At 48.3% G+C, this 115,343-nt stretch carries 95 protein-coding genes (1 of these 95 only partly in view); 67 read left to right on the top strand and 28 right to left on the bottom strand.

Annotation, left to right across the window (positions count from 1 at the left end; translation table 11 throughout):
* The 26 genes from H7A02_08505 to H7A02_08380 all read left to right on the top strand — a co-directional run.
* Positions 1-631 carry the 3' end of a Rieske 2Fe-2S domain-containing protein gene (locus H7A02_08505; protein ID MCP5172290.1) on the top strand. It extends 713 nt beyond the left edge of the window, so 631 of the gene's 1,344 nt are visible here — the last part of the coding sequence; its start codon lies beyond the left edge, outside the window; the stop codon is at positions 629-631.
* 52 nt (positions 632-683) lie between these two features.
* A complete protein-coding gene (locus H7A02_08500; protein ID MCP5172289.1) occupies positions 684-1,136 on the top strand; it encodes a benzoate 1,2-dioxygenase small subunit in 453 nt (150 codons plus the stop codon).
* A 23-nt stretch (positions 1,137-1,159) separates the two neighbouring features.
* The gene (locus tag H7A02_08495; GenBank protein ID MCP5172288.1) at positions 1,160-1,939 is read left to right on the top strand and encodes an SDR family NAD(P)-dependent oxidoreductase; all 780 of its coding nucleotides are present in this window, start codon (positions 1,160-1,162) and stop codon (positions 1,937-1,939) included.
* 158 nt (positions 1,940-2,097) lie between these two features.
* The gene (locus H7A02_08490) at positions 2,098-3,195 is read left to right on the top strand and encodes an alkane 1-monooxygenase (protein MCP5172287.1); all 1,098 of its coding nucleotides are present in this window, start codon (positions 2,098-2,100) and stop codon (positions 3,193-3,195) included.
* Positions 3,196-3,217: 22 nt separating this feature from the next.
* A complete protein-coding gene (locus tag H7A02_08485; protein MCP5172286.1) occupies positions 3,218-4,348 on the top strand; it encodes an NAD(P)-dependent alcohol dehydrogenase in 1,131 nt (376 codons plus the stop codon).
* Positions 4,349-4,398: 50 nt separating this feature from the next.
* Positions 4,399-5,133, top strand: a complete 735-nt coding sequence (locus tag H7A02_08480; GenBank protein MCP5172285.1) for a hypothetical protein — start codon at positions 4,399-4,401, stop codon at positions 5,131-5,133.
* Positions 5,134-5,214: 81 nt separating this feature from the next.
* Entirely contained in the window at positions 5,215-6,519 is a 1,305-nt protein-coding gene (locus H7A02_08475; GenBank protein ID MCP5172284.1) for an FAD-dependent oxidoreductase, read from the top strand.
* 114 nt (positions 6,520-6,633) lie between these two features.
* On the top strand, positions 6,634-7,842 hold the full coding sequence (locus tag H7A02_08470) for a phosphotransferase family protein (protein MCP5172283.1): 1,209 nt from the start codon (positions 6,634-6,636) through the stop codon (positions 7,840-7,842).
* A gap of 89 nt (positions 7,843-7,931) precedes the next feature.
* Positions 7,932-8,471 (top strand): hypothetical protein, encoded by a 540-nt coding sequence (locus tag H7A02_08465; GenBank protein ID MCP5172282.1) that lies wholly within the window; start codon positions 7,932-7,934, stop codon positions 8,469-8,471.
* A gap of 41 nt (positions 8,472-8,512) precedes the next feature.
* Complete coding sequence (locus H7A02_08460; GenBank protein MCP5172281.1) at positions 8,513-9,460, top strand: hypothetical protein; 948 nt, start codon at positions 8,513-8,515, stop codon at positions 9,458-9,460.
* A 249-nt stretch (positions 9,461-9,709) separates the two neighbouring features.
* Complete coding sequence (locus H7A02_08455; protein ID MCP5172280.1) at positions 9,710-10,675, top strand: AraC family transcriptional regulator; 966 nt, start codon at positions 9,710-9,712, stop codon at positions 10,673-10,675.
* 618 nt (positions 10,676-11,293) lie between these two features.
* On the top strand, positions 11,294-13,768 hold the full coding sequence (locus tag H7A02_08450) for a TonB-dependent receptor (protein MCP5172279.1): 2,475 nt from the start codon (positions 11,294-11,296) through the stop codon (positions 13,766-13,768).
* A gap of 336 nt (positions 13,769-14,104) precedes the next feature.
* Entirely contained in the window at positions 14,105-15,706 is a 1,602-nt protein-coding gene (locus H7A02_08445; GenBank protein MCP5172278.1) for an AMP-binding protein, read from the top strand.
* A 28-nt stretch (positions 15,707-15,734) separates the two neighbouring features.
* Positions 15,735-16,619, top strand: a complete 885-nt coding sequence (locus tag H7A02_08440) for an SDR family oxidoreductase (GenBank protein MCP5172277.1) — start codon at positions 15,735-15,737, stop codon at positions 16,617-16,619.
* 52 nt (positions 16,620-16,671) lie between these two features.
* A complete protein-coding gene (locus tag H7A02_08435; protein ID MCP5172276.1) occupies positions 16,672-17,484 on the top strand; it encodes an enoyl-CoA hydratase/isomerase family protein in 813 nt (270 codons plus the stop codon).
* A 55-nt stretch (positions 17,485-17,539) separates the two neighbouring features.
* On the top strand, positions 17,540-17,959 hold the full coding sequence (locus H7A02_08430; GenBank protein ID MCP5172275.1) for a PaaI family thioesterase: 420 nt from the start codon (positions 17,540-17,542) through the stop codon (positions 17,957-17,959).
* A 185-nt stretch (positions 17,960-18,144) separates the two neighbouring features.
* A complete protein-coding gene (locus tag H7A02_08425) occupies positions 18,145-19,410 on the top strand; it encodes a cytochrome P450 (protein MCP5172274.1) in 1,266 nt (421 codons plus the stop codon).
* 4 nt (positions 19,411-19,414) lie between these two features.
* A complete protein-coding gene (locus tag H7A02_08420; protein ID MCP5172273.1) occupies positions 19,415-19,591 on the top strand; it encodes a rubredoxin in 177 nt (58 codons plus the stop codon).
* A gap of 103 nt (positions 19,592-19,694) precedes the next feature.
* Positions 19,695-20,264 (top strand): MarR family transcriptional regulator, encoded by a 570-nt coding sequence (locus tag H7A02_08415; GenBank protein ID MCP5172272.1) that lies wholly within the window; start codon positions 19,695-19,697, stop codon positions 20,262-20,264.
* Between the two features lie 26 nt (positions 20,265-20,290).
* Complete coding sequence (locus tag H7A02_08410; protein MCP5172271.1) at positions 20,291-21,019, top strand: hypothetical protein; 729 nt, start codon at positions 20,291-20,293, stop codon at positions 21,017-21,019.
* Positions 21,020-21,089: 70 nt separating this feature from the next.
* A complete protein-coding gene (locus H7A02_08405; protein MCP5172270.1) occupies positions 21,090-21,710 on the top strand; it encodes a cytochrome c oxidase subunit 3 in 621 nt (206 codons plus the stop codon).
* Positions 21,710-21,982, top strand: coding sequence for a cytochrome C oxidase subunit IV family protein (locus H7A02_08400; protein ID MCP5172269.1), 273 nt, complete (start codon positions 21,710-21,712; stop codon positions 21,980-21,982). The genes H7A02_08405 and H7A02_08400 overlap by 1 nt, the downstream gene beginning before the upstream one ends.
* 395 nt (positions 21,983-22,377) lie before the next feature.
* On the top strand, positions 22,378-23,181 hold the full coding sequence (locus H7A02_08395; protein MCP5172268.1) for an enoyl-CoA hydratase/isomerase family protein: 804 nt from the start codon (positions 22,378-22,380) through the stop codon (positions 23,179-23,181).
* 74 nt (positions 23,182-23,255) lie between these two features.
* Positions 23,256-24,320 (top strand): phosphotransferase family protein, encoded by a 1,065-nt coding sequence (locus H7A02_08390; GenBank protein ID MCP5172267.1) that lies wholly within the window; start codon positions 23,256-23,258, stop codon positions 24,318-24,320.
* Between the two features lie 29 nt (positions 24,321-24,349).
* The gene (locus H7A02_08385; GenBank protein MCP5172266.1) at positions 24,350-25,336 is read left to right on the top strand and encodes a hypothetical protein; all 987 of its coding nucleotides are present in this window, start codon (positions 24,350-24,352) and stop codon (positions 25,334-25,336) included.
* 86 nt (positions 25,337-25,422) lie between these two features.
* Positions 25,423-26,262 (top strand): SDR family NAD(P)-dependent oxidoreductase, encoded by an 840-nt coding sequence (locus H7A02_08380; protein MCP5172265.1) that lies wholly within the window; start codon positions 25,423-25,425, stop codon positions 26,260-26,262.
* A gap of 193 nt (positions 26,263-26,455) precedes the next feature.
* Here H7A02_08380 and H7A02_08375 read toward each other — a convergent pair whose 3' ends face one another.
* The 10 genes from H7A02_08375 to H7A02_08330 all read right to left on the bottom strand — a co-directional run bounded on the left by H7A02_08375 (position 26,456) and on the right by H7A02_08330 (position 36,825).
* Positions 26,456-27,535 carry a TIGR03857 family LLM class F420-dependent oxidoreductase gene (locus H7A02_08375; GenBank protein ID MCP5172264.1) on the bottom strand — a complete coding sequence of 360 codons (1,080 nt, stop codon included), beginning with the start codon at positions 27,533-27,535 and terminating at the stop codon, positions 26,456-26,458.
* Positions 27,536-27,571: 36 nt separating this feature from the next.
* Complete coding sequence (locus H7A02_08370) at positions 27,572-28,003, bottom strand: hypothetical protein (GenBank protein ID MCP5172263.1); 432 nt, start codon at positions 28,001-28,003, stop codon at positions 27,572-27,574.
* Positions 28,000-29,025: a phosphotransferase family protein gene (locus H7A02_08365; GenBank protein MCP5172262.1), complete on the bottom strand. Its 1,026-nt coding sequence runs from the start codon at positions 29,023-29,025 to the stop codon at positions 28,000-28,002. The genes H7A02_08370 and H7A02_08365 overlap by 4 nt, the downstream gene beginning before the upstream one ends.
* A gap of 207 nt (positions 29,026-29,232) precedes the next feature.
* Positions 29,233-30,237, bottom strand: a complete 1,005-nt coding sequence (locus tag H7A02_08360; protein ID MCP5172261.1) for a hypothetical protein — start codon at positions 30,235-30,237, stop codon at positions 29,233-29,235.
* Positions 30,238-30,295: 58 nt separating this feature from the next.
* Positions 30,296-30,817 carry a hypothetical protein gene (locus H7A02_08355; protein ID MCP5172260.1) on the bottom strand — a complete coding sequence of 174 codons (522 nt, stop codon included), beginning with the start codon at positions 30,815-30,817 and terminating at the stop codon, positions 30,296-30,298.
* Positions 30,814-32,019, bottom strand: coding sequence for a phosphotransferase family protein (locus H7A02_08350; protein MCP5172259.1), 1,206 nt, complete (start codon positions 32,017-32,019; stop codon positions 30,814-30,816). Before H7A02_08350 ends, H7A02_08355 begins: the two co-directional genes overlap by 4 nt.
* 605 nt (positions 32,020-32,624) lie before the next feature.
* Entirely contained in the window at positions 32,625-33,590 is a 966-nt protein-coding gene (locus tag H7A02_08345; GenBank protein ID MCP5172258.1) for a TetR/AcrR family transcriptional regulator, read from the bottom strand.
* Between the two features lie 224 nt (positions 33,591-33,814).
* Positions 33,815-34,666 carry a MaoC family dehydratase N-terminal domain-containing protein gene (locus H7A02_08340; protein MCP5172257.1) on the bottom strand — a complete coding sequence of 284 codons (852 nt, stop codon included), beginning with the start codon at positions 34,664-34,666 and terminating at the stop codon, positions 33,815-33,817.
* 47 nt (positions 34,667-34,713) lie between these two features.
* Positions 34,714-35,625: an SDR family NAD(P)-dependent oxidoreductase gene (locus H7A02_08335; GenBank protein ID MCP5172256.1), complete on the bottom strand. Its 912-nt coding sequence runs from the start codon at positions 35,623-35,625 to the stop codon at positions 34,714-34,716.
* Between the two features lie 33 nt (positions 35,626-35,658).
* Positions 35,659-36,825, bottom strand: a complete 1,167-nt coding sequence (locus tag H7A02_08330; GenBank protein MCP5172255.1) for an acyl-CoA/acyl-ACP dehydrogenase — start codon at positions 36,823-36,825, stop codon at positions 35,659-35,661.
* Between the two features lie 743 nt (positions 36,826-37,568).
* Between H7A02_08330 and H7A02_08325 the strand changes: the two genes are divergently transcribed.
* The 6 genes from H7A02_08325 to H7A02_08300 all read left to right on the top strand — a co-directional run bounded on the left by H7A02_08325 (position 37,569) and on the right by H7A02_08300 (position 44,133).
* The gene (locus tag H7A02_08325; protein MCP5172254.1) at positions 37,569-38,324 is read left to right on the top strand and encodes an SDR family oxidoreductase; all 756 of its coding nucleotides are present in this window, start codon (positions 37,569-37,571) and stop codon (positions 38,322-38,324) included.
* A 34-nt stretch (positions 38,325-38,358) separates the two neighbouring features.
* Positions 38,359-39,153 (top strand): enoyl-CoA hydratase/isomerase family protein, encoded by a 795-nt coding sequence (locus H7A02_08320; GenBank protein MCP5172253.1) that lies wholly within the window; start codon positions 38,359-38,361, stop codon positions 39,151-39,153.
* A 39-nt stretch (positions 39,154-39,192) separates the two neighbouring features.
* Entirely contained in the window at positions 39,193-40,899 is a 1,707-nt protein-coding gene (locus tag H7A02_08315; protein ID MCP5172252.1) for an enoyl-CoA hydratase/isomerase family protein, read from the top strand.
* Positions 40,896-42,131: an acetyl-CoA hydrolase gene (locus H7A02_08310; GenBank protein ID MCP5172251.1), complete on the top strand. Its 1,236-nt coding sequence runs from the start codon at positions 40,896-40,898 to the stop codon at positions 42,129-42,131. Before H7A02_08315 ends, H7A02_08310 begins: the two co-directional genes overlap by 4 nt.
* Positions 42,132-42,238: 107 nt before the next feature.
* Positions 42,239-43,396: an acyl-CoA dehydrogenase family protein gene (locus tag H7A02_08305; GenBank protein ID MCP5172250.1), complete on the top strand. Its 1,158-nt coding sequence runs from the start codon at positions 42,239-42,241 to the stop codon at positions 43,394-43,396.
* A 233-nt stretch (positions 43,397-43,629) separates the two neighbouring features.
* Entirely contained in the window at positions 43,630-44,133 is a 504-nt protein-coding gene (locus H7A02_08300) for a MarR family transcriptional regulator (GenBank protein MCP5172249.1), read from the top strand.
* A 100-nt stretch (positions 44,134-44,233) separates the two neighbouring features.
* Here H7A02_08300 and H7A02_08295 read toward each other — a convergent pair whose 3' ends face one another.
* The 3 genes from H7A02_08295 to H7A02_08285 are packed head-to-tail and all read right to left on the bottom strand — an operon-like array spanning position 44,234 to position 47,957.
* A complete protein-coding gene (locus tag H7A02_08295; GenBank protein ID MCP5172248.1) occupies positions 44,234-45,343 on the bottom strand; it encodes an NAD(P)-dependent alcohol dehydrogenase in 1,110 nt (369 codons plus the stop codon).
* Between the two features lie 15 nt (positions 45,344-45,358).
* Positions 45,359-46,831: an aldehyde dehydrogenase family protein gene (locus H7A02_08290; protein MCP5172247.1), complete on the bottom strand. Its 1,473-nt coding sequence runs from the start codon at positions 46,829-46,831 to the stop codon at positions 45,359-45,361.
* Positions 46,832-46,883: 52 nt separating this feature from the next.
* The gene (locus H7A02_08285) at positions 46,884-47,957 is read right to left on the bottom strand and encodes a 2Fe-2S iron-sulfur cluster binding domain-containing protein (protein ID MCP5172246.1); all 1,074 of its coding nucleotides are present in this window, start codon (positions 47,955-47,957) and stop codon (positions 46,884-46,886) included.
* A gap of 396 nt (positions 47,958-48,353) precedes the next feature.
* On the opposite strand from H7A02_08285, the gene H7A02_08280 reads away from it, so the two are divergent.
* The 13 genes from H7A02_08280 (at position 48,354) to H7A02_08220 (ending at position 68,107) form a co-directional block, all read left to right on the top strand.
* The gene (locus H7A02_08280; GenBank protein MCP5172245.1) at positions 48,354-49,235 is read left to right on the top strand and encodes an SDR family oxidoreductase; all 882 of its coding nucleotides are present in this window, start codon (positions 48,354-48,356) and stop codon (positions 49,233-49,235) included.
* An 18-nt stretch (positions 49,236-49,253) separates the two neighbouring features.
* Positions 49,254-50,018 (top strand): enoyl-CoA hydratase/isomerase family protein, encoded by a 765-nt coding sequence (locus H7A02_08275; protein ID MCP5172244.1) that lies wholly within the window; start codon positions 49,254-49,256, stop codon positions 50,016-50,018.
* A gap of 84 nt (positions 50,019-50,102) precedes the next feature.
* A complete protein-coding gene (locus H7A02_08270) occupies positions 50,103-51,635 on the top strand; it encodes an AMP-binding protein (GenBank protein ID MCP5172243.1) in 1,533 nt (510 codons plus the stop codon).
* A 296-nt stretch (positions 51,636-51,931) separates the two neighbouring features.
* Positions 51,932-53,536, top strand: coding sequence for an HAD-IB family hydrolase (locus tag H7A02_08265; GenBank protein ID MCP5172242.1), 1,605 nt, complete (start codon positions 51,932-51,934; stop codon positions 53,534-53,536).
* A gap of 4 nt (positions 53,537-53,540) precedes the next feature.
* A complete protein-coding gene (locus tag H7A02_08260) occupies positions 53,541-55,022 on the top strand; it encodes a wax ester/triacylglycerol synthase family O-acyltransferase (GenBank protein MCP5172241.1) in 1,482 nt (493 codons plus the stop codon).
* Entirely contained in the window at positions 55,022-56,557 is a 1,536-nt protein-coding gene (locus tag H7A02_08255) for a DUF3336 domain-containing protein (protein ID MCP5172240.1), read from the top strand. The genes H7A02_08260 and H7A02_08255 overlap by 1 nt, the downstream gene beginning before the upstream one ends.
* Positions 56,557-57,390: a lysophospholipase gene (locus H7A02_08250; protein MCP5172239.1), complete on the top strand. Its 834-nt coding sequence runs from the start codon at positions 56,557-56,559 to the stop codon at positions 57,388-57,390. Before H7A02_08255 ends, H7A02_08250 begins: the two co-directional genes overlap by 1 nt.
* A gap of 149 nt (positions 57,391-57,539) precedes the next feature.
* On the top strand, positions 57,540-59,903 hold the full coding sequence (locus H7A02_08245) for a 1-acyl-sn-glycerol-3-phosphate acyltransferase (protein ID MCP5172238.1): 2,364 nt from the start codon (positions 57,540-57,542) through the stop codon (positions 59,901-59,903).
* 90 nt (positions 59,904-59,993) lie between these two features.
* On the top strand, positions 59,994-60,995 hold the full coding sequence (locus tag H7A02_08240; GenBank protein MCP5172237.1) for an NAD(P)H-dependent glycerol-3-phosphate dehydrogenase: 1,002 nt from the start codon (positions 59,994-59,996) through the stop codon (positions 60,993-60,995).
* Between the two features lie 345 nt (positions 60,996-61,340).
* A complete protein-coding gene (locus tag H7A02_08235) occupies positions 61,341-63,263 on the top strand; it encodes a DUF1302 domain-containing protein (protein ID MCP5172236.1) in 1,923 nt (640 codons plus the stop codon).
* Positions 63,264-63,287: 24 nt separating this feature from the next.
* Positions 63,288-64,646 (top strand): DUF1329 domain-containing protein, encoded by a 1,359-nt coding sequence (locus H7A02_08230; GenBank protein ID MCP5172235.1) that lies wholly within the window; start codon positions 63,288-63,290, stop codon positions 64,644-64,646.
* A 105-nt stretch (positions 64,647-64,751) separates the two neighbouring features.
* Positions 64,752-65,690, top strand: a complete 939-nt coding sequence (locus tag H7A02_08225) for a hypothetical protein (GenBank protein ID MCP5172234.1) — start codon at positions 64,752-64,754, stop codon at positions 65,688-65,690.
* 29 nt (positions 65,691-65,719) lie between these two features.
* Positions 65,720-68,107, top strand: coding sequence for an MMPL family transporter (locus H7A02_08220; GenBank protein ID MCP5172233.1), 2,388 nt, complete (start codon positions 65,720-65,722; stop codon positions 68,105-68,107).
* Between the two features lie 206 nt (positions 68,108-68,313).
* On the opposite strand, the gene H7A02_08215 is transcribed toward H7A02_08220, so the two are convergent.
* From H7A02_08215 to H7A02_08185, 7 genes are all read right to left on the bottom strand, one after another.
* Positions 68,314-69,693, bottom strand: a complete 1,380-nt coding sequence (locus H7A02_08215) for a class II fumarate hydratase (protein ID MCP5172232.1) — start codon at positions 69,691-69,693, stop codon at positions 68,314-68,316.
* Positions 69,694-69,721: 28 nt separating this feature from the next.
* On the bottom strand, positions 69,722-70,678 hold the full coding sequence (locus H7A02_08210) for a zinc transporter ZntB (GenBank protein ID MCP5172231.1): 957 nt from the start codon (positions 70,676-70,678) through the stop codon (positions 69,722-69,724).
* Positions 70,679-70,737: 59 nt separating this feature from the next.
* On the bottom strand, positions 70,738-74,094 hold the full coding sequence (locus tag H7A02_08205) for a mechanosensitive ion channel (protein ID MCP5172230.1): 3,357 nt from the start codon (positions 74,092-74,094) through the stop codon (positions 70,738-70,740).
* A 275-nt stretch (positions 74,095-74,369) separates the two neighbouring features.
* Positions 74,370-75,419, bottom strand: coding sequence for a succinylglutamate desuccinylase/aspartoacylase family protein (locus H7A02_08200; protein MCP5172229.1), 1,050 nt, complete (start codon positions 75,417-75,419; stop codon positions 74,370-74,372).
* A gap of 13 nt (positions 75,420-75,432) precedes the next feature.
* A complete protein-coding gene (gene rimK, locus H7A02_08195; protein MCP5172228.1) occupies positions 75,433-76,338 on the bottom strand; it encodes a 30S ribosomal protein S6--L-glutamate ligase in 906 nt (301 codons plus the stop codon).
* Between the two features lie 118 nt (positions 76,339-76,456).
* Positions 76,457-76,690, bottom strand: a complete 234-nt coding sequence (locus H7A02_08190; protein MCP5172227.1) for a DUF2789 domain-containing protein — start codon at positions 76,688-76,690, stop codon at positions 76,457-76,459.
* Between the two features lie 201 nt (positions 76,691-76,891).
* Positions 76,892-78,235: a DUF1329 domain-containing protein gene (locus H7A02_08185; protein MCP5172226.1), complete on the bottom strand. Its 1,344-nt coding sequence runs from the start codon at positions 78,233-78,235 to the stop codon at positions 76,892-76,894.
* Between the two features lie 165 nt (positions 78,236-78,400).
* Here H7A02_08185 and H7A02_08180 point away from each other — a divergent pair, with 165 nt between their 5' ends.
* The 3 genes from H7A02_08180 (at position 78,401) to H7A02_08170 (ending at position 80,114) form a co-directional block, all read left to right on the top strand.
* Complete coding sequence (locus H7A02_08180) at positions 78,401-78,772, top strand: VOC family protein (GenBank protein MCP5172225.1); 372 nt, start codon at positions 78,401-78,403, stop codon at positions 78,770-78,772.
* Positions 78,773-78,838: 66 nt separating this feature from the next.
* The gene (locus H7A02_08175; protein MCP5172224.1) at positions 78,839-79,408 is read left to right on the top strand and encodes an NnrU family protein; all 570 of its coding nucleotides are present in this window, start codon (positions 78,839-78,841) and stop codon (positions 79,406-79,408) included.
* A 31-nt stretch (positions 79,409-79,439) separates the two neighbouring features.
* On the top strand, positions 79,440-80,114 hold the full coding sequence (locus H7A02_08170) for a transglutaminase family protein (protein ID MCP5172223.1): 675 nt from the start codon (positions 79,440-79,442) through the stop codon (positions 80,112-80,114).
* A gap of 1 nt (position 80,115) precedes the next feature.
* Here the strand turns inward: H7A02_08170 and H7A02_08165 are convergent, their stop codons facing one another.
* The gene (locus H7A02_08165; protein ID MCP5172222.1) at positions 80,116-81,354 is read right to left on the bottom strand and encodes a DUF445 domain-containing protein; all 1,239 of its coding nucleotides are present in this window, start codon (positions 81,352-81,354) and stop codon (positions 80,116-80,118) included.
* 318 nt (positions 81,355-81,672) lie between these two features.
* Here H7A02_08165 and H7A02_08160 point away from each other — a divergent pair, with 318 nt between their 5' ends.
* Complete coding sequence (locus tag H7A02_08160; GenBank protein ID MCP5172221.1) at positions 81,673-82,605, top strand: alpha/beta hydrolase; 933 nt, start codon at positions 81,673-81,675, stop codon at positions 82,603-82,605.
* Positions 82,606-82,835: 230 nt separating this feature from the next.
* Positions 82,836-84,140 (top strand): alpha/beta hydrolase, encoded by a 1,305-nt coding sequence (locus tag H7A02_08155; GenBank protein ID MCP5172220.1) that lies wholly within the window; start codon positions 82,836-82,838, stop codon positions 84,138-84,140.
* On the opposite strand, the gene H7A02_08150 is transcribed toward H7A02_08155, so the two are convergent.
* The gene (locus H7A02_08150; GenBank protein MCP5172219.1) at positions 84,137-84,775 is read right to left on the bottom strand and encodes a TetR/AcrR family transcriptional regulator; all 639 of its coding nucleotides are present in this window, start codon (positions 84,773-84,775) and stop codon (positions 84,137-84,139) included. The genes H7A02_08155 and H7A02_08150 overlap by 4 nt on opposite strands.
* 636 nt (positions 84,776-85,411) lie before the next feature.
* On the opposite strand from H7A02_08150, the gene H7A02_08145 reads away from it, so the two are divergent.
* Entirely contained in the window at positions 85,412-85,840 is a 429-nt protein-coding gene (locus H7A02_08145; protein MCP5172218.1) for a group II truncated hemoglobin, read from the top strand.
* Positions 85,841-85,942: 102 nt separating this feature from the next.
* Here H7A02_08145 and H7A02_08140 read toward each other — a convergent pair whose 3' ends face one another.
* Together H7A02_08140 and H7A02_08135 are read right to left on the bottom strand one after the other, a co-directional pair.
* The gene (locus H7A02_08140) at positions 85,943-86,146 is read right to left on the bottom strand and encodes a DUF2892 domain-containing protein (protein MCP5172217.1); all 204 of its coding nucleotides are present in this window, start codon (positions 86,144-86,146) and stop codon (positions 85,943-85,945) included.
* 44 nt (positions 86,147-86,190) lie between these two features.
* The gene (locus H7A02_08135) at positions 86,191-86,490 is read right to left on the bottom strand and encodes a winged helix-turn-helix transcriptional regulator (GenBank protein MCP5172216.1); all 300 of its coding nucleotides are present in this window, start codon (positions 86,488-86,490) and stop codon (positions 86,191-86,193) included.
* Positions 86,491-86,587: 97 nt separating this feature from the next.
* On the opposite strand from H7A02_08135, the gene H7A02_08130 reads away from it, so the two are divergent.
* The 5 genes from H7A02_08130 (at position 86,588) to H7A02_08110 (ending at position 93,731) form a co-directional block, all read left to right on the top strand.
* Positions 86,588-89,236 carry an MMPL family transporter gene (locus tag H7A02_08130; GenBank protein ID MCP5172215.1) on the top strand — a complete coding sequence of 883 codons (2,649 nt, stop codon included), beginning with the start codon at positions 86,588-86,590 and terminating at the stop codon, positions 89,234-89,236.
* Between the two features lie 2 nt (positions 89,237-89,238).
* Positions 89,239-90,102, top strand: a complete 864-nt coding sequence (locus tag H7A02_08125; GenBank protein MCP5172214.1) for an outer membrane lipoprotein-sorting protein — start codon at positions 89,239-89,241, stop codon at positions 90,100-90,102.
* Between the two features lie 3 nt (positions 90,103-90,105).
* Positions 90,106-91,590 carry a hypothetical protein gene (locus H7A02_08120; protein MCP5172213.1) on the top strand — a complete coding sequence of 495 codons (1,485 nt, stop codon included), beginning with the start codon at positions 90,106-90,108 and terminating at the stop codon, positions 91,588-91,590.
* Between the two features lie 90 nt (positions 91,591-91,680).
* A complete protein-coding gene (tmpT, locus tag H7A02_08115) occupies positions 91,681-92,328 on the top strand; it encodes a thiopurine S-methyltransferase (protein MCP5172212.1) in 648 nt (215 codons plus the stop codon).
* Positions 92,329-92,588: 260 nt separating this feature from the next.
* Positions 92,589-93,731: an acyl-CoA dehydrogenase family protein gene (locus H7A02_08110; GenBank protein ID MCP5172211.1), complete on the top strand. Its 1,143-nt coding sequence runs from the start codon at positions 92,589-92,591 to the stop codon at positions 93,729-93,731.
* A 5-nt stretch (positions 93,732-93,736) separates the two neighbouring features.
* Here H7A02_08110 and H7A02_08105 read toward each other — a convergent pair whose 3' ends face one another.
* On the bottom strand, positions 93,737-95,890 hold the full coding sequence (locus H7A02_08105; GenBank protein MCP5172210.1) for a PQQ-dependent dehydrogenase, methanol/ethanol family: 2,154 nt from the start codon (positions 95,888-95,890) through the stop codon (positions 93,737-93,739).
* Between the two features lie 398 nt (positions 95,891-96,288).
* On the opposite strand from H7A02_08105, the gene H7A02_08100 reads away from it, so the two are divergent.
* A complete protein-coding gene (locus H7A02_08100) occupies positions 96,289-98,304 on the top strand; it encodes an AMP-binding protein (GenBank protein MCP5172209.1) in 2,016 nt (671 codons plus the stop codon).
* A gap of 56 nt (positions 98,305-98,360) precedes the next feature.
* Here H7A02_08100 and H7A02_08095 read toward each other — a convergent pair whose 3' ends face one another.
* On the bottom strand, positions 98,361-99,137 hold the full coding sequence (locus tag H7A02_08095) for an SDR family NAD(P)-dependent oxidoreductase (protein ID MCP5172208.1): 777 nt from the start codon (positions 99,135-99,137) through the stop codon (positions 98,361-98,363).
* A gap of 240 nt (positions 99,138-99,377) precedes the next feature.
* Between H7A02_08095 and H7A02_08090 the strand changes: the two genes are divergently transcribed.
* The 5 genes from H7A02_08090 (at position 99,378) to H7A02_08070 (ending at position 105,099) form a co-directional block, all read left to right on the top strand.
* On the top strand, positions 99,378-100,583 hold the full coding sequence (locus H7A02_08090) for an FAD-dependent monooxygenase (protein MCP5172207.1): 1,206 nt from the start codon (positions 99,378-99,380) through the stop codon (positions 100,581-100,583).
* 206 nt (positions 100,584-100,789) lie between these two features.
* Entirely contained in the window at positions 100,790-101,950 is a 1,161-nt protein-coding gene (locus H7A02_08085; protein MCP5172206.1) for an efflux RND transporter periplasmic adaptor subunit, read from the top strand.
* Between the two features lie 8 nt (positions 101,951-101,958).
* Positions 101,959-102,660 (top strand): ABC transporter ATP-binding protein, encoded by a 702-nt coding sequence (locus H7A02_08080; protein MCP5172205.1) that lies wholly within the window; start codon positions 101,959-101,961, stop codon positions 102,658-102,660.
* 35 nt (positions 102,661-102,695) lie between these two features.
* Positions 102,696-103,898, top strand: a complete 1,203-nt coding sequence (locus tag H7A02_08075; GenBank protein MCP5172204.1) for an ABC transporter permease — start codon at positions 102,696-102,698, stop codon at positions 103,896-103,898.
* A 4-nt stretch (positions 103,899-103,902) separates the two neighbouring features.
* Positions 103,903-105,099 carry an ABC transporter permease gene (locus H7A02_08070; protein ID MCP5172203.1) on the top strand — a complete coding sequence of 399 codons (1,197 nt, stop codon included), beginning with the start codon at positions 103,903-103,905 and terminating at the stop codon, positions 105,097-105,099.
* A gap of 24 nt (positions 105,100-105,123) precedes the next feature.
* On the opposite strand, the gene H7A02_08065 is transcribed toward H7A02_08070, so the two are convergent.
* Entirely contained in the window at positions 105,124-106,110 is a 987-nt protein-coding gene (locus H7A02_08065; protein MCP5172202.1) for a DMT family transporter, read from the bottom strand.
* A gap of 383 nt (positions 106,111-106,493) precedes the next feature.
* Here H7A02_08065 and H7A02_08060 point away from each other — a divergent pair, with 383 nt between their 5' ends.
* Positions 106,494-107,378 (top strand): DMT family transporter, encoded by an 885-nt coding sequence (locus H7A02_08060; protein MCP5172201.1) that lies wholly within the window; start codon positions 106,494-106,496, stop codon positions 107,376-107,378.
* A gap of 124 nt (positions 107,379-107,502) precedes the next feature.
* Entirely contained in the window at positions 107,503-107,889 is a 387-nt protein-coding gene (locus H7A02_08055) for a tautomerase family protein (GenBank protein MCP5172200.1), read from the top strand.
* A gap of 37 nt (positions 107,890-107,926) precedes the next feature.
* On the opposite strand, the gene H7A02_08050 is transcribed toward H7A02_08055, so the two are convergent.
* Positions 107,927-108,691 (bottom strand): IclR family transcriptional regulator, encoded by a 765-nt coding sequence (locus tag H7A02_08050; protein ID MCP5172199.1) that lies wholly within the window; start codon positions 108,689-108,691, stop codon positions 107,927-107,929.
* Positions 108,692-108,965: 274 nt separating this feature from the next.
* On the opposite strand from H7A02_08050, the gene H7A02_08045 reads away from it, so the two are divergent.
* The 3 genes from H7A02_08045 to speA all read left to right on the top strand — a co-directional run bounded on the left by H7A02_08045 (position 108,966) and on the right by speA (position 115,292).
* Complete coding sequence (locus tag H7A02_08045; protein ID MCP5172198.1) at positions 108,966-110,051, top strand: efflux RND transporter periplasmic adaptor subunit; 1,086 nt, start codon at positions 108,966-108,968, stop codon at positions 110,049-110,051.
* A gap of 11 nt (positions 110,052-110,062) precedes the next feature.
* Positions 110,063-113,209 (top strand): efflux RND transporter permease subunit, encoded by a 3,147-nt coding sequence (locus tag H7A02_08040; protein ID MCP5172197.1) that lies wholly within the window; start codon positions 110,063-110,065, stop codon positions 113,207-113,209.
* Between the two features lie 142 nt (positions 113,210-113,351).
* The gene (speA, locus tag H7A02_08035) at positions 113,352-115,292 is read left to right on the top strand and encodes a biosynthetic arginine decarboxylase (protein MCP5172196.1); all 1,941 of its coding nucleotides are present in this window, start codon (positions 113,352-113,354) and stop codon (positions 115,290-115,292) included.
* Positions 115,293-115,343: the final 51 nt, after the last annotated feature.

Here is a 115,343-nt window from a genome sequence, read left to right as displayed (position 1 = left end):
CTCTCAATCTGGCGACGAGGCAATGGATGTTGGCGGGCTGACCAACAAGGGTGGTTTTTATGCCTTTGATCATGGTCATGTGATGCTGTGGGGAGAGTGGCCAAACCCTAAAACCCGGCCAAATTATGTCGAGCTGGAAAATTACGAAAAGCTTCATGGTAAAGAGCGAGCCCACTGGATGGTGTGCCGATCTCGCAATCTGTGCCTTTATCCGAACCTCTTTTTGATGGATCAGACGAGCACCCAGATTCGGGTGTTCAGGCCGCTGTCGGTGAATAAAACAGAGGTCACTATCTATTGTTTTGCGCCTGTAGGTGAGAGCGATAAAGAAAGATCGCATCGTATTCGTCAATACGAAGACTTTTTCAACGCGACCGGGCTGGCCACGCCAGATGACTTGGCGGAGTTCAATGCCAGTCAGATCGGTTTTTCCAGTAGTGGTTCAGAGTGGAATGATATTTCCCGTGGCGCAACTCATTGGGTTCACGGTGCTGACGAAGACGCTAAAAAACTGGGCATTAGCCCGTTGATGTCCGGCGTGAAAATGGAGGACGAAGGGCTTTATCTGACTCAGCATCAATACTGGATGAACTATCTGTTGGCATCCTGCGAAAAAGAGCTGGATTCCTGAGGAAATAAATATCATGGCAATTACACGAGAAGAGATTGAAAACCTGGTAGCGATGGATGGCGTGTTACTGGACGATCGTGAGTTTTCAAAATGGCTGGAGCTTTATCAGGAAAACTGCACTTATTGGATGCCTGCGTGGGATGACGATTCGGATGAGCAAACATCAGACCCTCACAAAGAAATTTCGCTGATTTATTACAACAGCAGAGCGGGGTTGGAGGACCGAATTTACCGAATCGGTACCAAGCGGAGCAGTGCTTCAAAACCACTGTACAGAACTACTCATATGACCTCCAACCTTGTTGTCCTGGAGGCAGATGAACTCAGTTGCTCGGTGCGGGTGTCGTGGGTGACATATGCCTACCGGCACCAGAAATCCACATCCTATTTTGGCAATACCGTTTATAAGCTCGTAAAAGTCGACGGCGCTCTAAAAATTCAATCCAAGCGCATCAACTTGTTGAATGATTATTTTGAAGATGCAGTCGATTTTTATCTTGTATAAACAGGTGCCCGATGAACGAAGCAATGTGTAAAAGATTTGTTGGTAAAAAAGTTGTGGTTACCGGTGGCGCGCAGGGTATTGGCAAGAGTGCTGCAAAGCGGATAGGGCTTGAGGGTGCGACGGTTTTGATCGTCGATAAGTCCGAAGAAGCACTCAATGTTGTTGAAGAGTTAAAGCAGCATGGTGTTGATGCCCATTGTGTGCTCGCCGACCTTGAAAGCCACGAAGGTGTTTGTGAGGCATATGAAAACGCCTTGAACGTGTTGGGGCATATTGACGTGCTGGTAAACAACGTTGGCGGCACTATCTGGTTGAAGCCTTTTATTGAATATCAGCCTGATCAAATAGAAAAAGAAGTCAGTCGTTCATTCTGGCCAACCATGTGGTCTTGTTATGTGTTTGCCAAATATTTTGTTGAGCAGCGCGCTGGCGTGATTGTCAACGTGAGCTCCATCGCTTCTCGTGCGACCTACCGAGTTCCTTACTCTTCGTGCAAAGGTGGCGTGAACTTTCTTACCACTTCGCTGGCAATGGAGTTGGGGGAATACGGTATTCGGGTGAATGCGGTTGCCCCCGGGGCTACAGATGTTGGCCCGCGAAAAATTCCCAGAAATCCCGATGGCCCTTCTGACAAAGAAGCGGCGCTATGGATATCTGCAACGGATGAAATGATTGGAAAAACGCCATTGCGTCGGGTTGGAACTCCGGAAGATCAAGCGTCTGCAATTGCTTTTCTCGCTTCAGATGATTCCGCCTATATGACCGGTGAGATTATCTCTGTGGGGGGTGGTTTTGTTGGTTAGGGGCCTTAAAAAAACAGCAAGGGCTGGTTCAACTCATGGTGAGAACCCAGTCTTTAGAGAGCACTCTTTTTGACTATAACAATTGAAAGCCGAAGGCGTGGTGCGCATGCGCAATGTTGTTGTGTGTTTTGCAAGCACGCCTATGGGAGGAAGCATAAATGTTTGATTATGTACGTTACTATTTGTCACCGTTAACAATAACGGTTTCGATATTTGGCTTGATATTGGGGGATGCGTACGTTTGGCTTGGTGTGGCAACGTTACCAACGCTGGCCTTGCTGGACTCACTTCTACCCAGAGATGTTGCAGTCCGAAAAATAAACAATGAAGCACTTGCCTACGTGCCGGTTGTGCTTTCCGCATTATTGGCCTTCGTCATGTATTGTGCTCTGGCTTACCGGTTTGCCCAGGGTGGCCTTGCCTGGTACAACCAGGTGGGGGCGGTTCTGTCCATGGGCTGGATCGGTACTATTGTGGGCGTTCCAGCGTTCCATGAACTATTCCATCGTCAGAATCCTTTCATGCGTAATCTCGGCATGGTGTTCCAGATCATGTATATGGATGCAACTCGGGACATCGCGCATGTGGTTGGTCATCATATTGATGTTGGCACCGAAGAGGATAGCGATACTGCAAAGCGCGGTGATTCACTTTATTTCTTTGCTGTAAAGGCCATGTCGAGAAGTTTTAAAGCGGCACTGCGAATGGAATCTGACGCGTTGGAGAAACGCGGCAAAGGGCGTTGGTCGATTCAGCATCGTGTATGGCGGGCAGTGTTCGGCCTCGCGGTGTTCCTTTACCTGATGTTCTTGATCGGTGGATGGGCGGGGATGTTAGCCTGCCTGGGTGGTACGTTGCTCGCCAGATACTTTCTTGAGAATTTCAATTACTTCCAGCACTACGGGCAGGTTCGTGTTATTGGCTCGAAGATCGAAAAACGGCATGTCTGGAACCACCTTGCTCCCCTTAGTCGGGCGATGACATTTGAGATTACTAATCATGCAGATCATCACCTGAATGGGTATATGCCTTATTACAAACTCAGGCCGGATGTTGATTCCGTCAATGTCCCCAGTGTGTTTCTGTGCTTTATGGCGGCTTTGGTTCCGCCCATATGGGAAAACCTGATTAGCAAACGAATTCTTCGAGAGTGGGATACACGATATGCCTCTCCTGACGAGCAAGCGCTGGCGCTTGAGCAAAACAAATCCATTGGTTGGCCGAACTGGTTTCAGGACTCCCAACCAGCAAAATAATTAAACAACTAACGCAAGTTACATAATAAATAATCAGGAGTTTCTCTTGGCTACTCAAAATATTCGTGCTGCTGTTATTGGTGAGCTTAATGCCCCGTGGAAGATCGAGGATGTTGAGCTTGAAAGTCCTCGTCCAGACGAGATTTTGGTCAAAATGACGGGCACCGGAATTTGTCATACTGACATTGCTTGCCGTCATGGCTTTCCTGTACCCATGCCGATTGTTTTGGGGCATGAAGGTGCCGGAATTGTTGAGTCTGTGGGCGCGGATATCAAACATATTAAAGCGGGTGACCACGTTGTTCTAAGCTTCGATAGCTGTGGTAGTTGCAAAAATTGCCAGCGTGATGAACCTGCCTACTGTTACGAGTTTTTTCCGCGAAACTTCTCCGGTGGACGTGCTTCCGATGAGAGTAGCCCTATTTCATTAAACGGGAAGCAGTTGCATAGCGTGTTCTTTAGCCAGTCATCTTTTGCTACCTATGCTATCGCCAGAGAGACCAATGCTGTTGTCATTGAAAAAGACCTGCCGTTGGAAATTATGGGACCCCTTGGTTGTGGTATTCAAACAGGTGCGGGCGCCGCAGTGCTTTCTCTGGGAGTTGGTGAAGGTGATAGTTTCGCGATTTTTGGCGGAGGTGCGGTTGGCTTGAGTGCTTTGCTGGCGGCAAAAGCCGTTGATGCTGGAACCGTTATTGTTGTGGAACCTAAGGTAGAGCGTCATGAACTCGCATATGAGTTTGGTGCAGATCTCATTATTAACCCTATAGAGACCCCCGACGTTCTTGCCGCAATTAAAAATTATTGCGGTGGGGTGGATTACGCCTTCGATACAACAGGTATCCCGGCGGTAATAGAGGTGGCGATGGAAACATTGTTGCCTGGAGGCATGTTAGGAATGGTTGGTGCTCCTCCCCCGGAGGCTTCTATGCCGGCAAACCTGATGAGCATGCTCGGCAGAGGAGTGGGTGCCAAGTACATCATCGAAGGCGATTCAGACCCTAAGTCATTTATTCCTCAGATGATTGAATGGTACCAGGCGGGAAAATTTCCATTCGACAAAATGATAGAAACATTCCCGTTTGATCAGATTAACGAAGCTGCTGAAGCCGCCGAATCCGGGCGGGTGATTAAGCCCGTTCTTGTATTTTAAGTTTGTCCCGAAATTCAAATTATTTTTATAACAAAAACAGAGATTAATTCGTGGATATTAATAACAATAAAAGTGATTACGGCGTGTGGAAATTTCTCGCCTGGTGTGGACCCGCTTGCCTGGTTATCTTTTTAGGCTCGTGGGGGATTCTGGCACAAAACTTTCCCCCGGTGGGCGCGGACCTTTCCCCTTTAGAGATTGCTGCTCACTATCGCAATAACAATATGGCACTGGTGACAGGCTTGTCTATTGCCATTCTTGCGTGGGGTTTTTATTACGCCTGGGGGGCCGCAATTGCCCAGGTTATTCGTCGTGTAGATGGCCCCGACAGCATTCTCGCGAACCTGGAGGCAATGGGGGCAACTATCACAGCGGTATGCCCGCTGATCGCCTGTGCGATCTGGGTCACTATTGCTGTCGAGGCTTCTATCTTGGCCCCAGAAACCATTCACGCCATGTATTTTATGGGCTGGGTGTTTATCGACATGACTTACATCGTCACCAGCTTTCAGTTGCTTGCAGTCAGTATTGCGTTTTTACGTGATTCGCGTGAAAGGCCACTGATACCAGCCTGGGCTTGCTGGTGGGGATTTTTTACCTGTGTGTCCTGGTTCCCTCTGAGCCTGATCTCTTTCTTTAAAACAGGGCCTTTTGCTTTTCACGGGTTATTTAATTTTTGGGTTGCCTTCGGTACCTACTTTAGTTGGAGCTGTTTGATGTCAATTTTCATCATCAAGGCGGTGAGCCGTTTACAGCGAGAAGAGGCGGCATTGGTTGCCCAGTAATATTTTGAATTTTGATGTATCGACAGAATCAGTGGATGCTGTTGGTAAACCTCAGCGAGTAGCTGGAAGCAGGAGAGAATAATGAAAGTTGCTGTGATTGGTAGTGGTGCAGCGGGTTGTTCCGCGGCGTATACGCTGAGAAAACATGGGCACGAAGTCCATCTTTTTGAAGCTTCGGACTCCATTGGCGGGCGTACCAAGCAAGTTAATAAAGAGGGGTTTAACCTTCCCAGTGGGGCTCTTTTCTTGATGGAAGGGTTGTACCCGCGAGCGTCAGGTTTGATTGAAGAAATGGGGCATAGTCAAGATTTGATTCCCTGGGCTGGAGACACCCAACTGGTGGATAAGGATGACTCCCGTTACCCCGTAAACCTGGTGAAAATGCCGAGTTATCTGTCAATTCCAGTTCTCAGCTTTGGTGACAAGGTACGCCTCGCTGTAGCCGGTGTTCGTATATTGCTTACGCCTGGGCCCAAAAACCCATTCGACGGGGGGCAGCTGGGGCAGTATGACAAAGGGGAGAATATGGAGGACTGGTCTCGTAAAAATCTGGGAGACCGCGCGTACGACTACATTATAAACCCAATGATGAATTTTCTGACCGCTGCACCTTCTCGTGAACTGGCTACCGGTTTCCCCTTATCGATGATGAAAAAAGCGTTGTCGATGAAGCTCTCGGTGCCACCCGGTGGTATGGGGCAAATCAGCGACTGGTTTATCGAAAAAAGCCCCGGGGTTGAGATTCATTTTTCTTCAACGGTTGAAAAGGTCGAAGCTAATGGTAGTGGATACCAGGTTTTCGCCAACGATGTTTCGCATGACGTCGATGCTGTGATCGTTGCGACCGAGGCATTTACGGCGGCTGAAATTTTAAAATCTTGTGTTCCTGATTCGGCGGTTCAACGGTTACTCAACGTTCCCTACGGCAAGTATGCAACGGTGTCGATTGGGTACCAAAATAACCCCTGGCCAGATTTTCCCGCAGATCTGGTGCTTCCTGTGGGTGATGACCTGAATATTAACTGCTTGCTCTTGAACAGTCGGCGTCAGCCAGGCTCTGTTCCGGAGGGAGGCGAGTTGGCTACGGTGATATTTAACGTAGCAGGGCTTCCCGCCTTAAGCGATGAGGACATCAAACGAGAAGCGCTTGAAGCCGTTACCCAGGTGTTTGGCGCGGCACCTGAGCCATTATTTGTGCATTTGTTCTGCTATGAGCGCGGCGTGAGTATCCCCGGTCCAGGCCTCAGTGGTTCATTGGACGGCTTGCATCAAGAGTTACCCAAAGGTATTTGTGTGGCGGGGGATTATTTTGCCAGTGCCAGTGTTGAAACTGCCGTCTCTACAGGGGAAACCGCGGCCTTGAAATTACATAACAGTCTAGCTTGAACCGTGCTGATTAACGGCGTTACCCGGCGCCATTGAGTGGCTTGTGGTGATGGCTTTTCGGTGTGCCTGTATAACAATAATGCGTTTTAACTGATTGAGTGAGGGGTGATTAATTTGAGTAGTGAATTACGTGATTCTCCAACACAAGCGTGGGTTGATGAATTGCGCTTGCGATATCCTGTTGAAAGAACCGTGGACGATGCTTTGAGTCGGAAACTTTCCCGTCGACTGGATCCGGCAATGACGGCAACAGATATTGTTGATCTCCAGCAAAGACTGGAAGCCTTTCTGCCGAAGCGAGTGACGGGTGAATTTGCGATTCGTAACTTGGCTCCCCTCACTGGTGGCGCATCGAAAGAACAGTTTTCGTTTGAAATGGACTGGACTTGCGAGGGCGAAAAGCGCGTCGCAGAACGCATGGTTTTACGCAGAGAGCCTGCAGAATCAGTGGTTGAAACGGATAGATTACGTGAATTCCAGCTGTTTGCCGCGGTGAAAGATATCGTTCCTGTTCCAGCTACCTATTGGCTGGACCCAACTGGAGAGGAACTGCTCAGGCCGTCCATGATCTGCGGTTTTGTCTCCGGTGTTCAAAAACCGGCGGCCAGTTCAAAAAATGTGACGGGCGTTGGTATTCAGTTTGATAAAGAACATCGTGATGCCATTGGACCACAGGTTATTGAGTACCTGGCCCGCATTCACAATTTTACGGGCGAGGGTAAAGATCTATCGGCATTTGATATGCCTGCACAAGATACAACCCAAGATGTCGACTGGCAGATTAACTGGTGGGCCAGGGTGTGGGAGGAAGACCGGCAAGAAGCGGTTCCTCTGATTACAGCGGCGGAACACTGGTTGCGCGCTAATCGAAAACCGTTGGATGTGGTGTCTCTGGTTCATTCAGATTACCGCACTGGCAATTACCTGTTTGATCCTGACAGCAAAGAAATTACAGCGGTACTAGATTGGGAGCTGGGATATTTTGGTGATCGCCACTATGACCTTGCCTGGTTGTTATTACCTGCATTTGTCACACCCGGAGAGGGTGGTGAGCCTTTGTATGGCTCAATTTTTAATCGGCAACAGTTCATTTCAGATTATCAAAAAGCCAGTGGGCTGATAGTGGATGAAGATCGGTTGCGCTATTACACAGTTTTTGCCTTGTGGAAGGGATCAATCATGATTTTGGGGTCTGCTCTGCGGGCAGCGAAAGGTCTGAAGACGCATCAGGATATTCTTATGACCTGGTTTGGAGGTTTGGGTTACCCCTTTCTGGAAGCTCTTCGTCAGGCATTAACAGATGCGTCTAATCCAAAACAATGAGACCTGTTGGTACGCCAGCTCTTATTGTCGAGCGGGTAAGTACAAATGCTAACAGTTTGTTTTATTTATTAAATAATTGAGGAAAGCTCATGCGCCCAAGTTTTGACCTTCGCCTGCAAACCATGATGAAGGCAATGACGGAAGTGGTTCTTCCCGCAGTTGACCCCGATAACAGTGCCGCCGTTGAGCAGGCGAATCTGGTTATTGGTTCGCTTAATCTGTTAACCGAGCAGGTTGAGTATGCCCACTGGTTTGCTGTTGCCGATATTTATTCTCATGTCGAACTGTTGAACCAGTTGATAGACCTTAGCGGGCTGGAATTGGAAGTAGAGCAGAAACAGGCTGTCAATGAAGCCAGAAAAACCGCAGAGCGGTGGAACGTCACGTTGACTGAAGTGGAGAGTTGCGGGCAACAAGTGCGTGATTTTGCTTCTGAATTGATTGAGAAAATCGCGTCTCTGCAAGATAAGGCATTGTTAGAGAAAACCACCGAGATAGTTTTGCAGCATAGCTTGCCGCAGGTTTCGCGAGAGCGAGCTTTTGTGGCGAAAACCAACTTTGATGTGAATCCGGACACTCTGATGAGCCTCAAAGATGCGATGAAAAAATATTCCCCAGAGCCCTGTTAACAGAATTGATACCACTTGCTCGATAAGAATTGGAGAGGAACATGTTTGACCACGTAAAACTGTCACGCCCTGATCTGGCCGTGGAGCCGCGACATGATGGCCGTCATCAGCTCAGGCCAGGCTCAATGGATCGTGAATCCATTCCGTACACAATAACCCTGCCGGAAGAAAAAATTGCGTTTTTTACCTATACCTGGGTGGATCAGGCGCACCAGGCGGGAGCTGCAGTGATTATTTTCGGGGCGGGAGTAGGGCCTGAACCCATCGTTGCAAAATTGCCTAATCGCCCCGTGTCACCGGATATGGATTTTTCCGATTGGAAGATTGAAAAATTTACCATGAAGCAAGACCTAAAGTTCGGTAAGGCTGAGGTCTACTGGGAAAGCGATGAGGCAACTATTGACTTTACTTACGAAGGGTTTCATCCGCCGTACTCCTATGCCTCGAACAAAAAGGGGTGCCCTTCCTATTGTGCTCATGATCGTATTGAACAAAGTGGCAGGGCTAAAGGGACATTGACGCTAGGCGATCGTGTGATTCCCTTTGATACCACGAGCCATCGCGACCACAGTTGGGGCACCAGAGACTGGGCTGCATTTATGAACTACCGCTGGTTTCACGCGCAGGTTGGAGATGATATTTCTGTTCATTTCTGGCATCTGCATGCGATGGGGCGAACGGATTTGTATGGCTATATCTATAAAGACGGGCAGATGGCCGAAATCTCTGATCTTAAAGTTGACTGGCAGGGGGATGATCAATTTCGGCATACCTCTGCACAGATGGTACTCACCGATGAACTTGGTCGAGAGGTTAACGTTACCGCCGAGTTTTTCGCTCACTTCCCTTATGAGCCTGACCCGGTGATAACGTTGATGGAAGGCGCTGCTCGCGCCTGGATAGATGGCCAAGAGGGTGTCGGATGGATGGAAATGGGATGGCAAACAGAATATTTACGCCACATTGTTGAGCAAAGCCCGAACTACTAGAAACAAAGATTTAAATAATATTGTTAATAGGTGTATTTTATTGAAGGTTTAAATTTTTCGGTATATACCGTTTTTATAGATAGTTAAAACAGTTTTTGTGTGATTTTGTTGATATATTGTTAATAGCTATACTTAAATGGGTGTATTGCTCAAAGCAGTTGGTCATCCGAAAGAGAGTTTGTTTGTGAACATGAGCGGCCTTCGCTGAAGTCGTCGCTCATCAATAACTGGCAAGAGTGGGGTTATAAAATGCTTAATCGTTATGTGGTGATGAGGTCTGTCTCCCCCTTTACGATGTCCCAGCAGATAAAAAAGTGCGTTGGCAAGCATAGTATAAGGCTGGTAGGTGATGAAGGGCCGGGGGATTCTTACCTGAAGCATTTGCCCAACAAAAAAATGTCCTTCAGTGTTATTAAGTATGGCTCTGACGTGGAGGTTTGTGGTCCAGCCCAAAAAAGTAATTATCAGATTCAGCTCGTGCTTAAGGGTAATTGCAGTATTGATCATGGTGGTGAATCGATTGACCTGGGTGCCGGGGACGCAGCGATTATTAACCCTTTGAGTGAGAGTTCTCTGGTTTATAAGAACGCGTGTGAAAAATTGATTATTACCCTGGATTCTGATTTTGTGCAGGCACGGCTTGCTCAGGAGACGGGAATGCGGCTGAAAAAGCCGATCAATTTTGATGTCAGGGTTGAGAAAGAAAATGACAATGGTTATTTGATTGACTTGATAAAGTTTTACGGCAAGCTGGCGGACAAGCAGAAAGGGAGTGCAAATTTTTGCCATGTCAGTGACGTTATGATGGACTCTGTTGTAAGTGCATTGCTGAAGTTTCACTCCAGCAACTATGATTACTTACTGCAAAACAATTCTTCAATGTTACCCACACAGTTAAAAAACGCACTTGAATATATTGACCATCATCTGCTGGAAGATATTAGTATTGACGATATTCTTGATCGGGCTCTGATTGGCGAAAGGCTTTTGTATAAGTATTTTCACGATCACCTGAAGACCACACCGCAGGCTTATATAAAATCTTTGCGTCTGCACAAAATCCGGAATGAGCTGATATCCGGAGACCCTAACAGCACCAGAGTTACAGACTTGGCTTTGAGTTTTGGATTTAGCCATCTTGGCAGATTCTCAAAACAGTACCGTGACGTATTCGGTGAGTTGCCCTCAGAAACACTAAGAAAACGTAGTTCGTAAAAAACAATATTGGTTCATTTTTTGGATGTTCTTGTCATGGCGATAGGCGTCTTTTTACGCGATTTGCTTTTGGGTTTAGTTATCAATTTAGTTTTATTCTCTTCTTTATCTAATAAACAGATCGGGTAACTTTTTGGCTGCCAGCGCTTTGGTATATTAAATAGTGTCATTAATTACTAAAAATTCTATTTGTTATATTTTTTCGCAGATTATATTGCGCTCATCTTTATCTTAAGTGGGAAAACCGTTTATTCGTTCACTATATGGACATTTGCAGCAGTTGGATCATTGATTTTCAATATTTATATCTCCTGTTTCTGAAGTAATATTCTTATTATCTTGCTAATAATATTACTGTTTTTTTAACAACCGATATTTTTATGTGATTTCTTTATTGATTCTTAATACTTCACCTGTGCCGTTTAATGCTATTTGGGCGAGTTGCTTCAATTGTTCATTTTTTTAAAGTTTGATTGGTTAGGCGTTAATTCTGTATTTAGTGCACCTATTGACATATATTTTTTATTGCTGTTATATGCGCATTAATTGCAGTTTGTAAGATTGCAGGCTGCCGTATTTTTAATAACTAGAATAATGTTTTTATAGAGAGGGTTTGAGATGGGATACGCTGCAAAAAAATCTTTCAAAGAATTCAAGAAAAAGCCATTAGTCGCTGCATCGGTTTTAATGCCAATACTCATGTTTGGCTCGACTGTTACGCACGCTGCGTTAGAGGAAATCATTGTTACGGCAAACAAGCGAGCCGAAAGTGCCAATGATATTGGTCTGTCGATTTCAGCAGTTTCGGGTGAAAAGCTGGCTGAGCAAAAGCTGACGTCGCTGGAGGAAATAACTACAGCGGTTCCGGGCTTGGTGTTTGCGACCAGTCAGCAGGGGACTCCCATCCTGACGCTGCGTGGCGTCGGGTTTAACGAAAGCTCTCTCGGTGTGTATCCGGCAACGAGTCTGTATGTTGATGAAATTCCCTTGCCGTTTCCGGCGATGGCGGCTCACAGCGCTTACGATTTAGAGCGGGCTGAAGTGTTGAAAGGTCCACAGGGTGTGCTGTTTGGGCAGAACTCAACGGGTGGCGCTATTAACTTTATTGCTGCCAAGCCAACAGAAGAGTTTTCCTACGGTGGCGATGTGAGTTATGGCAGTTATAACAAAGTCGAAGTGAATGGCTTTGTGAGTGGTGCGTTGAGTGATACGGTTAGTGGTCGACTTGCTTTTCAAACGGCTCACGCAGATGAGTGGCAGGACAGCCTCACCAGTAATGAAGAAAACGGTAAGGAAGATTACACGGCGATGCGGATGGCGTTGCGATTTGAGCCCAGTGATACTGCTGAAATCAACGTCAATATTAATGGCTGGACAGATAAGTCAGATCCTCAGGCTTTGCAGTACGTCGCGGCGACACCCAAGCGCTTTGATCAGGCTCCGGGACAGGCTGCGGCGCTGTTTGCCCTGCCTTTAACCAAAAAAGATGCTGAATCTGCCGATTGGTCCGATATTGATGAGCCTTCCGGCGATAAAGAATTTATGCAGTATTCCGTTCGTGGAGACTTTGAATTAAATGACAGCATGACTCTCACTGCATTAGCTGCCTACAGTGATTACGAGCAAGAGCAATCTGTTGATGGTGATGGCCATAATCTGGTTTCCGCTGGTTATATTTTTAACAAGGGTGATGTTGATTCAACTTTCTTGGAAGTTCGTCTGTCGGGAGATGAAGATTCCTTCCGTTGGGTTGTGGGTGCCAACTATGAAGACAGCAGTACCTCTGAAGATCAGCTGTTGCAGCTTAATGACAACACAACGACTCGCCCGCAAACTCTTTTTGTCCATAGAACTGGCTCATTGTTAGAGCAGGAAATAGAGTCTTACGCTTTCTTTGGAAACATAGAATATGATTTGGCGGAAGATTTAACGCTCAAGGTGGGTGCGCGATACACGGATACTGAAATAGAAGCGGATGTTTGTAACTGGGCGCCAGAAAATGCGGATGGTTTTGGTCCGGGCAGTAACACAGCTACGCTATTTAACGCGTTGCCTGCGATCTCTGCGGGTATTCTTGGTGTTCCCGTGCCAGCGTTTGATCCTATCGGGGTTAATGATTGCTTTACGTTGAATGCTGCGCCTCTTGAGCTGGGTGTTCCAGGTTTCCCATATCAGGATACGCTTGCTGAGGATAATGTTTCCTGGCGGTTGGGGCTTGATTTCCAAGCGACGGAAGACGCGCTGGTTTACGCGAATATTTCCCAGGGTTATAAAGCGGGTAGTTTTCCAAATATTCCCGGGAACGACTTCAGCCAGCAGCAGCCTGTTACCGAAGAGTCCGTTTTGGCTTACGAGCTCGGTTTTAAGGCAACGATGGCTGATGGCTCAGTGCAGTGGAACGGGGCAATATTCCACTACGATTACGAAGACAAGCAGGTGAGGGGTAAGGTTGATATTGCCTTGTTTGGCCCGTTGGATCGTCTGGTGAATATCCCTGAGTCCACGATTACCGGCGTTGAAACAGATATTGTGGCGCAGCTAACGGATGAGTTGACGCTGACGGCCTCTGTGACTTACCTCAACTCTGAGGTTGATAAATACCCAATGACGCTGAACGGCGTGCCTTATGCCTTCGATGCGTATGGAGTTAACCGGGATTTGTCTGGCGAGGATCTACCTTTTACGCCTGAATTAAGCTATAGCCTTGATCTGGATTACAGAACTTCGCTAGAGCAAGGCGGTACCTTGTTTATGGGGGTGAATGTCGTTGGGCAGTCTGATTCTGATGCCGTATTTGACGGAGATGATCTGACTATCGAGGGCACTATTCCTCGTGGGGTGCCTGCTGTTACAGGTGTTGATGCCGGATTTCATAAATCGATTACTGACAATTACTTTGTGATTGAGGATTACTTTACGGTAGGTGCCAGAATAGGTTATGAGTCGGATGATGGCCATCTCAGGGTAATGTTATGGGGTAAGAATATCACCGATGAGTATTACTGGAATTCAGTTATCGCCTCTTCTGAAGGTGCTGGACGATCGGCTGGCCGGCCACGAACCTACGGCATAACGGTCGGCTATAAATACTAGTTTTAGTGCGTTAGCTTGTTCTGCAAAAGAGGCCGTTTCCGGCCTCTTTTTGGTTGTGGGTTTTGTGTGTTTTCAGGTCTTGCAGGTTGCTGGTTGTTGTTGGTTTGTTTGCGGACTGCTTCATTAGTGTCTTTTGTTACAAAAAAATTCTTTTTATATCTCCTATTTAATTTTATTGTTGGTTTTTTGTTATTTTAATAAGGTTTTTATGTGTTTTTTCAATTGACATATTAGTATCCCACATTACAATAATCTTAATATTTTGATTGATGTTGTTTTTTTGAGGTTCTTGGTACCGGCAGGCTTGCCGGTCGCTTTTTGTAGGGGGGAGGCGTTGTGTGGCGATTTGATGAAATTAAAACCTTGCTCGACATCCCGCGTTATTGGGCGCGGGTATCTCCGGATAAAGTGGCGATTCGCGATGGGCGGTCAGCTGTTACCTACAGTGAGTTGGAGCGAAATTCCAATCGTATAGCTAACCGCATCGTTGAGTGTGGTATTCAGCCGGGTGCCAGGATCGGTTATGTCGGCAGAAACAGTATTGAGTTTTTTGAGATATGGTTTGGGGCCTGTAAAGCCGGTTGTGCTATCGCGCCTTTTAACTGGCGCTGCGCCGTACCAGAGCTTGTCGATATGGTTGATGATGCCGGTACACCTCTGGTTTTCTCTGAAGACGTTTATTCAACGCCCAAAATGCTCGAGGTGAAGGATAAATCGGCAGCTGCTTTTGAGCTTGTGAGTTTTAATGCTGAGAGTTGTTCTGATAAAGATCTGCGCTCTATCCACTGGTTGGGTGGTTGGGCCAATCATGTCGGCGATCACAATCCTGGCATCAAGGTGCATTCTGATGATGTGGCGTTGCTGGTTTATACCTCAGGTACCACGGGTAAGCCAAAGGGCGCCCAGTACGACCATCAGGCATTCAACTACTCTTTTCTCTGCATGTCCCTGGAGCCGGAAATGGGCTGGAACCCTGATGATGTGGGTTTGATGGCTGTGCCGAATTTTCATTTGGGTGGTAACTGGGTTCTATTGCCTGCGCTTTATCACGGCGCAACTATCCGAACTATTCCTGCGTTTGACCCGGAAGCTGTTTTGGACGCAATCGAAAGAGATAGCGCCACTATTTTGCCATTGGTTCCAACCGCATTGCAGATGTTGGTTGAGCACCCCAAAGCGGCGACTACTAATTTCAGTTCTTTGCAGCGGGTTATTTATTTTGGGTCGCCTATTAGCGCTGATGTGATGAAGAAGGCTGTTGGCACGTTAGGGTGCAAGCTGAATCAGTTGTATGGCAATACGGAAACCTGGTTTGTCACGCTACTTGGTCATGAAGATCACCTTGCGGAGCAATCTTCGCGATTAGCCTCCTGCGGTAAAGCCTTGCCGTTGATCGATGTAAAGATTTGCGACGAAGAAGGGAAGGAGCTTCCTGTTGGCGAGGTGGGAGAGCTTTGTATCCGAACGCCCACGATCAATATGGGGTATTTGAATAAGCCGGAGGCTACCGCCAAGGCTTTTCACGATGGCTGGTATCGGAGTGGTGATCTTGCCAGGCTCGATTCTGAAGGCTTTATCTTTCTGGTCGACAGGGCCAAGGACATGATCGTGAGCGGTGGAGAAAACATCTACTCCGTCGAAGTTGAGAGGGTGTTGAATTTGCACCCGGAAGTTTCGCTGGCAGCGGTGATTGGTATTCCAGACGAGAAGTGGGGCGAAAAAGTGACAGCTTTTATTGTGCGGGCCCGTGAATCCGATGTTGCGGATGAGCAGTTTGGCTTGGAATTGATTGAGCATTGTCGACAGTACCTCGCCGGTTACAAGGTTCCCAAAGAAATTATGATTCAGGATTCTCTGCCGCTAAATCCGACTGGAAAAATTCAAAAAAATGTACTTCGTGAACCTTACTGGGGTTCCGTTAACCGCTACATCAGGTAAATCAATCTGATTATATTGAGGAAAAAATATGCCGTATAACTCTGTATTTAAAGACGATTCATTTAAAGGGAAAACCATTGTAGTTACAGGAGGTGGCAGTGGTATTGGTCGTTGCACAGCCCACGAGTTGTCTTCCCTTGGTGCTGAAATAGCATTGGTTGGCAGGAAGCAGGAAAAGCTTGATCAGGTGGCAGCGGAGATCGCTGAAGACGGCGGTGTTGCCAGTACCTGGTCTTGTGATATTCGCGACGAAGAAACGGTGATTAAAACTGTCGACGGTATTCTGGCAAAGCATGGGCGCATTGATGCTTTGGTCAATAACGCGGGTGGTCAGTACCGGGCAAAAATGAACACTATTACTACCAAGGGCTTTGAGGCCGTAGTGCGTAATAACCTGACCGGCGGATTTATTTTTATGCGAGAGGTTTACAACCGCTGGATGATCGATCATGGCGGTAGCATCGTCAATATTATTGCTGATATCTGGAATGGCTGGCCCTACTTTTCGCATTCTGCCGCGGCGCGAGGTGGCATGCATACACTCACTGAATGTGCGGCTACGGAGTGGGCTGAATCTGGTGTAAGGGTCAACTCTGTCGCGCCAGGCTCTATCGCATCAAGTGGTTTGGATACTTACGATGAAAAAGATCGCGAATTTATCCGCACTGAAATAGCCGGAGAAATTCCATTGAGGCGTTTTGGGACGGAATCAGAGGTCGCTTCGGTGATCACTTTTTTATTGTCTCCTGGAGCCAGTTTTGTGACCGGTTCCTGTTTTCGCGTAGACGGCGGTGCGCCCAATGCCCGCCGGGGCTGGTGGGAAATACAGCCGTCTAAAAATAACGAGCCTTACCATGGGTTTCATCGTAATCAATCACCAGACATCCTCTCGGATATCGATTTTAGTAAATGATTTGGATCGCCAATTATTTTGTTCACTTAACTTTTAAAAGGATCAAGCAAGCATGACTGACGACATTTTGTACGAGAAAAAAGGCCCTGTGGCTTATGTCACCCTTAACCGCCCGGAAAAGAAAAACGCCATTACCATCGACATGCATCACCGCCTGTGTGAAATCTGGACGGATTTTCGCGATGACCCTGAATTGCGAGTAGCACTATTAAGAAGTTCGAGTGATTTCTTTTGTGCTGGCGCTGATCTGGAAACGCATGCGCCAGAATGGCAGAACGTTGGCCCGATGGTTGGGCGCAATCGCATTGATGATGGTCTGTGTGGTATTACTCGCGGACCACTGGCGCGTTTTTACAAGCCGATCGTGGTGGCCATTGATGGCTGGTGTGTGGGGCATGCCGTCGAGTTGGTGATGGCTTGTGATATTCGTATCGCTACAGACCGTGCTCAGTTCGGCACCTTTGAAATTCGTCGGGGCATGCATTGCGCTGATGGCGGTATCGTCAACATGCTCAATACCTGCGGCGTTGGCCCAACGCTGGAGATGCTGTTGACCGGAGAAGCGTTCGATGCCCAGAAAGCCTACAACGTGAATATGGTGTCTCAGGTGGTAGCACCAGAAGACCTTGAAGCAACTGCAGAGAAAGTTGTCGCTCAAATTTTGCGTTGCGATCAGGCTGCGATTGAGTCGGCTAAAGAAACTGTATTCGAATGTATTGGCAGACCTTATTATGACCAGCTTCGCGTAGAAGCTATGTGGGGTTATGCATTGTGTGGCGGTAGCGAAAATTTCCGTCAACTTCGCGAGCAATTTTTGAATCGAGAGGATAAAGGGCGTGTTGGCACAACCGAGAATCCTCTTTAACTAGCAAGTTGAAAGCCTTCAGTAGAAGGCATCAACTTAAGAAATTAAGGATTTTATGATGACCGACAACCTGCAAATTCCTACTGGCTTTTCCCCGATGAAACTTGAGAAAGGTTTCAATCAGCAATTTGGACAGATGTACTCCAAAGAGGATGAGGGGGGGCTAATTCTGGCTTTTCGGGTTGGCGATCATCATTTGAATCCGGTTGGCACTCTACACGGCGGTGCTATCGCTACCTTTGCTGATTTTCAAGTGATTCCGGCGTCCCGATTAGCTGGAGTGGACACTCATTCACCAACCATCACGCTGACCACCGATTATCTTGCTCCCGGAAAAGAGGGGGATTGGGTTGAGCTGCATGTCCGTCTGCAAAAAAGGACGGGCACCATGCTGTTCACTGCCGGAGAAATGTGGGTGGAAGGGAACATAATTGCCCGTACTACGGGTATTTATCGTGTGATGGCGAGGGCGTAACAGCCGGTGTATCCATTTTGACAAGTGGTCATTGACTCGCAAGTCGGTGGGGCGACCAGCCAATAGTAAGTGCTATTTATTTGAGTGCAGGTTAGAAAAATACATCACCGTCATCAGAGCCGGGTTTTCTGATCAGGCGCATAGGTGCGGTGTAGCATTTCAAGTCCCCTGAGGAGGTTAGTTCAATGATTGCCGAATTTAAATCAACGGCTTCAGCACCAGAAGTAGTGGACCCTTATTCCGTTCCTATCGAACAGATTGATGTCAGCGACCCACGCTTGTCTGAAGATGAAAAATGGAAACTGTATTTCAAACGACTGCGGGAAGAAGCGCCGGTCCATTACATTAAGGACAGTCCTTATGGGCCGTTCTGGTCTGTTACCAAATATCAGGACTTGATGGATGTTGAGGCGCAGCCAGAAATATTCTCATCCTCATGGAAATATGGTGGCATTACCATTCTCGACATGCAGGACCTGAATGTTAAGTTCCAGATGTTTATTGCCATGGACGAACCTGAGCATTCGCAACAGCGTCTCACTGTTGCGCCTGCGGTAGGGCCGCAAGAGCTGAGAAAGCATGCAACGCTGATTCGGGAGAGAACCAGCGGTTTGTTGGACAGCTTGCCGGAAAATGAACCCTTTGACTGGGTTGAAAAGGTTTCGAAAGAGCTGACCACTCGCATGTTGGCCACACTTTTTGATTTTCCTTGGGAAGATCGGAATTTGCTTCCTTTATGGTCTGATTGGGTGACCGCTGTGGACGCAGGGGCAGACCCTAAGCTCAATGCGGAAAGGGAGAAAAATCTGTTTGAAATGGCCGCTTACTTCAAGAAGCTGTTTGATGAGCGGAAGAGCGCTCCACCCAAGAATGACTTGTTGTCAATCATGGCACATTCAGAACATCTTGCCGATATGGATGAGCAGAACTTTCTTGGCAATATTGCGTTGCTTGTTGCCGGGGGCAGTGATACCACGCGCAACTCCATGACGGGCTTTGTTCAGCAGATTAATAAATTCCCAGAAGAGTGGAAAAAAATCAAAGCTGATCATTCGCTGATACCTACCGCCGTTACAGAAACTATTCGCCTGCAATCACCACTTGCTCATCAGCGTCGAACGGTTGTGCAGGATGTCGAGTTTAAAGGCCAGAAAATGCGCAAGGGAGACAAAGTTGTTATTTGGCATCGATCCGCAAATCGTGACGAAGAGGTGTTTCCCGATGCCGACAAGTTCGATGTGAATCGAGCTAATTCGCGCCGACATTTGGCATTTGGGTACGGGATACACCGGTGCCTGGGCTCGCGGCTTGGTGAGTTGCAATTGACCATTTTGATTGAGGAGATCCTGAAGCGGAAGATGGAGATTAAAAAGGTTGCGCCGCCGGAAAGAGTGTTGTCATGTTTTGCAGACGGTTATCACCATCAAATGGTTACCATAACCAAGGGGTGAGCTCATGGATACTAATTATAAATCCTATTTATGCCTGAATTGTGGTCTTGTCTATCACGAAGAAGATGGCTGGCCAGATGAAGGTCTTCCGCCCGGTACACGGTGGGGAGATGTTCCCGATGACTGGATATGTCCGCAGTGCGGGTCTGGAAAAATTGATTTTGAAATGGTTGAAATCTAACGGTTGAAGGCTTGATGATTGAAAGTTGATTTTTATATAGTACACAAGTAAACTATATGTGATTTATTTTTATTCTTCCTATCACGCAGAAACTCGTTTATAAATGCGGGTTAATTTTTCAGGTGGCTATGAAAAGGGAATAACCATGCGTGGTATAGAGCGAATAAGAACCGTTGATCGAACGACAAAACCCCTGCGAAAGGCGTTGCCGGTGTTGCCGGTTGCAGAAACAGTTTTGATTCGCTTAATTAGGATTGGAGCTTATGGGCTGGAAGATTATTTCCTGAATATTTTCAGGGATTTGGGGTTGACCGAAAAATCTTATCATGTGCTTTGCGTGCTGGTTGCGAGCAAAAAACGACAGGCATACCCAAGCGAACTCAGTGAATTGATAGGAACGAGCCGCGCCAATATGACAAAAGTATTGGCGGCTTTGGAGCGAGACGGGTTTGTATTGCGTGAAGGTGGCAAAACGGATGCCCGTCGTAGTCTTATAAAAATTACCCAGCGTGGAGTGAATGCAGTAAATAAAATTACGCCTTCAATTGCCGGGCCGGTAGGGAACGCATTTTCTGGTTTGAGTGATGAAGAAAAATCTACGTTGGATGATTTATTGAGGAAGCTGATTGTGTCCTTCGATGAGGCTAAATATAGCGCCGATTTGAATTTTTAATTTACCTGAAATAAAGCGGAGTGTTCATGAATAATAATGCGGTTTTGCGGCACGATTTAATCAGTGCTTGGTGTGGGCCAGGGTTTCTGATTACTTTTGTCTTTTTTTGGGGAATTTTGGGGCACAATATTCCTAACCCTTCACCAGCTTTGACGCCAGAAGCATTGTCTGCCCGCTATGCTGAAAACCTTGGCTCTATTCGTGCGGGTTTTATCCTTTCCTTGATTTCAGTCGTTTTGTATTTGCCGTGGACGTCCTTGCTGACTTCGCAGATGGCGCGCATCGAGGGTCGCTTCCCAACAATGGCTTACCTGCAATTATTGGGCGGTGGTCTGACCGTGATGGTGGTGTCTTTCAGTGCTTTCTTCTGGGTTGCTGCCGCATTCCGGCCAGATCAGTCCCCGGAAACAACGAGAATGCTGACGGATCTTGGTTGGCTCTGTATTGACCTCCAATACGCTTGTACCACCTTACAGATGATTGCTGCTGCTTTGGTAGGGTTGTCTGACCGCCGCCCCCAAATACTGTTCCCGCGGTGGGTGTGTTACCTCACTATCTGGTGTGGTCTGAGCTTTATACCTGCCAGTTTGACTGGTGTTGTTAAAACCGGGCCTTTTGCATGGGATGGCCTATTGAGTTATTACATACCTTACGCTTGTTGGTTGGGGTGGTTCGGTATTGCCAGTTTCTATATGATCAAAGAGGTTAAACGACGAGCTGAGCATGGTGAGCAAGCGGAAGCCGTCGTTGCTTGATTCTTTGATATCTCAGGCTTCTGGTTCGGAAGCCTGAGTTTTTTTCTCGCTTCAATACAGATAAAACTGCATGAGTAATTCTGCCGGATATATCAGTCCTGTTTCTTCCAGTGTGGGCACGCCCGGCACTCACGTGCCAGGTAAGAGTGCGCTGGAAAACGGCATGCTTATTTTTGTGTTGGCTGATATGTCGATGTTCGGTATGTTTTTTATTGTGTATTGCTTCGAAAGGTCTGCCAATTTTGCAGTTTTTCAGGCCTCCCAATTGCAGCTGAATCAGACATTGGGAATGATCAATACGCTGGTGCTACTGGTCAGTTCCTGGTTGGTGGTGATGGCAACCAAAGCTTTTCGCCATCAGGCACCCCGTGCAGCCGCCTCCTGCATGGGTTTGGCGTTATTGTGTGGGTTTGTTTTTATTGCAAACAAATTTTATGAGTATTCTGAAAAGATCGGTGATGGCATAACGTTGCTCACCAACGACTTTTTTATGTTTTATTACATTCTCACCGGAATACACATGCTCCATGTGATTGGCGGGATGATTGTTCTTCTTGTGTTTACGATTAAGCTGGCCGGTCAAAAGTGGAGTAGCCTTACTCATGCAACGTTAGAGGGTGGGGCTGCTTATTGGCACATGGTTGACCTTTTGTGGGTTGTGATTTTTCCTCTAATCTATTTTTTAACCTGATGGATAAGATACTTTTTAATCGGTCTTCGATTGTTGCGGTGCTGCTGTTATTCGCGACGGTCGCTGCCTGGTTGATTTTTGAGCAATACGCTGGAAATTTTTACGCGTCCGTCATCATTATCCTGATTGCCCTCATCAAGGTGCGTGCGATTTTGTACACATTCATGGAGCTTTCGTGTCAACTGCTCATATGGAGAGTGGTGTTCAATGTCTGGTTGCTTATTGTTGGCGTAGCACTGGTTACTGGATCCTACAGCTCTTTTTACGGATAGCAATCACTGTTGTGAAAGGAGGTGTTTTTCTGGATGGCGAAGGAATCCCCTGCTTTTTTCTAAGAAAATGATGGGCGGTTTTTAATCGAATGAATGTATCTGCTTTGACCCGATATATACTTGTTTGTGTGTATCAAGTATGATTGGCGCTGAATATTTACCGATGAGCACGGCTTCTATTCACTTGCTGTTAGTTTGTTGAACAGACATGGCAGGTTGTTGCGAGCAGATAGAGAATAAGTAGGAGTCGACTCTGTTTTTTCGGGGTAAGAAATGGCATGCAACTAACCTTTGCGGTTCCACTACAAGTTGCAGAAGCGTAGCTTTTCCGCCCCGTGATCCGGATACAGTGCATCTGATGGTATCTCTGTGTCACCCTGTTCAGGAGAGAGGCAATGACGAACCCGTACGAAACGCTGAAGATCGATCGCCCAGCTAAAGAGATTGCGGTAGTGACGCTCAATCGTCCTGAGCGATTTAATGCCATGACAATGACGATGTTTGACGAGCTGGAGGCGTACCCTAAAGAGCTAAATAAGGATGATGATCTTCGTGCAGTTATTCTCACCGGTGCGGGCAACTATTTTTGCGCGGGTTTCGACCTGCAGGAAATCGATGAGATGTTTGAAATGGATGTCCGCGCATTTCTGACTTTTCAGGAAAAGGCTGTGGCGAGCATGATGGCGATGAGAACGATGCGGGTACCAGTGATCGCCGCGGTTAACGGTGCTGCTGCAGGGGGAGGGTTTGCTATTGCCTTGCACGCAGATATTCGCCTGGCTTCACCGAGAGCGGTCTTTAACGCTGCGTATGTAAAAATCGGGCTATCCTGCGGGGAAATGGGGACTTCCTGGCTTCTGCCCCGCATGGTCGGTATTTCAAGGTCTGCAGAAATTCTCTATACCGCCCGCAATGTGGGTGCAGAGGAAGCTGAACGGATAGGTCTGGTGAGTCATGTCTATCCGCAGGAGGCACTGCTGGATGAGGCTATGGCGATGGCCGAGGTCATTGCTCAAAACTCTCCGGGTGGTATTCAGCTATCCAAACGTGCGATGCAGGCCAGTCTGGAGTCGGCATCGATGGCCGCCGCTATCGAGATGGAAAACCGCGGGCAGGCCCTGTTGAGTCGCGGCAGTGATTTTCGTGAAGGTATTGCGGCCGTCAGGGAAAAAAGGGCAGCCTGCTATTCGGGAACATAGGGAGACTTCGAAAGCATGATTAATGACTTGGGTAAACAAAATACTTACGACTTGTTGCATTGGGAGAATGATTGATGTCAGTTTGGGACTGGGATGATGAAACCCGTTCACGGCTAGCGGATTTTTTGGCGCAAAAAGGTATTACCAAAGGCCAGTTAACCACGAAAGCCATTGGTGACGGGCATTCAAATCTGACGTTTCTGGTGACGGATGAAACCGGTTACCAGGTGGTTGTGCGGCGGCCACCACCGCCACCTACACCGCCCGGTGCTCACGATATGCTGCGGGAAGCCCGTCTGATCACAGCGATCGGAAAGACGCCGGTTCCGGTCGCGAAATGTCTGGCAACAGCCGAGGCAGGTGAAGTGCTGGATGTGCATTTTTATGTTATGAGTTTTGCTTCTGGACCCGTAGTGACCACGAAAACACCGGCACCGCTGGATACGCCGGAAGTGCGTCGCGAGATTGGCTTTTCGCTGATTGATACTCTGGCTGATCTGCATGAAGTGGATTGGAAAGCGTTAGGGTTGTCGGATATGGGTAGGCCCGAGGGGTTTAATGCCCGCCACAGGAAAAATATGGCGCGTCTGGTGGCCCATGAAAATGGCCAGCCACCATTGCATTTTCAGGCTGTTGATGCATGGCTGGCTGAACACGTACCGCCTGAATCGGGTGCGACGGTTATCCATAATGATTTTCGCATTGGCAATGTGGTTCTCGACGCTGAAAATCGGGGCGCGATAGAAGCTGTACTTGACTGGGAATTGGCAACCCTCGGTGATCCTCTACTTGATCTGGGCTATTTTCTGATCAGTATTCCCCGATCCAGAGAGGGGCTTACCCCGGCAGAGGAACTAGGCACAGCCATGCTTGAGGAAGGCTTTCCGACCCGGGAAGAACTGGCTGCGCATTATGTTGCCAGAACAGGTGCCGACATCAGTAATCTGCATTGGTATGAGACATTGGTGCTCTGGAAACTGGCGGTACTCTATGAATACGGTCGTCGCCGAGCGGTAAAAGGAGTAGGAGACCCCTATTTCAAGGACCAGAAAATGGTTCAGTCATTTCTCGAAGCCGCTCACAAAACTGCCGGGCTGCCACCACCACCCGCGCCTGAAATAAATGAGGAAAAACCATGAGCGACCATAACGAAGATTTCCATGATGAAATACTGCCCTCAGACACCGTGGGCAAGGAAGCACGTTTTTTTGACCGCTTTATGTTCAATATGCACCCGGCAGATAGCAACGCTCCTTCTGTTATCACCGGGTTCGGGCACTACCCCGGCCGCAACGTAGCGGATGGCTACGCTATCGTCAGCCTGCCTCAGGAACAGCGCAATGTGCGGTTTTCAACCGAACTCACAGCGACTGAGGGTGACGGTGCAGGCCCGTTGCGTTTTGAATGCCTTGAGCCCAATAAGGCCTGGCACCTGACATTGGGGCCGAACCCTACGGGGATGGAATACGATGTCGTGTGGCGTGCCAGAACACCCTATTGGCTGGACGTGGTGGAGGTTGAAAATGACGGCGACACTCCGACCAACTTTGAGCACCTTGTCCAGTCCGGCCGTTATGAAGGAACGCTGACCATTGACGGGGAGACACGTTCTGTCAACGGTTGGTATGGACAGCGGGATCGCTCCCGCGGAGTGCGTACCATGAGTGGTGGGCAGGGTTTACACATCTGGTACCAGGCCCAGTTTGCTGATCGTTCCGTTGGTTTCCTGCTGGTGGAAACCCGCACTGGTGAGCGTATGCTTCTGGACGGTGCTGTGATGCCAGAGGAAGGTCCACTGGATGATATTGTAGATGTGCGCCACAACCTGGTATTCAATGAACTGGATCTGGTGTCAGGAACCATTGAGGTCACCACAGAATCTGGCCAGGTTTACACCATCGAAGCTGATGCCTCTGCAGGGGGCGGCTATATGGCCGGTGCCGGTTACGGTGGTCACCACGGCAAAGTGCGTGGCAGAGATTATATGGAGCACGATGTTTATCCTTTTGACGGCTCTGTTAACCAGCGCACTGTGGATACTTCGCTGACTGATCGCCTCACACGTTTTACCTGGGATGGCAACGTCGGTTATGGCATCTTCGAATTCGCTCTAAGTCGGAGCTCCTCTTATAGCTATAAGCCGACACTTTTATAAGTCAGGCATAAGTTAGGTATAAGTCAGGTAGTTTTACGCCTAATATTTAGAAAGTCTGGGGCATGAGCCTTCCGGGAGTTAGCGAGATGAGTCAGGTGTGGTTAATTACCGGTGGAAACCGGGGGTTGGGAGCCGCGATTGCCCATGCTGCAATCAAAGCCGGTCATCATGTGGCGATTACCGCACGGAACCCCGAGAGCGCTGAAAATCACGTCAGTGTCGAGGGTGAGCAGTTGGTAGTGCTGCGCGCGGACGTTACTTCCGTGGAGGAAATGCAATCAGCGGTAGATGCCACTGTTGCAGCATTCGGCAGGATAGATGTTCTGGTGAATAATGCTGGTTATGGGCAACTGGGTAATTTTGAAGAGGTTTCCCAGCAGGGTGTAGAGCAACAATTCGCAACGAACGTCTTTGGCACCATGCATGTTACCCGGGCAGTGCTGCCGGTCATGCGGCGCCAGCGTAGTGGCCGTATTTTTAACATTTCTTCCATGGCAGGCTATCGGGGGTTTGGTGGTGGAGCGATCTACGGAGCTTCAAAATTTGCTGTAGAAGGGCTTTCAGAAGCGCTGGCAGAGGAAGTCAAAGACTTTGGTATACAGGTCACGATTGTTGAGCCAGGGTATTTCCGAACAGACTTTCTGGACAGCAGTTCAATGAAGATGGGCAGTATTGAAATCGACGACTATCAAGAGTTGTCTGCTGCCAGGCAAAAAGCGCGGCAAAGTTACAATCACCAACAGCAGGGCGATCCGGATAAACTGGCTGCGGCCCTCGTATTTCTGGCGGCGCAGCCGGAACCGCCATTGCATTTTGCGGTGGGTGACGATGCGATCCAGGCTATCGAGGAGAAAAATGCCCGGGTACAGCAGGATATAGATCGCTGGCGAACCCTGTCGGTTGAAACGAAATATACCGAGTCCTGAATTTTTGGGTGACAGTTTTTAGGCAGACAGTATTTTCAGGAACCGCAACGATTTTAGGTGAGAAAGAGCTCTTCCGGTTAATGTTTCCTCGCCCCGTCAGTGGGGCTTTCAAAGCATGCCTGATAAAACTTTGAGAGATTCACCCGAATGGTTGGCTGGTTCTTGTTTCCTGTTAAGCGTTCAGTGATAGGCGTTACTTGCCCGGATTGGCGACGCGGCCCTTGAATTTCCCGTTGGGGCGTATAGCGCGGTATGCAGGAACCACATTCTCCAGTTCATCGGGTCTTACCCCGTGCATAATGACGCCATCCGCGCCATTGTCGAATTGATCAACGATCCTTTTGGCAATATTCGCGGGGCTGCCGATTCCTGCCGCTGCGACCCATTCATCCGGAATGAGCTCGGCGACATGTTCCAGCTCGGCTTTTGTCGTTGCCAGATCATCCAGCCACCGTCCCAGGTTGGCAACAAGCTTGTCATTTTTGAATTTCTTGAGTACTTCCGGGTCCCACCGATTGGTTTTAACCAGAATGTCGCCGTAGAGTTGTAGATAAGTGCCCATTCGGGCCACGACTTTCAGTAGCTGCTGATCGTGGGTCAGGTTGTCGTTGACGATAGACAATATGGACCAGATTCTTAGCTTGTCCGGATCTCTGCCCGCTTTTTCAGCGCCCTGACGAGCCAGTTTAACCACACGCGCCAGTGTTTCATCGGTAAAAAAGGTGTGTAATACGATGCCGTCCATAATGCCCCCGGCCCATTCGATCACCTTTTCGCCAATAGCGACGCTCATGATGGGTACTTCGTCATTTACCTCGCCGAGCAAATGCATTTTTTTGTAGCTTCCCGCCGGGCCTTCGTGATCAAGGATGGTTTCGCCTCGGGTAAGTCGGCGAATAAGATCAACGTAATCGGTGGTTCTTTCCATCGTGTTAGGCTTTAATCCCCAGTCCTTCATCAGGTTGGGAATGCCGCTACCTAAACCGAGCGCAAACCGGCCCTTGCTGAGGCGATTCATTGTTACGCAAAATGACGCGGTTGCCATGGGGTTGCGCGTATTGGCGTTGGTGGCTGCGGTGGCTATACCTGAAGTAGTTGTGCTAGCTGCAAGCGCGCCACAGACAGAGCAGCCTTCTTTGAAATTAAAGCGTTCAGAAAGAAAGTTAACGCCTATTCCCAGCCGTTCAGCATTGGCTGAATCAGTGACGCAGTCCAGAGGGTTTTCAGAGTTACCTGCCAATGTGTAATAGCCAAGCTCATTCAGTTGTTCCATCGGTTCGAAACCTCTCTTTGGTGCCAGTGGCGTTGTTTAGAAATTTGCAGAAGACAGTTGTCGGCGTTTAACGGAAGCGCGCAATTCATTCCAGATCACCTCCTCAAGCAGACGCGCTTCAGCGCTATCAGTTTGCTCTGCGCGCGCATGAATGTCTGTCAGTAAATCGCGAAGCTGATGATTGCTCTGCTCCAGGTGGCTGATGCGCAAATCCGTGTCTTTTTCACAGGCTTTTGTTTTCAGGTTGTCATCATTGAATACCTCAGCTGCTTGCTGGAGTATCTCGCGAATGGCGGTATTTTCTTCAACCAGGCGACTGGCAGCGCGATCCCATTCCTCCGAGATCATCTCCAGCATTTGGCTCATCATAGAAGCCGTTGCCGCCTCAAAGCCGGTCAATTGCGGGGCGATTTGATTCGCCAGGCGGTCGCCCAGTTCGCGGGCTACGGGAGTGATACTCGGCTTCATAATTGCTCCATTAATTCAAGAATGGCTTTGTCTTGAGCGTTGCGCAGCCACCATGCGGCGTAGCACTGGATGACGTCGCGATTCGTACCTTCCTGCCATACTTTAGCGGCAGAGCTCCATAAGGCCTGGGCTTTTACGCAGGTAAAAATCTCCCACCAGCGCAGTGCTTCGGGGTCAACAGCAATGCCGCTCGCTTTTTGCCATATATCAAGAGCAACGGCTTTGGGAGCGAGTCCGCTTCTATTGTCATCCCGCCCAAAACAGAAGGTGCGATTGAGACTCCATGCCAAATCTTCCAGCGGATCGCCGATATGGGACATTTCCCAGTCGAGAATCGCCTGAATGTCGCCGTTGTCGTCATAAAGAAAATTGCCCGCGCGAAAATCACCGTGAACCATCGACAACTTGCTTGACTCGGGCAATTTCCGCCGGAGAAACCGGATAGCCGCTTGGGTAATGGGTTCCGCGTCAACATGATTCTGGTCCAGCTTGTCTGCCCAGTAGTTCAGCTCTAGCTCTGCTGTTGTTTGCCGGGTGCTGGGGCGCATAAAACCAAGTTCAAGTATGTCGATATCGATGGCCGCCAGTTGCCCCATGCGCGCCCAGAACTGCTCGGCGATGTGTGGTAACCGGTTTTTCCATTCGGGGGTTTGCAACTGGTATTCACTGTTGTGAAATCCACGGAGGTCTTCTGCGATCGAAATAGCGCCATCAAAATGGCTGGAATCCTCCTCCAGCAGAATCATTTTGGGAACAGGGATGCCATGCCCGTAAATGGCGCGGTAGCTTTCATATTCGTGTCTGCGGTCACTGTCGACAAGGCTCGCCGGAGGGTCTCGGCGCAAAATCAGTTTTTCTGTTTGAGTATGCCCATTTTCGTCACAGTAGTTTACGTCGAAGCGGTAGGTCTCCCGGGACGCTCCCAGCGGCAACCTGTGGAGGTTTGCTATCTCCGCTTTTTTCCACTGTGATATGTGGGTGGTGAGAAAATTAGTTAGCTGTAATTTTGTTATGGGTTTCAAAGGAAACCCCCCATATGTTTTGATTAGTGAGCTGGTTTTTGGGTATTTGTTATTCTGATCGAGCAGCTATTAATTATTATTTAGACTTAGTGTCTATTTAAATAGATTTTGTGTCAATTATTTTTGCAGCACAGCTTGTTCGATATTACACCCGCGAGTGTGGTTCAGCAGAATTTTGCTGAACCACCTTCCAGAATCTCGCTGTGTTTACGAAGTGATTTTAGACTGCTGGTCCAGCCACATTTTACCGCGTTGTTTGTTGAGCTCTTGAATAGAGTGGTTTTCTTGCGACACTCCATAACCGACGCGCCCATCATCCATCGTCCAGCGCATTAGTGCGATGTACAACATGGTGCTGACGTAACACACCCAAGGGGCGCCAACTTCTGAGGCGCCATAGAACTTCCAGACCTTACCGCGCACATCGGTGGCTTCTACTTCGTGGGTGCACGTAATTACGCCGGAGCGGATGGTGCGCATTTTCACGTCAGTCAATCCATAGGCTTTACCATCTTCCATGACATAACCGTGAGCGAGGCTTTGCTGGCTGCCGACAGGCTTTTGATAATCGCAACCTACAATCCAGTGGAAAGCCAGGTTTTTACCAAAGTGGGCGTGTATCCAGCCAATCGGTGGCATGTGGGTTTCGGGGCGAGGTCCCCAGCTATGGTCCATGGTTTCTACACAGTCGATTTGGTACTCTTTGCCGCGAAGTTTTAGGGTGCCGGTGATATGACCGGTTAGATCAAAGTGGCCACCGTAGCCTGTTCCAAATCCGGACCCTTCAACCTGGGATTCCTTGTTGGTGGTTGCTTTAGGACTTTGCTCCGGATCGTGAATGTCAAACGGCTCCATTAATCCCTTGAAGTCAAAGTGCACTTCCGTGTCATCAAACCCTAGGTAGTCGATACGGTAGTCTTTGGGGGAAGTTGTTTTGATAGATAACCCTTTTGGCGTGGTGATATCCGTCATTTTTTCAGGTGATGGCAGGTGCTGGTGATTATCGATATAAAGCGCCTCGGCACGGTTATCGGTCAGTCCGCTATAAATGCAAACATCTTGAGACATCACCCCTAAACCGTCGCGGATAACAACGTAAACGGAACCCAGCAGCCCTTCTTCAGGGATGATAAAGCTGAAATAGTTGGTCTCTGTCCAAAGGTAATCAGCGTCTGGTGGTGTGTGAAAGTGAATATCATCTTGTGTAATCATTGTGTTGTCCTCATTTGTTGGTGAGAGAAGTCATACCCCTAAAATCAGTAGTTGCCTGCTATAAGGGGCTTGCTGCTTGTGAAATCAGAACGTCGTTAATAGCTGGTATTTTTTCAGCATTGTCGATAAACCCTGTTTTTCTCAGCCAGGAGGTTTCCCGTTCCAGTTGACGCCGGATATACGTCTGGAGCTTGTTATCCAGCATTGAGCCTTTTTCGGGCATGGCGTTATCCATTAATGCCCTCAGCCCTGACTTGAGTTCTGGGGTCTCTTCTTTGATAAACAGAAAGTCGCTCCTTTCAAGATCCGGGTAGGAGAGCCCGGTGATGCTCTCCCACTGTTGAATTCCGCTGTCTGGCGACAAGCTTTTTGCCCAGTCTTTAAGGAGTGTGCGTGTGTCTTCATATTCCTGTTTGATGTAGTGAAATTCATGTTCCTGCACTTCGACAAGTAATTGCAGGGAAGCTGAAATCAGCGAGGCCTGCTCTTTTGCAAAAGGCTTGCTTTCCAGCTCGGGCAGGATGACTTCAACCAAGGCCTTGTTCATGCTTTGTAAATGCTGGTTAACATCTGGTTTCATTGGGTATCTCCATGCGAGTTGAGAAGCTGGTAAAGATCTGCCAATACCGAATACCCGAGACCTGTGCTGAAATTCATCATGACATCCAGGTGACTTTGTTTGTCTGCAGCGGCACGCGCATTTGATGCCGAACCTAAAATGGCGAGTTTGTAGAGGTTAAGTACGGTGTAGTAGTGAAGGCGAATGGGGTCGATAACTCGGCCGCTCAAGGCCTGATAGCTTTGGATAAATTCATCTCTGGAGGCAAGGCCGCATGCCAGCGGGTTTCCGTTTTCGTCCGGGGATGCGAAGCCAGAGAACAATACCCATGCGAGGTCTTCATGGAAGTCGCCGAAACGCGCAGTTTCCCAGTCAAGTATGGCCGTAATTTGCAAGCTTTCTTCATCAAAAAGAAAGTTGCCGTTGCGGTAGTCGTTATGAATCAGGCAAATGTTTTCAGCGCTGGGAAGGTTGCTGTTAAGCCATTGTGCGGCCATCGTAATAACGGGGTGTTCTTCGAAGCTGTCTTCTTCCCAAACGCGGCTCCAGTGGTTCAGGCTCAGGCTGGCGGCTTCGGTTGAGCCTTTCTCCGGCAAGTCGAATGACGACATATCATTCTGGTGCCAGTCGTGGTTGTGAATGGCGACAAGATAGTTAACAAATTGGTCGAATAATGGCTTGCGCATTTTATGAGGAAACCCTGCCCCTATGCCGCTGACAGCTCCTCCGTCTCCATGTGCCTGCGTGGGTTTGGCGACGCCTGTAACGAAACCGCAGACCATTGCTGAATTGCCCATAATTGAGCCGTCGGCATCTACCCAGTAAACATCGGGAACGGGAACGATATTCTTTGCTGCGTCCATTACCTGGAACTCTCTCAGTCGATGCGTTTCGGCGATAGACTCCCCCGGATTCATGCGGAGAATCAGGTTTTGTGGTTTATTGCCTGATTCTGTAAGGCGGATGAGTTCAAAGCGAAACATCTCTTTTGAGCCACCACCGGGCAGCCTCTTGAGATTATTTACTTCGAATGGCTCCGAGAGGTTGCTGGCGATAAATAATCGCAAGCGGTCAGTGAGTTCACTCAGAGAGGGGAGTTTGTAGTCTTCCCCCCGGCGGCGGATTAGTTTGTCTGTGAGAGCTTCGTCTACTGTCCGTTCCACCTTGTACTTTGAGCGAATGGCTTCGATGGTGTCATCATCGAAGTAACGTTTATTCATCATGTCCAGGATACTCTTCTAGTGCTAATTCTGATGCCGAACATCTTGCTTGCAGGTCTGGTGTCGAGACATTCGCGTGTTTATATGGACGTATTGTCTATATTAATTGATTGCTGTCAACAGTGTTTTGATAGTTGCGGTTGACTTTAATCTATTGATATATATAGTTTTAATTGGGTTTTCTGGTTGACGAATAAGTGTCTTTATGTCGATTTTTCTGTAAATTAAGTTTTTGATTGTTGTTGTTCTTGTGCGCACATTTTAGAAATTGGAGAGTTGTTTTATGAGTCTGTTAGGGTTTTTTTAGACAGTTTTACGCGAAACCGTCTTCCGGTATTTTTTAAGCTTATATTGATTTTTGTGCGCACAATTTGTTGGGTTTTTGTCAGATCTGTGAATAACGATATTAAGGGTTTGTTTTGGGTGTAAGAGGTGTGATTAATATACGAGGGGCAGGTCGTAGGGTGGTTCGGGGTTTTGAAACTCCGGAAATGCCAAGCCTGAATGGAGTTTATCGGTTGATTGCGGGCGCTTATATGATCTGGAAGCCCGCAGTTATGGAGTCGACGCGGTTTGGGTTTACTCTGGTTGTCACCTCTACCGGTGGCTTACGGTGCAGTTGAGAAGATAGCTTGGTGGCAGATATGGGAAAATGTGTCGATAAGTCGTTCGAGTTGTTCATCGTCATAATCCGAAATGTATTCTGCGCAATACATTTCGATTACGCGTGTCAGGACATCAGCAAGGATGTCGTATGAGACCCCTTCGGGTAATTTTCCTCCGGTGTTTTTATAAATAGCGTGTCGGCTTTGTGCGCATAATTGGTCCATCATTTGTTGGTGGAGTCTGGCTACATTCTGGTCGTATTTCGAGGTGTGAGTAATTGCTTCCAGGATGGCATGATGTTTTTTAAATGTTTTGAATATTCCTGATACAGTGCTTCGGATGTTGATATTCCCGGTAGGATTTTGGCTCTTTTCAAACCAGGTTCCGGCGCTATCAACGACATCTTTTGTAAGGTGTTGCATAAGTTTGGCGACTAATTCAGCCTTATCTGAAAAGTGTAAATAAAAAGTAGCACGAGCGATGCCTGCTTCTTTTGAAAGCTCTTCAACGGTCACTGAGCCAAAATTTCTGTTGCGTTCTATCAGGCTCTCCATCGCCATTAGTAGTTTGTTTTCTATGGGGGAGTCTGGCTCATTGGCGCGTTTAGGTTGCCTTTTGTGAGTCAGCTTTTGCTCATTTTTAGATGTAAAGGTTTCTGTTTGTTGAAGGTGTTCTTTGATGGCCTCTCTGATCCACTCTTGTTGGGAGAGTCGTGTGAGTCTTGCCCTTGCGGCGATGGCTTTTTTCTCAGACGGCGTTATAAGCGCCTGAATTCTGGTTTTTGGTTCGCTGTCTATGGGTGGATCTTGTTGTTCAAGCGGGGGGTGAGGGGATGTTTCCAGCAGTAGCTCAACGGCTTCTTTGATGGCAACGCCGGGAGTTTTGCCTATTTTTGCGCAATACTCTGCCCAGTTTGATTTTAATTCCTGCCCCAAATGGACATTGATTGCTCTGCTTTGCTGTGCCATGAGGTTTTCCGTCTGGTGTTGCGCTTTGTGCGCACACTTTATCGGAGTGGGCCTGAAGGGGCAATTTCCTATTTGTTAAATAGGAGAGAGATTGGGGTTATCTGAGGATTACTTTAGTTCTGGCATGTTGTGTTGATTCGCTAGGGCTATCACCTGTTTATAGGAGGGGCTACTCCACAGGGAGCTTGCTACGGGTGAGTGCTACTATTTGGCTTGAGCAGCAATTAATTTTCGAACTGCACGCGCCCTTTGTTGAGCACGACGCGGTCTTTCACCTTGGCATTGAATACCCACTCGCTGTCTTCCGTGCTCCAGAATTGGAAGGTGAATTCATCGCCAGGAATCACTGGACCGGTAAACTGGCATTCAAGCTGTTTTAGTTGCGCCGTATTTTTGCTGGTTGCTAGGCAGGCCGCCCAGCCAGCTATCCCGTAGCTACAGTAGCCGTGCAGTATTGGCTGCGGAAAGCCGGCGCTTTTGGCTATTTCCGGGTCAATGTGCAGAGGGTTCCAGTCGCCGGATAAGCGGTAAATGATGGCTTGTCCGGGGGTGGTGGCATACGAGAGGGTTTTGTCCGGTGTGCGGTCCGGAATCGCTACTGAGGGAGCGGGTGGTGCTTCGCCATCAAAACCGCCATCGGCGCGCAACATCAGTGTTTGCTCAAGAGTGCAGTAAAGATCATTTGTGTTGGCATCGTAGATGCTGCGTTCAACAATAATTATGGCGCCTTTTTCGGCACCGCGGTCATAGACTTGGCTGATTTTTGCTTTACCAATTACGCTGCCTTTGGCGGGCAATGGCTTGTGAAAAATAGCGTTCTGTCCACTGTGTACGAGCTTTGTCCAGGTGATGCCTGTGCCCGGGTTTTTAACCCATAAGCCAAGGGTTGAGAGGGTAACCGCAAAAGTGGGGACGGCGGTCAATTCCTTCTCATAAACATATCGTAGTTCATCTGTATTCAGAGGGTCTTTGCCAAGACCTAACCCCAGCGCGTAAAGAATAGCATCACGCTCGGTATACTCCTGGGCAACGTCATCAAATGTCCAGTTAAGTAAAGTTTCGGGGTTAATAGCCATAGCAGGTTTACCTGATAATTAAAGACCGTTGGGGGTGGTCGAGTCGATTAAACCGGATCCCAAGTGAATACATCGCCAGAGCGATGCAGCGGATAGAAGTCGTTTTCGAACATCGGGAAGACACGATCGATAACGGTTTCAGGGGTCCAGCCATCTGAAGTATGGGCCGTGCGAATAGGACGGCTTTGTGAGAATAGATAGATTTCATTGTTTCTCACGCCAAATACTTGGCCTGATACGTGTTTAGCCTGATCGGAACAAATGGCAACGGCAAAGGGTGCCAGACGCTCGGGAACCAGTTTTTTCAGCCCTTCTACGCGTTTTTGTTGTTCAGGTGTGTCTGTTGGGATAGAGCTGACCATTCGCGTCCAGGCAAAGGGTGCAACGGCATTGGAGCGAACGCCAAAACGCTGCATATCCAAAGCGATGGCTTTTGACATGCCAACTATGCCGAGCTTGGCCGCACAGTAGTTAGCTTGTCCAAAATTACCGACAAGGCCAGATGTTGAAGACATGTGTAAAAAGGCGCCGCCATTTTGCTCTTTAAAGTAAGGGGCTGCAGCGCGGCTCATGTTGAAAGTGCCTTTCAGGTGCACGTTAATCACGGCATCAAAATCGTCTTCAGTCATTTTATGGAAAATGACATCACGCAGGTTGCCCGCGTTATTGATGACGGCGTCGACACTGCCAAAAGTTTTAACAGTTTCTTCAATCATGCTGTGAGCGGCATCCCAGTCGGATACGGACTCTTTCAGTGCGATAGCATTACCGCCAGCGGCTTTGATTTCTGCTACCACTTCATCGGCGGGGCTTTCACCGGTGCTGTCACCAGTAAGCGAGACACCGATATCATTCACGCCAACGTTGGCGCCTGCTTCAGCCGCAGCTAAGGCTATAGCTTTACCTACACCGCGACCAGCGCCGGTAACAATGACAGTTTTATTTTCGAGAATTCCCATAGTTAATCACTCTTGAATTTAGTAGCGCTTGATTTAGTAGCTCTTCGGCAAGTCGAGAACTTTTTCAGCAATAAAGCAGCTGATCAGTTGCTCTGTAATTGGTGCGATGCGGGTTACGGTAACTTCACGCAGCATTCTTTCTACGTGATATTCCTTAGCGTAGCCCATGCCGCCGTGGGTCATTACTGCCTGGAAGGCTGCGTCGTATCCGGCGCGTGCGCCGAGAAACTTGGCGGTATTGGCTTCAGCTCCGCAGGGATGTCCGTTGTCGTATAACCAGGCTGCTTTCATGGCCATATTGTAAGCAGCTTCCAGATACATCCAGTTTTCGGCCAGCGGGTGCTGAATACTTTGATTCTGACCAATCTGGCGACCAAAAACTTCGCGTTCGCGGGCGTATTGCGTGGCTTTTTTCAGGCTCCACTGGCCAATGCCGATGGCTTCAACGGCGATCAAAACACGCTCAGGGTTCAGGCTGTGAAGAATGTAAGAAAAGCCTTTGCCTTCTTCGCCGATCAAATCTTCGTCAGGAACAAACAATCCATCAATAAAGGTGGAGTTAGAGTCGACACATTTACGCCCCATTTTGGGAATGCGAGTGACTTCGATTTTGCTGCGATCCATGTCGGTATAAAAAATAGAGATCCCGTCGGTAGGTTTGGCGCAGTCTTCAATTTTTTTGGTCCGCGCCAGCAGCATGATTTTGTTGGCAACCTGGCCGGTAGATGTCCATACTTTTTGGCCGTTAACAATGTAACCGCCATCCACTTTTTCGGCAAAAGTAGTGATTTGTGTCGTATTCAGGCCTGCATTAGGTTCGGTAAATCCAAAGCAGCATTGATCTTCGCCAGAAATCAGGCGGGGAATCCAGCGCTCTTTTTGTTCGGGGGAGGCCTTGACTACAATGGGGTGAGGTCCAAACAGATTGATATGGACTGCTGAAGTGGCTGCCATACCGCCGCCGTGGCTGGCGACTTCATGCATCATAATGGCGGCCTCGGTAACGCCTAATCCTGATCCGCCGTACTCTTCTGGCATGGTGATGCCCAGCCAGCCAGCGTCTGCCATGGCTTTGTGGTAGTCAACAGGAAACTGGCCATCTTCATCTCTGGCCAGCCAGTATTCCGCATCGAAGCGACGCATAATGGCAGCTACGCCTTCACGTAGTGCCAGGTGATCTTCTGATATAGAAAAATCCATAAGCTTTTACCTTGTGTTTATGGTTTTGAAATAATGGCGAGGTCGTCTGGGGTTGTCTAACGTTTTCCTGTTTCTGCCAAGCGCAAACTAACAATATAAAGAAGCGCCATCTTACCTCCAATTTATGTGGAGATCTTCAGGCTGGTTTCCTCTGATTATGTGAGAATCATGAGTATTAGGTGCTTAATATCTGCTCCGTTTTGTGCTATTTGCCCGGGAGTCCCGGGTGCTGCAGAGGTGTACAGATGCCTTTTACCCACAGTTTTTTCACTAAATTACAATAACATAATGAACTGTACAGTAGCAAACTAAAAAACAATGCCACTCCCTCACGATTTTCTGCTGAAGAGTAAACTCCTGCTGGCATGAAAGTTCGGTCGCTGATTATAGCGCAATATTTGCCGTTTTTGTGCTCAAGTTGGCGCTCAAGATGGCTGGTTTTTATCAGTTGAAGCCATATATCTATTGGTTTGTAGGGGGTGCAAGCTGATATGTCAGCAGGTACTATAATGCTGTTGGTTGCAGTTGTTTGTTGCGAGTAATTAATATAACGAACTTTACAGTAGCTAACTAATTTTTTATGATAGCCGCCCTGAAATTGAAGTGCTTGTAACGACTGTCTTTCGTGTGCTTTTTATATCTTGTGCCTGTTATATCTTGCGCCCAGGTTTATAAAAAGTTTTGTTTTTTAGTGTCTGGAAGAAGCGTTATTAACTTGAGTCTTATTAATAAAGGGTTTATCCATGAGTGATTTGCAAGATAAGGTAGTAATTGTTACCGGTGGCGCCAGCGGTATTGGCGGAGCGATTGTTAAACGGCTTGGTGCGGACGGTGCCAAGGTGGCACTTTTTGATATTAACCCTGAAGCTGGTGAAAAAATGATCGCTTCCTGTGAAGGGACTATCAAGTTCTTTCATGCTGATATCACCAGTCTTGATGCGGTAGAGACCGCGGTGGAAGCTGTTGAGAACGATCTTGGTCCGGTCTGGATGCTGGTTAACTGTGCCGGCTGGGATCAGCCCGCTCCGTTTTTGTCTACAGGTCCGGATTTGTGGCAAAAAATTGTTAACCTTAACCTGTATGGCCCAATCAATATGCACTATGCCGTTTGCAAGCGTATGGCCGAGCGCAAAGAAGGGCGCGTGGTTAATATTGCTTCCGACGCAGGGCGTGTTGGTACCAGTAATGAAGCGGTTTACTCGGCGTGCAAGGGCGGTACCATTTCTTTTACCAAATCTATGGCCCGCGAGCTGGCTCGCAGCAACGTGCTGGTGAATGTTGTGTGTCCTGGACCAACTGATACGCCTGCTATGGCTGCAGTTGTGGGTACTGGTGAAGAAGCCGAGAAGTGGAAAGATTCCATGGCTCGAGGTATCCCGCTGCGTCGCATGGGCACACCGGAAGATTATGCTGGTATTGTCGCCTTTTTTGGCTCTTCAGACGCTGATTACATCACAGGTCAGACCATCTCTGTGTCTGGCGGTTTAACGATGAGCTAAACCTCGTTTTTTTAATTTATAGAAGAGTATTGCTATGTTTGTAACATTACCCTATCAAGATATTAAATATGAAATCCGTGACCACGCTGCCTGGATTATCATTAATCGACCTGAAGTGTATAACGCGTTCCGGGGGCAAACCGTTGAAGAACTGATACACGCTTTTCTGACGGCAGCCAGTGATAAAAATGTCTCCTGCGTAGTTCTGACGGGTGCGGGCGACAAAGCTTTTTGTACCGGTGGTGATCAGTCCAATCATGAAGGTGATTATGATGGTCGTGGCGTTGTTGGTTTACCCATTGACGAACTGCAGTCGGCGATTCGCGATATCCCCAAGCCGGTAATTGCGGCAGTCAATGGCTTTGCCATTGGTGGTGGTAATGTTTTGGCAACTATCTGTGATATGACGATTGCCGCTGATACTGCCCAAATGGGTCAGGTAGGCCCGAAGGTGGGTTCTGTTGATGCCGGTTTTGGTACTGCATATCTGGCGCGCATCGTGGGCGAAAAGAAAGCGCGTGAAATCTGGTTTATGTGCAAGCGTTATACCGCTCAGGAGGCGCTTGAGATGGGGCTGGTTAACAAGGTGGTGCCTGCTGCGGATCTTGTGGCTGAAGTGACTGCCTGGTGTGAAACGATGGCTCTGCATAGCCCGACAGCAATGGCTATCGCCAAACGATCTTTCAACGCAGACACTGAGTCCATACGAGGTTTGGGTGGGTTTGGTTTGCAAGCTGTGAAAATGTATTACGATACTGAAGAATCCCAGGAAGGGGTTAATGCGTTCAATGAGAAGCGTCAACCTGATTTCCATAAATATGTGAAGTAATGAAGAAACGTTAAGCCATTTCAGGATTAGTAAAACGCGATGAAAAATATCACTTTAGAAGTTCGTGAAGACGGTATCGGGGTTGCTACTCTGAATATGCCGGGAAGGCCGCTTAACGTATTTTCAGAACACATGATGGAAGACCTTGAGACTGTCCTGGAGAGAGCCTCAAGTGAACTTAAAGGTCTGGTTCTGCGTTCGGGCAAGAGCACGTTTGTTGCCGGTGCTGATCTGGTGATGATCAAGGATTTTGCCAATATGCGGTTTGATGCAGACTGGCAAACCATGCGTGATCGCTTCAGTCACCTTGGCAAGCTGTTTCGACGTATAGAGAAAGCGCCGATTCCTGTTGTGGCCGCAGTCAATGGCCTGGCGCTGGGAGGCGGACTTGAGTTGGCAATGTCGTGTCATGCTCGGGTCTGTGTCGACACACCAGCGCCGATTCTCGGGTTGCCGGAAATTATACTGGCTCTTTTGCCGGGCGCCGGGGGGACACAACGGCTCCCTCGCTATATCGGTATTGAGCCCGCTATGAAAATGCTGCTTGATGGTGCTCCGGTGACACCCCGGTATGCTTTGGAAATGGGGCTGGTTGATCAGGTGGTTGCTGAGGATGAGTTGCTGGAGAAGGCAATTGATCTTGTTAAAAAGATAGAGCCAAAAGCCAAGTGGGATGACGCTTCCTGGTGCTTGCCGACAGGAGATCAAACCTTGCTGGAGCGCAACGATTGGGCGCAGTACTGCCGTGACGTCGGTGGCTGGAGCGGACGCCAGCATGACCTCTACCCGGCAGTGGAGGCTATTATCCGCTGCGTGGGCGATGGAGCAGGTCTGCAAATTGATAAAGGTTTTGACGTTGAATGGGATATTTTTGTTGATCTTATGAGTGACCCCATTGCAGCGAATATGGTTGTGACTTGTTTTCTGAACAAAACCGCAGCGCCCAAATGGGCGCACAATTATATTGCGCCTAATGCTGCCAGGCTGGAATCTCTGGCGTGGTCTTCTGTTGAGCCGATGCCAAAAGGTGTCTCCCGCAAAGCCGAGATCAAAAAACCTTCCGAGGCGGCTATTGTTGTATTTGATGCCGGGCAGGCAGACCTCTCCGGTGATCTTGATGCTGATTCCTGTATTGAGCTGTGCGAGGCAAGAAGGGGGGGGGAGTCGACACCGGGAGTTGGTGCGATCACCTACCTGAGCAGTCTGAAATTTGCTGAAGCGGTCGAGGTTTCAGCGCCGGAGGAACTCAGTGCAAGCGCTTTGGATCTTGCCATGGCAATGGGCAAAATACCGGTGTGGACTTTCGCGAAAGGTGGCCTGAAGCTGATAGTTTCGGCTGTTCGGGATGCGGTAGAGCATAGTGGTATGTCGGTTGAGAAAGCCGCGTGTGCAGCCAAAGCCGTGGATGCGGATGTCCTTTTTGATCACGTGTGCGGGCATGTTGATGTTGGCGTGGTAAGTGGTGAGGATCGCGTAGCCGGGTTAAATTTATTGGCATCTATTGCGATGGAAATCTGGCGACATTGCGATGATCGCTATGAAGAAACCGATGTTCTTGCAGTACTCGGTGCCGGATGGCCAAAATGGACCGGCGGTCCAATAGCTTATCTTGCCATGTTGCAGCGAGATGAGTTGAGTGACTATGCTGTTTCACCTGAAGTGACAGAGTCAGTCAAGCAAATCAAGCACGCACTAAAAATTAAAGCCAGCTATAACGTCAGCCCAGCCAGCCACGGGCACCTATGACCAATCATCTGCCAGCTATTGGCGATCTAGAGGCGTTACTGGTTGGGGGTGGCTCGGTCTATTTGTCGGGTTGTGCGGCAGAGATTCCCGGGTTTGAGAGGATAGCGCTGAATTCTGAAAATAACCCGCTGAATATCAGCGGGATTTTTCTTCCGGGAATCAATAAGTGCAATTATTCCACGCTTGCCAATAACGCGCGCTGTCAAACGTATTTTATGACACCTCAAATGGCGGTTTCTTCAGTGGATGGCGGCGTCAATTACTGTCCCTGGCGCTATCGGGAAATTATTCGCCATTATCTCTTAAACCCGGTTGATGTTGCTGTGGTTATGCTAAGCGAGCCCGATGCAGAGGGATTTTGCAGTTATGGTGTAACCTCCGATTTTGCGCCGTTTATCTTGCCTGCCGCAAAAACCAGGGTTGGTATTATCAACAGCCAAATGCCATATATTCCCGGAGAAAAAATTGCTTTTGAAGAGCTGGATGTTGTTGTCAGGGTTGACTCACCTCTGATAGAGACTGCTGCGGCCAGGATTGATGATGTAAGTCGGCAGATCGCTTGTAATATCGCAGGTTTTATTGAGAATGGTGCAACCTTACAGCTTGGGCTGGGCAGTATACCTGGTGCGGTTGCGAGTGTTATTCAGGACCGTCGAGGCCTGAAAATTCACTCGGGTCTGATTGAAGCATCGGCTCTGGAGCTGGATGCTGCGGGGGCTTTGTGCCCGGATACGCCTATACTTGGTGGCGTTGCTCTTGGCACTAAAGATTTTTACGATGCGCTGCACAACAATAACAGGGTTTCTTTTCGTTCAGTTTTAACGACTCACGATGTCGACTATATCGCCTCTGCCGATTCATTTGTTGCTGTGAATGGCGCGCTACAGGTAGATTTGCTTGGGCAGGTGAATTCTTCAGTGTTGCCCAAGGGCTATATTTCTGGCCCTGGGGGGTTACCTGAGTTTGTCGCAGGTTCTTTGGCTTCGGAAAATGGCCGTTCGATTATTGCTCTTAATGCCACTGCCAAATCGGGAGAAATCTCCCGTATTGTTCCTGTGCTGCAGGGTTGTCAGCCATCAGTTTCTGCCTTGGATGTGGATGTGGTTGTTACCGAATTTGGGGTGGCAGAGTTGAGAGGCAAAGGATTGTCGGAGCGCATTGCCCGGATGATTGCAATTGCTGATCCCGCGCACAGGGATGCTCTTGCTGAGGCGGCCAGGACAGCGTTTTAGTCACTGCGTTTCTCGATGCAGCCGATTAGGGGTGGCAAAGCTGTTGCCGGAGATAGTTAACTAACGTATAGTATGTATGTGTCCATTTAATTTGGTGGTTGATTCTGATGATAGAGCGTACTTTATTCAATGCTGAACATGATATGTTCAGAGAGAGTGTAAGAAAATTTATTGAGAAAGAGATTGCTCCTTACCATGCTCAGTGGGAAAAGGATGGCATTGTGCCAAAGGATTTGTGGCTGAAAGCGGGTGAGGCAGGGTTGCTCTGTTGTACTATCGCTGAAGAATATGGCGGATTTGGTGCTGATTATCTTTATGATGTTATCGTATTTGAAGAACTGTTCAGGTCGGGTTATTCCGGCCCGGGTTTTTTAATCCACACAGATCTGGTGGCCACCTATATAAACTCGTTTGGAACTGAAGCGCAGAAGAAGAAATTCCTTCCAAAAATGGTGACCGGTGAATGGATTGGGTCTCTTGGAATGACCGAACCTCATGCGGGCAGTGACCTGAAAGCTATTCGCACCAAGGCTGTTCGGGACGGCGACGATTATATTATCAATGGCCAGAAGGTTTTCATCTCCAACGGTCAAATGTGTGATGTGTTGGTGCTGGCTACCAAAACTGATTCCGAAGCAGGTGCTAAAGGTGTCACTCTGTTCCTGATCGAAGGTGATATGGAAGGCTTCAAGCGCGGCACCAATCTGGATAAACTGGGTATGAAAGCCCAGGACACTTCTGAATTGTTTTTTGAAGATGTTCGGGTTCCCGCAGCTAATATGCTGGGCGAAGAAGGACAGGGCTTTGCCATCATGATGCAAAAGCTTGCCCAGGAGCGCCTTGCGCAGACTATTCGCAGCGCGACCGTCACAGAAACAGTCATCGAATGGACGCTTGAGTATACTTCTCAGCGCGAAGCTTTTGGTAAGACTATTGCTGATTTTCAGAATACCCAGTTCAAACTGGCTGAGTTGAAAGCTGAAGCGGTTGTCGGACGTGTCTATACAGACAAGTGTATCGAACTGTTTATGGAAGGTAAGCTGGATCCGGTTGATGCTGCGATTGCAAAAATGCAATTGAGCAACCTGCACTGCAAGGCTGTTGATGAATGTCTACAGCTGTTTGGTGGTTGGGGTTACATGTGGGAGTATCCTATTTGTCGTGCTTACGCTGATGCCCGGATCGTTAAAATTGCCGGTGGTTCAATAGAGATCATGAAAACGATCATTGCCAAGGATATGCTGAAGCCTTACAAGAATAAGTAGTATCCTGATCAATTGTTTTGATCTGATAAAGATGGCATACGGTGGTATGCCATCTTTTTTTTGGGTGCCCATTTTCAAGTTGATTTTAGTTTTATGATGTTTTACTTGATTCATATAGGGATACAGGTGAAAATTATTGAATCTGAACTGTACGCTTGCATACAGTATTGGTGTGAAGCGTCCTGCAGTATTACAGGTAGGCATCTGGCAAATAAAAGGCTCTGGTAAACAATATGAAGAAGAAGTCGTTGAATTTTGAGAATGCTCTTCCGGGGGATGATGTGAAGAGTGATGAGGACTGGGTGATTAGTATCGGCTTTTTGATACACGACTGTGCCCGGCTTCGCCGGATTGTTCTTGATGAAAAATATAAACCTCTCAATATCACCCGCTCTCAGGCATGGTTGCTGGCATACTTGTCGAGAAGTGAGGGTGTGCCCCAGTCCGCACTTGCTGAATTGATGGGATTGGGGAAGGTGGCTCTGGGCGGCCTGATTGATCGTCTGGAAGCTAATAAGCTGATTGAACGGCGATCCGACCCTTCAGATAGGCGGGTCAATAATATTTTTCTGACGCCCAAGGGTCGTACAGTGGTGGGGAAAATGCGCCAGCTAACGCTTGAGGCGAATGAAGATATATTAAAGGATATTAGCCTGGAGGATGTGAAGCATAACTATCGAATGCTGAGCCAGCTGAAACATAACCTGCAAAATATCAAGAAATCGCTGGAGCGGTAATCGCCGACGAATTTGTTGCATTAAAAAGCCCTCGCTATGGAGGGCTTTTGTTTTTCAGTGTGCGGTATATTACTGAAATCAGAGTGGCGCTCAATCTGCCTTAGGGGATCAGTACTGCTTTTACGCATTTTCCTGTATGGCTATCCACGACCGCTTCGTTGATTTGATCCAAGGTGTATGTCTTGCAGAGTTTGTCAAAAGGGAAACGACCTTCCATGAACATATCCACCATCTCTGGTATGAATTTGGATGGGTTAGCATTGCCCTCGGTTATCCCCATAACGGTAATACCCATGGAGAGCATATACATCACGTTAAAGCTTACATTTGGCTGGTCTGGCCCCGGAATCCCAACCAGCCCCAGAGTGCCTGCCGGAGCCAGAGAGAGGGTGATACCCTCGATCACATCTTGTCGAGCACTGGTATCGAAACCATAATTCACGCCTTCAGGTTTGATTGCTCTAATAGCTTCCGTCAGATTTTCTGTGTTCAATGGGTCAATGACATGTGTTGCGCCAAGGGAGAGAGCCAGCTCCCTGCGTGCTTCCTGAGGCTCAACCACAATAATAGTACTGCACTGTTGAACGACGCCACCCATTACGGCACTGAGGCCAACACCGCCGCCGCCAGCTACCACCAAGCTACTGCCGGGTTCACAGGCCATTGCCTTGATAATACTGCCTGCGCCCGTTTGGATACCACAACCCAGGGGCCCGAGCATTTCTATTGGTGCATCGTTGCGAACTTTTACGGTATTGGATGCACTTGCCAGGGCATAAGTGCCGAAAGATGATTGCCCGAAGAAATGGCTGGCGAGATCTTCTCCATTCTGGTGATAAGCTTTTGAGCCATCTTCACGCATACCGGCAAGATTTTGGGGGACAAAGCCTTCCTGGCAGTAGCTGGGAAGATCATTATTACAGGCACCACAATGACCGCATGATACGAAGGAAAGTACCACATGATCGCCTGGCGCCACATGGGTGACGCCACTGCCGACTTTCTCGACAATACCTGACCCTTCGTGTCCTAGCACTGCAGGCATAGGGAATGGCAGGTGCTGCTCTTTGGCGGCGAGATCTGAGTGGCAAATGCCGACACCAGAAATTTTGACTAATACCTCGTTTTCTCTTGGGTCGTCCAGCTGGACTTCTTCAACGGAAAACTCTTGCCCTGGGCCACGAGCAATGGCCGCTTTAATGTTGTTCATGATCATCCTCTTTTTTTAGTCAAGCTTGATGCAAACAGACTTGGATTCAGTATACATATTGATACCTTCTTCGCCTACTTCACGACCGATACCGGATTCTTTGAAACCTCCAAAAGGCATGGCTGGATCAACAACAAAGTAACAATTGGTCCAGACAGTACCTGCCTGAAGAGAATCCGCGAGTTTGTGGCACGTATTGATGTTTTGAGACCAAACATTAGCTCCCAGGCCGTAACAGGAATCATTGCCTAACTGGATAGCTTCTTCAATGTTCTTAAAGGGGGTTGCTGTTAGTACCGGGCCAAAAATTTCTTCCTGGAAGACTTTCTGGTCGGCTGATGTGTTGGCCAGAATCGTGGGTTCGACAAAATAACCCTCATTCAGCCCGCCGTTGCCTCCGCCGGTTACAATCTCGGAGCCTTCCTCTCGACCGATATTGATGTAGTCCATGATGCGTTTCTGCTGTTGTTCGGAAACCACAGGGCCAATCATGGTCTCCGCCTTCATGCCGCTGCCCATTGGTAGCGACTTGGCTACCTGAGCTACTCCCTCTACGACAGCATCGTAAACATCCTCATGAACGAGCAGACGAGAGCCGGCAAAACAGATTTGCCCCGAATTGAAAAATATCGACATGGCTGCGCCGGGAATTGCTTTTTCCAGGTCTGCATCAGGCATGATAATGGTGGGTGATTTGCCGCCCAGCTCCAGGCTGACTCGCTTCATGCTATCAGCGGAGGTGCGAAGTATATGTTTGCCAACATTTGTTGAGCCGGTAAAGGCGACTTTATCGACATCCGGGTGGCTAATAAGCGCCTGCCCCGCGGTGTGGCCGTAACCAGTGACAATATTCAGAGCGCCTTCCGGTACGCCTGCTTCGAGACAAAGTTCGCCGAGCTTTAATGCTGTCATCGGGGTAACTTCTGACGGCTTTAATACCATTGTGCAGCCGGCAGCCAGTGCTGGGGCAATTTTCCAGGCGGCCATTGCCATGGGGTAGTTCCAGGGAACGATAGCGCCAACGACCCCTATTGGCTGGCGAAGGGTGTAGGCGTGATAGTGGCTGCCATCGCCGGAGACAGGCAGGGTTTTACCGCCCAGCTTGGAGCACCACCCTGACATATAGCGGAATATTTCAGCTGCAGACGGCACGTCGACCATTTTTGCCAAATGTTGTGGCTTGCCGTTATCGAGGCACTCGAGCACTGCCAGCTCATCGGCATTTGCTTCAATCAGATCCGCAACGCGGGACAGTATTTTGCCGCGATCCAGGGGGCGCATACGCCGCCAGGCGCTGCTTTCGAACGTTCTTCTCGCTGCTTTTACAGCCAAGTCTATATCTGCTTCTGAGCCACTTTCGATCTCACTGAAAGCCTGTCCGGTTGCGGGGTTGGTAATGGTAATTTTTTCTTCCTGGCTGGCGCTGACCCATTCGCCACCAATAAGCAGTTTTCTGGTAGGGAGCAAAATGTTTTCGGGTATATTCATTTGGTGTTCCTGTCTAGCTGCTCGTCATGCGGGCTATAATTGTAACGCTCATTTAGTCTTGTCTGACAATGCCGTGACTGGAATCAAGGAACTTGTCAAAGTGAATTCTGTGTTCGTTAGCGCCCAATTCTTTCAGGGTTTCGGTAGACGCATCAATCATGGGTGGTGGGCCGCACATATAGATATCGGTTTCTTCGGAAATATACTGTCCGGCTGCATTTGCTATGGCTGTGTTGACGAATCCACGGTAGCCTTGCCAGCCACTGTCTTCAGGTTCGTCAGATAGCACAGGAATAAAACAAAAGACACTGTTCCATTTTTGCTCCACTGCTTTCAGTCGCTCAATGGCATACAAGTCGGCTTGGGATCTGGCTCCAAACAGCACCACGCAAGGTTTGCCGGGAGGGTTTTTTACAGCCTGTTCCAGCATGCTGACAATAGGCGCCAGACCGCTGCCACCGGAAATGCAAAGCATGGGGCCGCTGCCTTCTCTTAGCCAGAAATTGCCTGAAGGTCCGTGGATTTTGAGTGGAGCGTCATTTAGCTGGTTGTCGAATAGTTTGCCTGTGAATTCGCCGCCGGGAACCTTGCGGATAAACAGGCTGATGGTTTTGTTGCCGCTATTTTCGGGTGCCATTGCAAAGGAGTAGGAGCGGGCGCCGTAAATTGAGTGGGTACTTAACTGTACGTATTGTCCTGCATCAAAATGAATAGGTCTGTCCAGTTCGACTGTTACCTGTTTGATGTCATGTGTGATATCGACCATTTTAACAATGCGGCCTTCAAAGTCTTCCGGCGGTGTTAGATGTTTTGACTCAAAGTCTTCGATTTCCAGCTCCACATCGGTTTTTGCGACAGACTGGCAAGTGAGGATGTAGTTGTTTTTCAGGTCCTCTTCGGTGAGGACGTAGGCAAAATTGGTTAGCTCACGAATTTTACCGTTTAGCAATTTACACTTGCAGGTGCCACAGGTGCCCACAGTACAGCTGTGAGGCATTGCCAAGCCTTTCGCAAGCCCTGATTCAAGGATCGAGATCTTTCCTGTAGTGTTGAATTCAATGTTGGCGGGTGAGATGTGAACGGTTTTTTCCTCGGAGGAAAACTTAAATAAACGCCGTAATGACACTGCTTTATTCCTCAAATAATAAAGAAAGTTTTTATTGTTATCTTTTTTTGTTGGTTATTTATGGGTTGTGAAACCGCCCTGAATTCAAGGCAAGTTTGTCAACCGTAAGCAAGATATTGATGGCTGTCAATACAGTTTTATGTTCGCTACCTTTTGGTTAGTTACCGTACTAAATAACTGGTATAATCTGACGTTCGGGAGCAGCGCTGTATTGCTTTAAAGAGCGCGACTTTGCTACCTTGCGGGAAAAACCGGTTGCTTAAAAAAAATGCCACATATAAAGTGTGGCGAAGCTTGAGTTGGATGGATTGGCCGGGTTTGTCAATAGATATTTTCCTGATAATTTTGTCATTTATTCAATAGATTTAGTAGATTCTAAGAAGAGAGGTACGTTCAATGCTGTTTGATAAAAATGCCCTGTCGGGTAAACGGATTCTGGTAACTGGTGGTGGCACTGGTTTGGGCAAGGCGATGAGCGAAGGGTTGTTGCAGCAAGGAGCAGAAGTCTATATTTCCGGACGTCGTGAAGAAGTATTGCAAACAGCCGTTAACGAGCTGGAATCCATTGCGCCGGGGCGCATTCATTACCGCATTAATGACATTCGTGACCCGGATTCGATTGATGAGATGGTCAACTCTATTTGGGAAGATGGCCCCCTGACTGGTCTGATCAACAATGCGGGTGCGAACTTTATTTCGCCTACTAAAGATATTTCTCCTCGCGGTTATCGTGCTATTTGTTCAACGATTATGGATGGTAGTTATTATGCGACAACTACTGTCGGTAAGCGTTGGTTGAAAGAGGGTTTGCCGGGTTCTGTTCTCAGTAATCTGGTCACCTGGATCTGGACCGGCTCTGCCTATGTTGTTCCCGCTACCATGGCTAAAACGGCTATTCATGCCATGACCATGTCTCTGGCCGTGGAGTGGGGCGGTGCGGGTATTCGAGTAAATGCTATGGCTCCAGGCCCTTTCCCTACAGAGGGTGCATGGGATAAATTAGACCCTACTGGTAAAGGTATTGGCGCTACGGATTCTTCCACGATTCCACTAGGTCGTTTTGGTAAAATGCCGGAGTTGCAGAATCTGGTGGTGTTTTTGATGTCTGATGGCTGTGACTATCTCACAGGTCAAACTATCGCGATTGATGGTGCACATCATCTGGCCGGGCACAGCACATTTGCGGGTCTTTCATCGATGACTGATGAAGACTGGCAGAGTGCTCGTGAGGCTATCCAGGCTTCTGTTGCTAAAGAAAAAGAAAAGCGTTCGGTATAACGGAGCAGAGGAAGAGTTATGGAATTTCGAGCATTTGAATTCTCTGTTGCGAATAATGTTGCACACATCCGCTTAAATCAGCCGGAGCTGGGCAATCCGTTTAACGCGCTTTTTTGTGAGGAGTTTAATGAACTCTCCGTTCTTTGTGGGGAGAATAGTGACATCGGTGCTGTTTTTATTGATGCCGCTGGAAAAAACTTCAGCGTTGGTGGTGATATCAAGGAATTTGTTGTAAAACCGGAAGAACTACCTGCCAAGTTCAAGCGTATGACTGCAAACCTTCATATGGGTGTGGCCCGATTTGCCCGAAATGATGCACCTGTTATTGTTGCTGCTCATAATCTGGTAGTTGGCGGAGCGCTTGCACTGATTGCCGGTGCTGATTTTGTCTACGCTACACCCAAAACCCAGTTTTATGCTGCTTTTGCCGGTGTTGGTTTGTGTGGTGATACCGGTGTTTCCCATTACCTGCCAAGACGGGTTGGCAGTCGCAAGGCAACCGAGTTTTTGCTCCTGAATGAAATGTGGAGCGCTGAGAAGGCAGTTGAAAATGGGTTGATTAACGGGGTGGTCGAGCAGGAGCAGCTGAAAGACCACTGTATGAAGTTGGCAGACAAACTGGCAAAGGGGCCGACCGAAGTATATGGGCGTATGCGTCGGTTGTTGCTCACGTCTTTCAATCAATCTCTTGAAACCCAGTTAGAGATGGAGGCTTTAGGTATGGTTGAGTGTGCCAGATCCGAAGACGCATTGAGTGCGATGCAAAAAATAATTGATAAGTGATTCACCGATAACTATAACAATCTGTTTGAAAAAGTATTAGAGGTAGATATGTGGCCCTATCCAGAAGTTAGAAACGTCGCGGACATGACGCGTTATAACGCCCGGAATTATCCGGACAAACCCGCTTTGTTGTTTGAAAATAATGTTATCAGTATGTCCTGTTTGGACAAGATGACAAATCAGTTTGCCAATGGGTTGATTGACGCAGGTGTCAAACCGGGAGACCGTGTTGTTTTTTACGGCAGTAATTCTGACGACTTTCTGATCGCATTACTGGGGGCCGCCAAAGCGTCTGCAGTGTTTGTTCCGTTGAACTGGCGGCTGGCTGTTGAGGAATTGCAGGGCGTTCTTGAAGATGCAACGCCTGCGATGGGTCTTGTTAATTCCGAGTTGTCTGAAACCTGGGCGGCAGTAAACAAATTACTGCCTTTTAAATTGCAAACAAAGTTTGTCACGCCCGGCGTGCCTGAAAGCAACCCCTTTCGGGAATGGATTGGCAAGTTTAGCGACGAAGACCCAATGCTGGAGTGCGGTCTGGACGATCTGGCCTGGATTCTTTACACCTCGGGTACTACCGGGAAGCCGAAAGGTGTGGAGTTTATGCACAGCGGCATCATTTTGATGCGGATGTGCGAACATTTTGAGCCCGCTTACACTTGGGATGATAATGATACGCTGCTGTTTGTTGCGCCAAACTTTCATTTGTTGGGTATTGGTCTGACGATCCAGGCCCTCTTTAATGGTGGCACCATTGCGGTTGTAAAAGCCTTTTCACCGAAGTTGGTGCTCGAAGAAATTCAAAGCAAGAAGCCCACTATCCTGGCTGTCGCACCAGTGATGATTCAGATGTTGATTGAGGATCCTGCCGCCGCAGATAGTGATTTCAGTAGTATTCGCGAAGTGGTTTATGCCGGTTCCTCGATTTCCCTTGGCGTCATCAAGAGGGCTCTGGAGTTTATGCCTTGCCGGTTTATGCAGTTCTATGGCTCGACAGAAAGCGGCGGCGCTATTACGCTGCTGCGCCCTGAGGAGCATGACTTGTCTAACGAGAAACGCCTGACTTCCTGTGGTAAACCGTTGCCGCTGATCGATATTAAGGTGATGACTCCAGACGGTGTTGAGTTGCCTGATGGTGAGGCTGGTGAAATGTGGATTCGTGTTCCCAGTATTTCCAGAGGTTACCGGAACAAGCCGAAAGCATGGTCTGAAGTCTACGATAATGGTTGGTTTAAGTCTGGCGATGTCGCTTATCGTGATGAAGAAGGCTTTTTGTATATTGTTGACCGCGCCAAGGATATGATTGTTACTGGTGGTGAGAACGTCTATTGTTCTGAAGTCGAAAACTGCCTTTCCTTGCATAAAGCGGTGCAGCGCGTAGCCATTATTGGTGTTCCCAGTGAACGCTGGGGTGAAGAAGTCAAGGCTTGCGTAGTGCTGAATGAAGGCTATTCAGAGTGCGGAGACGAATTGATCACTTACGCAAAAGAGCGACTGGCAGGATATAAATGCCCGAAATCGGTTGATTTCTTTTCGGCACTGCCGCTCGGCGGTACAGGGAAGGTGTTGAAAAGGGAGTTGCGTCAACCTTACTGGGATGGTCAGGAGAGAAACGTATAAAGTCTTTCAAGAGCAGATGGTTAGCGTATTTTTTTGGATTTTTTACGCTAAATTCTCTGGCTATTTCAAATTAGGATTGGATGAAAGCCGCGCTTCATTTTTTTGTATTAATGATGCGTGGCTTTTTGCTAATATAAATTCTGTTATATTTAAGACCTCTACGTTAATCCCAGAGATCTTAACTGCTAGAGTCCGCTATACAGTTCGAGTTATGATGGGGTAGTTGCCCTCAAGCCGGTTTCCAAATGTCGGCAGGAGGTAAACTGCAAGAAATACATCAATGTGCCGGAAAAGCTATGGACACCTATGAACACGTTACTCGCCATATCGGTGAGATGCCAGCTGGGCCAGACTCAGGGGCCATTTTTGACTTTGATGGTACAATAATCGATGGTTTTTCCGCGTTTATTTTCCTCCGGGAGCAGCTTAAAAAAGGTCATATAACCCCACTGGGGCTAGCTGAAGTTGTTGCCACTATTGCTAATTACAAACTGGGTATGGTTGGTTTCTCCGGTTTGATGGATGTCGGTGCAAAAGTCCTGAGCAGAGTCAGCGAGGATGACTACCAACAGTTCAGTGAAGAAGTCTACGAAGATTATATAAAAGCGATTGTCTACCCTGAGGCTAGAGCGCTGATTTCAGCGCACCTGAAGAAAGGTCATACAGTTGCGATTGTCTCCTCTGCAACGCCTTACCAGGTAGAGCCGCTGGCTCGTGATCTGGGTGTCGAGCATATTTATTGTTCAAATTATGAAGTTGAAGATGGTGAATTTACCGGGCGTATTTTAAGGCCGGTCTGTTGGGGTGAAGGCAAGGTTATTGCTTTGGAGTCGCTTGCGGCAGAGCACGGAGTGGATTTGTCCAAAAGCTGTTTTTATACCGATAGTGACGACGATATGGAAGCACTTGAGCGAGTCGGCTTCCCGCGGATTGTGAATCCAAATGAGCGTTTGCGCACCAGGGCTTCTGAAAAAGGCTGGCCGGTACAGGAGTTTGCCCGCACAGGCAAGCCCAGTCTGATGCAATATATGCGCAGTATAGGTGTTTACGGTTCTCTGATTGCGTCTTATTTCACTGGGATGGGCGTTTGGAAGCTGAATGGCTCCAGGGATGATGGGCGCCGTTTTATGCTGTCATTGTTCACCGAACTTTCCTTTGCGCTTATCGGCGCCAAGCTTCATGTGCGAAACCCGGAAAATCTTTGGAAAAAGCAGCCGGTGTTGGTTGTTTTTAACCATCAAAGCCAAGCCGATGGTCTGGTGATGATGAAGTTGCTAAGAGATAACTTTTCAGGGGTTGGCAAGCAAGAGATGAGCCGGTTCAAATTGCTGACTAATGCTTATAAATTTGCCGGTATTATTCCTATTGATCGGGCCAACAGCAAAAGTGCCATCGAAGCAATGCAGCCTCTGGTGGATGCGTTGGCTATTGAAGGCCGCAATGTTGTCATTGCTCCGGAAGGTACCCGCTCGGAAACGAAAAAGCCCGGACCTTTCAAGAAGGGAGCCTTCCATGTGGCTATGCAGGCAAAAGCGCCAATACTGCCGATAGTGATCCACAATGCTATTGATATTCAGCCGAAAGGTCAGTTTGCCTACCGCCCGGGAAAAATTGAAGTGGAAGTGCTGCCACCGGTAGATACTTCAGACTGGACTGTTGACGATCTCGACACCAATATTGCCGTGGTGCGGAACATGTTTCTCAAGTCATTGGGTTTTGACGAGGAATCCGTTCCTGCTAAAACAAGCCGGTCCCGTAAAGCCCCAGGCACGGCTGGCAATGCAACAGGGAAACCTTCAGGTAAATCACGAAAACCCGGAGCCAAGCCCAAGCCGACAGGCAAAGGTAAAGGATCGGCAAAGAAGGGAGCTCAATCCAAGCAGCCTCATGGAGGTGAATAGTATCATGAAGCAACTCAATGCCCAGGACTCGCAATTTCTCTATATGGAGAACAGCCAGAATCTTTCTAATGTTGTCATGGCGAGCATTTTTGCGCCACCTGAAAAAAAGACCAGAAAAAGCCGGTTTGAGCTGGTTAAGGCGCATGTGCAGTCGAGACTCCATACCAGCCCTATTTTTACCCGCAAACTGGTCAGGGTGCCTCTTGATCTTGATTTTCCTTATTGGGCTGACGATGAATATTTCGATTTGGAAGGGCATTTGCACCTGCACCGGCTCCCCGCGCCAGGGGGGTGGCACGAACTCTGTGAGTTGATGGGGCGGATTCATTCCCGGCCACTGGATATGAACCGGCCTTTGTGGGAAATGCATATTGTGGAGAATCTGGTTGGCATGGATCACTTGCCAGAGGGCAGCTTCGCACTGATCACTAAAGTTCACCACTCGGCCGTTGATGGTTCATCGATGGTGAAATTTTTCGGCTGCCTGAGTGATATTGATGTTAATGGCACACCTGCTGTTGATATTTCCGAAGTTGCCGAAGGCGCTGGAGAAGCCCCTACACCTGATGAGATGTGGAAGCGGTTTGTCAACAATCATCTTCATTCCCCGATACGAATGGGTCAGACATTGTGGCGTGCCGCGCCGATGATTTTCCCGGCGCTGGCGAAAGCTGTTACACCTTCCGAAAAAGCTAGGGAAAAGTTCAAGGTTCCGTTTACCCGATTGAATAAAAAAGTTTCTCCCCAGAAAATTTTTGATGCGGCTGAGTTTGCTCTCGATGACTTTAAAGTCATTCAGAAATCTGTTGATGGTGCCAAGATTAATGATGTCGTGCTGGCAGTGTGCAGTGGTGCGATTCGCAGTTATCTTTCCTATCACAAGGAATTGCCTGAAGAGCCATTAGTGGCCTGGGTGCCAATAAATACCAGAAAGCAGGGGCCGGAGTCAGGCTCTGGCGAAGGTAATCAGATTACAGCCATGACAACCGATTTATGTACTCATATGGCGAACCCTATTGAGAGGCTGGCGCAAATTACCTACCAAACCCAGTTGAGCAAGGCCGCTAAATCGGGCATTTCTGCACGGTTAATGACGGATGTGTCCCAAAGTATGCCAGGCGCAACCCTTGCTCTGGCCAGTCGAATTATTATCAATTCGGGTGTCACCGCGAAGTTGTGCAATTTTGCCATTTCGAACGTGCCTGGTCCGCAAACACCGCTATATATGCAGGGAGCCCAGAGCCTCCATCAATATGGCATGACCCCGCTAGGCGAAGGCATGGGGTTGTTTTTTGTCGCGCTAAGTTATAACGGCAAAATAACAATCAGTATGACATCAACAAGGGAAATTATTCCCGATATGGAGAGGTTGCGAGATTTTCTGGAGGCCTCTGTTGTCGAACTGAAGAAGTCGGCAATGGCGGCAAGCAGAAAAAAGCCCCGTAAAAATTCACCGGTAAGATCGATTAGTGGTGGTAAGCAGTGATGTCCTGGTACCTTACGAAGTTAATGAGAGCCGAGATGAACAAAACAGAGAATTATGAAGAGTGGAAGAAACTGGCTATTCGTCAGGATATGGTGGATGGTGCAGATATCTGGAAAGTGAAGGAACGCTCTGACCTCTATGATTACCGCGCTATCAGAAAGCGTGTTGATACTTACCGGGAGTTAAGGGCCAATGGTGACGACGAGGGGCTGCTGTTTGCGTTGAATGAAGGTATTCACGGCAATATGGGTGGCATGGGCAAGGGCGTGCTGTATAAAAAGGCCCACTTTGGTACCAAACAGTTGATTGTGGATTATGTGGAAGAAGTTTCCTCTGCTCTGGAATACCTTGCGAGTCCTGAAGTTGATTCAATTTCATTGGAAAACAAACTGGAGTTTTTTCATCGCGCCAGTCATTGTTATGGCCGCTCTGCGTTGATGCTGAGTGGTTCGGGGTCATTGTTTTATTTTCATCTGGGTGTTGTTAAGGCTCTTTGGGAAGAAGATATTCTTCCCTCGGTGATTAGCGGCTCCAGCGGAGGGGCAATTGTTGCGGCAATTGTTGGCTGTCATTCCGGTGGCGATTTAAAGAAAATTTTCGATCCTGACCTGCTGAAAATGGAAGTGGAGAGGGAAAAGAATCTGACCAAAAAAGGTTTTTTGAACAGGTTTTCCCAGGTGTCATCAAAAGAGGTTGAAAACTTTTTCGAGCGCCTTATTCCGGATATCACTTTTCAGGAAGCAGCTGAACTTACCGGTATTCATATAAATGTATCAGTGGCGCCTGCCGAGAAACACCAGACATCAAGGCTGCTGAACGACATTGCCTCACCCAATGTCATGATCAGGGAAGCGTTGCTGGCTTCTGCTGCATTACCAGGTTTTTATCCCGCAGTAACGTTGGCTGCTAAGGACCAAAATGGCCAGCGTAAACCCTACCTGCCTTCGCGGAAATGGATTGATGGTTCGGTCAGTGATGATTTACCCATTAAGCGGGTTATGCGCCTGTATGGTGTTAATCACACGATTGTCAGCCAGACAAACCCACTGGCTCTTCCTTTTGTGACTGATAGCAGTTCTACTTCCGAGTGGGGGTTGATTAAACAAACTTTAAAAAATACAAGCAAGGAGTGGGCGCTGGCCGCTGCCAAGTTGATTGACAGGCCAATGAACTTAAACAAAACTTCAAGTCGACTGCTTACATTGTGCAGCTCTGTTCTTGCTCAAACCTATACAGGGGATATTAATATTCTCCCGCCCAAGAGGATTCACAACCCTGTGTATATGCTGATGCAACCCAGTAGCGAAGAAATTCTCCAAATGATCAAGCATGGTGAGCGGGCGACTTGGCCGCAGATTGAGAAAATACGCCTTCAAACCAAAATTAGTCGAACGCTGGATAATATTGTTCATGATCTGGAGATGGCGCTCGTTCACGAAGTGCCCCGGTTGCCTACCAGGGAATCAAAAGTGTCAAAGGCTTCCAGTTCCCCCAAAGCGCGTAGCGCGAGAGTCTCTGTAGTGAGGGCGGGGTAATGAACCATCAAACAGGTACATTGCTCTCAGGTAATGGCAAAAAGCTGTATACCCAGTGCTGGCTCCCTGATGATGAAGTCAGGGCAGTATTGCTGATTGCTCACGGGCTGGGGGAGCACAGTAACCGTTACTTGCCCTTTGTGGAATACTTTACTGACAAAGGCTACGCTGTTTATGCGCTGGATCACGAGGGGCATGGCAGATCCGAAGGTCAGAGAGGCTATGTCAATCGGTTTGATGATTTTGTAACTGCTTTGGATCAGTTTGTAGACAGGGCAGCAAAGGATCTTCCTGGTAAAAAGGTTTTCCTCGTCGGTCATAGCATGGGGGGAGCCATTAGCGTTAATTACCTGCTCAAGCATCAGGAAAGATTGGCGGGGTGCCTGTTATCCGGCGCGGCTCTTTCTGTTGGGCAGGTAATCAGTCCGATACAGCAGCAAGTATTAAAGTTTTTTTCAGTCGTGTGCCCCAAGGTGCCTCTTATTAAACTCGAAGGTGAAGCTGTCAGCCGCGACCCTGAAGTCGTTTTTGCCTATGAAAACGATCCTCTTGTTTACAGGGGTAAAGCAACAGCGAGATTGCTGGCTGAAATTGTCAATGCGGCCAATCGTGGATTGCGTCGGGCCTCTGAAATAACGCTTCCCATTTTTGTTATGCATGGTGGTGGTGACCTGCTTGCCTCGCCGGATGGCTCTGAAACTCTTTATGAGCGGGTGTCTTCATCCGACAAAACATTGAAAGTTTACGATGGCCTTTATCATGAAATCTTTCTTGAAGAGGAAAAGTACGAAGTGTTTGCTGATATTGAAAACTGGTTAACGGACAGGGAGTAAAATCAAGCTGTAGAGGTTTATGCCGTTATTTTGCTTTTATCGCAATCAAGATTTGTCCTTGCTCAATGTGATTGAAAAAATAAGGGTGTAGAGTTGTTTGGCAGGTGTATGCACACGCCACATATAAAAAAAATAACCAGGTGATGGTAATGGCAAAAAGATTGAAGAATGTCTGGCCAAAAAAATTTGCCGGAGAGATTGTTTTTCTGCTTGATGTTGAAACGGGCATGGAAAAACAGTTACTTGAAGATTATATTCGGGAACATTGTCCGGTGCCTGATGCGCGCATTGTTCATCTCTCGCTTCGGTCCGGAAAAACTCCAGCGCAAAATGGTCATGCAATTAAAAAAATTCTTGCCGAAGATAAGCAACAGTATTTCATTCCTTTACGGGTTACCTGGTGGTCGAATCCCCTGGCAAAAGAGAATATAGCGGCATCCTTGGTTGATGCCATTCCTTGGTTTGGCTGGACTCCGGGCCTTGTTCGCCAAAAGCTGCAGTTGAAAAATTATCTGAAAAAAAAGAATGCCAGCCCTTATGAAATAGTTGTAGCTAAAGGGGCGTCTCAGGATGAAATAGATAAACGTTTCAAAAGTAAGCCGCGAGATGTGGACCTGCCTCGCTATATTGCCAAACTTGCATTATTGGCGCTGGAGCGCACGGAACGTGGTATCAAGGGCGCTCGCTACAAGATTCCCAGGATGATTGACGAAGAGGTTCTGGGTCGGCCTCAATTGAAAGAGGCGCTTGAGGAAATCAGCCAGTCGTCGAAAAAAGGATTTGACGAGATTCGAGAGGAAGCAGCCGCTTGCTTGAAGGAAATGGCCGCGACGCCCACGCCAGAAGGACTGGATCTGGTGGCAGCGCTCGGTCGGTTTATGTACACCCGAGGATTTGATGAACAACTGGATTTTCTTAAGGAAGATATAGACCGGGTTCACGAGCTCCTTGCCGATCGTCCTATGGCGTTTGTATTTACGCACAAATCCCATGTGGACGGCTTCCTCCTGTACACATTTTTTCACGATATGAACCTGCCACCGGTACATACTTTTGGCGGTATTAATATGGGCTTTATGGGGTTGGGAGCGATGCTGCGAAAAGCGGGTGCTATCCTGATCCGGCGAACGTTCGGTAGTGACGAAGTCTATAAGGCAGTTTTTAAAAACTACATTGATTATCTGGGGGAAAAGCGATTTCCGCTCATGTGGTCACTAGAGGGAACGCGTTCTCGAACCGGCAAATTAATGCCTCCCCGATTTGGTCTTATCAACTATGTGATCAGCTCTTACTTGCGGGAAGACGATACTGATCTGGTGATCATGCCGATCTCCATTGTCTACGACCAGATTCCAGAAGTTTATGATTACGATGACTTGCAGGCTGGTGGGGACAAGAGGCCGGAGTCAGCTTTCTGGTTCATGCAGTACCTGAAGGGGCTGAAAAACCCTCACGGCAAGATTCATATCAGGTTTGGTAAAGGTATAAAGGTCAGTGATTACGTTCATTCGGCCTCCCCCTGTCCCACTATGGAGAGGTGGGAAATGCAGAAATTGGGTTTTGATCTGGCGGTGGATGTTAACAATGTTACCCCGATTACCGTTAACTCGCTGATATGCTTTGTATTGCTGGAGCAGGGGCATCGTGCAATTTCCATTTCGCAGTTCACCAATGAAATAAATCGTTTGCTGGCTTTTGTTGCGATTTATCAATTCCCCATGACGGAAGAAGCAAAAAACATTACACCGGAAATACTTCAGAAGTTCCTGGATCAGTTGGCCGCCACCGGAGTGATTAATATTACGGAAGAAGGGATTGATGTGCTTTACATGATTCCTTATGGCGGAGCAAGAATTGCAGCCTACTACCGCAACGGACTGATTCAGTTCTTTATTACAGGAGCAATAGGCGAGCTGGCTCTGATGGCTGTAAAAAGCAGTGGTGACGGTGCTATTGAAGAGTTTCGTCAGGAAGCACTTCGCATACGGGATCTGATGAAATATGAATTTTTCTTTGAGGGGTCCGAGCAGTTTCTGACATTGCTGGAAGGTCAGTTTGACAAGCGAATAAAAGACTGGCGTGAGATGGTTATGGATGGTCGGGAGGCGATACGCAAAATGTTACCGACAATGGATATATTGATAGGCCACGGTACCCTGAGGCCCTTTATTGAAGCTTACCTGGTGTTTGCCCGGGCATTGATCATGGTGCCGGAAGAAGGAGAGGTGGATATAAACGCGCTGATCAAACAGAGTCTGGCTCTGGGTAAACAGGGGGTTTTGCAGCAGCGCATTCATTGTGAAGAATCTGTCTCGCAGAATTACTTTGAAAATGCAGTGAAAATTGCCAGGGGGAAAAACTTGCTGGGGGTTGGTTCGCCGGTTAAAGAAGAGCGGCAGGCTCTTTACAACGAGCTGTTGGAGCTGCGGGCGAATACACGTATTCTTGCCTCTATTTCTGATGCCAGAAGGTATGAGAAAGCATTGTCGCTGGCCGTGCAGGGGCATATATAACACAGATAATAGGGTAACTGTTTTTGTACCGAAGTTTGTTATTTGATCCAGCATTCTCAAGTGTTGGGTTGTTCAGTTGGGGGTAGTGGAATGCGTTTTAATGTCAGTGTGCTTGGTGGTGGCTCATGGGGTACCACGGTGGCGTCGCTTGTGGCGCGAAACGCCAATGTGGTGCTCTGGGCTCGAGATGGAGAAACCGTTCACGAAATTAATCAATTTCATACCAATAATAAATATCTGCCTGGCGCATCGTTACATAAAACGTTAAGAGCTACCGAAAGCCTGGAGGAAGCCGTATCGGGTACAGATCTGATCGTGATGGGGATACCTTCCCAGAGTTTTCGTGCGGTATTGGAGAATATCAAACCCAATATACGTCCCTGGGTGCCAGTTATCAGCCTTACTAAAGGGCTGGAGGTATCAACAGGCATGAGAATGAGCGAGATTGTGCAGGAAGTATTGCCCGGTCACCCGGTAGGTATTTTAACCGGCCCTAATCTGGCGCGGGAAATCATGTCTGGCTCTGCGGCGGCCAGTGTCATTGCCATGAAAGATGCGGCTATCGTTAAGGTGGTACAACGCATTTTTCACAGTGGACTGTTTCGTGTCTATACCAATCATGATGTGATTGGTTGTGAGCTGGGGGGTGTACTTAAAAATATTATCGCGATTGCCGCAGGTATGGGCGATGGTCTAGGTGCCGGAGATAATACCCGTGCCGCAATTATCACCCGTGGTCTTGCTGAGATTTCCAGGCTGGGCGTTGCCATGGGAGGCGAAGCCGCTACTTTTTCCGGGTTGGCAGGCATGGGTGATCTGCTGGCAACCTGTACCAGCGAGCAAAGCAGGAATCGCACTGTGGGTTTCGAGCTGGGCAGAGGGCGCTGCATTGACGACATAACCACTGACATGTTTATGGTGGCCGAGGGTGTTAAAAGCGCTCCAACAGTGATGAAATTCGCCAGGCAGTATCAGATAGAAATGCCTATTGCTGCTGAGGTTTATCAGGTCATTAATAAAGAAACAAAGGCCAAATATGCTTTCAGGGGACTGTTGCGTACCGAGGCCAGGGCTGAGTCTCAGTCTGGTTAGTGCTTCGGCTATTTGATTCGTGCGGCTTGTTGTGTGTAGAAAGGTAACGCTGCGACCGCGACTAATAGGGAGGAGTAAGCTATTTCTTGTACTCTTGATGTTTGTCGGTTAGGCTAATGCGATTAGTAAGGTATCGTACTTTTATTTTGTGCCTTACCGTAACGTTGAGGCCAGCTGTGTCAGTTTGATTCTGAAGGCCGCAACGGTAGTAACAAAGAAGTAACAACCAGCACGCAGAATGCTGGCCAGAGACGAAAGGGACTGACAATAAGTAAAACAGGTTTTTTACAGAATAAAGCAAACAACAAATAATTAATGATTAACAGTAATAATAGGAGAGGAACTATGGTGCGAAAGCGTCTAGCTAAGTCCGTTGTAGCAGCAAATGCACTTGCTGCAGCACTGGTCGGGGGGATAGCAAGTGATGCACTTGCTGTTACAGAATTTCAAATCGGTGGTGTCAATGCAGTCTGGACCACCAGTATATCGGTAGGTACCAGCATCCGGGCACAGAGGCAGGATAAGGGCTTGTACAGTCCTCAAAATGGTGCTCTCACCGGAAAACCTGATGGCTATCAGCCGAATGTTGTCGACGAGGGTAACCTTAACTACGATAAAGGCGATCGTTTTTCTACCTTGGCCAAAGTTATTACCGAAGTAGAATTTAGTAAAGATAACTGGGGCGGCCTACTGCGTGCCAAAGCCTGGTATGACTACACCCTGAACGAAGAAGATGTGAATTACGGTAACCAGCCAAATGGTTTCAATAACTTTGCGCTAAATGGTGACACCAGTACAGATCGCGAACCGCTGTCTGACGATGGTTTTGATCAGGAGTTGCGGTTTGATGGCACCTCAATTCTGGATGCCTTTGTTTACGGTAACTTTTATATCGGTGACAGTGCTCTTCAGGTGCGCGTTGGTAAGCAGGTGCTGAACTGGGGTGAAAGTTTATACTTTCAGGGTGTGAATGTTATGGTGCCGATTGATGTGCCTTCATTTCGCAAACCCGGTGCTGAACTGAAAGAGGTATTCCTCCCAACAGAGATGATCTCCGCCAGCCTGGATTTGCCTAATGGCGATACTATTGAAGCCTTCTATCAGTGGAAATGGCGTGAAACGCCCATTGAAGCGGGTTGTGGTAACTACTGGAGTGCAGCGGTTGGTAACCTAACGCGCAGTCCTAATGCATGTGGTAGCGCCATTACTCTGGTTCCAGGAGGATCAGGGCCTGCTGGTGTGGTTGCTCCAGCTTATTATGGAACGATTGATGTTGATGCGCCGGATGATGATGGACAGTTTGGTATTGCGTACTACTGGCGTCCAGAGTTTACTGATGCCGAAATTGGTTTCTATGCTGCGCAAATTCATATGCGTACGTCAACTCTGGGCTTGGCTTTTGCGATTGATGACGGAAATCCCAATACCAACCCGTCTATGGGTATGGGTACTGGTGTGAGCTTTAACTCTCTTTGGGAATATGTGGAAGATGTCGAGATCTTCGGTATCAGCTATGCGGGTAACCCTTGGGGTTGGTCTGTCTCTGCTGAGTTGACTCACCATAAAGATGTACCAGCTCAGCTGGATGGCAATGACCTGTTGAATAGCTCTTTTGGAGCCGGCCCATTGGCCGCTGAAGTCGGCGCGCTGGTGACGCAGGCCGCTATCGAGGGGCGCTCAGAGAATAATCCGACGATTTACCACGGATACGACCTAACGGATAAAACCCAGTTCCAAATTAATGCATTGAAAGTGGGCAAAGATATCTTTGGCGGTATTTTTGGTGAAGATCAGTATCTCTTTGTTGCCGAAGCTGCCTGGCAGTGGAATGACCTTGATATCAGTAATAAAGATGGGTCTCACCGTTATAACCGTGGTTTCCAATGGGGGGCCGGGCCAAATGTAGGCTATGGGAATACCAGTAGTCTTTGTGCATCGGCTCGAAATAACGGCGGTTGTGACGACGCAGGCGGCTATACCACCAATTTTGCCTGGGGTTACCGTGCTAGCTTGCGACTCCAATACAACAATGTGTTGCTGAATGGTTTGACTATGTTCCCCAGCCTGTTCTGGTCGCACGATGTTGAAGGTTATTCTGTCGACAACGCCATTCTCGAAGATCGTACTGCTATCAACTTGGGGCTGAAGTTTGAATACTTCAAGAAGTACACCGTTGATTTCAACTATGCCATCTTTGGTGACAATGCGGACTTCGATACTCTGCGTGACCGTGACTTCTATTCCGTTACCTTTGGCGTGACTTTTTAAGACATAGAATTTAGGAAGGTTAAAATGAAGATGATTAAGAAAATGGCGCTGATAGGCGCCACCTTAAGCGCGGTAGGCCTGGCCTCCGGTGCTTTCGCCGGTGCGTCTCCTGAGGAAATTGCCAAGCTGGGTAACGAGTTGACGCCTGTTGGCGCAATTAAGGCGGGTAATGCCGACGGTACTATTCCAGCCTGGGACGGTGGTATGACAGAGCCACCCGCTGGCTGGACTCCGGAACAGGGCTACATCGATCCGTTTGCCGGTGAGAAGCCTTTGTTTGTGATTGATGCCAGTAACTACGAGCAATACGAGGACAAGTTGAATGCCGGTATGATCGCGATGATGAAACAGTACCCGGACACATTTAAGTTGCCGGTTTACAAGAGTCATCGTACTTTTGCTAATCCACAAGCGGTGTATGACCATACTAAGGAGTTAGCGACAAAAACGAGTGTTGATGGAGAATCTTTGGAAGGCTATAGCCAGCCCGGTATTCCCTTCCCGATACCCAAAACAGGCATAGAGGTCATGTACAACAATATGTTGCACTGGTATGGCGGTTTTGATCAATGTGCGGACTGGTTACCCGTTCAACCGGGCGGTGGTTATTACAGGGTCGGATATTGTCAAAATGTAATCCAGACGCCGAATATGGATAAAATCAAAGATAATAATGACCTCTTCTACTATTTTGGACAATATGATGCCCCTGCAACATTGGTGGGAACCATTTATCTTGTACATGACACGATTGACAGGAATAAGGGGTTACGTCGAGCCTGGATCTATAATGCCGGGCAGCGTCGGGTACGCCGAGCACCGGATCTAGCCTATGACAATATTGATGATGGCACCGAGGGCATGCGTATTACTGATGACTGGTGGGGATTTTTTGGCGCATTGGATCGGTATGACTGGAAGCTTGTTGGCAAGAAAGAGATGTATATCCCCTACAACGCCTATAAGTTGAGTGATACTAAGCTGAAGTATGACGATATGCTGGATAAAGGGCATCTGAAGTCGGATTTGATGCGCTACGAATTGCACCGTGTTTGGGAGGTTCAGGCGACCCTGAAAGATGGTATGTCCCATATCTATAAAACGCGGAACTTCTATATCGATGAAGATAGCTGGATGGTTGTTTTGGCTGATGCCTATGACAGTCGCGATAACTTATGGCGAGTTTACTCCGACCCCCTAATGCAAGTTTACGATTCGGATGTCATGTTTCATAGAGCTATGTTGGTGCATGATCTTGTCAGTGGCACATTTATCGCCAGTCAGCTAGATAATGAGCGTAAGCAACCTGCTCTCGTGTTCAACCAAAAAGGCAGATACGCCGACTTCCAGACTAGTGCCATCCGTCGTAGAGGAACAAGGTAATTTAGGTGTAGTAAGACTCAGGCTTGAAAAAGCCTGGGTCTTTTTTTTGTTTTTACCTATTTGCTTTTTTACACGATAGGGTTATTTGGCGGGAGGAGTATAGCCGTGGAAAAATTCATATTAAGTTGTTTGGCGACAGCGGCCATTTTTTTGACCTCGATTTCCGGGGCAGTGGCAGATCAAGATAAAGTAGTTCACCCGGAAAGGATGATGCTGCTTGATCTCGTCCGAAATGGTGATGAGCTTTTTGCAGTTGGGGAAAGGGGCGTCATTATTCGTTCAGAAGATGATGGTCAAACCCTTACGCTGATTAACGCGCCAACTACAAGAACACTGACAAAAATTGTGTTTTTAAATACTGAGATTGGTGTGGCCACAGGGCATGGTGGAGTTTTACTCCGCACGGCTGATGGGGGCGATACCTGGAATCGAATCGACCTTGAAGGTACAGGTGGAGATTCGCTATTGGGAGCAAATGTTCTAAGCAACGGTAACATTATTGTTTACGGCGCTTTTGGCATGTATTTCGAATCCAGTGACCAGGGCCTTACCTGGGCTCGGAAAGAAGTCGTATATGAAGGGTTTGATTGGCACATTTCGCAGGTTATTGAAACCAATGGTATTTTACTTCTTGTCGGCGAGGCTGGCTCGATGGGTATGTCCGCCGACATGGGCGAAACCTGGAGTGAGCTAGAGTCACCTTATGAAGGTTCTTTTTTTGGTGCTCTTGAATTGGCCAATAAAGACATTCTGGTGTACGGCATGCGTGGTAATGTTTATATCTCCTCCGATGATGCTGATTCCTGGACGAAAATAGAAACAAATACTATTAATGCGCTCAATACCGGTTTTGTGACTGATGATGGTACCGTCATTATTGGTGCGAACAACGGCCTATTTCTGATAAGCGAAGATAATGGTAGAACTTTCCGTAAGAAAGAGTTGCCATTAAGGGCCCCTCTGTCTGCTATTCAGCAGGCAAAAGATGGCACGATAATCTACGTAGGTGTGCTGATTTCCGGTTTTCTAGACCTGAGCAAATAACGTCGTGACGTTTGAGGGAGAAGAATAGAATGAGTAATAACGAAAAGATTCACGGCGAATTTACTTCAGATGAGTTTTCCCGTGACTGGATTGGCAGAACAGCTTTCGCTATTTTTCACTGGCGATTTCCGCTGTTACTGATTTGTATTGGTATCACTGTCTTTTTGGGTTATAGCGCCAGGCATCTGGAGGTGTCCGCGGGCTTTACCAAGATGATTCCTTATAACCACGAGTACATGGCTACGCTAAAGGATTATCAGAGTGTTTTTGGCGGTGCAGACAAGATTCTGATTGCAGTTAAAGCGCGAGAAGGCACTATTCTTCAGAAAGATATTATGAAGACGGTAAAGGACATTGCCGAAGAAGTCTTTTATATCAAAGGGGTTGTCAGGAGTTCCCTGAAGTCGATTTACAGCCCTGAAGTTCGCTATAACGAAATCGTAGAGGATGGCATTAAAGCCGGGACACTGGTTGCTGCGGATTTTACCGGTACGCCAGAAGAAATGGCACAGGTAAAAATCAACATTCTCAAATCTGACTGGGTGGGGCGAATCGTTTCCGCTGATATGACTTCCACCATGGTCATAGCCACTCTTGGTGAGAAAGATCACGTCACAGGCCAGCGCTATGATCTTCGCCGGATTGGTGCCGAGCTGGAAGACATTCGTCAAAAATACCAGAATGACAAAGTGTCTATCCACATTATCGGGTTTGCGAAATCGGTATCGGATATTGCAGGGTCTGCAAATGATGTTGGGTTTTTCTTCCTCATAGCATTTGTGTTGACTGCGCTATTGTTGCTTTGGTATTCAGGCTCTGTGATGCTTTCAGCCTGGGCTCTTGTTGTTGCCATTGTGCCGGTAGTCTGGTTGCTGGGTATTTTGCCTCTGGTTGGACTCGGCCTTGATCCTCTGTCAATTCTGGTGCCATTTCTGATTTTTGCTATCGGTGTTTCCCATGCCGTGCAGATGACAAATGCCTGGAAACTGGAAACCCTTGCCGGTTGTGACGGTGTGACGGCTTCGCGGAACTGTTTTCTGAAGCTGTTTGTTCCGGGAGCAACTGCTCTGTTGGCGAATGCACTTGGTTTCATGGTTATTGCCGTTGTCGATATTGAAATTGTCCGTGAACTGGCAATTACTTCAACGATCGGTGTTACGGTGATGATTATCACCAACAAAGTGTTGCTGCCTATTTTGCTGTCTTACATGCGTTTTTCTGCCTCAACAGCACAGAAGCTCGGCGGCAAAGAAACCGCAGGGAAAGGGCTCTGGACAGCTTTGGCTCCACTGGCTTCACGCAAGGGCGGCCTCATTCCAATAGCCGGTTCAATTGTGCTGACAATCTTCGGGCTTTATCACTATCAATTCCTGCAGATTGGCGATCAGGGTAAAGGTGTGCCGGAACTTTGGCCGAAATCTCGTTACAACCAAGATGTTGAGCGGATTACGACCGACTTTGACCTGGGGGTTGATCTGTTACAGGTCATCGTAGAAGCCCAAGGCGACGATGCCCCCTGTGTGAACCGCAGTGTTCAGGACAAAATGGAAGCCTTTGAGTATGAAATGCGCCAGCAGGACGGTGTGATTGCTGTTCGTGGCCTGAGTAACTTCGTTAAGTCCGTCACTCAGGATTTCGCTGAAGGTTGGGTTAAGTGGCGTATGTTGCCGGAAACCGTGCCACAAATTGCTCAAGGCGTAGGTTTTGCGACACGCCTGGGAACTGAATACCGCAATCCCGCATGTAATGCCATTCCAATTTCCATTTATACCTCGGATCACCAGGCGGCCACTATTAGTCGCATTGTCGCTGCTATTAAGGACTTCAAGGCAGAGAACGATGATGACGAAGTGGTTTTCCGTTTGGCCTCAGGAAACGTGGGAGTCATGGCTGCTACCAACGAAGTGGTTCACGCTGCCGATAAATGGGTTAACTTTACCCTGTTTGCTTCGGTTGGCTTGCTTTGTTTGGTGACTTTCCGCTCATTCAGGGTGACGCTGTGTATCATTATCCCTCTTGGTATCGTAACGCTGTTGTGTAACGCAACCATGGCGATTCTTGATATCGGTATGAAGGTCAATACATTGCCAGTGATCGCGATTGCTGTCGGTGTAGGTGTGGACTACGGTATTTACCTGTTTGAACGCGTTAAACATGAGATGGAAGATGCTTCCATGACCCTTCAGGAGGCATTTAAGGAAGCGCTGGTGCAAAGGGGTACAGCTTCTACCTTTACAGCAGTAACCATGACTATTTCCGTTGCTACCTGGACATTCTCTACACTGAAATTCCAGGCGGATATGGGCATTCTGCTTTCCTTCATGTTTATGGTGAATCTGTTTGGTGCGGTGTTACTCATGCCTGCACTGGCCGCTTATATTGTCGGTGATGATCACTATGCAAAGAAGAAAAAGTAACTTTCTGCGATAGAAAGTTGATCTAACAAAAAAGGAGCCTGATGGCTCCTTTTTTGTATTCCAGCCAGAGGCTAGCCCCTTCAGGATGGATTCCTTATTCTCATTGGGTTATGTGGATCCGGGTTACAACCCCGGTTAAGGAAAAATTCCTCTGGCGGGCCTTGTCCATAGACAGAAAGCCCGCATCGGAGTCATTACAGTATTATTCAGCGATGCCTTAACTTCTCAGCGATATAGCGGTGCAGCTCCTCTGCTGAAATGATCTTCAATGCCTCAGCTGCTGTGTAAATATCTGTTTTTTCGAGCAAGGCATGACGTGCTATTTTGCTGGCGTTGTCATAGCCGATTAGCGGTGTGGCCACAGTAATCAGCATAAGGTTCTTGTCGAGGTGTTCTTGCACCCTTGCATTGTCAACGGTTAGCCCGCAAAGGCAATGTTGCGTAAAGCTGTTCATCCCTTCTGCGAGCAATGTCACCGACTCTGCAAAATTTCGAATAATCAGTGGTCGGTAGGTGTTTAATTGTAGTTGCCCCTGTGAGATAGCTAACAGAATTGCCTGGCAGTTCGTTGTCACCTGGATGCAGATCATAGTGAGCGCTTCACACTGAGTGGGGTTTACCTTGCCAGGCATGATGGAGCTGCCAGGCTCATTCTCAGGTAATTTCAGTTCGCCAATAGCAGAATTCGGGCCGCTGGCCAACAGGCGAATATCATTGGCCATTTTTTGTAACACAACAGCTATCAGGTTGACCGCCTGAGCGCATCGGTTAATTTCATCCTGGCTGGAGAGCGCTGCAAACTTATTGGCGTGAGATTGCAGGGACATATCATAGAGCTGATTAAGTTGTTCACAGACCCGTTCGCCAAAATTCTCTGGCGCGTTTGCGCCGGTGCCTACCGCAGTGCCGCCCAGCGCTATGTTGTTAAGGTCTTCACTGGCAGTTCTCAAGGCGCTTTCAGCTTGCTCAAACTGATAACGATAACCACTGACAATCTGTGCTAGCGTCAGGGGGAGCGCATCCATCATATGCGTGCGGCCACAAATGAATGTTGATGTCCATTGTTCTTCAAGCGCGGTTAACTGAATCAGCATTTTGCCCGTTACGGGTATGAGCTGTTGATCAATAAGCTGCTTTGCAAAAATGTGCATTGCCGAAGGGAATACGTCATTTGAAGACTGAGCGCGGTTTACGTGATCATTGGGGTGTACTGGTTTTTTGGTTCCCGGTTTGTTGCCTGCATACGTATTTGCGAGATTGGCGATCACCTCATTAACGTTCATATTGCTTTGTGTACCACTGCCGGTTTGCCAGATACGAACAGGGAAGTGCTCCAGTGATTTTTCTTCGAGTAACTGATCACAGGCTTTCTGTATCAGTATGGCGATATTGCTGTCGATAAGGTCTAGCTCTGCGTTAACCACGCTAGCTGCTTTTTTTATTTTTATCAGCGCGCTGATCAGTCCCCAGGGCAGTGTTTCGCTGCCAATATTGAAGAACATGAGTGAACGCTGGGTTTGGGAACCCCAAAGCTTATTCTCTGGAATAGATACTTCTCCCAGGCTGTCTTTCTCTATACGGGTCATTAGCTTCTCGACATCGAACGGGGTTGTGTTATAGCCAGCGACGCAAACGCATATAGATAATCAGTCCAATAGCAATACCTAACATACTGCAAGACAGATAGAGGAAGGCCTGTCCATCTTCCGTGCCTGGTAAACCTGCGACATTCATACCAAATACTCCGGTTAAAAAACTCAGTGGCAGGAAAATCGTCGCCACAATGGAAAACAGATAGGTTCGGGAATTTTGCTCTTGAGCGATGCGATTCATGATGTCTTCCTGCAGTACCAGTGTGCGCTCCCTGGCTAGATCGAGTTCTTCTACATATCGCGTCATGCGGTCGGTTTGATCTCTTAGGCAATACATCTCGGATTCGTTGAGCAAGTCTTTGGACAAGCGATGTACGGCATCTAATGCTTCTCGCTGCGGCGCCAGAAAACGGCGAATAGCAGCGGTTTTTCTTCGCATTGCACCGACCCGGCCCCGTATACTGCTATCATTATTTTCGGCAGTATCTTCGTAGACAGATAGTTTTTCTTCAATATCATCAATTGTCTCCCCAATACGATCAGCTATTCTTTCAACCACCATCACCAGAAACTCACCTCCGGTGCTGGGCCCCATATCTTTATCAAGCGCTTGCCTTACATCCTGTATGGATACGACACGTCTCTGGCGCAGAGTGATAATACGGTTACCGCTAATCCAGATTCTGAGTGAAACCATGTCTTCGACATCTTCCCCCGGGTTCAGGTTGATGGCACGCAATATGATAATGATGCCGTTATCGAGACTTAAAGCGCGGGGGCGTGATTCGACACGGGTCAGGGTTTCGGCGACCAGTGGATCCAACCCCTGAGACTCCAGCCAGCTTACCGCTTGAGGGTGTTTGTACTCAATGTGTGTCCAGAGTATCAGGTTGCCATCTTGCGGGTAGTCGTCACCAACTTCCCGTCCGCCACCCTGACCATCAAAAAGATAGTTGTGTACGATGCAGCTGTCTTTCATGAATACCCCTGCTCCTGTTTATTGTTTTTACCCATGAATCCCTCTATCAGTCTAGCGCACTAGCTATCGTGCCGGTCAATGATTTTGATTTCCAAGGGTTTGCCGTCAAAGTGTATATCCCTCTGCGGGAAGGCTATTTCAATGTTTTTCTTGCGGAATTCATGGTCAATTGCGGTATTGAGTTCATGCGAAACGGGCACCAGGTTGCTAAAGCCGGAAATAAATACTCTCAGCTCGAAGTTCAGTGTGCTGTCGCCAAACGCTTGAAAGAATACAGAGGGTTTCGGTTCATCGAGCACTTTTGTATTGCTGGCAGCTATTTCAAGCAGGGTTTTCTCAGTCAATTCAATATCCGAACCATAGGCAACGCCCACGCGAATAATTGCGCGCATGATGGGGTCAGTTAATGACCAGTTAATCAGACGCTCGGTAATAAAGGTTTTATTTGGAATTACAATTTCCCGCCTGTCCAGATCGATAATAGTGGTGGCGCGAATGCGAATTCGGTTGACGGTACCAGTCTGGTCTCCAATGGTAACGGTATCGCCAATACGAATAGGGCGTTCAAATAAAATCACAATGCCTGAAACAAAGTTGGCAACGATTTCCTGCAGGCCGAAGCCTAGCCCCACGCTCAGTGCCGCTATTAACCATTGCAGTTTCGACCATTGTGCGCCCAGCAATTGCAAGGCAATAACACTGCCCGTAATGACAATCACATAACGGAAAACGGTGGTAATGGCGTAGTTGGTTCCAACTGCGAGCGGCAGTTGGCTGAGTAAGGCAATTTCCAGCAATCCAGGGATATTCCGCGCACCCAGGAAGGTAATAACAATAACGGCAATTGTTAGCATCAAGTCCCATACGGTGATAGCTTTAAAAATGACCTCTCCGCTGACTTCTTCGGAAACTTCCCAAAGTGGTATGGTGTCGAGCCGCTCAAAAGCCAGGAACAGTTCGGACCATATGTTCCATAACATGATGCCTGCAATAATGGTGATGAGCATTTTTAATAGCAGATTGGTCTGGTTGCTGATGGTTCGCAGGTCAATAGCTTCAACATCGACAGCGGGTAATGCCTCTTCAGGGTGCTCATTTAGATCGATTTTTGCTGCTGAGGAAGCCGCATGTGCTGCTCGTTTTTCCTGTGCTCTTGTCAGCGCAATGCGGCGTTCGCTAATTGAAAAGCTGCGGCGCACGGTACCGTAGAGATACAGGCAGAAGATAAGGGTGGCGAGGGATAACAATGAGTATTTTGCCATTTCAAGGGTTGTGTATTGGTACCCCAGGTATGAGAGTACTATCAGGAACACAGACATCGGTATTGCGATAGCCGGGATGATTCTTGCCGGCAGGGTGACAGGCCGCCTGGGTTTCAGAATATCCTTTAAATGAAAGGTGCGCAGAAAAAAGATAGCTGTTGTAAAGGACACCATAATATAGGTGACACGCCCCAGTCCTTCTCTGATTGCAGGTTCACCATAAGTCTCGGTAATGAGAGCAGCTATTGTCAGTGTGAAAAAGCACCAGATAAACCATTGCATATTCGGCTTAAGGGATTTTTGCAGATGGGTATCCCATCTGAAGTGAACAGGTATAAGTCCCCGATCTTTGAGACTGGCTTGCAGAAATAACATGCCCCACAAAATGGCGGCCCCGTACTCCAGTGAAACAGACAGTGATTGCCAAAAGGGGTACTCGACATGTATTGCGTAACTAACCGAGTAGAACATCAAGGGTATCGGTGTTGCCAGGCAAGCAGTGAAAAATATCGCTTTGATGGTGAGTGATATGTGATCTTTCTTTACTTTTCTGACGTTGGGACTGATATTTCTCAGATTGGCGATAAGTTTAAGCCGTATTTTGAGTAGTGCGAGAAAGGCAACGAACGCGGACACCAGCACAAAACTGTATTGTTTTATGCGTTCCTTTATAGCACTTAATGCCTGTGGCGAGCGTGCATTGCTTACCATATCCGGAAGTGCCTGCCAGCTACCCGCGAGACTGGCGATTGAAAGCCTGGTTACACTTGGCATCCAGAGGAGTTGTTGGTTCAGCAAGTCTGCATAGCGTTTGCTTTGTTCAATTAATTGTCGTGATTGCGCAATCAGTTGGCTAAGGTCATCGATATAGCGGGCATACCCCGCTGACAATAAGCTCAGTGCTTTTTCGTGCTCTGTGGTAATTCTGCTGCTTAGTACTTCGCTGTCAGAGAACAGGTTTTGGGGCAGATTAGTGTGACTGAAGAGGGCGGCTTCGCGCAGACTGTCTATTCGGAATTGAGCCAACCTGACTGCTGTCAGCGCTTCTTCATATAGCTTGAGCTTCTGTTTTGCTACCGAAACATTTATCAGGTTGTCGCGTTGTTTGCGCAGAGCAGCACCAAACTCGGGAGATGATTCGAGCTGGGTGATTTTTAGTTGCTCTGTAACACTGGCATAGCGCTGTTCATACCGTTTGGTGTTTCGGCCGAGTTGTTCCAGTTCGGTAAGGATACCATCGTGATTACGCATCAGCTCTTTGAGTTCCAGCGCAAGCTGGAGGTTGGTTTGAGCTCTTGTTACCAGCGTCTGGTCAGCTTCCGGTATCTGTTCAAGAGTCAGTTTGGCCGAAGTCACAACACGGTCAGCCTCACTTTGCCTGTGATCGGCCATGATATTTTGCAGAGTGGCGATCCTTCGCTCGACACCTTCTATTTCCATTTCGAGCAGGTTTTTTTCGGTATTGAGTAATTCCAGGCGAACGGCTTTACTGGCTAACCGGTGCTCAAGCATATTGATTCGTGCGGTTATACGCTGTGCTTTTGCCTGAATATTGATTGACAGCGCGTTATATGGCCCATCATCGACTTTTATCTTGTTCTGGGCCTCAAGGGTTGTACTGTATTCAACTTGCAGTTGCCCAAGTAGTGCCTGTCCGTCCAGTGCTTTTTCCTGTGCGATGGCTGCTTCAACCTCGCTATAGCGCTGGCGTTTTTCAGTCAATAAAAACGCTTCTCTGCTGGCGGCTGTTTCGAGCTTTGAAAATGTTGCCGAGGTGAGTTTTTCAGGTAGTTTTTTTTGATGAAAATTGTTAATCCGGCTTTGCAGAACCAGTTGTTTTTCTGGTGCTTGCAGCAGTGCTTTCTGATATTCAAGGCCTTCGGCAATAAACTGGTCACGCTTTTCCAAGTGATGAATGGCCTGATCGAGCAGATCAAGGATTGATGATTTTTCTGGCTGGGTTAATTCACTCTGATTTTGGACCTGCTCGATCAGCACTTTAATTTCCGCCACGTCGGGGGAATGTGTACGGTCAGCCACAACCTGACTAACGATAGTGATAGTCATAGTCATGGCCGCCAGCGCTATGGGCATCAGGCGAAGAATGTTTTTGAAAATACGAAATGGCGGCAGTGTTGTGAAGGTTTTATTCATAGCGGCTCAAGTGTGGGATGACTCTTGTAAACAGGCTATTTGCTCACCAGTGTTGATGAATGGTGTTGAACAACGTTGCTAACAATATACCCGTTATACGGTGTATTTTTCGTTACACACCTAATATTGATATACAAAAGACGCACCGGCAAGAGCAATGATATGGCACGCAGTACCGGTGGTAGCCAGAATGGGAAGTCGCGTCCTGTCATCCACCTGAGTATACCTGCTAGTTAGCTGTCATTTGCTGTTACTTGTAGGGAAGGGTGTGGTGCCTACAGTAACCTGAGATCCGCATCCCGATTATTTTCTGGGGTCAGGACTTCCTGTAATGCTTCAATATTCTCAACAATAGTAGCATCCTTGCTGGCAAAAAATGCGATATGAAACATGGCATCACCCTCTTGCACCAGGGGGATATTCTGTTTGCCAATAATAATGCCTGACTTGGTGGCGACAACAGTGTCAAGGATCTCCCCAAAAGGGCTGCCAATATGTGCCAGTGGCGTGCCAGGGTGTACTTGATCACCAAGATTTTTCAGGTTGTTGACGATGCCACTGGAACCCGCTCTGATCCAGGCGCTGCTGTTTGCGATGAAGGGGGTTAATGGCTTGCGGGGCTTTTTTCTGCGGATGAGCTGCAAGTGTGCGAGAACATTCAGGACGCCCCGTATGCCCGCCCGTATTGACAGTTCGTCAAAGCGCAAGGCCTGGCCCGCCTCGTAGAGCAAAACGCGGATATTGGATTCGACGGCGGCTTGTCGCAAGGATCCATCTCGAATATCGGAATTCAGCAATACCGGAACCCCGAATATTTCGGCGAGCTCTCTTGTTTCATCATCGTTCAGGTTACCGCGCACCTGGGGCAAGTTGGAGCGGTGTATTGCCCCGGTATGCAGGTCAATACCGTAATCACAATGTTTAACGATATCTTCCAGAAAGATGTTCGCAACGCGGCCCGCCAGTGACCCTTTTGAGGAGCCAGGGAAACTGCGGTTCAGGTCTCGTCTGTCTGGCATATAGCGATTTTGATTGAGAACTCCGTAGACGTTCACCATCGGTACCAGAATCAGCGTGCCTTTGGAGAGCTTCAGTGATTTCATCTGGATCAAACGGCGGACAATCTCAATGCCGTTAAGCTCATCGCCGTGTACTGCAGCAGAAACAAATACCGTTGGTCCGGCCTTCTTTGCGCGGCGGACATGCACAGGAATACAAATATCTGTATCGGTATAGAGTTTTGCTACCGGCATTTCTATTTGGCGGGTCTCTCCAGGTTTTATGGTAAAACCACCGATATGGAGATTGTTGGCGTTTTGCGGCATATCAGTTCTCTGCTTAACCTTTACCCCGGGTTCGGGTGTTATTCGGTTTTGCGTTCGCTTCGATAAAGGCGTAGATCATACCGGCGATGTCCTTATTAGTTGCCGTCTCGATACCTTCGAGCCCGGGAGAAGAATTAACTTCCATAACAACAGGGCCATTTTTGGATTGCAATATGTCGACACCACAGATATTGAGACCCATGACCTTTGCTGCTTTTGCCGCTGTAGCGCGCTCTTCCCTGGACAGTTTCACCAGCGTTGCAGATCCGCCACGATGCAAATTGGAACGAAATTCACCTTCGGCGCCCTGGCGTTTCATTGCCGCCACCACTTTTTGTCCGACAACCAGGCAGCGAATGTCTGCGCCGCCGGCCTCTTTGATGAACTCCTGAACAAGAATGTTGGCTTTCAGGCCCATAAAGGCTTCGATAATGCTTTCTGCGGCTTTGTTGGTATCTGCCAGCACCACGCCAATACCCTGAGTACCCTCCAGCAATTTGATCACTACCGGTGCACCGCCCACATTTTTTATCAGATCCTTGATGTTGTCTGCCTTGTTGGCAAAGCCGGTACGTGGCAGGCCAACGTCCTTACGGGACATCAATTGCAGTGAACGCAACTTGTCACGGGAGCGACTGATAGCGACGGATTCATTGACACAAAATGTTCCCATCATTTCGAACTGGCGTACAACGGCTGTGCCATAAAAGGTAATGGAGGCACCAATACGGGGGATGACGGCATCGTAAAACGGTAATTCCTTACCGTGATAACGCACCGCCGGACGACTGCGAGTTATGTCCATATAACAGTGCAGGGTATCGATAACATCAACTTCGTGTCCGCGCGCTTCTCCTGCTTCCTTCAGGCGGCGAGTTGAATAAAGGTTTTCGTTGCGTGATAACACGGCTATTTTCATCATGAATACTCTTTTATTGTGTCAATGCTGCGCTTTTACTCTGGCGTAAACGAAAGGCGGGTGGTATCGAGCCAGGTTGTCAGTACGTCATTGTTGAGTGTTACCGCCTCAAGGTTTATTACACGCTTAAGCGCTCGTTGAGCTCGTCAACGACAATCGCCCATTCAGAATCTTCTTTTAACGCCGTTTCCAGAAATTCAGCTTGTGCGCTGTTCCAGTAGTGAGCCTGAAAAATTTTCACTTCAGCGGGCAGTGGTGAGTGGTTGGCAATGAATGCTTCAATCGCTTCATCAGAAGAGTCTAAACCCAGCTGTTCAAAGAGTAGATTCATTGTGATGGGGTCTTCAACCATGATTTACTGGCTCCGTGATGGTGTATGTGGAGATCATTGTTCCAGCTTACCGCAATCAACCGGATTAGGCATCAATAGAGAAGGGCCGTCAACGATTATGCTGAATGCCTGTGGTCGATGGTATGAGATCATTGCAATAAAACGTCTATCACAGCGGTGCATGTGAGGTGGTAGGCATGATTTATTGTGGGCAAGGTTATATTACCTCTGCTTTTTTATGGATGAGGACCGAAAGTCAATCAGCCTCCCTTTGCTGTGCCATTTCATCGATGGCTTTTCTCGCTCATTGTCCAGCCCGTAAAGAAGTGTTGTGCCATTAATCAGATCGTGGAACATACTTGCTCGTTGCACCATAATGGGAACATCGTAGAGTTGTAACAGAGGTAGAATAGCGGTTCGCCATAGCATGCCGCGGTTATCGTAGGCTTCCGTCAGGGTGACTTTCCAGCTATCTTCATCAATATAGAATACCCGGCGGTTGTAGATGTGCGAAACATCGGGTTTCCGGGTGGCTTCGATAACCCAGACACGGTGCAGCTCAAAGCGTAATAACTCGGACTTAAGCTGTGTGCCTTCAATCATTCTGTCATATGTTAAAGAAGGGTCACCGAGCTTATAACCGTTGTAGGGTATATACATTTCCCGCTTGCCCAGCAATTTCCAGTGGTAGCGATCAATAGCCCCGTTAAAGCCAGCAGCGTCGTCAATGGTGGCCATCCCTTCACTGCCATCGGCAATGTTATCGTAAGCAAGATCTGGCGCTCGTCGTACCCGCCGGGCGCCAGAGTTGTATATCCAGGCTCTGCGCTTGCTGACCTCGGAATTAAAAACGTCGTGTACCAGATAAACCGTACCCACCAACGAGCCGGGAGCATCATAGCGGCCAATAAAGTAAACACTGTCGTTGGGCGTCTGTATATTATCCATTTCGGATGACTGGATAAGCTTGGAACACCAGCCAACACGATAGTAGTCGCCGTTTGGAAAGATGGGCATCCAGTCCGTGCAACCTTCATAACCGCCTATCCAGCCATTGAGGTGGTTGAATATGACTTCCTGTGCGCTTGCCGGTATCGGGAATGGTACTCCCGGTTGCTGGTAGCTGGCCAGACCATCTCCGTCGACCCGTGCTTTCCCTGCATTATCGCGTGTGGCCTGATATACAAATTCAGGATTGGCAAAGGTGCGTCGGGTTCTGTAGACAGGTATTTTGAAACTGTCGTAATTTTCCAGTAGCGCCTTTAATCCATCACTGAGCTGCTCACGGTACTGAGTCATGTTCTCTTTCGTGATGGTGAACAGGATGGGGTCGTCGGCAAAAATATCAGGGTAGCCCTGTTCTGGATGCCAGTTTTCTGGTGCAACAGTGAGACCACCGTCCCATGCCGGGATAGTTCCTTCAGCATTGCCCGCCCGTTCAGCACCCATCGGGGTTAGGTCGCTGTTGAGGCGATCATAATTTTTCTCCTGTAGAAGCTCTGCTGTCACGCCAGTTGCCAGTACCAGGTATATTGTGGCGAAGGCCCAACTGATGGAGGTTTTCATTAAATGGTGTCCCATATTGCGTTATTGTTGAGGTTTGCCCAGTATGTACCCTATTATTCGGTACTGTACCTTCAGGAAGAAGAGCGAACAAGGTAGGCCGTTTGAAGCCTGCCGTTTTAAATTGGAAATATAATTCTGGCGAAATACACAAGAGGGGTGACGGTTATGATTGGATACGTAACGATTGGTGTTAAAGACATGGATAAGGCCAAAGCATTCTATGGTGAATTACTGGCTGATCTTGGTGCTGAAGTGGTATTTGATATGGGGCGTATCGCCATGTATGGCAAATCTGCACAGGATCCGATGCTGGCCGTGTGTATTCCCTATAACGAAAAGGAGGCAAGCCCCGGCAATGGTAATATGTTTGCTATTCCTGCTCCCGACAAACCTACCGTTGATAAACTGTATAAAAAAGCCATTGCATTAGGGGCCACCTGTGAAGGCGAGCCGGGCCAGCGTTTGCCTGATGTATTCTATGGCGCGTACTTCCGGGACCCGGATGGCAATAAGGGCGCTTTTTACGTTTTTGGGTAAATGTGTCTGTCAGCTGAATTAAGGATAGCTTTTCCAGACTATTTATAACAATTAGGGATCAGACAGATGACTATGTTAATAGTGGGTATTCTATTATTTTTTCTGCCACATTCAGTTTCGATTATTAACCACCGATGGCGAGACCAAAAGGCCCAGCAGTTAGGGGAGTGGGGCTGGAAAGGTCTTATTGGGCTAATTTCTCTGGTGGGCTTTGTTTTAATGATTAAAGGGTATGGGGACGCGCGCGTAACAGCCAGTGTTTTGTACTCTCCACCTGCAGTGTTGCGACATCTGGTGCTGTTGTTGATGGTGCCGGTATTTCCGCTGTTGGTCTCAACCTATTTGCCCGGGCGAATCAAGTCTACAGTAAAACACCCGACACTGGTGGCAACCAAACTATGGGCACTGTCGCACTTACTGGTAAATGGGGCTTCGGCAGATGTGCTGTTATTTGGCAGTTTTCTGTTATGGGCGGTGGCTGACCGAATTTCAATGAAAAAACGTGAAGTCCGCCCCATACCTGCTGCCCCGGTGGGTCCTCTCAATGACGTAATTGCAATTGCAGTCGGGTTGGGCGTATACGCCGGGTTTGTAGTTAAATTCCACAGTTTGCTAATTGGTGTGCCACTTTTTTGAAAATAAATAGGGTTTTTGAGGGCGGGAAAGCATGAAGTACTCTATGGCAGAATTCCTTGAACCTACAGCCAGTATTGATTTTGAGAATACCGCAGTTTCGGATTTTGCCGCACGGCATGTTCAGGGTGCTAGCAGCGATCTTCAAAAGGCAGTCGGCATTTATTATGCGGTGAGGGATCAAATTCGCTACGATCCCTACAATGTCAGCTTGACGGTTACAGGGCTCAAAGCCAGCAACACTCTGGCCAGGGGCGCGAGTTGGTGTGTGCCGAAGGCTATTTTGATGGTCGCTTGCTGTCGTGCACAAGGAATTCCTGCCCGTCTTGGATTTGCTGATGTGCAGAATCACCTGTCAACGGAACGCATGCGCAGAGTGATGCAAACTGATATTTTTCATTGGCATGGCTATGCTTCAATTTTTCTCGAGAACAAGTGGGTGAAAGCCACGCCTGCTTTCAATATTGGCTTGTGCGAGAAAGTTAATATCAGGCCTTTGGAGTTTGATGGCCTGGAAGACTCGATTTATCACGAGTTTGACCAGGCCGGGAATAAACATATGGAGTATCTGAGGAACAGGGGTGAGTTCGCCGATATGCCCCTTGCTCAGTTAAGAGCGACCTTCGCCAAAGTGTATGGCGACCTTGAGGCAAAGTTGTCTGTAGGAAGCAGCTTTGACAAGGAACTGAGCCAAGAGCATTTCAAATAAATTAAGTCAGTAATAGCCACTGACAAACCCCGGCACCGAAACCGAGGACCGCGCCAACGGCCATCAGTTTCCACTCGTCTTCGGCAACTACTGGATGCAGCAGTTCGAAAAATTCGTCCGGAGCCATGCCTCCAACACGCTCTGCCAGCGTGTTTTCAATATCCAGAGCCTCGTCGATGTAGCGGAACGAACGTTTGTCGGGCTTGTTTAGCTCGTTGAATGATCGCTCGCTAATGATTTTGCGCATTTTATCGTATTCCTGTGGTCCGACAGAAAACACCATCAACGTTTTCATTGTGCCGCTGGACTTTTCCAGTGCTGTATTTACTTCACGCTGAATCAGGTCGAATAATAAATCAGAGGATTTCCCGTTTTTAAGGACTTCCTGTGCCAGAGACTCGGCAGTAATCAGTTTTTCGGCGAATACCTTGGCATAGTATATGGACACTTCATTTTGCCGTCGGACAAACAGCCCCTGCATGGTAAAAGGGCCGATTTTTACTGGCGTTAGAGGCTTCTGCAGCATGTAAATTGCCAGTTTGTTGGTGAGATATCCTACCAGGAGCCCCGCTACAGGCAGTAGCCACCAGACGGGAAAGAAATACCACAAAAACATGACTGGTATCCCTAAGGGCAGTCCAAAATAGAAACCACTGCGCTCCAGAAAGGTAAACTCACGTGCTGCTGCATTTTCAAAAATTTCTACCAGCAGCTCCTTGTGCTGCACCAACCGGTCCATAATCATTTGATTAATATCGACCAGGTCACCCAGGTTGTCCTTTATTTCCCGCACAGTATTCTCGACCATGCCTGGCAGATTTTTATGCACCTCCTGATAAACCTTTTCTTTAATCCATGACGGGGAAGCTGTCCACACAAAACGATTCAGTTTGATACCATAGTTGGTAGTTTCGGACATGACTTCATCAACAATGTCTTCAATCAAGGGATCAATGCGATGCTGCAAGGCGTCAATCAGTTCTGCCGCGTCAATGCGTTCGGCTAGCTCCTCCTGAGTCAGTACCTTCGCCACGCTGTTTTCGACCAGAGCTTTGGCCATGTTCTTGGCGCTGCCGGGAATTACACCTTGCCAGCCAAAAGGACCAATGCCGACAAATTCAAGGGGAGACATCATCATTTTTACAGCCAGCCAGTTGGTTCCAAAACCAACGATGGCGCTGACAACGGGGATGGTCAGATAGACCCAGTAGGTTTGTAAAAAATTCAGGATGGTTTCCAAAGCAGTTTCCTTTTTCGTTTTATTGTTAGTGTTATCGAAAAATATTGAGCAAAACCCTTGGTGGAACAGCAGAACAGGGCGAGTAGGGATTATAAACCAATGTGTCTTAATGCTCACTCTTAAGGTGTTCAGAACCATGTCGATCAGCAGATAATAGCGGCATCTTGGAAAGCAAAAATTTTTAAGTGGGATAGAGATGAATGACACAAAGGTGTCGTAACATTATTCTATAGTCAGGCTGACAAAAAGGCAGACATTGCTGTATCGCTCGAATATTGCACGGTGGGCTACGCAGGAATTTATAAATGAGGTTGTCGAATGTTGTTCGTAGCTATTGCGCTGGCGCTGGTTTTGGTATTTGTGGCACGGTATTGGTTGCTGGCTCAGGTGGTAAAGGTTATTTATTTGGTAACAGCGCTGGCTTTTGGCGCCAGAAAGCGTCGGATTGATGTTATGGATGGGCAGACATGGCACTATCTGGAGGCAGGCAGCCACGAAAAGCCTGTTTTACTGTTGCTGCATGGCTTTGGTGTGGACAAGTTCGTCTGGCTTCCCTATATCAAGGCGATGAAAGAGGATTACCATATTATTGCACCTGACTTGCCTGGTTTTGGGGATGCTTATAGTCAGCGTGTACCGGTAGATTACAGCGTTTACGGGCAGGTTGAAGCGCTTCAAAAATTTGTTGAACATTTGGATATTTCATCCTTTCATTTGGCGGGTAATTCCATGGGCGGGTTAATCTCGGCTATGTTCTGTATTGCCTGTCAGAATAGGGTCAGGACTCTGGTATTAATGAATGCGGCCGGGATTGCCTCCTCCCGCAAATCAGATCTGGATGTGATGTTTGAAAAAGGTGAGCTGGTGCTATTGCCCAGGACCATTGAAGAACTGGACAGATTGTTCGCGATGATTGCTGTGAAACCGGTAAGGCTACCCTGGATTTTCAAGAAACATTTGCTTCACGAAGTAGCGTCCAGGTATTCGATACTGAAGAAAGCTTTTAATGAAGTCATGATGTTCCGTATTAACTCCCCGATTAATGAACAATTATCAAAAATCACAATACCCACACTGGTTGTATGGGGCCGCCTGGACAGAATTCTCGATGTCAGCGCAGCGGAAACCGCTGCTCGGTTGTTGCCGGATAGTCAATTGAAGATACTGGATAAGGCGGGTCATGCACCTATGGTTGAAGCGGTTGCAGAAACCGCTGACTGTCACAAGACGTTTATCGAGCAGCACTTCTAAGTTTCTGTGATCATAGCTATGACAAACGTCATCGTCGAATATCCACCAGTCAACTTGTTTTAGCAAGGTAACGCGTTTATCCTTGACGCCCACACGTGCTGAAAATGTAGCGCGGCAATTTGTTAACACGTTTGTTGTTTATGGGCGGGCCGAGCGGCCTGATTTATTTGATAACCCAAGAGTTTTTCACCTCCAAATCATAGCCCTACACCCACCCCAAAAGGCCTATCATGGACTGGATTCTTTTAGCCCTGGCAGTTTTTAATGCTTTCTCTATGGTCACGATTTACCGTGACCGCCACACAAAAAGACTGGTACCGCCTTGGACGCTGTTTGCCCATTCGCTGATTTCTTCCGAGTTGGCTTGGTTGTGGTTGCCGATGCAGGTAACGATGGCGTTGATACTTTTTGTTTTGGGGGCCACAGAATCCACCTTGGGAGGCTTATCCTTGCTGGTTTTGGTGGTGAGTTGGGTTTTTTTGATGCAGAGCATCAGGAACGCTTTTAAAGCTGAAAAGTTAACCCGCAGAGCCCTTCAAAAAGCTCTGGGCGACAACTACCTTGAAACACTTCCCCCGGAGGTGCGTGCCAAAATCGAGACGGCGACCCATTTCAGGGAGTGGTTAAACCCATTTAAAATGAAACGCCCAGAGGTGGAAGTATTAAAAAATATTGCTTACGGACCACTGGGTGTGATGCACCAACTGGATGTTTATCGACCTAAAAACATACCCGCTGAAGGCTGTCCGGTACTGATGCAAATCCATGGTGGAGCCTGGGTGATGGGCTCCAAGGATCTTGAGGCGTTGCCCTTGCTTCACTATATGGCAAGCAAGGGCTGGATCTGTGTCACGATTAATTATCGGCTCAGCCCCAGTGTCGGCTTTCCCGCGCACCTGGAAGATTGCAAGCTAGCGTTAAAGTGGATTCGTACGGAAGGCAAAAAATACGGTGTGAATCCGGAGTTCGTGGCCGTTACGGGAGGCTCTGCTGGTGGACATCTGGCGACTTTACTGGGAATGACGCAAAATCAGCCCGAATTACAGAGAGAGTTTCCCGATGTGGATACCTCTGTGCAGGCTGTTGTATCGCTCTATGGTGTCTATGATCTTCTTGGCACTTTCCATGCTGACAGCCGCGATTTGATGGTTGGGCACCTTCATAACAAGGTTATCTACGAATCTCCGGAAGAGAACCCCCAGCTTTGGGAGCTGGCTTCGCCGAGCACTCAGATTAGAGGTAATTTGCCGTCAATCATGATCGTTCAGGGGGAGATTGACAGTCTGACGACAGTTTCCGGTGCCCGGTTGTTTTACCAGAATCTTCGTGGCGTTATCCGGCAACCGGCGGTTTATCTGGAATTACCGGGTGCCGAGCATGCTTTTGACCACATGCATTCACCGCGCACCGAGCCGGTGATTAAAGGCATTCACAGTTTTCTGGAGTGGAATCTTGTTCAGTACCGTGCTGATAAGAACATGCCGACAAATTCAGCAGGGTTGGAAAAATCGCTGGACAACCAGGTCGAAGCTTAGTTTACGGTAGGTTCACTCAGCGCCGGTTGTGTTTTAAGGCCATCCAGATAGTCTATCAGTCCGCGCATTGATGCCCGAAATGGGGCTGGGCTGTGGTACGGTTTCGCCAGACCGATCGCTCCCTGTAATGATGATAGAATAAAATAGGCACTCTGTTCGCAGTCGACATTACTGCGAATGCGGCCTATCTCCTGGTCATGTTTCAGTACATTGGTTATTTGCTGGAGCCAGTCATCAAGTGTGTGTCTTAATGCGGCGCAGATATTTTCGTCCTGATTGGCCATTTCTTGTGCGAGGTTGCACAGAGGACAGCCGCTTGATACGGTTTTGGTATTATTTGCAGCCATGGCGTATTGCAGTGTCGATTGCAGTACCTCTACACCAGCATTAGCCCTCTGCAGAGGTTTGATCCAGAGTTCACGAATGGTGCCGTCAATGATCTCTTGTGCAACCGCTAATCCGAGTTCGGCTTTTGATCGAAAATGGTGATAAAAAGCGCCTTTGGTCAGGCCCGTTTTTGAAAGAATTTCGTTAAGTCCGGTAGAGCGAAAACCGTTTTGGTAGATTTCAGCGGCAGCAACATTAAGGATAGTTTTTCGTGTTGCCTGGCTTTTTGTTTGTTCTGCTGTTGACATCTGTGCGTTGCCCCATAGTGATAAGCCCGGTTTGTCTTGATAACCAGGGCGCCAGTGGAGTTGCGTCACTAATAAAACCACTAGCCATACTCTTTGGTATGTTGTTGGTGTCAAATATTTTGTTGGTTATAAGTCTATTCTATTACTTATCTGTTACTTGGCATGTAAAGTTAAAATTATATGCATTCAGACTGGTCAGTATCGCATACTCAGAGGGGCAGTCAACGCTAAAATCTGTTGGCTGCTCCTCCTTTCTGGTGGTTGAATCATATTATTCAACCTGTTTTTTGTCGTCATGGTCACGTTTTGACTTCTTGTAGCCATCGTTTAGCAAAATACTGCCAAGCATACTTGCCAAGATAGCGATAATGTAGGTCATGGTCATGTCTGTTTCTCCTTTCATCTCTTTAGAATATTTTAATCCATACCAGTTGGTATGTTCGTATTATGGTGTCCCGTCCTGAATTTTTCAAACGCTCTATTAGATTTTTTTGTTATATGCATACCGGTTGGTATGCATATGGTTTTTTGACTGGGTGTGACTAGTAATGTCAGGGGATGGAACTTAGGGAAGAGGATGTTTAAGCTAGGATTCGTCAACACTGCATTTAATCTTAAGCTTGGAGTATAAAATTTATGCAAACAGCGCGTTCCCCATATGAAATACTAGGTGAAGAAGGTATTAGGGAGTTGGTTGGTACGTTTTATGACCTTATGGATGAGTTGCCAGATCTGAGAAAGTTGCGACAAATGCATGCTGAAAATCTGGCCCCGATGAAAGAAAAGTTGTCAGAGTATTTGATCGGCTGGATGGGTGGTCCGCCGCTTTATGCGAATAAATATGGCACTGTTTGTATGACGGAGCCCCATGAGCATTATCATATCGGGCCGGACGAGCGTGATATGTGGTTGCGTTGCATGGATAAAGCTCTTGAGAGAACAGGTGCCAGTGATGAATTGGTCGAGATGTTAAAAATACCCATGTTTCGAATCGCAGATCAGGTCCGTAACAAGGAGGGAGCAAGCATTGCAGATTCCGATTCGAGTATTATCGCCGCTGGCTAGCAACCGTGGTTGCCTCAATAAGAGGCAGTCTGCGAATTTTGCAGGCTGCCGTAGGCTGTGTGGCGAGAAGGAACTGTTAATGACGTGTATTTCGCCTGATTTCTACTTAAATGCGCAGCCGGGTTGATTGCCTGCTTTTTTCAGAAAGATTGCCAGTGGGCAAAAACCGGTGAAAGCACCTTGAAGCATATTTGCTCCAACGAAAACGGTAAACCACAGCCAATACACGGAGTGCAGTTGGCTCAGTGCAACGCTGATTAGAATAAAAGCTCCGGCGATAGCAAAAACAAGTCTGTCTACATTCATTTTGGTTCTCCTTACTTAATAGCTTTTAAAGCCTGGTAAAACGGTTAAAGGCTGTTGCAGTAAATACTGTGCATGGTGGTGATTACCTGCTTAACCCTGGGGTTTTTGAGAGAGTAATAGATTTTTTGCCCATCTCGGCGGGTGGCAACCATATTCTGGTGGCGAAGCTTTGCTAAATGTTGCGACACTGCCGACTGACTAAGGCCGACCAGTTCTTCGAGCTCTCCTGCTGTGTGCTCTCGGGTGACCAGCGCACACAGCACCAGCAGTCTCGAAGGGTTGGCAATCAGCTTCAGCAAACTGGCTGCTTCGTCAGCGTTTTCCTGCATTTCTTTGATATTCATTAAAGCTCTGATAAGTTATGTTAATAAATTAGTTGAATCTAATATAAGTATAATCTAATATATTTGCAACAAAAAAATATAGTTAGAGGTGTTATCTATGGCTAGCTTCGGCTTAAAGGACAGCTTTGTCCACTATGCGCTTAACCATCCAAGAAAAATTGTATGGGCAATGGTGTTTTTTACGGTGACGCTGTTAGGTATTGCTGCGGCCCCGAATTTTGTTGAATTGCCGCTGCTGCATCCCATTGCCGTGGATACTGATCCTGAGAATATGCTATCGGAAGATGAGCCGGTGAGGATTTTTCATGACCACAATAAGGAGGAATTTGCTTTATCCGATATGGTGGTTGTAGGGGTTGTGAACGAAGAGCATCCTCAGGGAGTCTTTAATAGCAAATCTTTGGCGAAGGTTTACGAATTAACAGAGTTTGCCAAAACGTTGTCTTGGCCGGACAAGAATAACCCTGAGCAATATCGTGGCGTGGTTGAAGTAGATATGATCGCGCCTTCAATGGTCGATAACATAGAGCAGGGCGGGTTGGGGGTTGTTAACTTTTCCTGGTTGATGCCATCTCCACCAGCCAGCGACGAAGAGGCGCTGCTGGTTCGTCAGCGCGCCCAGAATATTCCTTTTTTGAACGGCACACTGGTTTCTGAGGATGGCAAGGCCATTGCACTGTACTTACCTTTAACCAGTAAAAATATGTCCTACCAGGTGACAAAGGAAGTTAAAGAGTTTGTTGCCGACTGGGAAGGCAATGATCATGTTTATGTCACTGGCTTGCCGGTAGCCGAAGATACTTTTGGCGTGGAAATGTTTATTCAGATGGCCATATCTGCACCCCTGGCCATGCTGGTTATTTTTCTGATCCTGCTCTGGTTCTTCAAGCGATTGATTCTGGTGGTATCTCCGATGATTGTTGCGATGGTGAGCGCCATGGCTTCAATGGCCTTACTGGTTATCTTCGGCAATACTATTCATATTATGAGCTCCATGATTCCGATTTTTGTGATGCCCATTGCGGTGCTGGATGCGGTGCATATTCTTTCGGAATTCTTTGACCGTTACCCGACGATTCGCGATAAGCGAAAAACCGTTGAAGAGGTGATGCACACACTCTTCAAACCCATGCTTTACACCACGTTAACTACGGTTGCTGCGTTTGCATCGCTGGCGCTGACGCCGATACCTCCGGTACAGGTTTTTGGTCTTTTTGTTGCCTCAGGCGTATTTATTGCCTGGTTGTTGACGATCCTGTTTATCCCCGCTTATTTAATGCTTATTCCGGATAAAAAACTGGAAGGTTACGGTCATGTCGGTAGCGAAGGCGAAGAAGACCATACATTAATGGGTCGAGCTCTGGCTTTTACCGGGCGAGTGGCGTCTACCCGGCATACCGCTATTCTTGTGGTTACTTTATTGATTAGCGGAGTTGCTGCCTACGGCGTAACTAAAATAGTGATTAACGATAACCCCATTAAATGGTTCTCGGAGAAACATGATTTACGCACGGCCGACCGGGTATTAAACGAGCACTTCGGCGGTACTTATATGGCCTATTTATCACTGAAACCGGCTGAAGACAAAGCGTTGTTTGAGCCTGATTCGCTACTATCAGGCCTTGATGGGCTATCTGGGGGAAATCCGACTATCATTGAAGGGTTTTCAGAGCAGGTTAAGCTGGTGGTTGAAGAAAAGGTTTCCGCAGTTGCAGGGCTTGCCAGGCTGACAGCTTATGCCGAAGATCAGATGGCTGAAGCGGACGGAGACGACTATTTTGCCTGGGATGAAATTATGTTACTTCTGGATCGGCAGCGCCAGGATGCAGAAGTGTTTAAAAAGCCGGAGGTTTTGGCCTGGATGGATGGTTTGCAACAGTACTTGCTGACCGGAGAGAAGGTGGGCAAAGTGAACTCGCTGGTGGATGTGGTGAAAACTGTTCACCGGGAGCTGCTGTTAGGTGAGCCGACAGAGTTCCGGATTCCGAATACCGCAAATGCGGTTGGTCAGACACTGATTACCTATCAGAACAGCCATCGCCCCCAGGATCTTTGGCACTTTGTTACTCCGGATTACGGACATGCAAATCTCTGGTTACAGCTCACCAGTGGTGATAACCAGGATATGGAAGTGGTGGTTGCATCGCTCGATCAATATGTCACTGCTAATCCTGCCCCTGACGGTATTGAGGCCAAGTGGTTCGGGCTGACGTATATCAACGTTATTTGGCAGGACAAAATGGTAGTGGGCATGCTGGGGTCGTTCCTTGGTTCCTTTGTTGTGGTTCTGCTGATGATGATAGTGCTGTTCAGATCGTTATTGTTTGGTTTGTTATCCATGGTGCCGCTGACTTTAACTGTTGGTTTGATTTACGGTGTGATTGGTCTTATTGGTAAGGACTACGATATGCCGGTGGCTATTCTCAGTTCAATGAGTCTGGGGTTGGCGGTGGATTACTCGATACACTTCCTGGCCAGAAGTCGCGAGGCTGTGGCGAAAACTGGTGATTGGTTCTCTGCAGTTAAGGAGGTCTTTGGTGAGCCAGCGAGAGCGATCAGCCGCAATGCTATTGTATTAAGTGCAGGTTTTTTGCCTTTGCTAATGGCGCCATTGGTACCGTATCAAACCGTAGGTATTTTTATCGCCACTATTGTTCTCAGTGCTGGTGTTGCAACGTTAGTTATTTTGCCTGCACTAGTCACACTGTTCAGGCACTCGTTGTTTAAAACCGGAGAAAGGAGTTAATAATGAAAAGTTTAAGCTTTAAAAAATGGTCAGTGCTAAAAAGTTTTCTGCCATTGTTGACATTATTGGCACTACCGGTTGCAGCGGACATGGCAGGTGCTTCTGCTGACGGTCAGGTACCCTCTGTTGAGGAGATCATAAATAGGGCCAATCTCACCAGCTATTATCAGGGTGCGGATGGTCGATCTCAGGTACAGATGCTAATTACGGATAAACAGGGCAGGAAGCGTCAGCGCAGCTTTACTATTTTGCGGCGTGATATTCCGGAAACAGACGAGATAGCGCAAAGCGCTTACCTGGGCGAGCAGCGGTTTTACGTATATTTTCATCGCCCAGCCGATGTTAATAAAATGGTATTTATGGTGCACAAAAAACTGGATGGTAACGATGACCGCTGGTTGTATCTACCTGCTCTGGATCTGGTTAAGCGTATTGCTGCCACGGACAAGCGCACCAGCTTTGTGGGTTCCGACTATTTTTACGAAGATGTCAGTGGCCGCAGCCTGGACGAAGATGTGCATGAACTCGTAGACATTACCGACAATTATTATGTGCTCAAACACACGCCCAAAAATCCGGATACCGTGGAGTTCAATCACTACCTTATGTATGTCCACAAAAGCAGCTTTATTCCGGTACAAACAGAGTACTTTGACGATAAAGGAGAAAAATACCGGATCGCCAAAGCGCTCAAAGTTGAAACTATTCAGGGCTACTCGACAGTGACGCAATCCAGTATGGAAAACCTGAAAACCGGAACTAAAACCCTGATGAGGTACAGCCAGGTTAATTATGACATTGAGGTTCCGGAAGAGGTGTTTACCGAGCGTTACTTGCGATCGGCCCCGATGAATTATTTGCGCTAAGGAATGATCGTGAAGAACCCTAGGTTGAATATTTGTCTGGTTTTTTTGGGAGCGGTGGCATTGTTAAATGTATCCGCTTCTTATGCCGAGCCGGAGCTGCCTGCCGGAGTTGACGAGCCAGGGTTACCTTCCGGAATGGAAGAGCCTGCAATGCCCGGTGGATTGGACAATTTAGATGGCTTTGATGAGCTCGGCAGAGAAGAACTGGGTGACTCAGATGGCTTTGACGATTTTGATAACACGGATGAGGATGCTTGGGCTTTCGATGAGTCTGATGCCAGTGAGCATCATGGCGTGAGTGGGTTTTGGGAGCTGCGTGCAGGGCATCGGTTGGAACGTGTTGACAATCAACGCACGGCTTCACTGGCTGAAACCCGTTTGGAGTTGAAGCAGGATTGGCAATGGCAGGGATGGTCGGCAAAAGTAACCGCAGATTTTCTTTACGACGATATTGAAGACAGCCATCACAACGATCTCGAAAGTGGATCGGGCTGGTTGGATTTACGCGAAAGCTGGGTCGAGTACCGGTTCTCGGGAGGCGTAGATGTCAAGGCAGGTCGCCAGATTTTGACCTGGGGGGTTGGCGACCTGCTTTTTATTAACGACCTTTTCCCTAAAGACTGGAATAGTTTTTTGGCCGGTCGGGATGAACAATATTTGAAGGCTCCCTCAGATGCTTTGCGCATTGGTTATTTCAGTGAGTTGTTCAATATCAATCTGATTTACAGCCCGAGGTTTGATGCTGATCGTTATATTGACGGTCGACGTTTGTCTTACTTTAGTCCTTTGTTTGGATCTGTTGTGGGGCAGAACGGTTTGCTGAACGTTGACAAGCCTGAACACTCCGGTAGCGACGACGAACTTGCTCTTCGCATCTATCGGCAGATAGCGGGTTACGAAGTTGCGCTGTACGGGTATCAGGGGTTCTGGAAAAGCCCGGGTGGATTTAACCCGTTAACGGGTGAGGCTATTTTTCCGGAATTGCAGGTTCTGGGAGCGAGCGCCAGGGGAGCATTGGGTATTGGCATTGCCAGTGTTGAGCTGGGTTTTTATAACTCCAAAGATGATAGCAAGGGTACTAACCCATTTATTAATAACGATGAATTTCGGTTTTTAGCAGGTTATGAATGGGAAGTCGCAAAGGACACCACCTTGGGCCTTCAATACTACCTTGAAGTGCTTGGTGATTATGATCGCTATCATGAGAGCCTACTGCCCGGGCAGCAGGCACGCGACCATTACCGTCAGCTAATCACCATGCGGGTTACCCGGTTAGCGATGAATCAGAACCTGACTCTCAGCTTGTTTCTCTTTTACTCCCCGACAGATGAAGACATGTATGCTAGGCCTAAAGTGAATTATAAAATCAACGATAACTGGGCAGCAGAAGTGGGAATGAATCTGTTTTCTGGCAAAAACGAGTATTCTTTTTTCGGGCAATTTGAAGATAACAGCAACCTTTACGGTAGCATTCGTTACAGTTTTTGATGCAAGCAATACGCACTTAACGGGTTGCTGGCGGGCCTTGCAGCGCAGTATCGTATTTGAAAATAAAATATATCTGGGAAGAGGTTAAAGATGGAGCCTGATTTTTGGCACGAACGATGGAAAACCAATGACATCGGTTTTCATGAAGGCGAAGCCAACTGGTTGCTGGTAAAGTATTTTGATCGTTTGGCGTTGCCGCAAGACGCGCGTATTTTTCTTCCTCTGTGTGGAAAAACCCGGGATATCGCCTGGCTGCTGGGCAAGGGGTATCGCGTTGTTGGGGTAGAACTGAGTCAAACCGCCGTTGAGCAATTATTTGCAGAACTGGGTGTAAAACCGATTGTTTCTCGATTAACTGAAATGGTTTTATACCGTTGGGAAAATCTGGAAGTTTTTGTGGGGGATTTTTTTCGCCTGACAAAACTCAAGCTGGGCGATGTCGATGCGGTGTTCGATCGCGCGGCGCTAGTGGCACTGCCCAAGTCTCTAAGAGACAGGTACACCGACCATATGATTGCTATCACCAGTGGAGCATCGCAGTTGCTGATCAGCTTTGATTATGATCAATCAATTATGGACGGGCCTCCTTTTTCGGTAACCGGGCAGGAAATAAAAGCACATTACCAAAATACCCATAACGTCATATTGCTGGAAGAAGCACCGGTCGAGGGCGGATTAAAAGGCAAGTGCGAAGCGTTAGAAAGCGCAAGATTGCTGCAGGCCTCTGTGCCGCAGTAGCTAAATCATGTGGTTTCAGTTCTGTAAGCCATATTCAAAAAGAGCAATCAGGTTGCCTGCGCCTCACCCTCTGCGGGCATCTATTGATTTCAAACTAAAAACCCGACCAAACTAGCTTTGCAGGTTTATCTTTTTACAGAGAAACTTAGCGGTTACGGGTTCCACTATTAGAGCTGGCGATCTTATACCCGCAAGTTGAAACGGATTGAGAAACCTCCGTCAGAGCATGTAAATCTCTACAAGAATTCAAAGGATTACTTATGGATTTCACCCTAACAGAAGAGCAGAAATTGATACTTTCAACGGTTCATGATTTTTCCGATGAAGTGCTATTACCTAAATATACACATTGGGACAGAAATGACGAGTTTCCCAAAGAAGCCTGGTTAAAAATGGGCGAGCTTGGCCTTTTTGGTATGCGGGTAACGGCTGAGAATGGTGGGCTCGACCTGGATTGCCTGACGGCTGGTATGGTGATGGAAGAGCTGGCCAGAGGCGATTTCAATTGCTGTTACGGAATACTTAATTCTGCACTTATTGGTGATGTCCTGGAGCGATACGCGGCCGAAAAAATCAAAAGTGAATGGCTACCTGCCATGTCCAAAGGCGAGAAAATATTAAGTATCTGTTTAACTGAGCCTCACTGCGGGTCTGATGCTGCAGCGATCAAAACTTCAGCAGTTAAGCGGGGTGACAGTTATGTATTGAACGGTGAAAAGTCGGCTATTACGTTGTTAATGGTCGCGGATGCAGCGGTTATCTTCGCCCGCACTGGCGGCCCCGGAGCAAAAGGTATCAGCGCTTTTTTTGTGCCATTGGATCTGCCGGGTATCAGCCGGTTTCCGTACTCTGATATGGGGGCCCGTGGCATTGTTCGCGGCTCTCTTTTCCTGGATGACGTAGTGATACCAGAAGAAAACCTCATAGGCCGGGAAGGAGCGGGATTCGTTCAGGTCATGCAGGGGTTTGATTACACTCGGGCACTGATTGGTCTGATGTGTGTTGGCGCTGCACAAAAAACGCTTGATGAAACCGTTGAGTATGTCAAAGAGCGAACTACCTTTGGTCAACCCCTATCGAAAAATCAGGGAGTTTCTTTCCCCATGGCCGATTGGGCGAGCAAACTGGAAATGGTGCGTTGCCTTTGCCATCGCACACTCTGGCTGAGAGATCAGGGGCTCCCTCACACCAAGGAAGCGGCGATGTGCAAGTTGCAAGGGCCGGATATGTCGGTAGAAGCGATCCACGGTTGTTTGATACTGCATGGACAGTACGGCTACACCAAGGACTTCCCTGTTGAACAACGGCTGAGAGACGTCATTGGACAACAGATTGCGGATGGCCCACCTCACGTTCAAAAAATCATTATCACCAGAGATATGTTTGGCCGCGAGTTTGTTTAGATCGCTTATTTTGCTTGCGGAACACCTTTCTCTTGGGCCGCGGCTTCCTGTGCCCGGCTAATGATATAAGCGCGTATGTCCTCTATTTGCTCTGGTGTAAAGTTCTCTTTAAAAGACACCATGCCGATTGAGGTCAGGGCGCCTTCATAGACAATAGCATGCCAGGCTTCTTTGCTGGCGATGGCATTGCTGTAACGAAGATCTTGAAGCAAGCCGCTGCCTGTTGCGCTGACGCCATGACAGAAAGAGCATACGGAATGATAGTATTGTCTGCCGCGAGTGACGGCGTCTTTACTGGCAAACTGTGCAGGTGGAGGCGCCTTGGTTGTTACGGATGGAGCCGTTTCCGGAAGCGCAGCTGTACCACCGAGCTTGAACGTTAATACTCTGCTCTTGTTGACTTGGGGGCGCTCGTTGTTGACTAACAGCTCTCCCAGGTTCATGGCCATGCTACCGCCATAGCCCACAACAATCGAGACATACTCAGTGCCGTCCACCGCGTACATGACGGGTGGTGCCTGAATGCCACTTTGAGCATCAAACGACCAGAGTTTTTCCCCCGTGGTAGCGTTATAGACGTTGAGGAAACCATCGCCATTTCCCTGAAACACCAGATTCCCTGCGCTGGTTAATACGCCGCCATTCCATGGGCCTAGGTGATTAACTTCCCAGGCCTTTTTTTGTTGTACCGGATTCCAGGCGGTTAAGCGACCTTTAAAGCTCTGCTTGATTTCGGCGACCGACTTTTTGTCTGTGGGAGGGATCGAGAGCTCGATATCAAGCCCGAAGTTCATTCCCACCGGTTGAGGTTTAAACGATGAAGCATTTTTGTAAATGCCGGGTATTTCCAGTGTCGGTATATAAACAAGAGCTGTGTTTGGGTTAAAAGCCATAGGCTGCCAGTTGTGGCCTCCAAACGCGCTGGGAATCGCCACCCAGGTATTACCTGTTTGGGAATAACGTGCTTCCGGTTTGATTAGCGGGCGTCCTGTTTGAGGGTCAATACCGGTAGCCCAGTTAACGTCGGTGTAAGGTTTTGCCGAGATGAACTTCCCATTGCTTCGATCAAGCACGTAAAAGAAGCCATTTTTGGGGGCTTGCATGATCACTTTGCGAACTTTGTTGTCGATAACCATGTCGGCCAGAATCATATGTTGGGTCGCGGTGTAATCCCATTCTTCACCAGGCACTTGTTGAAAGTGCCAAACATACTCGCCGGTATCAGGTTTTAACGCCAAAATAGAAGAGATAAAGAGGTTATCTCCGCCTTTAGGTGAACGAGCCGCCTGGCTCCAATAGGACCCGTTGCCCACACCGATATAGAGAAGGTCAAGCTCCGGATCATAAGCCATAGAATCCCAAACAGTGCCACCACCACGGCCCCCTTTTTCTGTCCACCAATCGCCTGTCCAGGTTTCTGTGGCGAGCTTTTCCATAATGGGATCTGATGCCTCGTTGTCTTTTTTACCCGGTTTTCCTGGAACAGTGTAAAAGCGCCAGACCTTTTCGCCGGTTTTCCAATCGTAGGCAGTCACGTAACCTCGAACGCCGAATTCTGCGCCACCGTTACCGATAATGACTTTCCCTTTGACTACGCGGGGAGCACCGGTAATGGTGTAGTTGAGCTTTTGATCGACAGTGATAACTGACCATATTTCCTGGCCGGTTTTGGCATCTATTGATATCAGTCGGCCATCAAATGCCCCCAGATACAAACGACCATTCCAGTAGGCAACGCCGCGATTGACAACGTCACAGCAGCCTTTAACGGCTGCAGCGCCGGGAACTTTGGGGTCAAATTGCCACAAAAATTCGCCAGTGACCGCGTTAAATGCCTGGACTTTGGACCAAGCGCTGGTGGTATAAAGTACGCCATCGACCACCAGTGGTGTGCCTTCTTGCCCGCGGGAGGTATCCAGATCATAGAACCAACTTAAACCGAGATTTTTAACGGTTTTTTCATTGATGCCCGAAAGCGGGCTAAACCGGGTTTCACTGTAATTTCTGCCATGACTTAACCAGTTGTGAGGCTCTGTGTCAGCGTGAATAATGCGCTGGCCTGTGTCGGGTTGATCGGCATCCGAAATATCCGCAGCTAAAGGCGAAGATAAGGCGCTAAAAGTAAAAACGGCGAGGAATAAGGCAATAGACAATCGAATGAGAAATGTTGGTTTTTTGTACTCGTTTTTAAAGAGCTTATTCACTATTTTGAACCCCTGATTAAAACCTGATTACATATTGACGAGACTTTGCTTGTGTGTCATTTCAAAAGCGTATGAATATTATATTTGTCAGCCTGAAATGAGTCGTTGTTGTTATGGTTATGCTCGTTGTTGTTCACACATAACCAGATAATTGGAGAGCAAAGCTACTATGTTGAGTCGCTTTGAGCAAATAAGATTTGGTCGGTTTTTCCTGCTGTCGAAAGCGGTTTGGTGGCGTTTAATTCGCTGTCATGCTTGTCAACGGGTGCTAGTATTGCCATTTAGTGGTATCTGGGCTGCAATAGCTAAAAGCTTGGTAAAAATAATAACGATATTTGGGGGGACGCTGGCAAATGCATTCAGCAACGAATAATAACTACGATAAATATCCCGTTGTCTGGTGGCCAACACCAGACGCCATTGCGTCCACAAATATGGCTCGATTCCTGACATATGCCGGGATTGCCGAAACAGGAGTGGAGGGCTACAACCGGTTACTTGAAAAATCCGGGGATAAACCTGAGTGGTTCTGGCAGCAGATAGTGTCTTTTTTCGACCTGAGATTCGAACAACCCTATACCAATATTCTCGATACCAGTGAGGGCGTCCCCTGGGCCAAGTGGTGTGTGGGTGGTACGGCTAATGTTGTTATCAACTGCCTCGACAAATATCGGAATACGCCAACCTGGACTAAACCCGCACTTGTCTGGGAAGGTGAGGATGGTCGCAAGTTGGAGTGGACTTATTCGCAACTTAACGCAGAGGTAAGCCGTCTGGCCGAAGGGCTGCGTTCGTTGGGCTTAGGTGTGGGCGACGTGGTCAGTCTCTATATGCCGATGATCCCTCAGGCTGCCGTGGCTCTGCTGGCTGCCGCCAAAATAGGGGCAATCATCCAGCCACTTTTTTCTGGTTTTGGTGCCGATTCGATTGTGGCTCGCCTGAGTGACAGCGGAGCCAAGGCAATGATTATTGCCGATGGCACTGTTCGTCGGGGCAAGACTGTCAATATGAAAGCAGTTGTCGACGAGGCATTGCAAAGTCTGCCAAATGTTCAAAGCGTAGTGGTGGTCAATAACTGCGATGTTGACGTTAACTGGCACAACGCCAGAGACAACTGGTGGTCGGCATTGTGCGCAGGGCGCGATGAGAATGCAGCTACAACCGTAGTTAACGCTGACGACCCCTGCATGTTGATACACACCTCAGGTACAGCAGGAAAGCCCAAAGGAACACTCTACAGTCATTGTGGTTTCAGTATGAAAATAGCCTGTGACTTTGGTTTGATGGCCGATTATCGGGCGACCGACAGGATGATGTGGATGTCAGATTTTGGCTGGCTGGTAGGCCCGGTTCTGGTGACGTCATCTCTGCTACTTGGTGGCACCATCGTGATGGCAGAGGGGGCTATTGATTACCCTGATGCTGGCCGTTTTTGGCGATTGATTCAGGATAATCAGGTAAGTTTACTGGGCATTGCGCCGACAATTGTGCGCTCATTTATCCATGCTGGTGGTGCAAACGTAGAGAGCTACGATTTGTCGTCGATCCGTGTTTCATTGTCTACCGGAGAGCCTTGGACAATGGTGGCATGGCAGTGGATGTTTGAAAAAGTCTGCAAGCAAAATGCACCTATTGTGAATATGTCTGGAGGTACTGAAATAGGGGGTTGTATTGTGGCCAATACGGTTATTCACCCTATGAAACCTTGTGCATTCAGTGGCCCGGTCTTGGGTATGGGAGCTGATGTGGTTGATGATAATGGTCACTCTGTTGGACCTGGAGGCGAAGGAGAGCTTGTTTTGCGACAGCCTTCTCCCGGGCTTACGCGAGGACTCTGGAAAGATCCCGAACGCTATATCGAAAGCTACTGGTCGAAATTCGAGGGTCTGTGGTGGCAAAGTGATCGTGCTGCAATTGATACAGACGGCTACTGGTATGTATTGGGGCGCTCGGACGACACATTAAAAATTGCTGGCAAGCGCACCAGTCCCGGTGAAATTGAAACGTTGGTAGTGGCCACAGGCAACGTGGTCGAAGCTGCTGCTGTCGGCGTTCCCGACCCTGTTAAGGGGCAAACAATACTGCTGGTATGCAAGCTGATGCCGGGTGTTGACGATTCCTCAGAATTGGAAACGCAAATAGCTGATGCAGTGGTCGCTGGGTTGGGCACGCCTTTTCGTCCTCTGGCTGTACTGTGTGTGCCGGACCTACCCAAAACCCGGAGCATGAAAGTGATGCGGCGACTGGTACGTGCAGCTTGCCTGGGGCAGGCACCGGGAGATTTGTCGGCGCTGGTCAACCCTGAAACGATGGAGCAGATAACCAAGGCTGTTGAGCTTAGGTGGCCGACAGGTCTAAATAAGGGTTGAGCTTCGACGAGTTTCGGGTTGGTTGTGTGTGGATCATCAATTCATTGTAGAGCGGGTTAAACAATAAACGGGGTAGCGGCGCCGTCCGCCGTGAGATTGCTGCCTGTTAACAATTGCCCATGGTTGGATGCTGCAAACGCTACCAGATTGGCAATCTCTTCGGGTTCTGCGAGGCGTTTCAGCGGAAGGTTTTGCACCAGCTGTGTGAGCGTATCTTCTTCGCTCATGCCAAGGCGTTTGGCTTCGGCAATCAAGCCTTCATTGACTCTTTCGGTGCGGGTTAATCCTGGATTGATGCCGATTACCCGCACGCCTTGTTCAGCGTAAGCGCTGGCAAGCCCTGTAGTAACGAGCATTAGCGCCGCATTGGCCGCACCGCCAGCGAGGTGGGTGGGAGCAGGGGTTTTACCGCCGGTGCCGATCACGTTAATTATGGCTCCCTGCTGGCGTTGCGCCATCAGTTTTATGAGCGGATCTATCACATTGATATAAGAAAAATACTTAGCATCCATTGCTGCGCGCCAGATCTCGGGGTTGAGTTCTTCCGGCACGGTACGGTTTGCAGCTCCGGCGCTGTTCACCAGAATATCGATATTGCCGAAGTTTTTCTCCACCTCTTTTATAACAGCTGCCGCTGCTGCCGGGTCGGTAAGATCTGCGGCGACAGTGTAAACCTCACCGAGTAATGCCTTTGCTGCCGCGAGCGTTGTGGCAGTACGCGCGACAATAGCAACCCGTGCGCCTTCAGCCTTGAACACCTTGGCGCAGGCCAGGCCAATTCCTTTGCTGCCGCCAGTTATCAACACGGTTTTGTTTTTCAGGTTGAGTTGCATATGGGGGGCTCTTTTTTTGATTGGTGGTTTTTCCCGGCTAATGGCTCTTTCCCGGTTGCTATAGTTAGCGCTGTTTTTTAGTACAAATACTGGTTAATTGTGCTGATCGCATGGTCAGCTTATGATAATGCTCTGGTTTTGCCAAGGTCTTCAATGTCATGCTGGCAAGCCGGGGCGCAGTAGCGGCAGATAAAAAGCCGGGGCCGAGATCTATACTTAATCATACAGGGGGAATTTACTGTGGGTGCAAATATTGTTATTGCCGGTGGTGGCCCGGTAGGTTTGATGAACGCGCTGTTACTTGCACGTGAAGGGCTGCAAATTACGGTTGTTGAAGCAGAGCCGGATGTTGTTTATTCCCCTCGGGCTATCGCTTATGCATGGCCACTTCTTGAGGCGCTGGACTCTCTGGATTTACTCGACGATATGGTAGCAGCCGGGCACACCACGGACGAACGTACCTGGCGTGTCTATCAAACCGGCGAGACATTGGTGTTGAATCACGATGCGGTCAAAGGTTTTACGCCGCACCCCTATAGTCTGACGCTTGGGCAGGATGGCCTGGCGCGGGTGTTGCTGGCACATTTGAGCCGATACCCGAATGTTGAGATTCTCTGGTCCACTAAAGTCGTTGGTGTTGCGCAAAAGGACTCACAGGTGTTGGTTGATTGCGAGGGGGAAGGCGGCTCGTTCCAGTTGGAAGCAGGGTGGCTGATAGCTGCTGACGGCGGGCGAAGCACTGTGCGCAAATCATTAGGTTTGAGCCTTGAAGGGTTTACGTGGCCCGAGCGGTTTATCGCTACCGACATCGCTTATGATCTTGGTGCTCACGGGTGGAGTTCCGGTTATTTGATTGACCCGGTTTATGGCGCCGTTCTTTATAAATTGACGACGGACGGGTTGTGGCGTGTGACCTATTCCGAATCAACCCGCTTGCCCGTTGAAACGGTTGAGCAGCGTATTCCCGAATTTATGAAAAATATCCTGCCGGATTCGCAGGATTATGAACTAAAACACTTTTCTCCTTACAGCATGCATCAGCGCACCGCCAGCACTTATCGGGTTGGACGCGTATTGCTAGCGGGTGATTCTGCTCACGTTACGAACCCAACCAGTGGCTTTGGTTTAATGGGTGGGTTGTACGACTCATTTCTGTTGAGCGAAACACTGGCCGCCGTGATCAAGGGCGGGGCGTCTGACCAGTTACTTGACGAGTATGCCGAGAAGCGTCGAGATGTGTATATCAACGTTACGGCGCCAGTTTCAACGGAAAGTATGCGAATCTGTTTTCGGTCCGACGACCCTGAAAGGCTTGCCTGGGATTTGAATTTACTCAGAGAAAAGCAGAAAAACCCCGAAAAAATGCGTGCTTTTCTGTCAGTTCCCGCTGCACTGGAAACGCCTTCGCTGATTACCGGGAAAACTCTTCGGGCAGATATGACCTAATTGTTACCCTTTGATTTAAGCGATGTGTATTTAAATGGCGTAGGGTTTTTATTCCTGCTTCGCTGTTATTCCCCTGAATTGATTTGTCTCAGATGGTTTCCGAGATTAGAGAGGATTCTCGATCACTGTTGTAGTAGCCTTGTTCAGGTTGAAAATGATTTATCCCTCACATTGACGAATAAAGATGAGACAGGGGTCAAGCTGATATGAAAGCCTGGTTGATTGCGATAGGTGTTTGTCTGTTAATTGGGTTGGGTATTTATACCCTGACACGCCCCGATCCCGTTGATGTGACACTCGTGCCGGTAGAGCGGGGAACAGTTGAAAAAACCGTCGCCAATACCCGGGCGGGTACCATTGAAGCCTGTAAGCGGTCCCGCTTGTCACTGCCAATTGGTGGGCAGATCGGCGAGCTACTGGTGGCAGAGGGTGATTATGTTTCCAAGGGGCAGCTGCTGGTAACACTGTGGAACCGGGATCGACGGGCGAGTGTTGCTGAAGCGACTGCTGCGGTGAATTCTGCTGTGAAAGAACGCGACAGTTTGTGTATTACAGCTCGCTCTGATCAGCGGGAAGCTCGCCGTCTGGAAAGCCTGTCTAAACAGAAACTGGTGTCTGAAGAGCTGGCGGATCTGGCCGAGTCGAAAGCGGAGTCCAGTGTTGCTCGTTGTGAGGCAGCCAAAGCTCGGGAAGAGCAGGCAAAAGCCGGTAGGGAAGTGGCGGTTGCTATTCTGGAGCAGACGGAGTTACGGGCACCTTTTGATGGCATTGTGGCAGAAGTCACTGGCAAAATAGGGGAATATGCCACCCCTTCTCCACCGGGTGTTCCTACCCCTCCGGTGATTGATCTTATCACTGATGACTGTCACTACATTTCTGCGCCTCTCGATGAAGTGGATGCAGCGGCAATTGAAGTAGGAATGCCTGTGAGAGTGACACTGGATGCATTTCGAGACCGTCCTTTCTCTGCCAGGGTGACACGTATTGCGCCTTATGTTCTGGATCTGGAAAAGCAGGCCAGAACAGTTGAAGTAGAAGCTGAATTTATTGCGCTAAGTGACGAAACACGAATGCTGGCGGGCTACAGTGCGGATATGGAGATCATTCTTGATAAGCATGAAAACACATTAAGAATCCCTTCTGAACTATTGATTGATAATGAGTTTGTTTTGGTTGTTGGTGAGAGCGATGTTCTTGAGAAGCGTTCTGTTGTCACAGGTATCACCAATTGGAAATATTCTGAAATCAAATCAGGTTTAAAACAGGGAGAACAGATAGTCAGTAATATCGGCTCGTCCGGCGTGATTGCAGGGGCGCCAGCCAATATCAAATCTGTGGATCACGACGCAGCTTCTTCAGGGGATTAGCAGTGGCGCTGATAGAGCTGCGGGGCATCAATAAAACCTATGAAATGGGTGGCGAACCATTACGCGCGTTGCGTGATATCGATCTTGATATTAACGAAGGTGAATACATTTCAATCATGGGGCCTTCTGGCTCAGGGAAATCCACGTTGTTGAATATGCTGGGTTTGTTGGACCGGCCAGACAGTGGCAGTTATCAGTTGGATAATCGTGCAACGGAAGGGCTTGACGAAGAAAAAAGAGCAGCATTGCGGCGTGACAATATCGGTTTTATCTTTCAGTCATTTCACTTGGTTAATCGGCTGACGGCATTGGAGAATATTGAGTTGCCAATGATGCTAGCGGGCCAGCCTCTGTCGCAACGGAAGCTGTCCGCAGAGACGGTACTTGAGCTGGTTGGCCTGAGTGATCGATCGGGACATCGTCCGGCTGAGTTGTCGGGTGGACAGCTACAGCGGGTGGCCATTGCCCGTGCCATCGTGATGAAACCCAAAATTCTGCTTGCCGATGAACCCACCGGTAATCTTGATCAGGCTTCTGGCAAGGAAATTGTCGATGTGCTGGAAACCTTGAATCAGGAGGGAATCACGCTGATCGTTGTCACCCATGACCTTGATTTGGGTAAGCGTGCAGCGCGGCGCATTCGAATGGTTGATGGAGCCATTGTTGAAGATGTCCGCAGCGGCGGAGTTCAGTCAGGGGATTCGGTTTAGAGTCAGGAGAGGAAAGTGCAGGAAGAGACAGATCTATGCAGCTGACCGATCAAATCTGGTTTAACGGACGGGTAATCTGGCGTCAAAAAGTACGCACGATTTTATTACTGCTGGCGGTCTCTATTGGTGTTGCTTCGGTGGTGATGCTGACCAGTCTTGGAGAGGGTGCGCGGCGGTATATCAATGATGAATTTTCCAGTCTGGGGAATCGATTACTAATAGTTTTTCCGGGTCGCAACGAAACGGTTGGCGGGCAGCCGCCAATCTATGGTACTTCTCCGCGAGACCTGACATTGGAAGATGCTTTGGCTATGGGGCGAGTTCCTTCCATCAATGCGGTAGCACCCATTCTGGCCGGTACAACTCCGGTATCACGGGAGAGCTTGTCCAGGGAGGTGGTTGTGCTCGGAACCACCGCCAGCTTTTTTCCGGTTCGTCAGGTCGATGTCGCCAAGGGAAATCCTCTTCCTGACAGGGCCGTGAAAGAGGCGTTATCTGTTGTGGTACTGGGAAGCGATTTGAAAAAAGAGCTGTTCGGTAATAACAACGCCATTGGGCAGTGGGTGAGAATTGCTGACCGGCGAGTGCGAGTCATTGGTGTGCTAGCTGATGAGGGTGAGTCGATGGGCGTCGACATGGCGGATATCGCCATAATTCCGGTGCCGCTGGCACAACAGTTATTTAATACGCAGGCGCTGTTCCGCGTGATTCTGGAATTGCAGGAAGGCGCCGATGAACAACTGGCCCGGCGGCGACTGGAGCAGGTCATCCGGAATCGACATGACGGCGAAGACGATATCACCATTGTCAGCCAGGACTCTGTATTGGCCGCCTTTAACAATATTCTTACCGCTCTAACCTTGGTGATTGCCGCTATTGCCGCTATTAGTCTCATTGTTGCCGGGATTTTGGTGATGAACATCAGTTTGATCTCGGTGCGACAGCGACGTCAGGAAATTGGTCTCTTGAAAGCTATTGGAGGCAGTGGTCGACAAATTCGCCAGTTGTTTCTGGGTGAATCACTGTTGCTGGTTTTTCTCGGTTCAATGGTTGGTGTTGTTTTTGCTTATGGAGCGGTTTATCTGGCGCGGTTCCTGTTGCCGGATTTTCCGCTGTTTCCTCCGTATTGGGCAGCGCCTGTGGCGACACTGACGGCTATGTTATCTGGGCTGATTTTTTGCTGGTTGCCTGCCAGAAAAGCTGCGCAGCTTGACCCTGTGCTGGCTATGAGGGGGTAATTCGGTGAGAGCAACGGATAGCATAAGCTGGGTTTTTCGGGCGTTGTGGACGCAGAAAATTCGTTCCGGTTTAACCGTGCTGGAATTTGCTATCGGTATTGCGGCAATGGTGTTACTCAGTTCACTGGGCGAAGGTCTCAGGTTGTTCGTGTTAAAGGAATTCACCCAGTTCGGCAGCCATATTATCGCCATTACGCCGGGTAAAACGGAAACTTTTGGTATTAGTGGCATTCTCAGCACCACACGACCGATCAGCTTGCAGGATGCCCGGTCGCTGGCGCGGTTGCCGGGAGTGGAAAAGGTGGTGCCAATCGTGGCCGGGACTTCGCAGATAAAAGCGGTAAACCGTAGTCGATATGCCAACGTGATCGGCGTGGGGGCCGATGCAGATGAAGCTTGGCGGCTTACGGTGACAAGTGGCACCTTTCTTCCTGAAGAGGATTTTGTCAGAGCAAGAGCGTTTGCCGTGCTGGGTAGCGAACTGAAAGAGGAGTTATTTGGTGTTTCTCCTGCGGTGGGTAACTATGTTCATGTGGGCAGTAATCGATTCCGGGTTGTTGGCGTGATGGCACCGAAAGGTGAATTTTTAGGGAATGATCTGGATGATATGGTCTATATTCCCGCAGCCAAAGCACTACAGATGTTTAATCGCAACAGTCTGATGGAAGTGGACATTTACTATTCAGCGGGTGCATCAACAGAAGAGGTTGTCAGTCGCGTTAAAGCGTTATTAATCCGTCGCCACGGGTTTGAGGACTTTACCTTGATTACTCAGGATCAAATGCTGGAGACAATGGATAATATCCTGCGAATTCTGAAATTTGCCGGCATTGGTTTGGGGGCGATCTCACTGTTGGTGGGTGGTGTGGGAATCACCACTATACTGATGATTACGGTTACGGAGCGTGTCAGCGAGGTAGGTTTGTTGCGGGCTCTGGGTGGCACACGACAACAGGTACGCAATTTGTTTCTGGGCGAAGCTATTGCGCTTGGCTTGATTGGTGGCGCTTGCGGGGTCTTGTCTATTGGTGTGTTTCTTATTGTTGTAAAGTTTGCGATTCCCGGTTTGCCTTTGTCTTTGGAGTGGGAGATTGTTTTAGCGGCATTGGTTCTTTCCATGGTGATTGGACTGATAGCCGGTTTAAAGCCGGCGTTGAATGCGACCCGGCTGAGTCCTATCGATGCCTTAAGAGCAGAGTGATTTTAAGCGATGGAAGCGAGAGAACTATTCTGTCAGGCTGACGTTTTTCGTTGCTCTACTTTTTCTCTTCAGCAGTGACAAAATAAACCCGGCAAAAACCAATAATTGCCCAACAACATGGAACCACTGAAGGTCTTCACCCAGCCAGGCAATACTGATGATCGCGGTAAAGACTGGAAGCAGATAGGTGGAGATCGCAGCGATGTTTGCTCCGAGCTGCTTGACCGCGTGGTTATAAAACAGAAAAGATAACAGCGATGGGAAAATACTAATATAGAGTAAAGCCCATAGGCCCTGCCGACTGAACGTGATGTCATTTTGTTGGAGCAGTTCCCAGCCGGCGAGCGGAATTGTCATTAAAAAACCCAAGACAACAGTTGAATAGAGAAACACCAGTGGTGGCACTGATAAGTTACCTTTCGCCAACAGAGCGGTGTAGATAGACCAACTGATCACGGCCAGCAACATATAACTGTCGCCCAGGTTGACCTGCAAGCTTAATAATCTGCCCAGCTGTCCGTGTGTGATTAACATCAATACACCGACAATACCGAAAACAAAGCCAAATATCTGCAAGCGGTGGGGCGTGATGCCAACAATTCCCCAGACAAACAGAAATGTGATAACCGGTGTGAGGCTGGAAACCATTGCGATGTTGATGCCCGAGGTCGTATGCGCAGCGGCGTAGAGGAGCGAGTTGTATGCCGTTACGCCAAGAAAGGAGAAAATCAGCAGAGGAATGAAACCTTGTCTAATGGCTGTTAAATGTTGGCGCGTTTGTTGAAATGCAAATGGCGTTAACAGTATAAGGGCGACAAACCAGCGGGCTGCATTGAGCAGCAATGGCGGTACGTCGCCGGCGAGAATCTTTGAGACATAAATATTGCCACTCCAGAACAAGTTGGTCAGCAGCAGTCCGATTACTGCCAGCAGATTGGCAGAGATGAAAATTCCGTATGGCAGTCTGATACCCTCGGGGGTTTTGTGAGTGAGGTTCTCCTCTGGTGACATTATTTTGATATTCCAGATTTTTGTTCAGGTAACGGTAAAGCAGGATGATAACCTGCGAGAGCTAATGCTGTCTGGAAAAATGGTTGTATCAAAGAGCGTTTGGCAGTTTATGCTTGCGCGAGTTGGAGACTGTCCCGTATAGTTGCCGCTTGCGAAAATTAATCACACGGCAACGGTAACAACTTAAAATATATGAACAGCATTTTTTCTGTCAAGGCAATTGTAGCCAAGCGCAACCCTGCACTGCGCTGGTTAGCGCTGTGTGCGGCAGAAAAATAAGCAGATAGATTAACTTTTTTTCAAAGGCCGCAGACACACCATCTGCGGCCTTTCTTGTTCTGGGCCCCGGATATGAATCTCGGCAGGTATTCAGGGAGAATACAATGGCAGCGCAACTGATCTATTTATTGGTCGTTTTGATCTGGGCTACAACGCCTCTGGCTATCAAGTTGGGAGGAGAGTCTTTCTCGCCAATGGCGGGGTTAACTCTGCGTATAGGGTTGGCATTTATTGTTGGTAGCGCTATCTGCACCATAGGTGGTTATGCAACACTGAATATCAGAAAACATGGCAAGCTTTATTTTGCCGCCGCGGTCAGCTTGTTTCCCAATATGGCGTTGGTTTATGTTGCTGCGGAGCACATATCTTCCGGGTTAATAGCATTGATGTTTGGGTTGTCGCCTTTTTCTTCGGCACTGTTGTCGGGTTTGATATTGGGGGAGTCTGCGCTGCAACCGAGAAAATTACTGGCGATCTTTTTGGCGTCAATCGGGTTGCTGCTGATACTGTTTGAAGGTGGCGGCGTAGAATCGAGCAGCGCTTATGGTATTGGTTTGATGCTGGCCTCGAACTTTCTGTTTGCGGGAAGTGCACTGTGGGTAAAGAGGCTGAACAGAACCTTAGCCGTTGCACCTGTGGAGCAGGCTCTGGGGTCCATGGTATTCGCACTGCCAGGGTTATTAATTAGCTGGTTTTTTATCTTTGGATTTGAGGTTGCAGAAGTGAGTACGGTTTCACTGGTGTCTCTCATTTATCTGGGGCTAGTTGGTTCTTTAGGTGGGCTTGTGGCGTATTACTACATATTGAATCAGTTTTCAGCGGAAGCGGTTTCGCTTGTTCCATTGGTGACGCCGATTTTGGCTATGCTGTTGGGAGTGTTGATTGCTGATGAAACCATCTCGTTGGCAATGATGTCCGGTGCCGCATTAATACTTGTCGCTCTGGTTATTCATCAACGGCTATGGCGCGTTTTTGTTTCGAAAGAGTAAAGTAAATTTTTAACAACAGGCCCTTCTCAATAGAAGGCGTGTCTAAAACAGTTACTAACTAATTACGGCCGCGTCCGGAGCTGTTCTAGCCGAGGCGCCATGATAGCCATACAAGGGAAAGTACATGATTGTTATTTATGGAATAAGGGAATATTTGAATCCGGTAAAACCAGTGCTTTCAAACATTATTCATAACTGCATGATGTCGGTTCTGGGAATGCCTGCTGACAAGCGGGCTCAACGGTTTATTCCTATGGATAAAGAGGATTTTTATTATCCTGGGGGGAGAAGTGATGCCTACACCGTCATTGAGATCAACATGATGGAAGGGCGACAGGTTGAAACGAAAAAGAGGCTGATTAAACGCCTGTTTCTGGAAATTGAGAACCAGCTATCCATTTTGCCAATAGATCTGGAAATTATTATCAAGGAACAGCCCGCACATTGCTGGGGGTTTCGCGGTCTGACGGGTGATGAGGCGAATGACCTCAATTACAAGGTGAATGTCTAGCCTGTGTAGCGTTTAATGCCTTTTCTTGCGTATAGGTTCAGGCGCCAATTCGGGCTTCTATACTCTGTTTACACTCTATTAGTGCCGCGCAGATATTTTCTTTTCGATTGGGCAAGCGTGATACGGGCAACACAACCCCGATGGCAAATGTCCCCAGATATGTGCTGATCGGTGTTGCGAAAGAGCACACACCTAGCAGCTGTTCTTCGCAATCGTGAGCAATACTGGTCTGTTGCACGATTTCCAGTTCAGTCATCAGAGCGGATATGCCGAGGGTGTTGGCCGTTTCTCGGGAGAGTGGCGTGGGAAGTAACATCTGTACTTTTTTGGCGTCCATAGTGGACAGTAGGGCTTTCCCTGGTGCTGTTGTGTGCATCGGTGCGTCAGCACCAACAGGGAAGACGATACGCAAAGCCTGTTCAGCAATCACTCTGTCGATACTGTAGACCCTGTTGCCAGTAATACCACTCAAGTAACTGGATTCCTGGAACTGCTCGCACAATCTTTCAAGGTATGGGCGCGCTATGGTGATGATATCGACCTGCGTCTGGTACAGCAGCCTTCCGATTGCTGGGCCTAGTCGAAACCCGCCACCCGGCCCGATAGGTTCGACAAAAAACTCATCTTGCAGTGCATTAACAATACGTTGAACGGTTGAGCGGGGTAGATTAACCGCCTCGGCAATGGCAGCCAGGCTCAGTCCTTGAGGGTGCTTGCTCAATGTGCGCATGATATCAGCGGAGCGGGCAATGACCTGTATACCTTGTTTGCTGTCTGCATTTGAGCAAGAGTTTGGCGCCATTTTATTGATCTCTCATTATTTGTCTCTAACGTGTAAAGGTTGATGGGTGAAAATCCGAGAATTTGGTTGCATAAATTGGCTGGGGGACTATGATTGAACCGTATTGTAATACACTGTATCGAAAAATTACGCCTGTCTCAATTCCCGATGACTGCTTTACCCTTAGGAGGTTCCTCCCGTGTATTTAAGGTTTTCGATCATAAAAGTCGTTGCGGTGACAACTCTGCTTGCTCTAATAGCGGGCTGTGGCCAAGAACAGTCAACAGCCCCGCAGATGCCACCGCCTGCGGTGGGCGTTGTTGTTGCTCAACCAACCACATTGAATCTGACAACCGACTTGCCAGGTAGAACGGTTGCCTATCGTCTGGCTGAAGTCCGCCCACAGGTAAATGGCATTATCAAGAAGCGCTTATTTGAAGAAGGCAGTTATGTTGAAGAAGGGCAGCTGTTGTATCAGATTGATGACGCAAAATATAAGGCGGAGTATCAGCGCACTCAGGCGACACTAAACAATGCGGAACGATTAGCCAAACGCTACAAAGAGCTTAAGAAAACCAATGCGGTTAGTCAGCAGCAATATGATGATGCAATGGCGGCGCTTGACCTGGCTCAGGCTGAAGCTGAAATAGCCAAAATTGACCTGGATTATACCAGGATAGTGGCTCCCATTTCGGGCAAAATCGGCCGTTCTTCGGCCAGTGAAGGGGCTCTGGTAACCGATGGCCAGAACCTTTCTATGGCAACAATTCAGCAGGTTGATCCAATCTATGTCGATATCAATCAGCCAGTTAAACAGCTTTATAGGCTTCGTGAACAAATGGAGTCGGGTCAATTGACTGTTTCGGAGGATGAGCACGCGAAGGTGAGGCTTTTATTGGAAAGTGGTCAGGTTTTCGAACACCCCGGGATGCTCAAGTTCTCTGAGGTGAGTGTAAATGAAGGGACGGGGTCTGTGGCTTTACGTGCAGTTTTTCCAAACCCGGAGGGTAAGTTGTTACCGGGAATGTTTGTGAAAACCCGGTTGAACTCGGGTCAGCGTGACAATGTGTATTTGGTGCCGCAGCAGGGTGTTCAGCGTGACCTTCAGGGCAACCCCATTGCCTGGGTGGTGAATGACAGTGATCAGGTCGAGATAAAAACACTGACCGCCGAGCAGTCAGTCGGCAACCAGTGGTTGGTGACGTCGGGGCTGGTGAATGGTGACCGGGTGGTAACAGAGGGCTTGTTTATGTTGCGCCCAGGTGTGCCTGTTACGGTGACGCCTGCATCCAATGTTGCTCCCGATACCGACCTTACTGATGGCAATGAAAAAGCCCAAGAGTCTGATGTGCAGACGACTGCCGATACGGATAAGAGTTGAGTAACTGACAGATGTCCAGCTTTTTTATAGATCGCCCCATCTTTGCCTGGGTCATTGCTATTGTCATTATGCTGACCGGTGTGCTGTCTATTTCCAGGCTGCCGGTTACGCATTATCCCGATATTGCACCGCCCGCTGTTTCTATTAATGTCACCTATCCTGGTGCTTCTGCGCAGACTGTTCAGGACACAGTGGTTCAGGTTATTGAGCAGCAGATGAATGGTCTTGATGGGTTGCGTTATATGACGTCGACCAGTGAAGCCGATGGCAGTATGTCGATTATTGTTACCTTCAATCAGGGCATAGACCCTAATATTGCTCAGGTTCAGGTACAGAATAAGCTTCAGCTGGCCACGCCACTATTACCGGAAGAAGTGCGTCGGGAAGGCGTCCGGGTAGCCAAGTATCAGCGTAACTTTATGTTGGTCATCGGCTTTGTGGACGAAAGTGGCCGCATGGATAATTTTGATCTGGGTAATTACATTGCCTCTAATCTGCGTGACCCCATATCACGTGTTCCCGGTGTGGGGGACTTTATTCAATTCGGTTCGCCTTACGCCATGCGGATATGGCTGGATCCGGACAAGCTCTACAGTTATCAGCTAATTCCCAGCGATATTTCTGCGGCAATCAAAGCACAGAATATTCAGGTCTCCGCCGGTCAGTTAGGCGGCTTGCCCGCACGTCAGGGAGTACAGCTCAACGCTACGGTAACCAGTAAAACGCGGCTTCAGTCCGTTGAAGAGTTCGAAAACATTTTATTGAAGGTCAATGCGGATGGCTCTCAGGTGCGGCTGCGCGATGTTGCCGAGATAGCGCTTGGTGCAGAGAACTTTTCTCTGGTGGGGAAATTTAATGGCATTCCCGCTTCCGGATTGGCCTTAAGGCTTGCCAGCGGTGAAAACGTTTTGGAAACCGCGGCACGAGTAAAGCAGCTCATGGGAGAGCTGGAGGCGTATTTCCCCGAGGGTGTGAAGGCGGTTTATCCCTTGGAAGCAGCCCCGGTCGTGAAAGCATCTATCATGTCGGTTATCGAAACATTGATTGAGGCTTTCGTACTGGTATTTTTGGTGATGTATCTGTTTTTACAGAATTTCCGCGCCACGTTGATACCGGCACTTGCCGTTCCTATTGTGATGTTGGGCACCTTTACTGTGCTGTTATCGTTGGGATACAACATCAATGTTCTGACGATGTACGCCATGGTGCTGGCTATTGGCTTGCTGGTGGATGACGCCATCGTGGTGGTGGAAAATGTTGAGCGAGTAATAGAAGAGGAAAACCTTTCGGTAAAAGAAGCTACCCGAAAATCCATGAGTCAGATACAAAGTGCGCTGGTGGGTATTGGGTTGGTGTTGTCTGCCGTGTTTATCCCGATGGCATTTTTTGGTGGGTCCGCCGGAGTTATCTATCGTCAGTTCTCGATTACCATTGTGACTGCGATGGTGCTCTCTGTGTTGGTAGCGCTGATTTTTACTCCCGCATTATGTGTGACGTTACTGCGTTTGAAAGATACGGATCACAAGCATAAAAAAGGTTTTTTTGGCTGGTTTAACCGGTTCTTTGATAAAAGTACCCGTGGTTATGAAAATGCGGTATCGAGAGTACTAAAACAGCGCAAACGCTATCTGGCGGTATTCATGGCGATAGTGGTTGCACTGGGCGTGTTGTTTGCACGCCTGCCCACAGCTTTTCTTGCCGATGAGGACCAAGGCATGATGTTTGTATTGGCGCAGCTACCCTCGAATGCGACTGCCGAGCGAACACAAGTGGTAATGGATTCCATTGAGGATTATTTGCTCGAAGAAGAGGGTGGTCTGGTAAAAGCCGTGTTTACTGTAACGGGGTTCAGTTTCTCCGGGCGGGGCCAGAATATGGGGATGGCGTTTGTTCACCTGAAGCATTGGGAAGAGAGAGAGGGTGAAGTTACTGATATCTTCAGTTTGGCTGGGCGCGCTTACGGCAGATTTTCTGCCATCAAGGATGCCTTCGTTGTGCCGGTTGTACCTGCGGCAATACCGGAGCTCGGCAGTGCGATGGGCTTCGACCTTTTCCTTCAGGATCGCGCGGGGCTTGGCCATGAGGTACTCAATGCCGCCAAAGATCAATTTCTTCATGCTGCACGTAGCGATAGCCGATTAACACAGGTATTGCATTCGGGCGTTGATGATGCGCCTCAATACGAAGTGATTATCGACGAAGAAAAGGCCCGGGTTTACAACCTGCAGCTTAATGACATTTACGATACGCTATCTGCTGCCTGGGGGTCACGCTATGTTAATGATTTTATCGATCGCGGAAGGGTAAAGCGCGTTTATGTTCAGGGAGATATTGACGCCCGTATTTCGCCGGAAGATTTTGATAAGTGGTCTGTACGGAATAGCAAGGGCGAAATGGTGCCTTTCAGTGCGTTTAGCCATGGCGAGTGGCGTTATGGTCCCACCAAGCTGGTGCGCTACAACGGTATCCCGGCAATGGAGATTCTGGGGGCACCCTCTGACGGATATAGTACCGGGGATGCCATGAAAGCTCTGGCGGAGCATGCCAGCCAGCTGCCCAATGGTATTGGGATGGCGTATAGCGCTATTTCGCTGGATGAAATTGAATCGGGTTCGCAGGTGTATATTCTTTATGCATTATCGCTGCTAGTGGTTTTCCTTTGTCTGGCGGCGCTGTATGAAAGTTGGTCCATTCCCTTTTCTGTGATGCTGGTTGTACCCTTGGGTTTGGTGGGTGCTGTGATAGCAACTTTATTGCGAGGCCTGAGTAATGACATTTTTTTCCAGGTCGGATTATTAACCACCGTCGGTCTATCGGCCAAAAATGCCATTCTGATTGTCGAGTTTGCTCGCACGCTCTATGAGCAGGGACATACCGTTGTTGATGCCACTATTCGGGCTGCACGGCTTAGAATCCGGCCTATTATTATGACATCGTTAGCCTTCACTTTTGGCGTATTGCCCATGGCGTTATCCTCCGGTGCCGGTCAGGGTAGCCAGCATGCTATTGGCACAGGCGTAGTAGGTGGAATGATTTCGGCAACGGTGCTGGCGATCTTCTTCATTCCGCTGTTTTATGTTGTAGTGGTTGGTGTTTCCGAGAGGCTCACAGGCGCCGCGCATAATAAAAGGCCCGATCAACGGTTGGGAGAGCACTGATAGCCTGTTAATCGAGGCTAGCCATCTGATATAAAAGCCCAAATTACTATGGCGTAAAGCCTTTTTCTGGGGCAGAATTACACGTCTCAAGTGTGCGCTTCGGCGCATTTTTTATTTTATTCTTGCTGTCCGGGAGATTCCTTTGAAACAACAAGAACATGCCTCTTCTGGCGATCAATTATCAAACGTTGATGACTCCTGGAGTGTTGATGACTCCGCACAGCTTTACGGAGTAGAGCGGTGGGGGAATGATTATTTTGGCTTGTCTGTCGATGGCCAGGTAACGGCGAAGACACTGAATACTTCTGTGCCGTTGATGGATATTGTTGACGGGATGATTGAGCGTGATCTGCAAATGCCGGTGTTACTGCGGATTGAGAACATTCTCGATGCTCAGATTATGCGCCTCAACGAAACCTTTCGTGAGGTTATCGATAAGCTGGGATACCAGAATATTTACCGTGGTGTTTACCCTATCAAGGTCAACCAGCAAGCTCAGGTGGTGGAAGAAATTGCCCATTTTGGCGCTCGTTATCAGCATGGTTTTGAGGTGGGTAGTAAACCTGAAATGATTGCGGCACTGTCCACTCTTGAAGAGCCAGGTAGTCTCATTATCTGCAACGGCTACAAGGATCAGGAGTTTATTGACCTAGGGCTTCAGGCCATAAAGCTCGGCTTCAACTGTTTTTTTGTGATTGAAACGCCCGTTGAGTTGCCATTGATTATCGAACGTAGCAAGGCTCTCGATATTTCGCCTACCGTGGGTGTGCGCATCAAAATGACCAGCCGGGTTAGCGGACACTGGAATTCCACCAGCGGTGATCGCAGCGTGTTTGGTCTCACCTCAACCCAGCTGATTGAGGTTGTGGACACGCTAAAGCAGGAAGGCATGCTCGACTGCCTCAAGTTGTTGCACTGCCACCTCGGTTCTCAGATTCCGAATATTCAGGATATTCGCGGTGGTGTGATTGAAGCCTGTCGTCACTATGTGGATCTGGTGAGGGAGGGGGCATCGCTGACGCATATCGACCTTGGCGGAGGGCTGGCTGTTGACTATTCCGGCGCCCAGAGTAGCGAAGAGCAGAGCCGCAATTACGGTTTGGCGGAATATTGCGAAGATATTGTTGATACGCTGATCAGCACATTGGGTGAATACGATATTGATCATCCGGTAATTGTGACCGAATCTGGTCGAGCAACGGTGGCTTATTCTTCGGTGCTACTGTTTAACATTCTTGATACCACCAGCTTTGAGGCGATTAACCTGCCGGATACCAGTGCGGATGATCACCCCTTAATCAGCCAGTTGCGCGAAATACGTGGCTATCTGGAAGCTCGCAGGGCTCAGGAATGCTACAACGATGCCCATTTCTATCGCGATGAAGTGCGCGCGCTATTTAAGCGCGGCCAGATTACCCTGCGACAGATGTCGATTGCTGAAAATCTGTTTCTGGACATTTTGCACTGCATTGCCGAACTGATCGAATCCATGGAGCGGGTTCCATCAGATCTGGAAGGCCTGAAATTCTCACTGGCGGATATCTATTACGGTAATTTCAGTCTGTTTCAATCGCTGCCCGACATCTGGGCGATCGATCAATTGTTTCCGATAATGCCCATTCACAGGCTTGATGAAAGACCTGACCGGCAGGCGGTTCTGGCCGATATCACCTGCGATTGTGATGGAAAAATTGACCGGTTTATCAGTGAGTCAGAGGTTGAAAAAACCTTGCCATTGCATAGTTTGAAGGACGCCGAAGAATACTACCTTGGGGTATTTCTGGTAGGGGCCTATCAGGAGACACTGGGTGATTTGCATAACCTGTTTGGTGATACCAATGTGGTGAGCGTTCGCCTCAATAGTGATGGTGGTTTTGAATTTGTGAAGGAAATTCACGGCGACAATATTGCCGATGTGTTGAGTTATGTAGAGTATCAGCCGTCTGCCATGCAACTGCGCTATCGCAATACTGCAGAGCGGGCCGTCAGAGAAGGGCGTATTACTGCACGCGAACGTCAGCAAATGATTAAGACGTTCAATGCGAGTATGCAGGGGTATACTTATTACGAGAAAGAAGATTAATGGAACAATAGTAACGTTTCATCGACAGTCGTTTTATTTTTTTTCAGGTTT

This window comes from Pseudomonadales bacterium (genome assembly GCA_024234435.1).
GTDB lineage: Bacteria > Pseudomonadota > Gammaproteobacteria > Pseudomonadales > Porticoccaceae > JACKOF01.
The sequence above is the reverse complement of the archived record's forward strand: the minus strand, read 5'-3'. Positions and strand labels throughout refer to the sequence as shown.

Excerpts from the sequence above, each read along its gene's own strand:
- H7A02_08135 (MCP5172216.1), bottom strand. The coding sequence starts at position 86,490 with ATGAATATCAAAGAAATGCAGGAAAACGCTGACGAAGCAGCCAGTTTG.
- H7A02_08295 (MCP5172248.1), bottom strand. The coding sequence starts at position 45,343 with ATGAACAACATTAAAGCGGCCATTGCTCGTGGCCCAGGGCAAGAGTTT.
- H7A02_08220 (MCP5172233.1), top strand. The coding sequence starts at position 65,720 with ATGAGTAATAACGAAAAGATTCACGGCGAATTTACTTCAGATGAGTTT.
- H7A02_08500 (MCP5172289.1), top strand. The coding sequence starts at position 684 with ATGGATGGCGTGTTACTGGACGATCGTGAGTTTTCAAAATGGCTGGAG.
- H7A02_08175 (MCP5172224.1), top strand. The coding sequence starts at position 78,839 with ATGACTATGTTAATAGTGGGTATTCTATTATTTTTTCTGCCACATTCA.
- H7A02_08205 (MCP5172230.1), bottom strand. The coding sequence starts at position 74,094 with ATGAATAAAACCTTCACAACACTGCCGCCATTTCGTATTTTCAAAAAC.
- H7A02_08325 (MCP5172254.1), top strand. The coding sequence starts at position 37,569 with ATGAGTGATTTGCAAGATAAGGTAGTAATTGTTACCGGTGGCGCCAGC.
- H7A02_08255 (MCP5172240.1), top strand. The coding sequence starts at position 55,022 with ATGTCCTGGTACCTTACGAAGTTAATGAGAGCCGAGATGAACAAAACA.
- H7A02_08050 (MCP5172199.1), bottom strand. The coding sequence starts at position 108,691 with ATGGCGCCAAACTCTTGCTCAAATGCAGACAGCAAACAAGGTATACAG.
- H7A02_08335 (MCP5172256.1), bottom strand. The coding sequence starts at position 35,625 with ATGGGAATTCTCGAAAATAAAACTGTCATTGTTACCGGCGCTGGTCGC.
- H7A02_08380 (MCP5172265.1), top strand. The coding sequence starts at position 25,423 with ATGAGTCAGGTGTGGTTAATTACCGGTGGAAACCGGGGGTTGGGAGCC.
- tmpT (MCP5172212.1), top strand. The coding sequence starts at position 91,681 with ATGGAGCCTGATTTTTGGCACGAACGATGGAAAACCAATGACATCGGT.
- H7A02_08060 (MCP5172201.1), top strand. The coding sequence starts at position 106,494 with ATGGCAGCGCAACTGATCTATTTATTGGTCGTTTTGATCTGGGCTACA.
- H7A02_08425 (MCP5172274.1), top strand. The coding sequence starts at position 18,145 with ATGATTGCCGAATTTAAATCAACGGCTTCAGCACCAGAAGTAGTGGAC.
- H7A02_08495 (MCP5172288.1), top strand. The coding sequence starts at position 1,160 with ATGTGTAAAAGATTTGTTGGTAAAAAAGTTGTGGTTACCGGTGGCGCG.
- H7A02_08125 (MCP5172214.1), top strand. The coding sequence starts at position 89,239 with ATGAAAAGTTTAAGCTTTAAAAAATGGTCAGTGCTAAAAAGTTTTCTG.
- H7A02_08355 (MCP5172260.1), bottom strand. The coding sequence starts at position 30,817 with ATGAAACCAGATGTTAACCAGCATTTACAAAGCATGAACAAGGCCTTG.
- H7A02_08210 (MCP5172231.1), bottom strand. The coding sequence starts at position 70,678 with ATGAAAGACAGCTGCATCGTACACAACTATCTTTTTGATGGTCAGGGT.
- H7A02_08430 (MCP5172275.1), top strand. The coding sequence starts at position 17,540 with ATGATGACCGACAACCTGCAAATTCCTACTGGCTTTTCCCCGATGAAA.
- H7A02_08450 (MCP5172279.1), top strand. The coding sequence starts at position 11,294 with ATGGGATACGCTGCAAAAAAATCTTTCAAAGAATTCAAGAAAAAGCCA.
- H7A02_08290 (MCP5172247.1), bottom strand. The coding sequence starts at position 46,831 with ATGAATATACCCGAAAACATTTTGCTCCCTACCAGAAAACTGCTTATT.
- H7A02_08110 (MCP5172211.1), top strand. The coding sequence starts at position 92,589 with ATGGATTTCACCCTAACAGAAGAGCAGAAATTGATACTTTCAACGGTT.
- H7A02_08360 (MCP5172261.1), bottom strand. The coding sequence starts at position 30,237 with ATGATTACACAAGATGATATTCACTTTCACACACCACCAGACGCTGAT.
- H7A02_08330 (MCP5172255.1), bottom strand. The coding sequence starts at position 36,825 with ATGGATTTTTCTATATCAGAAGATCACCTGGCACTACGTGAAGGCGTA.
- H7A02_08250 (MCP5172239.1), top strand. The coding sequence starts at position 56,557 with ATGAACCATCAAACAGGTACATTGCTCTCAGGTAATGGCAAAAAGCTG.
- H7A02_08345 (MCP5172258.1), bottom strand. The coding sequence starts at position 33,590 with ATGGCACAGCAAAGCAGAGCAATCAATGTCCATTTGGGGCAGGAATTA.
- H7A02_08405 (MCP5172270.1), top strand. The coding sequence starts at position 21,090 with ATGAGTAATTCTGCCGGATATATCAGTCCTGTTTCTTCCAGTGTGGGC.
- H7A02_08040 (MCP5172197.1), top strand. The coding sequence starts at position 110,063 with ATGTCCAGCTTTTTTATAGATCGCCCCATCTTTGCCTGGGTCATTGCT.
- H7A02_08455 (MCP5172280.1), top strand. The coding sequence starts at position 9,710 with ATGCTTAATCGTTATGTGGTGATGAGGTCTGTCTCCCCCTTTACGATG.
- H7A02_08120 (MCP5172213.1), top strand. The coding sequence starts at position 90,106 with ATGATCGTGAAGAACCCTAGGTTGAATATTTGTCTGGTTTTTTTGGGA.
- H7A02_08410 (MCP5172271.1), top strand. The coding sequence starts at position 20,291 with ATGAATAATAATGCGGTTTTGCGGCACGATTTAATCAGTGCTTGGTGT.
- H7A02_08235 (MCP5172236.1), top strand. The coding sequence starts at position 61,341 with ATGGTGCGAAAGCGTCTAGCTAAGTCCGTTGTAGCAGCAAATGCACTT.
- H7A02_08460 (MCP5172281.1), top strand. The coding sequence starts at position 8,513 with ATGTTTGACCACGTAAAACTGTCACGCCCTGATCTGGCCGTGGAGCCG.
- H7A02_08320 (MCP5172253.1), top strand. The coding sequence starts at position 38,359 with ATGTTTGTAACATTACCCTATCAAGATATTAAATATGAAATCCGTGAC.
- H7A02_08155 (MCP5172220.1), top strand. The coding sequence starts at position 82,836 with ATGGACTGGATTCTTTTAGCCCTGGCAGTTTTTAATGCTTTCTCTATG.
- H7A02_08145 (MCP5172218.1), top strand. The coding sequence starts at position 85,412 with ATGCAAACAGCGCGTTCCCCATATGAAATACTAGGTGAAGAAGGTATT.
- H7A02_08475 (MCP5172284.1), top strand. The coding sequence starts at position 5,215 with ATGAAAGTTGCTGTGATTGGTAGTGGTGCAGCGGGTTGTTCCGCGGCG.
- H7A02_08490 (MCP5172287.1), top strand. The coding sequence starts at position 2,098 with ATGTTTGATTATGTACGTTACTATTTGTCACCGTTAACAATAACGGTT.
- H7A02_08420 (MCP5172273.1), top strand. The coding sequence starts at position 19,415 with ATGGATACTAATTATAAATCCTATTTATGCCTGAATTGTGGTCTTGTC.
- H7A02_08190 (MCP5172227.1), bottom strand. The coding sequence starts at position 76,690 with ATGGTTGAAGACCCCATCACAATGAATCTACTCTTTGAACAGCTGGGT.
- H7A02_08055 (MCP5172200.1), top strand. The coding sequence starts at position 107,503 with ATGATTGTTATTTATGGAATAAGGGAATATTTGAATCCGGTAAAACCA.
- H7A02_08075 (MCP5172204.1), top strand. The coding sequence starts at position 102,696 with ATGCAGCTGACCGATCAAATCTGGTTTAACGGACGGGTAATCTGGCGT.
- H7A02_08280 (MCP5172245.1), top strand. The coding sequence starts at position 48,354 with ATGCTGTTTGATAAAAATGCCCTGTCGGGTAAACGGATTCTGGTAACT.
- H7A02_08245 (MCP5172238.1), top strand. The coding sequence starts at position 57,540 with ATGGCAAAAAGATTGAAGAATGTCTGGCCAAAAAAATTTGCCGGAGAG.
- rimK (MCP5172228.1), bottom strand. The coding sequence starts at position 76,338 with ATGAAAATAGCCGTGTTATCACGCAACGAAAACCTTTATTCAACTCGC.
- H7A02_08260 (MCP5172241.1), top strand. The coding sequence starts at position 53,541 with ATGAAGCAACTCAATGCCCAGGACTCGCAATTTCTCTATATGGAGAAC.
- H7A02_08300 (MCP5172249.1), top strand. The coding sequence starts at position 43,630 with ATGAAGAAGAAGTCGTTGAATTTTGAGAATGCTCTTCCGGGGGATGAT.
- H7A02_08085 (MCP5172206.1), top strand. The coding sequence starts at position 100,790 with ATGAAAGCCTGGTTGATTGCGATAGGTGTTTGTCTGTTAATTGGGTTG.
- H7A02_08200 (MCP5172229.1), bottom strand. The coding sequence starts at position 75,419 with ATGCCGCAAAACGCCAACAATCTCCATATCGGTGGTTTTACCATAAAA.
- H7A02_08340 (MCP5172257.1), bottom strand. The coding sequence starts at position 34,666 with ATGGCTATTAACCCCGAAACTTTACTTAACTGGACATTTGATGACGTT.
- H7A02_08270 (MCP5172243.1), top strand. The coding sequence starts at position 50,103 with ATGACGCGTTATAACGCCCGGAATTATCCGGACAAACCCGCTTTGTTG.
- H7A02_08390 (MCP5172267.1), top strand. The coding sequence starts at position 23,256 with ATGTCAGTTTGGGACTGGGATGATGAAACCCGTTCACGGCTAGCGGAT.
- H7A02_08415 (MCP5172272.1), top strand. The coding sequence starts at position 19,695 with ATGCGGGTTAATTTTTCAGGTGGCTATGAAAAGGGAATAACCATGCGT.
- H7A02_08230 (MCP5172235.1), top strand. The coding sequence starts at position 63,288 with ATGAAGATGATTAAGAAAATGGCGCTGATAGGCGCCACCTTAAGCGCG.
- H7A02_08350 (MCP5172259.1), bottom strand. The coding sequence starts at position 32,019 with ATGATGAATAAACGTTACTTCGATGATGACACCATCGAAGCCATTCGC.
- H7A02_08100 (MCP5172209.1), top strand. The coding sequence starts at position 96,289 with ATGCATTCAGCAACGAATAATAACTACGATAAATATCCCGTTGTCTGG.
- H7A02_08140 (MCP5172217.1), bottom strand. The coding sequence starts at position 86,146 with ATGAATGTAGACAGACTTGTTTTTGCTATCGCCGGAGCTTTTATTCTA.
- H7A02_08435 (MCP5172276.1), top strand. The coding sequence starts at position 16,672 with ATGACTGACGACATTTTGTACGAGAAAAAAGGCCCTGTGGCTTATGTC.
- H7A02_08095 (MCP5172208.1), bottom strand. The coding sequence starts at position 99,137 with ATGCAACTCAACCTGAAAAACAAAACCGTGTTGATAACTGGCGGCAGC.
- H7A02_08265 (MCP5172242.1), top strand. The coding sequence starts at position 51,932 with ATGGACACCTATGAACACGTTACTCGCCATATCGGTGAGATGCCAGCT.
- H7A02_08160 (MCP5172221.1), top strand. The coding sequence starts at position 81,673 with ATGTTGTTCGTAGCTATTGCGCTGGCGCTGGTTTTGGTATTTGTGGCA.
- H7A02_08130 (MCP5172215.1), top strand. The coding sequence starts at position 86,588 with ATGGCTAGCTTCGGCTTAAAGGACAGCTTTGTCCACTATGCGCTTAAC.
- H7A02_08370 (MCP5172263.1), bottom strand. The coding sequence starts at position 28,003 with ATGAAGCCGAGTATCACTCCCGTAGCCCGCGAACTGGGCGACCGCCTG.
- H7A02_08150 (MCP5172219.1), bottom strand. The coding sequence starts at position 84,775 with ATGTCAACAGCAGAACAAACAAAAAGCCAGGCAACACGAAAAACTATC.
- H7A02_08465 (MCP5172282.1), top strand. The coding sequence starts at position 7,932 with ATGCGCCCAAGTTTTGACCTTCGCCTGCAAACCATGATGAAGGCAATG.
- H7A02_08310 (MCP5172251.1), top strand. The coding sequence starts at position 40,896 with ATGACCAATCATCTGCCAGCTATTGGCGATCTAGAGGCGTTACTGGTT.
- H7A02_08180 (MCP5172225.1), top strand. The coding sequence starts at position 78,401 with ATGATTGGATACGTAACGATTGGTGTTAAAGACATGGATAAGGCCAAA.
- H7A02_08185 (MCP5172226.1), bottom strand. The coding sequence starts at position 78,235 with ATGAAAACCTCCATCAGTTGGGCCTTCGCCACAATATACCTGGTACTG.
- H7A02_08315 (MCP5172252.1), top strand. The coding sequence starts at position 39,193 with ATGAAAAATATCACTTTAGAAGTTCGTGAAGACGGTATCGGGGTTGCT.
- H7A02_08440 (MCP5172277.1), top strand. The coding sequence starts at position 15,735 with ATGCCGTATAACTCTGTATTTAAAGACGATTCATTTAAAGGGAAAACC.
- H7A02_08375 (MCP5172264.1), bottom strand. The coding sequence starts at position 27,535 with ATGGAACAACTGAATGAGCTTGGCTATTACACATTGGCAGGTAACTCT.
- H7A02_08240 (MCP5172237.1), top strand. The coding sequence starts at position 59,994 with ATGCGTTTTAATGTCAGTGTGCTTGGTGGTGGCTCATGGGGTACCACG.
- H7A02_08065 (MCP5172202.1), bottom strand. The coding sequence starts at position 106,110 with ATGTCACCAGAGGAGAACCTCACTCACAAAACCCCCGAGGGTATCAGA.
- H7A02_08395 (MCP5172268.1), top strand. The coding sequence starts at position 22,378 with ATGACGAACCCGTACGAAACGCTGAAGATCGATCGCCCAGCTAAAGAG.
- H7A02_08045 (MCP5172198.1), top strand. The coding sequence starts at position 108,966 with ATGCCACCGCCTGCGGTGGGCGTTGTTGTTGCTCAACCAACCACATTG.
- H7A02_08215 (MCP5172232.1), bottom strand. The coding sequence starts at position 69,693 with ATGACCCGTATAGAGAAAGACAGCCTGGGAGAAGTATCTATTCCAGAG.
- H7A02_08400 (MCP5172269.1), top strand. The coding sequence starts at position 21,710 with ATGGATAAGATACTTTTTAATCGGTCTTCGATTGTTGCGGTGCTGCTG.
- H7A02_08170 (MCP5172223.1), top strand. The coding sequence starts at position 79,440 with ATGAAGTACTCTATGGCAGAATTCCTTGAACCTACAGCCAGTATTGAT.
- H7A02_08275 (MCP5172244.1), top strand. The coding sequence starts at position 49,254 with ATGGAATTTCGAGCATTTGAATTCTCTGTTGCGAATAATGTTGCACAC.
- H7A02_08305 (MCP5172250.1), top strand. The coding sequence starts at position 42,239 with ATGATAGAGCGTACTTTATTCAATGCTGAACATGATATGTTCAGAGAG.